The sequence below is a fragment of the Thaumasiovibrio clandestinus genome, assembly GCF_047250365.1.
Classification (GTDB): domain Bacteria; phylum Pseudomonadota; class Gammaproteobacteria; order Enterobacterales; family Vibrionaceae; genus Thaumasiovibrio.
This window is the reverse complement of the sequence record NZ_JBLBVL010000003.1, coordinates 288,358-403,700: the sequence shown is the minus strand read 5'-3', so window position 1 is coordinate 403,700 and position 115,343 is coordinate 288,358. Positions and strand designations below refer to the sequence as shown.

The following is a 115,343-nucleotide window of genomic DNA, read 5'->3' as shown; positions in this document are numbered from 1 at the left end:
GCCTTTTATTTTGCTACAAGTCTTTGTTGTTGTTATGGTTCTCGTATTTCCAGGCTTTTTTGGCATGGCCTAGCGGCTTGGGAGATAACGTCACCGTTCAAAATTCATCATGAATCTTTGAACTATATAACAGTAAGCAATCCGCCCAGTTGTTAACATCTTGTTAATTCGGGCGGATTGTGTGTTTGTATGTCTCTAAAGCTCAAACTGATCTTATTAGCGCTATTACCACTAATGCTAGTCTCTATGACCATTGGATGGATTTCTATTCACCAAATGTCTCAATTAGGGAAGTTAGAGATTGATACCTTTGAAACCAGTCTGATGGAGACAAGAGAGCAAGCACTCCACGACTATTTAGATCTCGCTCTAAACAGTATTCAACACCTCACCGAACGCAACGACATTCCTAAAGTGCAAGCTCAACAGGCTGTAAAGCAAGTCCTTGAAGATCTTACCTACGGTAAAGATGGCTATTTTTTCGTTTACGACCAGTATGGAACCAACCTCGTTCATCCGATTCAGCCTGAGTTAGTCGGCAAAAACTTATATGATTTACAAGATGAAAAGGGTAATTATCTCATTCGTTCTCTATTAGATGCGGCACTCGATGGCGGTGGTTTTCATCGTTACTTATGGCAAAAACCTTCCACTGGTGACACCGTCACCAAACTAAGTTATGCGCGTTGGATACCAGAGTGGCATTGGATGATAGGCACTGGTCTCTATATCGATGATATCGAACAGCAATTAAACCACATCCAGAAAACTATCGACAATAATATTAAAACCACCTTTATGACGGTTTGTGCTCTATTGCTTGTCACTGTCCTTGTTATCCTCTGCACTGCACTAGCTATTAATCTTCATGAACACCGCCTTGCGGATGACAACCTTAAAACCCTGGCGCATAAAACCGTCATGTTTCAAGAAAACGAGAAAAAACACTTAGCAAGAGAGCTTCACGATGGTGTGAATCAGACACTGGTATCAAGCAAGTGCCATTTTGAACTACTCGAAAAACAGCTCCCTCAACTCCGGGAGAACAGTGCATTTACCTATGGCTTATCCACACTCATTAATACCATTACAGACCTACGGCAAATATCACACAGCTTAAGACCCAGCACCCTAGATGATATTGGCTTAAATGCCGCGTTGCAGGGACTGCTTGAGAGTTTTTCCCATCACTCATCCGCCACCGTTCACTATACGCTTCCCCATGAAGCTATCGCATTAAATAGTGATATCTCGACCACACTCTACCGTGTTGCTCAGGAATCTCTAGCCAACATACAAAAGCATGCTTCAGCACATCATGTTGAACTGGTCATTGAAATATTAGGGCAAAACCTACAACTGATCATCCGTGATGATGGTGTCGGTTTTCATTTACAGCAAGCACTCAGCAATGATGGTATTGGGCTAAAGAACATGCGCGAAAGAATCGAATTTATAGGTGGTCAATTTGAGATTGTCACTGAGCCGGGATATGGCACCGAAATTTCAGTTGTTATTACCTACCCCAACATAGAGGAAATATAATGGCCATACGCATTATGCTGGTTGATGATCATCAAGTGGTGATTGAAGGGTTTAAAGCCCGCTTGTCACATGAAACAGGCATGGATGTTGTTGCCACTGCCAATAATGGTCAACAAGCTTTAGAGCGCCTCGCTACAATAACACCAGATGTTATTTTAATGGACTTCAGCATGCCGGTGATGAATGGACTCGAAGCAACAAAAGCCATTAAACAGGCTTACCCTGATGTCAAAGTACTAATGCTAACCATGCATGATAGAAAGGAGTACATTATGCAAGTTATGCAAGCTGGAGCTTTCGGCTATATCCTCAAAGAGATCTCTGCAGAAGAGATGGTCAATGCCATTCAAACCGTCGCTCAAGGGGCAACCTATTTTTGTCAAACAGCCAGCAATGCTCTCTTTTTTAACACAGAACGTGCAGTAGACAACCATCAAAGTACCCCTCTCAGTCGCCGAGAAAAGAAGGTACTCGCGTTAGTGGCAAAAGGGTTAAGTAATAAGAAAATTGCCCAGCAACTAGACATTAGCACGCGTACAGTAGAAACGCATCGACAAAACATACGCTACAAACTAGACATCCAATCAACAGCAGAATTGGCACAGTATGCCTCAACTCATGGAATCAATGAATAAATCCACCATTATCATAGCGATCAATAGTGAACTTGATTACACTGCAAAAATAGCAGTCAACGACAACATGAAAAAAGCATGCCTTCACTCTCTATTATTACAAGAATAATTAACGGGTTTCGTCAACGTTCTCATCCATGGATAGAAGCGCTGCTTATTTTCGTTATTGGTTGTATGCTGATTGCAGCGATACACTATCCCGTTGGTTCTTATCTGCTTAGATCTGACGTATCTAGTAAATTAAATTCACTGATCTACCACTATTACAATCGGATTTCCGGCGTTGAATCTGCACTCAATCAACTCGATAAACAGCTAGCATTTGACTGCAGTGACAACGATATTCAGTTAATCAGACAAACCACAGAGTCATCCGTTGGTGTACAACTTATTGAGGTCAGTAGCTTAGAATCTCGCTGTAGCCAGTATGGCAATAACAATGTTCCCGAAGTGGATCCTAATGTTCCTACGCTGCACCATCTTAATCTTCCTACTCACAAAATTTCGGTTTATAAGAATCATCGACTGAATGTAGAGTTTCAATTTCCTAATGCAACATATCGAGTCATCACTGATCCTTTACCGCATATCTATATTGACCACGACAAGTGTCAACAATGCCTAACCTTGTCATTAGTCAACCACCGTGGAGAGCACCTTTATGTCTATGACATGAATCCGGGTCAGGAATATTTCCCCGTGGCAGGACAAACGCTATCAAGCAACCTGTCATTACATATCGAGGGTAACGCCGAGGCTATTAAATATTATGTCTCTCATTGGCATTTCTATTTGAGACTTATCAGCGTCATTGCTCTGATCGTCATTTCGCTATTATGGGCAACCAGAAAAACAATAAAATGCTCTTTAACCCAACTTATCGACAGTGGCATTAAGAATGACGAATTTATCCCTTTCTACCAGCCCATTGTTGATGCAAAAAATAAGCAAATCGTCGGTTGTGAGGCGCTCATTCGCTGGGTAAAACCCGATGGTGAAATAATCTCGCCACTCAGCTTTATTCCCCATGCTGAGACTAATGGTCAAATAAAGCCGATTACCATGCAATTAATCAACAAAGTGGTCCAGCACATTATTGCACCGCAGTGGAGTTATCCGTCATTCTATATCAGCCTTAATATCACACCTGAACAGCTAGAGGATAATGGCTTTGCTGAGCATATAATTGCCCTTCTTGAAAAGCATCATGTCTGTGCTTCATCTTTCGCCATTGAAGTAACAGAACGTACCCCGTTCCAAAACCTGTCCAAAGCATATTCTTGTATGACCAAATTAGATAAGCACGGTATTGCGATAAAACTCGATGATGCTGGTACTGGGTATGGCGGTTTTTCCTATCTGCAATCGCTGCCAATTCACACCCTAAAAATTGACAAAATGTTCATTGATACCATAGGGACAAAAGATCTGAAGCGCAATATACTCGAATCTATTATTCAATTTGGCCACACTGCTGGCCTGACTCTGATTGCAGAAGGGGTAGAAACTCTGCAACAAGTAGATTATTTACTCGCGCACAACGTTCACTATATGCAAGGCTTCTACTTTGGCAAAGCAATGCCTTTTGAAGAATTTCGGCATCATTGCAAAGAAAAGTACAACCAATAAGGCAAAAAAAGCCACCAATCAACGAAAAGCCCCCCTCTAGGTATTGTTATTTCATACGATAATTCTAGAATGTCACCGTTTTAAAAATTCGACCAATACGTTATCGCTTTAACGTACTGGCTAATCTAATTAAGGAAACAGAATGATTCTTGTTGTTGGACACAAAAACCCTGACAGTGATAGCATTTGTTCAGCGCTTGTTGCCGCCGAATTGTTAAAATCTCGCGGTCTCGATGCAAAAGCAGTACGCCAAGGTGATCTTAACCGTGAAACCCAGTTCATTTTAGATCAAGCACAAGTCGTGCAACCTGAAATGTGCACATCAGTTGCAGGCCAAAACCTATGGCTAGTCGACTTTTCAGACCTAACCCAAGGTCCTGATGATATGGCGGATGCTGAAGTCTTGGGTATTGTTGATCACCACCGTTTAGGTGACGTAACAACAACAAATCCTCTTGAAGCATGGATTTGGCCTGTCGGTTGTACTTCAACCATTCTATTTAACTTGTTTAAAATGGAAAATGCTCAGATCACACAACCAGTAGCAACACTGATGCTATCTGCAATTCTTAGCGACACTGTCGGTTTTGCTTCACCTACCTGTACGCAAAAAGACAAAGATGCCGTTGCTGAACTCGCGCCACTAGCTGGCGTAGAAGATCTAGATGCTTTTGTTAAACAGCTACTCATCGCAAAAACTGACATTGAAGGCCTAAATGCTGCTCAATTAGTAGAAAAAGATCTTAAAGCTTACCCATTTAATGATCGTCAAGTTGTGGTTGGACAAATTGAACTAGCAACATTAGAGCAAGTAGATGGCATGATCGAAGCGCTTGAAATCGATTTACAACGTCGTTGTGATGAAGAAGGTCTTGCGTTTGCTGCTGTTATGCTAACTGATATCACGACAAGCACAACACGCCTACTGTTCAAAGGTGAATGGTCAGATAAACTTGCAGCACACCTTACTGATGGTGTACTGATGATGGAAAATACCTTAAGCCGCAAGAAGCAAGGCTGGCCTTGGCTTCAAAACGAACTCGCTTAAACGATGGGTTCGTAATCCTCGTAACTAAAGGGCAATTTTCATTGCCCTTTTGTTTTGCCAATCATTAAGAAACTGCTCACCCACTTCGTAACCATGCTGGTAATCAGCCTCCAATTCCTCTTGCTTACTTAATAGTGCCGAGGACAATAGCTCTTTTTGCGGAGCAATTTGTATAACGTCTATACCACTGGGCAAAGATGATAATAATTGCGCCGTTTCCTCAGTATTACGATAGTGACTCATCAGCATATCTAACATTTGTGGACTGAAATCACGCCCCTTCAGCGCTTGCAACCGATAAAAATGATCACCACTAAACAACCAACGCCCTCCCCCTTGGGTAAACTTTAGTTCTCCAACTTTTTTAGAAACTTCGTCACTTAAATTGCTGATCACCGTTGACTCAAGCCACTCTTTCTTAAGTATTTGCAGCTTCTCGGCGAGTTGAGCATGAAAGCTTTTCAACATATCCAGTTCTGCCCCCAAGTTTAAGCGAGCAAGGTACATGGGGAGTTCTGCTTCAACACTCTTTCGCCATGCCTCTATGCCTGCTTCTATATTAGCTAGCGAGGACATTGTTTCCTCCTTTATTGGCTCTGTTCTAATAATGACGATCTGTTTAGCACCTTGCCGAATGGCTTCTTTGACTGGGATGGCAGAACTCACGCCACCATCAACCCAGTAAAGCCCCTGCATTTCAACCGGTTCTCGAAACAACATCGGGATTGCACATGTCGCTTTCGCCAACGTAAACCAATCATGACCAAAAATAGGAAAGTAAAAATCCTGTAAACTACTTTTGTGAGTCACGCCCGCCAAAGCGTGCCTTCCCTCGCTCAAGGTCTTTTGTGCCGTGGAAAAATCAAGATCAATCGCGCCGCCGCTAGTGGCTTCTTTTAATAACCAATCAAGGTCCATCGACTGCTGTTGTCGAATAAATTTAAATAGATTGAAAAAACGATCCTGGGTCGTTAACTCAGAAATAAAGCGAAAACCAAACTGAGGTTGACGGCTAACAAAAGAAGCAACGTTCAGAGCGCCTGCTGACACACCAATATACAGGCCAAATGGATCAAACCTCGCGTGCTGAAATGCATCCAAAACACCCGATGTGAACACCCCTTTTTGCCCACCCCCTTGCGCCACTAGGGCTAAATTCGGGCATGGCTCTGAAAATACCGTCATTCACAGCCTCACTTTTAATGATAACGTCATCTTATCATCAACCTATTTACACAGTATCAATTTGAGACTGCAATCAGTCCAAACGCCAAAATAGTTGATAATGCAATAACAACAACGACAACCGCCCACTTAAGTTCTGTATCCATTACTCTTTTCTCCTTTTTTACTTTCAAAGTAAGTGTAGATGAGCAAAATAAAACAGATTGTTAACAACATCACACGATGCACACATAACGCACTAAGCAGCCGCACCACGCCGTGACTATTTATGCACAACACCTCACCGAAAACCCAAACAAGCAACCAAACCACTGCGCAGCCACAACAACCAAATAGATAAAAACGCAAATATTCGCATATTTATTCTGTTAACAACATATTAATGGTGCATATATAGCAAAAATGTTGCAAAAAACAGGCGATTGAATGAGTTAACAGCAATAGATTGAAATGATTAACTATCCACAAATAAAAATATTATTCTAAAAAATATCAATAACTCAGGGATATCATCGAGCTTTGGGGGAGCTAAATCTATACGTTAAGCTACCTCCGATGATAAGTATGGTTGAAAAGTTCATTAAGCATCAACATTTCAGAAACATCTTCTATTGTATTATCTCCAAGCAAACGATAATCTGCACGTGTCACAATTAGCGAATCATGTTGATTTCGCAAATACAACATCACAAATAACAGATAGTAAACCTATTTTAATGGAACTAAATAGGATAAAACACTACTAGGAGTTTAAAATGCAACGAGAACAGTGGGGATCCCGTGCTGGATTCATATTAGCTGCTGTTGGTTCAGCCATCGGGCTGGGCAACATCTGGCGCTTTCCATATATGGCGTACGAAAATGGCGGTGGTGCCTTCTTTATTCCTTACCTTTTTGCCATGCTCACCGCCGGTATTCCTTTTATGATCATGGAGTTCACGTTGGGCAGCCGCTTACGCAGCGCTGCACCACGTGCATTCGCTAAAATCAGCCCTAAATTAGAATGGCTTGGATGGTTTCAGGTCTTTATTGCTGGCATCATTGCTGTTTATTATGTTGCCATCATTGGCTGGGCAATTTCATACATTGGCTTCTCGTTCTCACAAAGCTGGGGCACAGATACCAATGCCTTCTTCTTCGGAGAGTACCTAAAACTAGGCGATAACCTACCAACTAAGTTAGGCTCAATTCAGACACATATCGCGGGACCTATGCTACTGGCATGGCTAATCACCTTTATCGCTATCTTTAGCGGTGTTAAAGGTGGGATCGAACGTGCTAGCAAGATCATGATGCCAGTACTGTTCTTTATGGTACTTGCACTTATCTTACGCGTAGGTTTCCTTCCTGGTGCGATGGATGGACTGAACTTTATGTTCAAACCGGATTTCAGCCGTATCATGGATGCCAAAGTATGGTCAGCGGCTTACGGTCAGATCTTCTTTACCCTAAGTGTTGGCTTCGCCATCATGATTGCCTATTCAAGCTACTTGCCAGAAAAATCTGATATCAATAATAATGCCATGATGACCGTTATGATTAACTGCGGATTCTCAATCATGTCAGGCATCATGATCTTCGGTATTCTAGGCTACATGGCACAAGAACAAGGTGTTGCGATTACTGAAGTCGTTTCAGGTGGTGTCGGCCTTGCGTTTGTAACGCTACCAGCAGCCATTAACTTACTACCTGCACCTTATATCTTAGGGCCGTTGTTCTTTATCGCATTGACGGTAGCGGGTTTAAGTTCAATGATATCTATCATTGAAGCGGTAACATCTGCGGTTATTGATAAAACCAAACTACCTCGTAAAAAGGCAGCAGTGCTTGTTTGTGGCTTAGGTACCTGTTGCTCAATGCTATTTGCAACCAACGGCGGTCTGTTACTGCTAGATTTGGTCGACTACTTTATGAACAACGTTGCGCTATTATCTAGCTGCCTTGTTGAGTTAATCTTGATCGGTTGGATTCTGAAGCAATTACCTGAACTTCGTAGCCATGCTAACCGAGTATCTGAAGTGCATGTCGGCAAATGGTTTGATCTGTGTCTACAATTTGTTAGCCCGATTTTACTTGCCATTATTCTAGGCACCAACTTAATCAATACCATTGCGAATGGTTATGAGGGTTACCCTGTGTTTGACCTCATCGTATGTGGTTGGGCATTGGTTGGAACAATGCTAGTCGTTGCGTTACTGATTAACGCGAATAGCAAACCTGTTGTTGATATTACGGAGGCATAACATGGAATTCAGTGCCATCATTATGATGATAATTGGTCTGGGATGTACTTGGGGCGGTGCTGCCATCTGCATTCGCCGAGCCATGAAAAAGTAATTCTCACCTGAGAATAGAAAAGCAGCGCTATCGCGCTGCTTTTTTTTATCTTTTTTGTTTCTCTTTGTAACATAATCACCTACAATTGACCCACATATACAATGAGTTACCTATGAGTTATCACGGATGATACTGATGAAGAAATTGATGTTAATGCTGGTGCTATCCCTCACCTGCACCCTATCCTACGCAAACATTACCTCATGCCAAAGTGAAAAGTATCATCAATACGTCGACGCCAGCTTAAACTGGTATCAAGCGTTAGTTGACATCACGCGTGAAGATAACCCGTCGCTCGCCGACGTTGGCCAATGGTTTTTACAAGGTAGACAAACCCATTTTTACTTCAATCGCACGGCCGTTGACTGGTATCTTCAACACGCCCCATCTGAGTTAAAAACTCATCTTCCAATTGAGTCTTGGCTTGACTTAAGTCAAGAGAAAATCAAAGCATTAGCCAATAGTGAACACCCGTTATCTCAAGATGCACAAGTGGTTTACACCCTTCGCCAGCAACAAGCACATGAACAAAATTATGCTCTCAGAAGTGCATTTGCAGATTTGCTCAGTACTCCGACAAAAATAGAAGTACCACTAAGCGCATACAATGATGCAATGGCTAGCCTTGCATTAACTTCATGCCAAAACAAATAACTAGGGTGTATAAAAATGCGTTTAACTGTGATGATTTCTGCAGCACTGGCTATCGTGCTATCTCAAACCTGTTTAGCTAAAGCACCCACCAGTGCAGGTATCTCTGGTGACATTGGCCTTAGTGCCCTCTATTTACAATCTCGATCTCAATTTAATACTGAAGAGAGCACCACCGAGGATTTAACGTCATCCGGCAAGCAGAACGATAAGCTGGCTGTCTACCCGTTGGGAAACATCAACTACACCTTTAGTGACAAACGCAATCAACTCTATTTCGGTACCAGTCGCGCTGATGTTGCACTAGGCAACTTTCATCTTGAACTTGGTTTACGCCACTGGACTGCAACCAATACCGAATACAGTATTGGCTTTATTCCTGGTGTGCTAAAGAATGAAACGTGGTCAGATCCTTACCTAGTTCAACAGCCACGAACCAAAACTGACACTAATACTTGGGCGGTGAGGTTTCAAGCAAAAAACATCCAAACCCTACCTCTTAGCCTCGAGGTGGCAGCAGGGAAATTACGCATTGATTCCGAACAGAGTGGCCACTCTAACATTAGGCCGTTAGATACCTCGGTCCTTGACCGCAATGCTCAGCTCTATTATGGCAAGCTAACATACAGTCACGTTTTTGGACGCCAGCTTATCGCATTAACATCCGTAGACTATCTAAGAAATGATGCCGACGGTAGTGCCATGGCCTTTCATCAATTTGGTGTAGAAGGATCGCTAATTCTTAATCAACGCTCTTCATCTCTGATTACGACGTTGGGTTATGACCGTGCCAACCATGATGCATTGAATCCAATATTCCATCAAAAACAAAATGACGATACGTTACGTCTCTTTTTTGCCTACGAGTATCGAAACCCGTTTAACTGGGAAAGCTGGTCTATCGTCTCTTTATTAGGCTACCAAGATACCAAATCCAATATTCGTTTTTACGATAAAGATAGCTTATTGATTTCATTGGGTATGAACTACCGTTATTAGGATGTCGACCCTGTTACGCTACCCAACTCAATTACCTTAACGTTTTTGCAGTTTTTTTTTCGTCATTTTTCCGCTAACCTCTGCCAATAAACACGATATTGGCGCTGGTGACAAATACCGTCCCCCGCTAGCAAGGACGCTAAAAAGACAATGGTAAAAAACACTAAACCCGCAGTAGCAACAATCGACAATCTTGCGCGCATTTTTACAATACCAGAAGCGCCAGACTCTACGTTGGCAAAAGTCGAGAAACAGATTTCTGAAAATCTGAACGATTTTTTGGGCACACACATTGCTGCGACAGAAAAACCACTGTCTGAAATAGAAAAAGACTTCAGCTCAGCCGTCCTGCCAGAAGTACCAACCTTCGTTTCAGAACACACAAAGTTCTTATTAGAAAAGCTCGTCGCCCAGTCTGTGCATACCTCCGCGCCCAGCTTTATCGGTCACATGACATCAGCGCTACCCTATTTTCTGATGCCGCTGTCCAAAATAATGATTGGCTTAAATCAAAACTTAGTAAAAATTGAGACCTCTAAAGCTTTCACCCCCTTAGAGCGTCAAGTGTTAGGGATGTTACACAACTTAATTTACCAACAAGATGACGCGTTCTACTCAACTTGGATGCATAGCGCACAACATTCATTAGGCGCATTTTGCTCAGGGGGTACAATTGCCAATATTACTGCGCTTTGGGTCGCACGCAATAACTTGTTAAAAGCAGACGGTGACTTCAAGGGCGTTGCACAAGAAGGCCTATTTAAAGCGATGCGCCACTATGGCTACCAAGATCTCGCTATTCTCGTTTCTGAGCGCGGTCACTATTCTCTAAAAAAAGCAGCCGATATTCTGGGCATTGGTAGAGAAAACATTATTGCGATCAAAACCGACTCACACAACCGTATCGATACGGTACACCTTGAAAAAACACTTGAACAACTTACTCATCGTCAGATAAAACCGTTAGCCATCGTTGGTGTTGCAGGGACAACAGAGACCGGGAACATCGATCCCTTACACACACTGGCCACCATCGCCAAGAAATACCAATGCCATTTTCATGTTGATGCTGCATGGGGAGGCGCGACATTAATGTCAAACAAATACCGGCACCTCTTAACCGGTATTGAAGCGGCAGATTCCGTCACTATTGATGCGCACAAACAGCTCTACGTTCCGATGGGTGCGGGAATGGTTATCTTTAAGCGTGCGACCGCAATGGGGTCTATCGAGCATCATGCTGAATATATTCTGCGGAAAGGCTCAAAAGATTTAGGCAGCCATACGCTTGAAGGCTCAAGAAGTGGCATGGCAATGCTTTTGTTTGCCTGTTTGAATGTGATCAGTCGCCAAGGATATGAGCTGCTAATCAATCGCAGTATTGAAGCCGCGCACTCTTTTTCTAAAATGATTCAGTCACAAGTTGACTTTGAGCTTGTCACTGAGCCAGAGCTTTGCCTGCTCACTTATCGCTATGTTCCAGCAGTCGTTAGTGATGCCATGCAACACGCCGATGCCGAACAAATGCAACAGATGAATGCCCTACTCAATGACCTCACCAAATTTATTCAAAAACGACAACGCGAATCGGGTAAATCCTTTGTATCACGCACAAGAATTACACCTAAAAAGTACCATGGCCAACTCACAACCGTATTTAGGGTCGTATTAGCCAACCCTTTAACGACCAATGATATCCTTTTAGCGGTTCTTGAAGAGCAAAGAACTATCGCGAAAAGTAGTCAGATTGCTTACCCACAACTGGTTGAATTAGCCAAATTAATTAAGCAACAGACCCAGAGCAAGCTATGATTAAGATCTATCTTGATACAGTTTGTTCAGCACATACGATACCTGAAGCAGAACAAAAGGTGGGGTAACAAACTCTAACTGGGTAAAGGTGACGTGATGTCGGAAAATCGTTTAGTCAATGAGAATCGTGCGCAGATGTATTGGTGGTTCTCTTCGCTCTTTTTTACTGAACTATCAGAAAAGCAGCTACAGCATTATTTAAGCCACGGATTTTATCAGTTTTTAAATCAACTGAGCCAGAGCGAAGAGCTGCAAACTGCCGCCGACAGCTTCCTCGCCGCGCTGAACAAAGTAAGCCAACGCGATGATGCACAAATTGAGTTAGCCGCCGATTTTTGTGGCCTCTTTTTAACCGGCAACAAAAGCAATGCCCTTCCATACGCATCAATCTATCTAACCCAAGACAAGTTAATGTTTGGCGAACCAGCATTGGAACTCCAACAGCTAATGCATGATCACAATATTGGTTTAGCCACAGCGCACAAAGAGCCGGCAGATCACCTTGCTATTATCCTCGATTTTATTGGCAATTTAGCCATTAAAACCGTTGATAATCGTCATAATGAGAGCACTGATGATACGGTAAGCCAAAAAGACATCGCACGGCATACCGAAAACCGATACCTCACTGCACATCTCAATGAGCAACTGGGGATCCTTGAGAAATATGTCCAAAGCTGGCTGCCACAATTTAACCAACGCTGTCAGCAATGTGATCCTTTCGGGTTTTATGCCGCTGCAGCCGAACTGCTCATTGCCTATATCAATTATGATATCGAACTATGCAAGGAGAGCATTCTTGAACTTCAACAGAACGATAGTTTTCCTTAAATTAGAGAGGGCCTTTAGTTTTCATTACTGTTTGCACCCTCAATCATCGGCGTTTTTCTACAATAAATCACATCCTGATATGAAAATGATAAAGATCCTATCTCAAACATTGCACTATCATTGTTAGCAAGTAGAATGTGAACGCAAGCGATTAAATAGTGAAATTTGCATTACCGATTTCAAGCAAGTACTTAAATTATTAAGCTCAACTATAACGGTAAATAGACGGGCAATCAGAAGAAAAGAATGGCGACGATTAAAGATGTTGCACGCATGGCAGGGGTATCAACGACCACTGTTTCGCATGTTATAAATAAAACCCGTTTCGTAGCAGAAGCCACTCAAAAGAAAGTATGGGCTGCCATCGAAGAGCTAAACTATGCCCCGAGTGCGGTAGCGCGTAGCTTAAAGTGTAACTCAACCCGCACAATTGGTATGTTAGTCACTAAATCAACCAACCCCTTCTTTGCAGAGGTGGTTCATGGTGTGGAAGATTATTGCTATAGGTCGGGGTACACCCTCATCTTGTGCAATACAGAAGGTGATCTAACAAAACAACGCGACTACCTTCGAATGCTCGCAGAGAAACGTGTCGACGGCTTGCTGGTGATGTGTTCCGACCTAGATACTGAGCTTCTCACGTTATTAAAACGCCAGAAAGAGTTGCCAATGGTCATTATGGACTGGGGGCCAGAGTCAGTCACAACCGACAAAATACAAGATAATGCGGAAAAAGGCGCATACCTCGCAACGAAGCACTTTATCGAAAACGGTCATACTAAAATTGGCTGTCTCTCGGGTCAATTGCATCGTGCTACTTGTATTGAACGAATTAAGGGTTTCACTACCGCACTCAACGAAGCTGGACTTGACGCGAATCAAGACTGGATTTTAGAGGGTGACTTTGAATGTGAAACCGCCGTTGTTGCGGCGCAAAAATTCATGGCAATGGAAGAACGCCCTACTGCCATTTTTTGCTTCAACGACATTATGGCAATGGCACTGATCAGTACGTTTGAGCAAGCAGGCCTTCGTGTGCCACATGATGTTTCAGTGATTGGTTATGACAATATCGATTTGTCTCCATACTTTTCACCGCCGTTGACCACTATTCATCAACCTAAACACCGCTTAGGTCGAAAATCTGTTGAGTTACTCTTAGCGCGTATCAAAGACAAGGGAAATGACAGACAACTGTTTATTATGGAGCCAGAGCTGATTGTTCGCAATTCAGTTAGACGCCTTAACTAGTCAACCTATTCCCCCTTAAAATACACAAAAAATGTTAGAGCCAGTAGCATACCGCTACTGGCTCTTTTTGTGGTTTATGCAAAATATCTACCATTATATTCTTTCAATTTCTTATCCTTAGCTGATTCCACTGAACCGATGTCACACTTTTAAATTGGGATGAAGATCATAAACTAAGATTAAGATAAGCTACTGCGTGTCACGAACAGGGCAAACCTTTCGAAAGATTGGGACGCAAAGCTTCCGGCCTAACCGTCAGAAAACATAGATTTTTTTGACGAATGGTAGCGGGGTTGCCGATGGAAAAACCAAATATGACGATGCATGACTGTTGACACTACGTTGACAATCTTTTCGTACGCTTGGTCTATTCTTGGTTCCTAGCTCTGATTAGTGGTGACCTATTCACATAATCACCGAGATGTAGCATGGACAAACCAGTACTAAAAAACTCAATTAAATTATTATCCAGCTTCGGGCACATAAAGTCGCGCTCAATGTTTGGTGGGTTCGGCCTATTCTTAGGCGAAACCATGTTTGCATTGGTTGTTAACGACAAGCTTCATTTACGTGCCAACGCAAGCAACGAGCGCGAGTTCAAAGCCAGCAACTTTGAACCGTATATTTACAAAAAACGCGGCTTTCCCGTCGTTACTAAATACTACGCGATCCCGGAAACTTGGTGGGACACGCCAGATCAGATCATATCGCAAGCCTCCGTTGCGCTATCTTCTGCCCAACAAGATAAAGAGGAGCAAGTCGCAAAAAAAGCCAAACTACCCGATCGTATTAAGGATCTGCCCAATTTACGTTTAGCCAATGAACGTATGTTGAAAAAAGCAGGTATTGCTTCAGTCGATGAGTTGGTGGAAAAAGGTGCATTAGAAGCATTCAAATTGCTGCAGCAATCACAAGGAGACAATCTCAATGTCGAGCTATTATGGGCGCTGGAAGGTGCAATTACTGGCAAACATTGGTCCGTGGTTGGAGAAGCAAGACGCCAAGAGCTTCTAACTCATCTAAATCAATAACCCCTCAATAAAAGCCACATCACACAAATGTGGCTTTCTTTTCATACTCGTTCTATTTTTTCACCACATTACGTCACACGCATCTATAATTTAGCGTGATGCCATAATGGAGAGTGATAAATATGAACTCCGACAAAAACAACGATGCACCCTGCGCTAAACGAGAATGGCAAGCTTACTTGTTTACCATCCTTTTTCTCTTTCCAATCCTCTCTGTCATCTTCGTTGGCGGTTATGGTTTCATTATTTGGATGCTGCAAGTCTTCTTCCTTGGCCCTCCAGGTCACGGCTAACGCCTTTATCGCCCGAGCTCTATCCAAAATAACTAGATTGAGAAATCATTATGAAAGAAAAACTAAAAGCAATATGGCGCGCATTCAATCGACCAGCTACCCATATCAGCCTAGGCGTGCTGTGTCTCGGCGGCTTTATCGCCGGCGTTATATTCTGGGGTGGATTTAACACCGCCCTAGAGGCTACTAATACCGAAGAGTTTTGCATTTCGTGTCACAATCAACCCGACAACGATCTTGTTTATACCGAGCTGCAAGAAACAGTACATTGGTCTAACCATTCTGGCGTTAGAGCAACATGCCCTGACTGCCATGTTCCTCATAACTGGACCGACAAAATTGCTCGTAAAGTACAAGCCAGTAAAGAGGTCTTTGCATGGTTTGCTGGCAGCATTAGTACACAAGAAAAATTTGAAGAAAGGCGCCTCGTTCTTGCTCAGCATGAATGGGATCGCTTCGCAGCAAATGGCTCACTCGAATGTAAAAACTGCCATAACTACGCCAGTATGGACTGGGATAGCATGTCCAACACAGCAAGAATACAGATGCAACAGGCAGCGGAGCGTGATCAGAGCTGTATTGACTGTCACAAAGGCATTGCGCATAAGTTACCCGAAAGCATGGATACATCCGGCGGTATGATTGGCGAGCTAGTTCAACAATCGCAAGGCACCCGTTACAGCGCAGGCAGCGATTACTACAGCGTACGCCATTTAGAAATGTTTGAAGACCCCGCTCTCTCTCAACGCGCCGGGCTGCTCAACCCTGCATCTATGATTAAGGTCGTGACGGAACAAAAAGATGCCATTCAAGTTGAAATCAATGGCTGGCGCAAGACTAAAGGCTTTGGCCGAGTCATTAATGAGGACTTTGGGTTAAACATAGCGACAGGCTCATTAACTAAAGAGGCCGCTGCAAACGATACGTTAGTGCAGTCCTTTGAACAAAAAGAAGACGACTTAACGGGTCTTGGATGGGAGCGCATTACGGTAACACTCTGGATGGCAAAAGACTCACTGTTATCATCGCCTGAGCCGTTATGGGCAAAAGCTGATGAGGCATACAATACCAACTGTAGTGTCTGTCATACACAACCCGCTCCCGCTCACTTTAGCACGAATGCTTGGCCCGGCATGTTCAACGGTATGCTGTCGTTCGTTAACTTAGATGCTGACAGCGAAGCACTCGTTCTCAAGTATTTACAAAAACATTCTTCTGATTTCTCAGACGACCATCATTAACGCAGGAAGGTGACATATGACTATCAGTCGTCGACAGTTTATTAAAGGGCTGGCAGCAGGAAGTACCTCTGCGATTATTGGTCCAAGTCTTCTTTCGCCACTCGCGCACGCTACTGAGGAAAATAGCAAAGCGGGAATATGGCGAGTTTCTGGCTCACACTTTGGCGCATTTCGAGCGCGCATATATGCGGGAAAAGTAGAAGAAATTGTCCCGCTTGAATTTGATAAATACCCTACCGACATGATTAACGGTATAAAAGGGGTGATTTATAATCCGTCAAGGGTACGTTATCCAATGGTACGCCTCGATTGGTTAAAAAAACACAAATACAGTGCAGATACGCGGGGAAATAATCGTTTTGTGCGAGTCACTTGGGATGAAGCACTTGATCTGTTTTATCGAGAGCTGGAACGCGTGCAAAAAGATTACGGCCCGTGGGCACTGCATGCCGGACAAACCGGTTGGCGACAAACCGGCCAATTCCATAGTTGTACCAGTCACATGCAACGTGCCGTTGGTATGCACGGCAACTATTTAACAAAGGTTGGTGATTACTCAACAGGTGCTGGACAAACTATTCTACCTTACGTTCTTGGCTCAACTGAAGTTTACGCACAGCAAACATCATGGCCTGAAATTTTTGAACACAGTGATGTTGTTATTTTTTGGGCTAATGACCCAGTCAAAAATACGCAAGTAGGTTGGCAATGTGAAACCCATGAAGTCTATGAATATTATGAGCAATTAAAAGATAAAGTGGCATCAGGCGACATTCGGGTTATCTCTATCGACCCGGTAAAATCGAAAACGCAAAATTACCTTAACTGCGAGCATCAATATATTCATCCTCAAACTGATGTTCCTTTCATGCTAGGCATCGCGCATACCCTCTATAAAGAAGAGTTATACGATAAAGGCTTTTTAGAAACCTATGCACTGGGGTTCGATGAGTTTGTACCCTACTTACTGGGCGAATCTAAAGATAACATTGAAAAAACACCAGAATGGGCGGCAGAGATTTGTGGTATCGAAGCCGATCAAATTCGTGACTATGCGCGCTTAATGGCGGCCAATCGTACCCAAATCATCTTTGGTTGGTGTATTCAGCGCCAAGAGCATGGCGAACAACCCTATTGGATGGGGGCTGTAATCGCTGCCATGCTAGGTCAAATCGGTCAGCCTGGTGGCGGTGTGTCATACGCGCATCACTATAGTGGTATCGGCGTTCCACCCACAGGCGCAGCCGGCCCTGGCGGGTTCCCTCGCAATGTCGATACAGGGCAAAAACCAAAGTGGGACAATGACGATTTCAATGGTTACAGTCGAACCATTCCCGTTGCACGTTGGGTTGATGCACTGTTAGAGCCAGGGAAAAAGATCAACTATAACGGTGCTACGGTTACCCTACCCGATATAAAAATGATGGTCTTTAGTGGCAATAACCCTTGGCATCATCATCAAGATCGTAACCGGATGAAAAAAGCGTTTCAAACGTTGCATACCGTGGTCAGCATTGATTACTGCTGGACTGCCACTTGCCGATTTTCTGATATTGTCTTACCTGCTTGTACCCAGTTTGAGCGCAATGATATTGACCTTTATGGCGCCTATTCTGCGAGTGGCATTCTTGCCATGCACAAACTGGTTGATCCGCTTTATCAGTCTAAAACAGACTTTGATATTTTCACCGATCTCTGTCGCCGTTGGGGAAAACACAAAGAATATACTCGCGGGATGGACGAGATGGAATGGGTAGAAATGCTCTACAACGAATGTCGAGAGGCCAACAAAGGTAATTTTGACATGCCTGACTTTGCGCAGTTCTGGCAAGATGGCTTGGTTACCTTTGGTAAAGGTAGTAACTATGTTCGCCATGCCGATTTCCGCGAAGACCCAGAAATAGCACCACTTGGCACACCTTCTGGTTTCATTGAAATCTTCAGTCGCACCATCGATAGGATGGGCTATCAAGGGTGTCAGGGACATCCAATGTGGCTTGAAAAAACAGAACGCTCACATGGCGGGCCTAAGTCGGATGTTTATCCACTCTGGTTACAGTCTTGCCATCCCGATAAACGGCTGCATTCACAAATGTGTGAATCAGAAGAATTTCGTGCCACTTATAGCGTACAAGGCAGAGAGCCCATCTATATAAGCCCTGAAGATGCTAAGTCACGCGGGATAGCCGACGGTGATCTCGTTCGGGTGTTTAATGATCGCGGGCAAGCATTAGTGGGTGCAGTTGTTTCCGACAACTATCCACCAGGCGTTGTTCGTATTCAAGAAGGAGCATGGTACGGCCCCCTTAATGAGGCCATCGGAGCCATTGATACCTATGGAGACCCTAACTCTATGACGCTCGACATTGGTGCTTCTGAACTATCTCAAGCCACCAGCGCCAACACCTGTGTCGTAGAAATCGAGAAATTCACTGGCGATGTCCCTCCCGTTACCGCTTTCGGCGGACCAATCATGGTCAGCTAAGCGTATAACAACACCGATTTGCCACCACCCATGAGCCACTATGTCTTTCGTTATTAAAAGCACATAGTGGCTGTTTTGTTTTAACTAACGATGCACCACCTAGTTGAACTGACGGGCTTGAATAGAGCTAGTCCTGTCGAAGTTGCTTCGCTGCAGACACCATATTACGCAATGCCGCCTCAGTCTCTTCCCAGTTTCTAGTTTTTAGTCCACAATCTGGATTTACCCACAATCGTTCTTTGGGAATACGTTCACCAGCCTTTTCAATCAAACCTACCATCTGTTCAACCGTTGGGATGTTTGGAGAGTGAATATCATAGACACCTGGACCAATTGCATTTGGATACTCAAATACTTCAAACGCATTTAATAACGCCATATCTGAACGAGACGTTTCAATGGTAATCACATCTGCATCGAGTGCAGCTATCGCCTCGATAATATCGTTAAAGTCGCTGTAACACATGTGTGTATGAATCTGAGTCTCTGCCACGGCACTGCCAGCCGATACTTTAAAGCTCTCCACTGCCCAATCAAGATACGCTTGCCACTCTGCCCGTTTAAGCGGTAACCCTTCACGAATCGCTGGCTCATCAATTTGAATAATGTTAATGCCCGCAGCCTGTAAATCTGCTACCTCATCTCGTAGCGCCAATGCTATCTGAGCGGCTATGTGTTGACGGCTAATATCTTCTCGTGGGAACGTCCAACCTAAGATGGTAACAGGGCCAGTTAACATCCCCTTCACTTTCTTATCGGTTAATGACTGTGCATAAGCCGACCATTCCACTGTCATCGGTGCTGGACGAGAAATGTCACCCACCACCACAGCAGGTTTGACACAACGCGAGCCATAGCTTTGCACCCACCCAAACTGCGTCGAGATAAAGCCATCCAGTAACTCTGCAAAATACTCGACCATATCATTGCGCTCTGCTTCACCATGCACCAAAACATCCAACTCTAGCTTCTCTTGACGCTGAATGGCCTCCTTTATGTGACCGCGTAACGCTAAATTGTATTCCATTTCACTTAATTGACCGGCTTTAAATTGACGGCGTTGCTGACGAATTTCACTGGTTTGTGGGAAAGAGCCTATCGTAGTGGTTGGATAAGTAGGCAAGTTAAGTGCCTGTTGTTGCGCTTGGGCACGCAACGGATAATCTGCGCTTCTTTGCGCCAGTGTGGCATTCCAATCACGAAGCCGAGCCTGTACGTTTGAGTTATGCACTTTTTCATCACTTCGACGCGCAACAATCGATGCACTATAAGCATGACATTGTGCTATAGCATCGCGCTTTCCATTTAAGGCGTCAGCCAATAGCGTGATCTCCGAGAGCTTTTGTTTCGCAAACGCAAACCAACTCTTCGCACCTTTATCAAGCTTCTCTTCACTCTCTAAATCAATGGGGCTATGAAGCAATGAACACGAAGAGCCGATCCATAAACGCTCACCTAAATCAGCTTGAAGCGGCGCTAAGGTTTTGTACCAAGACGATAGGTCGCTACGCCAAACATTACGACCATTCACGACACCGACCGACAGCACCCAATCGCTTGGCAGCGTTTCTACGACAACGTTGAGTTGTTTTGGTGCGGACACTAAATCGACATGTAAGCCATCAATCGCTAATGTTGAAATGATATCTAGCTGCGTTGCTATGTCATCAAAGTAGGTTGTTAGAAGGACCTTTATATCACCGCGTATTACTTGATAAGCGAGCTTAAAACTCGCCCGCCACGCTTGAGGTAAATCTAGCGCTAGAATGGGCTCATCTATCTGTACCCAATCAATGTTAAGTGCGACCAACTTTTGAATAATTTGCTGATAGGCAGCCAATAAGCGTGGCAATAGCGTTAAGCGATCGAAATCGGTTGATTTTTCAACACCCAGCCACAGGTAAGAGAGAGGACCCAGTAATACAGGCTTTACTTTGTGCCCTTGTTGTTGTGCTTCTGCTATCTCTTCAAACAATTGATGCCAACTCAATGAGAACTGCGTATCTTGTTCAAATTCAGGCACGATATAGTGATAGTTGGTATTAAACCACTTGGTCATGTCAGCAGCAGCACACCCACACTCCGTTTTGGCGCGACCACGGGCAATACGAAACAGCGTATCAAGGTCCGGGTGACCATTAGCGTGACGACGAGGGATGTTCCCCAACATCAAACTGGTTGTTAATACATGATCATACCAAGCAAAATCTCCGACTGTAACGTACTCCAGCCCTGCCTCAGCTTGATCCTTCCAATGTGTTGCTCTTAGCGATGCTGCGACCGCATTCAGCGCTTTTTGGTCAATGTCTCCCTGCCAATAAGATTCTAAGGCGAATTTCAGTTCCCGCTTCGCACCAATGCGTGGGTAACCTAAAATGTGAGTCGTGGTCATATTCATATCCTTTTAGCCGTCTAGATGTTTACAGAACCATAATCTAGGAGTATCTTGAATGAAACAATCACAATTAATTCAAATGGACGTTGAAAATAATTCATGTTAGAGCTTAAACATCTACGTACACTCGCAACCCTACGAGAGACTGGTTCATTGACGGCCACCGCCAATATCTTATGTCTTACCCAATCAGCGCTATCACACCAAATCAAAGAGTTGGAGCAAAAGCTTTGTAGCCCACTGTTCTTACGCAAAACTAAACCTGTCAACTTCACTGCCGAGGGAAAAGTGCTATTAGCATTGGCCGATCAAGTTCTACCAATGATAACGCGCACAGAAAATGAGCTTGTTGCTTTAAAAGAAGAGATCAATGGACGGCTTCACATGGCGATAGATTGTCATTCTTGTTTTCAGTGGCTGATGCCCGCCATCAAGGACTATCAGACCCATTGGCCTGAGGTAGAGCTCGATTTTTCCTCCGGCTTCGGCTTCGATCCTCTCCCTGCTCTAATTCAAGGCGAATTAGATTTAGTCGTGACATCGGATATTCGTCCACGCGGTGAGATCCATTACGAAGCGCTATTTGATTTTGAGATGCAACTGATTATGGCTACCAATCACCCCCTGATTAATCACACGACCATAAACCCAGAAGATATTGCAGATCAAACCCTGCTCAGTTACCCCGTACAAAAACAGCGTTTAGACATCGTTAATCACTTTCTTTCTCCTGCTGGTGTCGAGCCCAAGCAGTGGAAACAGGCAGACAATACTCTGATGCTCATACAGATGGTGTCGGCGGGGTTAGGAATAGCTGCATTACCTAACTGGGCTGTTTATGATTATGCGCAACAAGGGCTGATTGTCTCTCGTCCACTGGGGAGCGGTTTGTGGCGTAGACTCTATGCTGCTGTACGTGATAATGATAAAAAACGTCGCTATCTACAGTCGTTTTTTAGCATTGCTCGGCAGCAATGCCATGGTCACTTAGAAGGGATAAAAACGGTACGCAGCCACAGTAACACGCTGTGACAGCTCGATTGCAGCTGCGCAGATTTACTTAAATTGATTGGTTATCGCATCGTAGTGGTAACCTAAGTCGGCCATTTTACTGACTAGCGCTTCCACGTCCAATTCGTAACGAAGAACAAGTTCTTCCATGCTGTCACACTCTAAACGAAGCCGCTCATTCACAATACCCAGTGCTATACGGCTATCTAAGCTCAGTAGATTATGTATTTCCATACCATCTCCTTAACAATCGTGGTGTCTACGACCAGGACTTCGACTGCGTCGCTAATTACATATTAGCTCTGTCGACAAAGAATTGACGTGAAATACCGCACTATTTCTCGCTTAACTGAGTAATCTGACTAAGCGACTCAACCAAATCCCGTTTTAAACGATACGACGGCAAACCCTACGGATAAAGGAGATGGTCGAACCATTCATCCATCGGAACGAAATCAGTGCTGCATCAATAGAGCAAACAACAGCAGTGACATTACCGAGAGCAACTGCCAGCGATTAGGCGCTGTCGCACGAAAAACATGAAAGACCCAAATCAACGCAGCGAAAATCAAGGTCACTAACGAGACCAGCACATTGCTGACAATCAATTGAGTATCTGACAAAGAAGACCAGTAGCCCAACAGCGCTATCAGCATCAACATCGTCGCAATAACACCGGTAACAGGCAAAATTCGGTGGAACGCCTGTAAGCGACTTTTGGCAGAGACTAAAATGAAATGCGCCAACGCACACCCCATCAGTGGAAATGAAAATAGTGAAATAAAAGCCAGCGAAAGCGGCATTGATTTTACTTCAAACAACCATATCACTGCACCAGTAACGAGACTGGCAAGTAACCAAGTACGAGGGCCTTCATTACGTGTTTTTCCTGTTTTCACTTGCAAACAAAAGCCGATCAGCAAGCCTAATGGGATTAACGCTGTTAATGTATGTACCGCACTGAACGCCAATGGCACACAGATCAGCGGCAACCATTTGTGTAATCGCCCACGCTGTCCCGGGCAGATCTCACCTTTATACAAACATAGACAGATAACTGCCAACGCCCCTAAGGCCATTGGCATCGTAACGATAAACAACATATGCATACAAACTTAAAGAGACATGAAAAAGACGCGAGTATACCGTCACTTGGCTAGATGACAACGTGAACTTTACCAAAATTGCGCACTTTAAGCACAAAAAGCAGCGAAATAACACAATACGGACCTAATTGGAAACAGCCTCTAAAGCGACGTGCTCTTCCTGCTGGCGAACCTTACTGATGGCGATGATCAATACAATATAAAGGATACCACCCGCCGCCATCACCCCAGTCCACTGGTATTGCTGCCAAGCTGACAGTAAGAGATACCCACCCAAACTGCCACCAACATAATAACTCACTAAGTAGAGTGCATTGGCGGTTGCTTTACCTTGCTGCGCTTTTTCTCCTACCCAGCTATACGCTAATGAGTGAATGAAAAAAGCCCCAGCGCTCACCAACAGCAACCCCAGTAGCATATAAGCAATGTTATCTTTTGCCGCAACCAACATACCCATGGCGCTGACGATAGCCCCCAATAGCATGCCAGTAGATGTTCGGCCTACTATTAACCAATAACCACTAAACTTCGATGTAATCGTACCGGCGAGATAACACAAGAAAATTAAAGAGGCATACCCGACAGGAAGATAAAAAGGTGCGCCCACTAATCTAAAACTCATCACTGAATATAAGTTAACAAAGATGGCAAAGTTAAACCCACCAATCAAAATAGCAGGCAGCAGTTGTGCGTTCCTAGCATGCATCACCAATTGGCGATGTATTGTTTTCATCCCCCCATTAACCGGGACGAAGTGTCGCTGTTTTGGCAAACATCGAGCAATAAAAATCACCGAGAGCAAACTAAAAACAGCCAATATCCATACCGCCGTTGACCAACCAAACCAGTCATTTAGCAACCCTCCAGAGATGCGCCCGGCAATGCCTCCGATAGAGTTGGCACTGATGTAACCGCCTAACGCCAACTTAAACGCCGATGGGCTTAACTCTTCTGCCATATACGCAACAGCCACCGCAGCATAACCGGCCAAAGCCACCCCAACTAAACCACGGTAGAAGACCAACATTGAAAACGTCGTGGTGTTGGCCATCAGCACAGACAGCAAAGGTAACACCGCCAATCCAGCGAGCATTACAGGCCGTCGACCGATTTTTTCAGAAAGCGCAGCGCAGGGAATGAGCGTCAGTGCCAACATGAAGGTCGTTATCGCTAGCACACTATTAACCTGCGTTTCACTCATTCGCCATTGCTCAGCAAACATTGGCAGCAATGGCTGAAATAGATAAAGATTACAAAAAACAACAAAAGAGCCCAATGCGGTTGCAAAGGTCAATTGTCGATAAGCTCGGCACCCAACTTGTATCATAAGTCACCCCAATATCGTGATATCTGAAGCCTAGCAATATCGACAAAATAATAAAAATATATTATTTATATAGTGTTGATATAAATAATATATAAACAGGTGATCGCGATGCTGAGCACAAAACAATTGCACTACTTTTTGGTATTAGCCAAACACTGCCACTTCACCCGAGCTGCAGCCGAGTTACATATCGCACAACCCGCACTGAGCATCGCGATTAAAAACCTCGAGCAACACGTCGGATTAACCCTGTTTCACCGTCAAGGCAAACAACTCTGTCTGACCCATGAAGGCACCGCCTTGCTCCCACACGCCCAAGCGGTGTTGCAACAACTCACGGATGCAGAAAGAGCCATGGCAGATTTACGCGGTGTAGAAACCGGAGAAGTGCGTTTAGGGGTACCGGGAATGCTAGGCTCCTACTATTTCCCGCCGATTTTAATGGGCTTTAAACAGCGCTACCCTAACTTAAAGTTAACACTGGTCGAGGCTGGCGGATCATCACTGAAAAAAATGCTCTTAAAAGGAGAAATCGATATTGGCGTCATCATTAATGAAGATGTGCCAGATACCTTAGAGACCGATCACCTACTCTATTCACAAATGGTTGCCGTGGCCAGCCAAGATCACCCAATCGCACAACTGCCATCTATCCGTTTTGATCAGTTTCTTGCTGAGCCGCTGGTATTGTTTAAAGCAGGTTACTTTCATCGCGACTATATTGATGCTGCAATTCAACATCAACACATGCAACCCAATATCGCCTTTGAAACCAACCTTCTGCCTATGATTCTGCAAATCGTGCGACATCAATATGCTATCACTGCCTTAATTGAGTTAGTTACCCAGTACGAGCCCGGATTAACCGCCATTCCTTTTTCAAGCCCTATTACCCTCGATCTTGCCCTAGCATGGCGCAAAGACAGTTATCTCTCGGTCGCGGATCGCACCTTTATTGAGTTTATAAAGCAATCGAATCACTTTCAGCTCCACACAACGTGAATTCACGGCAAAATCACGCCAATAACGCAACTATCTGCCCCCTTGTTGCTTATAATCTGCTTCGATGCTAGTCAGCCTGATAGCAAGTGGGTATAATTCCCGCCTCCAAAAAACAGGGGCCAATACATGCAACATCAAGCCATTTTCGACAAACTCACCCACATCGACCAATACCCAAAGTATTGGGCCGAGTGCTACGGCACTGCTCCCTTCTTGCCTACTAGCCGCAAGGAGATGGATGCTCTGGGTTGGGACAGTTGCGATATCATCATTGTTACTGGCGATGCGTACGTTGATCACCCAAGCTTTGGAATGGCAATCATCGGTCGCTTGCTTGAAGCACAAGGGTTTCGTGTCGGCATCATTGCGCAACCTGACTGGCAAAACAAAGACGCCTTTATGCAGTTAGGTAAACCCAATCTGTTTTTTGGTATTACCGCTGGCAACATGGACTCGATGATTAACCGCTACACCTCGGATCGTAAGCTACGCCATGACGATGCTTATACCCCAAATAACGAGGGCGGCAAACGACCAGATCGTGCCGTATTGGTGTACTCGCAGCGTTGCCGCGAAGCCTTTAAAGGTGTGCCAATTGTCCTAGGTGGTATCGAAGCCAGCTTAAGACGCATCGCCCATTACGATTACTGGTCTGATAAAGTGCGCCGCTCGGTGCTTGTTGATGCCAAAGCGGACATTTTGCTGTTTGGTAACGCTGAACGTGCCTTGATTGAAGTTGCACATCGTCTTGCCAACAATGAAGATGTAAAAACACTCACCAATATACGCGGTACTGCGGTGTATCTTCATGCTGTACCTGAACATTATCGTGTTATCGACTCTTCCCGTATCGAAAAGCCGAGTAAAGCGTCGTTTGTTGCCCTCAATCCATACGATGTTGATACGCAATGTGAGAGTAACGCTACCGCTGCACCAGCAGCACAGCCGATCACGGTAGGCCCTTCACGCCATGATGCTGAAAACAGTGTGATTCGTTTGCCGTCTTATGAAAAGCTCCAAAACGATCGCATCTTGTATGCCCATGCCAGTCGTGTCATGCACTTGGAAACCAACCCCTACTCTGGTCGTGCCTTGGTACAAAAGCACGCCGATCGGGAATTGCTGATTAACCAACCGCCTGTTCCGCTAACAACAGAAGAGATGGATTACGTCTTTGCGTTGCCCTTTGCACGCGTGCCTCATCCTATGTACGGTAAAGCAAAAATCCCCGCTTATGACATGATCAAAACTTCGGTCAACATTATGCGCGGCTGCTTCGGTGGTTGTTCATTCTGTAGTATTACCGAGCATGAAGGTCGAGTGATTCAAAACCGTTCTAAAGAGTCGATCATCAATGAATTAGAAGAGATTAGAGATAAAGTTCCGGGCTTTACTGGCACCATCTCTGATCTTGGCGGCCCAACGGCCAACATGTATCGACTTGGCTGTAATGATGCCAAAGCCGAAGCAAATTGCCGTCGCCCTTCTTGCGTATTCCCAGAGATTTGTAAGAAGCTCAACACTGACCATAAGCACACTATCGATCTCTATCGCTCGGCTCGAAAAGTGAAAGGGATCAAAAAGGTCATGATTGCCTCAGGGGTTCGCTATGATCTTGCCATTGAATCCCCAGAGTATGTTCGCGAATTGGTCACTCACCATGTTGGAGGCTACCTAAAAATTGCTCCCGAGCATACCGAAAAAGGGCCTCTCGATCTCATGATGAAGCCAGGGATGGGTAGCTATGACCGCTTCAAAGCCATGTTTGAAAAATACAGCGCAGAAGCCGGTAAAAAGCAGTATCTGATCCCGTATTTTATTTCTGCCCACCCGGGTACAGAAGACGAAGATATGCTCAATCTTGCACTGTGGCTCAAGTCGAATAACTTTGAGTGTGATCAAGTACAGAACTTCTACCCATCGCCAATGTGTAATGCCACTGCGATGTACTATTCAGAAACTAACCCACTAAAACGGGTCAAGTACAAGAAACGTGAAGAAGTCCCTGTGGCTAAAGGTGAACGACATCGCCGTCTACATAAAGCGCTGCTGCGCTACCATGATCCAAGTAACTGGCCATTGATCCGCGAAGCACTGACTAAGATGGGTAAATCTCATTTGATTGGTGATAAGCCGCACTGCCTAATCCCAGCAGAAGACATGGATAAGCAAACGCCAGCGCAACGTCGACGCAGTGGTCGTCATGGCGCAAACCGCTTCGCGACCAAACATACCCCATTTGGTAAAGGCCAGCCAGATCAACGTGCTAATGGGGGTTCTGACAAACCTCGTAGTAACGCGGGGAAAGGAACGAAAGGTAAGCCCGCTGGTAACGGTAATAATGGCTCACGTAATGAAAAACAAAACGCTAACTCGCAAGGTCAGCACAAGCCGCGCGGAACAAACCCAAAACGGCCAAATCGAGGTAACGCCAAGCCGAAGCATCGATAAAGCAAAGCGAGTGTGTGGCATGTAACCACAGCAGCAATGATGTAAATAGCGACGGTTAGCGCTTTTGTATCTAAGCAGAGATTCATTCTTGAATCTCTGCTTTATTTTATCTGCTGTACATTACACTTCCCGTACTCGAACAAGTACCGCATGACACCGCGATACTTTGTTTCGCTGACACCAAGCCAAAATGCCTTGTTCAACGTAAACTAAAGAGTCACCGTCTATTTGAGTAATCAATCATGCGTTGGTTATGGCTATTTGTCCTGTTGCTATTGAGTGGTTGCGAGCGCAACAGTACGATCAAGGCATTCGATACCTATATCCAAAAACTGGCCAATGTTCTCGGTGTCGACACACCGAGAATGCCTGAAGCAGAATGGTTAACTTTACCGATAAAGCGCGAACTTGAGATCACTACCCCTGACATTCGGCTAGGCCTATTAGATGCATACCAATTGCGTAAGTGTCATGCCTTTGGCCTAATTGCCGATCGCAACAGTGCAATGGGAAAAGTGCAAGACGAGATGCTGCGTTTGCAATATGAACTGCGACTACTCACGAAACTAGACCAATGCCTACCCATTATTGATGATGAGTTGAAATTAGAATTGCAACACATAAAAGCGTTGAAACAGGTGCAGATCTACCACCATTTTTGGAATGCCATTACACTGAACCAAGAGTGGCAACAAATGTTACGCCCAACCACTACCCCCTTTGAACTAAACAACTTACATGGGTTTGCGGCTACAGAGCAAATGCTATTGCTTTTGAACCAAATCTACAGTCAGTTAGAGCAACAACAACCCATCAGTGATGATCTAATTGACGCGCTGGTCACACAACAAAAAACAATCCAATACTTAGATTATATTGGCCGACTCTACACCAGCATGCATCTTTCAGCCCACTACTTACAGTCGATTACTCAGTTTCTTACGCAGCACGATCACCTTATCCAGTGTGGTCAAAATACCAATCAGCAACGAGCACAATACCTGCGTAATGTACTCGAACGCTACTATATCGATACACTTCAACCATATCTTGCGGACATCAATGGGCAATACTTAGAGTTACAACCCCTGTTAAACGGCGTATATACCCCGCCTTCAGCGGTTTCTGCGCAATTTGAAGCCTATCGACAAGCGATGATCCTCGGCGAGGTACATACTCGCTTTACTGACGCCATTGGTGCCCACACTCGTTATTGGCAAGCACTGTTTAATCGTTGCGAGATATCCGTTGGAACAAGGTAATGTTGCCTACTCGCTATCGTCCGTCCACTCCGCCCATGCTCGAGCCGCATGTACCGCACGCTTCCAGCCACTATAACGACGGCAACGTTTCTCTTCATTCTGATCGGGATAAAATGTGGCTTCCACCTGCGCCTTATTTTCCAGCTCACTGAGATCATGCCAATACCCCACCGCCAAACCCGCCAAATAGGCCGCACCTAACGCAGTGACTTCAGTCACTTGTGGACGGTACACCGCGGTATTTAAAATATCCGCCTGAAACTGCATTAAAAAGTTATTGTGTACTGCTCCACCATCAACCTTTAATCCATCCAAAGCGATGCCCGAGTCTTTCTCCATAGCGACCAGTACATCCCTTGTTTGATAAGCGATAGATTCAAGTGTTGCTCGAACTAAGTGCTTATCGCTCGTCCCACGCGTCATACCGACTACCGTGCCGCGTGCATACGCATCCCAATATGGAGCTCCTAACCCTGTAAATGCAGGAACAACATACACACCATTGCTAGAATCAACCTGGGTGGCAAATCTCTCTGAATCTTTCGCATCACTTAGCAGCTTCATTTCGTCGCGCAGCCATTGAATCGAGGCTCCGCCCATAAATACCGCTCCCTCCAACGCATAAGCAGGTTGACCATCACGTCCAACCGCTAAGGTTGTTAACAGTCCATTTTGGGAGGTGACTTTGCGCTCACCCGTATTCATCAACAAGAAACAGCCAGTGCCGTAAGTGTTCTTTCCTTGCCCTTTATCAACACACATTTGTCCAAACAAGGCGGCTTGTTGATCCCCAGCAATGCCAGCAATTGGAATGCCTGTACGCCCTTTACCATCAATATTGGTTTCACCATAAATTTCAGACGAGCATTTCACCTCAGGTAACATACTTTCAGGAATAGAAAGTGCGTCTAATAATGCCTTATCCCAACAACGCGTATTGATATTAAACAACATAGTTCGGGACGCATTGGTAAAGTCAGTAACATGCACCTTTCCTTGGGTCATTTTCCATACCAACCAACTGTCAACCGTACCAAATAACAGTTCATCCGCATCAGCCTGTTCACGCGCACCTGCAACATTATCTAAAATCCACTTAATCTTGGTGGCAGAAAAATATGGGTCGATCACCAATCCGGTGTTTTCGCGTATATAGGCTTCTAACCCCGCCACTTTCAACTCTTCACATATCGGTGTGGTACGACGACATTGCCACACAATCGCGTTATAAATGGGCTTTCCAGTCTTTTTATTCCAAACCACCGTAGTTTCTCGCTGATTTGTAATACCAATTGCCGCGATTTGATCAGCAGAAATCCCTGACTTGGCCAACACTTCTGTCAATGTTCCAAGCTGTGTCGCGTAGATTTCTAACGGATCGTGTTCGACCCACCCTGCCTGTGGGTAATGCTGGGTAAATTCACGTTGGGATACGGCCACAATGTTGGTATCGTGATCTAAAATAACCGCGCGCGAACTGGTTGTGCCTTGGTCTAAAGCGACAATATATTTTTTCTTATCCATACAACGTACCTAAACAACGAGCTATCAAAAAGTAAATATTCCGCCTTATTTTACAAGGTTGCTAACGATAAAAATGGCGGTCTGCACACAGTTTGTTTTGTCGCTTAGCTCAGTTGGTTAGAAAGTAATACAAGGCTGTTTACAGTACCTTAAGATTCAATCAACGCAGATATAGGCTTGCCAAATTCAGGGGCGGTCGCGCCAAAGAAAAACGCCACGGTGGCTCCAACGTCAGCCAAGGTCTCGGACACACCGAGATCGAGCCCTACGTGACCTTTTTTATACGCTAACAAGGGCACCTGCTCGCGGGTATGCTTGGTATGACCAATAAAAGGGTCATTACCATGATCCGCCATAACCAATAAGACATCTTCTTCACCTAGTTGAGCTATCAGTCTCTCTAGACCATTATCTGCTTTCTCTAAAATTTGCCAGTATCGTTTGGGGTCTTGTTGATGGCCAGCAAGATCTGTTTCCTGGACATTGGCACAAAAAAAACCATCCTGTTCAACAGAAACATCGTGGCATAATAGATTGAATATCTCATCAGTATCAACAATGGAGGTATATGAGCATCCTTTGGGGTTTTGAACTATATCAGCCACTTTTCCATACAGCCATGTACCTATCCCCTTTTGATGCAGCAACCAAGGAACTTGAGTTGAAGCATCCACCCCAAAACCTAAATGCATCACACGAAATCCACAATCATAAGCGCCACTGTTAGGTGCATTCACCCCAATAAATGCGGGGTTCCCGCTGCGGTCTGACTTGACCTCAATGGCACTGTAGACTCGCTCCATAGAGTCTATTTCCCCACCAAAGGCGATATTGCGGCTCACCTTAGTTACTCCTCGCACTACGTCAGCTATTTTCATTAGCTCCTGGTAAGAGACCTGATTGAAATTGCAAGTCAAGTTATATACTTGCCCTAAATCAGCTTCAAGGTTATCACCGATTACAACACCATCATTAACAGCTAAGACATCAAGCCCTTGCCTGCTTATCTTTGATACTCGATAGCCCTGCTTTGTTAAGGCTTTTTCTACATCGCCTAAAACGTGTTGAAATGGCTCAATCACTGGTGGCTTAGGGCATGTTCCCATGATTTCTTGATGCCCCATAAACGTATCACCACCTTGATGGGCTAAGTTAGCTTTCCCCACATTGGCCAATAAATTCGCTTTCATTGCTGACTCTTGACTGACGACTAAGTTCTGTAGCCCCAAAAGCGCAAGCGTTGGAAGATGCTTTAAGGGAAAATGGCGCAATAGTTTTGCAGCCGTATTGGCACCGCAATCTTGAGGGCGCACATGCGCTACATCTTCCATTGCACCCACCCCAAACCCATCCAATACCACAACAATGAACTTAGCCATAAGCGACCTCATTGCCCAGTGCATCAAAAATGGCGAGCACTTTAGGATTCGGCGTTGCCACATCACGCAACAAAACCACATCACTGCGAGTCACAAACACTTGGCTTCTAAAAGCCATAATGACCGGCGACCCAATGGGGTAATGCCCTGGGATTCTCAAGTGGTAATCAATACTGTCTTTATCATCATTAAAGACTGATACTCGCCTGCGCTCTTTTCCGTCAACAACGAACGCGTTCGCCATCATGCCGCGACGATAGTAACCACCACCAAAACAGTAACTATGGTGTTCATAATGATGAGAGATTTCACTCAAATACAAAGAGGCAACCCGCTCTGTTTGCGTTCCATCCACATTAGCAGGGAAGGTCCCAGTCAACGAGTGACCCGGCTCACCATGAGTTCCACCATGTTCAGCTAGTTTGCTTATCGTATCAACGCAAGTTGAAGATGGTACGTTGACCTGTTCACACTCAATACCCAAGCGCTTCAAGCGCTTTTTCGCTTCAACTAATGTCGTTAAGTTTGGCGTTGGGGCGGTAGCCTTCTTCTCTGGCGAATAAAGAAAACATGGGAAATGCGTAACACCGGCAATGTGGACCCCCGGCAGTTCTGCAATTGCTTCAACAACACTTTCTAGTTTTTCGATAGGAAAACCAGATTCTTGATTTACATATAGATGATCGGTGGAGCGATAAAATTTGAGTAGTATGCCCTGAATACGTCCAGCTTGTTGCGCCGCCTCTGAAATCTGTCGTGCCTTTTCTAAACTATATACGGTTACGACTTCTGGCTTCATTTCGGTCAATATAGCGGGGATCATATGAGTTGGTGGTTGGACTAAATGACCAATGTTGCCAATGGGTAACCCATACGAGGCCATAAGGCGTGCTTCTTTGAAATCGACACAGACGATACCTTCATAGCCACATTCTTGTATAAGCATTTTCGCAAGCAATGGATTGCGACCAAACTGCTTAGTCATAGCGTACAAGCGAACCCCATACCTATTGGCTTCGCTTTTGATAGCTTTTGCGTTCTCAAGCAGCTGATCAACGTCAATAACTGTCGTATCAGGCAACAACTTACCTTGTGAAAATAAAGAAAGAGTCGCTGCGACTAAATTTGAGTTTTGTCTTTCTAAAGCATCTAAAAACATAATCTTCCTTGAATTGTCTAGGCTAGAGAACCTTGCTCTTTTGTGTGACGGAGGCGCTTATCCATCAGTTTCCACGCTAGAGCAAGGGTCAAGCTATTCGCCACTTCGATTACAAAGCGAATAGTCCAACTACATGTAACAAGTTCAAAATAACCCCAGTCAATATCGCTGCTGCTGCTGGTGCTGCGATTTTCAAAATTGGGCGTCCCAAAACTTCATTGAGGAAGAAAAGCATCGCAAAGATAGTAAAGCCTGTTGTGGAGCCCATTTTCATTACTGCTAATACACCGCCAATCAATAACGCAAACTCCATTAACGTATTCATTGAGTTTCGAATATTATCTGACGCATTGCGAATTGAAGGAAATTGCTCAAGAAATCGACCTACTCCACGTAGCAAATAGACTTCAAGGCAAATGGTCACCGCTCCAAGTGCTGCCGCTACAGGTATATTTGGTGATAGGTAACCCACAACAAAAACAAAGGTCATTCCTACGACACCATACACCCCGGTCGCTAAAGCAGTGGTGGCAATCAACGGAATAAAGCCCAATCCTCGCATAAACTCAGAGAGCGCCACCTGCTTCATTGCGGCATCGTGAGCGATTGGGTCGGTCAGTTTATGGGCATCCGCTAACGCATATATGGAGACCTCTGAGCCCGCAAAAATACCACCATTAGAAACCGCCGCTATAAGCGCGCCTGTTACCGCCAAAAATGGTAAATGCTTGACGATACGTTTGGTTCTCTCATCAAATATACTTCTCAAACCTGACATATCGGGCGGTGTTATCCCTTTGCGGCGATCAGTAAGGTCTTTTTGCACCGCAAAGAAAACCAACATCATCATGCCGACAAATATCTGAATTGACTCGGGATAAATTCCAGTAAATTTCATGATCAGTAAGCGAGATGTAAGAATCACTACCGCCGCGATTGCACCAGCTCTCCAACCAAACTGATAGAAGATTGCCAACAATGGAAATAGCGCGAAAGCAGACATCACTGGCGTACCAAGCTCACCCAAAGCGCCCAGCGCATCGACGGGAAGACCCGTCAATACGGAGTTAACACCGGCCAATGATGTAACGACCAATACACCCCACAGCCCACCAGCCGCGGCTGCGAGCAAGCGACTACCAATCATGACACCTAAAATATCCGTGGGTAGGAAAAGTAACCAGGGGTTAAGTAACCCCGTAGATAAGGTAAACGAAATACCCACCGAAGCGACAAACCCTATAGACAAACCAAAAGCAACCGAACCTGCATCGCGACGAGTCATGTTACCTTCAAACAGCTGTGGCAACACTGGGCGAATTCCATCATGGAATACGGCCGCACTCATGTTTGCAATTAATGCGGTCATGGCACATAAAGAGGCCACCAGACCAAGGTGCATAATATCCATATTATTTCCTTAATTTTCAGCCAGAATACCTGTCAGCAGAGGAACAGCATGTTCAACATGCTCTACCGAAAGGCCAAAAGCCACTCGACCTTCGTTGATGAACTGCTTGACTTCATCGACCTTAGCTTGGATCGAAGGCTTAGCTATAGTGCAGCTTTGGTTGAACCCAATAATGGCAATGGCCATGGCGAGAGCCCCTCCCGCGCCGGTATTGCAGCAACCAATAAAATAATCCATCTCACCCGACTTTACTTTCATCGCCGCGTCAATATCGGTCATAATATGGCATTCAAAAGTGTTCGGTGCAGTGGCTTCGATTTGGTCCCGAATTTGCTCACGCTGCAATCCGGCAATAGCAATCTTCTTCATGTTCTATCCTTGTTTTCTGTTATTGTTATTTCTATTAGCGCAGTAATTCACTACCCAAATAGACGTTTCGGATTATCTTTCAGCATTGCGTTTATATGGTCATCGCTTACTCCTCGCTGCTTGAGCATAGGAATAAACGAATCAATTAAATAACTAAATCCAACACCTCCATTGGCTTTTAGGTGAGAGCGACGAGTAATATCCATCGACATCATGATCTGCTCAACATAACCTCGGTCACACAAAATCTGCAGAGTGTCTGCACGGCGAGTGTCAGGGTAATAGCTATTTTTACCAATCGTGTCGAATTGGACGTAACACCCTTTGTCGAGCAAAATCAATATGTCATTAATGTTGTCACGAAGATCGCAATGTCCAATGGTGACGTTTTTTAAATCAACACCACAGCTTTGCAATAATTCGATCTGTTCCAACCCCATCGTACTCATTGACTGATGAGTAGATATTGGACAGCCTGTTTCTAAATGAGCTCGTGCCGCCGCACGAAAAACTTTTTGTTCGGTATCACTAAAGCCGTTATGGCTGCTGCCAATTTCACCAATGACACTGGCTTTTAAGGTTGAGCCGTCTATTCCCACTTCTATCTCATCGACCATACTTTTTGCGATATCAGCAACACTCATCGTGCTTAGATCACTGGGGAAGAACCCCTCAATGTAATAACCCGTTGATAAAAGAACGTTTATCCCTGTGTCAGAGATTAAACGTTCAATAAAATGAGGATTTCTGCCCATAAAATGGTTAGTGACTTCTACGATATTTTTGACGCCAAGTTTGAGCAAATTTTGCATCTCATCCCTAACAGCATCGTAATGATCAAGTCGACAATCTAAATCCTGCTTTTGTTCAGACAAGTCAATATATAAGTGCTCATGGCAATACGTGTAACCCGTGCAATCAATCATTAACTACTCCCTCATCAACCACCGCACAATCCAACTGATATAACGAGTAGATATTTGCAAGCAAGTAGCTCTCTTCTTCTTCTGGTATACATCCAAGTCCCATAGCACCAACAACTTGGAGGTGCAACGTGTTCACCTTTTCCCATGCCGGATCCGTATAAATCTCTTCTAGAATCTCCGGGTCCATCCCCTCACGAATAGGCTCATGTTGCCAAATTCGATCAGCTGCTCTTGCTAAGTGGGTTATGGCCATTTGATACTGCTCATTATCATCTTTCAAATCCAACATTTGATTTAGCAGCGCGAGTACCTCAAGGCTTCCTACATAAGAACGCTGACTAATGACATCCGCCTGCAATAAGAGTGCGAGTCTTTGCTTCATAATGTTCCTTCCCTCGTTTTAATTGGCTAGAGCTCTAATAGCTAGGCGTAATCTCTCCGTTTACCACCCCTTGTTGATGCAACAACAGACCATCATTTTGTAATAACCTCCTCAACAGTGTGATTATGTGTGCAGATCGGCCATTAACTAAAATCACTGCCTCTGATGCAGAGCGACAACTCGGAATATGCTCTAACGATTGCGTTGCTAACCCATATCGCTCTATATCAATTGCTTCTGGCAGCCAAACTACAGCGTCGATATCGCCTTTAATTAAATGGGACAAACTCTCCCCATAATGAATCTCAACAATTTCAATCACACTGCCGGCAAAAGCTTGTTCTGTTAAAATCCTCTGATCTGGTGAATCAGGATCCACTCCGACACGTCGTATTTGCTCGTAACTTCCTCGCCGATAGATCAAGCGGTGTTGATGCGAATAAGAGTTCGGGCCCAACTCAATCGCCGTAATAAGCCCATCTGCCAACTCTTTTGCTGCTAACTTTGACATAATAGCCATGTCGTATGTTTGGTTTAACAAACACTCTGCACGCACACTAGCACCACGCATATGGGCGAAATAAAGTGGCAAGTCGCCCAGCTGTGCTTTCAATCCGCTTGCCAAACCTTCGTAGTGGCGGGTGTAAGGCAGCGGCATAGCACAAACTACATTACTAATCCCGGCACACTGTGCTAATTGACGGTAATCTAGCCGCGCAATGTACGTGCCATTTCGACCTTGCTTAGATAATGAAACCGCTCCACGCTGCTCAATTGTACTCAATGCTTTCTGAATAAACCCCACAGATACGGAGTACTCATCTGAAAGTGAATCAATCGTTCGCAGCCTATCGCCTTCGGACGTTGTCATTAAATATTGAGCGACGTTCATAATCGCCGCGCCTTCTTTACTGATATACTTCATAGACATATTATAAATGTTCACTATTTTGAAGATAAATTATCAGTAATTGATAAAAACCAAAAGAAAATCAACAGAAATGTGCGACATAGTGCAAAAAAACACATTCTTTTCAATAGTGAGGAAAGATACTGCTGGCACGATAACAAGCTTGTGAGTTCATCAGGTCACCAGTCTTATATTTCAATTAATGGAATGATTTACGTCACATTAACCTATGCCCTGGTTATTCCTTAGAAAAACAGGTTGCTACCAACTCACTCAGAGAACTTCGTTCCATGGCTAACAATACAGATTAAACAATAACAAGATGTCAGTCGCAAAATTTATCTACAAAAGTGTCACCACCAGAAATATCGTATATTATTTTTTCAAAATATTGAAGACAAAAGATGTGCCGCATTGAATAATAGACATATCTTATATGAAATTATCGGATGAAATAGTACATACCTGGGTATGTTTTTATCAGTTAAAATCTTCACTATTTTGAAGATTGGTTTATTAAGCACTGTTGATCTTATAGATACTCAACATAAACAATAGATAAATAATGATAGAGGCGGCGTAATGACTTCTCTAGGTTTAGAATTAGTAGCGTTACTATGTGCAGTAACTGCATTAGCATCAAACATAGGAGCTGCCATTTTTCATGATGGTATACGCCCGCTGGTTCCTCAAATAGCTTCTGGACATTTATCTCACCGAAATGCTGGGAGTATGGCTTTTGGACTCTCTATTGGCTTTATTTTATCTGTAGGTGTCTCATTTACTCTTGCTAGTGGTTTTCTAAATCCATGGCTTCTTTTTCTTCCTGCTGACATCATTGGTGTAGTGATTGCCAATCGAATCACTGCAACACTCGTTGGCGGTTTATGGGGAGTCACGGTGGTGGTCTGTTTCGCATTTTTCGACTCAGCCCTGAGCAGCCTATCTATTGATATTCTATTGGCACTAAAAGAGCTAGGCCGTCTAGTGATGCCTGCCATTGCATTATTTCCAATCATCGCCGCTTCAAATCAATTTGGGCCACGTTCAGGGATCTCTGTCGCTCTTATCGCGCTACTTTCGCGTTTAGTCGCCACAGCGTTGGATTCCTCATACTCAGAGTCTGTACAGCTTATAACTGGCCTGCTTGCATACATCGCTGTGATTATTCTTAATGAGAGGCAAAAAGGTAATCAAGGCATAAGCCCCACGGATTGCTCTTCTTTGCTTGACACTTTTAAGGACAATTATCGAAAAATTGTTCGGAAAATCCCTTTATTGTGCACGATAGGTGCCCTAATTGCTGCTGCTACCAATATTGGAGTACTGGCTGGTTCCGAAGTGTCTACATTTGCACTAATGGAAGTAAACCTAGCAACGGATGAACTCAACAATCAGGTCGCCGTTCATCAAGCTGCTCTTGGGGAACTGGTGCGTGGGATCAGCTTTATGCCTTTAATTGCTATGACCGCTTTGACGACGGGAGTATATGGAACCGTCGGAATGACTTTCGTTTTTGTTGTCGGTTATTTATCCCCAAACCCGCAGATAGCGGCTTTACTCGGGGCATTAACGATCGGCGTAGAAATTGCCCTGCTGGGCAAAATCAGTTTTGTTTTTACACGTTTCCCCATTGTAAAAACAGCAGCAGATAACATACGAGACGCGTTAAATACGCTGATGGAATTTGCTCTTCTCATTGGTGGCTCCATTGCATCATTTAAGATGGGAGAAACAACAGGCTTATCTATTTTTATTACGATATACATGATTAATGAATTATTGGGGCGGCCTATCTTAAAAATAGCAATTCCGATCATTGCATCAATTAGCACAGGATTAATTCTTAACCTAGCTTTCACTCTTGGAGTGTATGGAAGCTAAGTTTGAAAAACATAGAAACACTGTCCTTAACGAAAACACTCTTAACCGACAAAATGAAAATAGGAGATTGTGAGAAATTAATAGTTTAGTGAAAATGAAATCTTAGATCGACGTACCCAAAAATCGTAATTTGCAAGAAGTTTAATTTCTGGCATTAATTCGTTCAACCTGCCTTTATAAGTTAACAGTGGCAGTCTCAAGCGAAGTACTGCCATACAAGGAATCATAAGAATGATAAAAAAGCTTATAACGACCGCTATTTTGCTTTCAATATCAACGGCCGGATATGCGGAAGGCGCAAATGGTGGAATGCAAAACTTTCTCGACTCATTAAGAAATTTTGAGTCTGGGATTAACCCTGAACTTGCTGACTTTTACACGGAAAACTATGACAACCCAGTATATAACTACGCTCAAGTAACCGCTCCGGGTAGATTGGTTCGTGATTGTAGTACGGGCTCTATGATATCCGAGCCCACCACCATTCGAGAGTATTTCCAAAAACTCGGACTTGATTCAATTTATAACCCAGCGACGCCAACCTCCCCAGAAATGTTTAAAGAGATGCAGTTTAACTCTACAAACGCGTGGGGTTTCATTGGCTATCAACTCGGTGAAGCGGTACTAATTGATTCCGGTTATTACAGCCCACAAACGGTAAATATTGATGGCAACGAGTACGACAGCTTCTACATGTTTGTACCAGATTCAACTTGGATTGGGTGCCGAACAGAGGCTCTTGCGGAAATAGAAGGCTCTGGAGGAAATCAAGTTTATGTCACCGACAACAACCGTTGGCTAGGAACCTTTACGGGTAAAAATGGAGTGAGCTCTCTTGACGGCTTGAAGGTCATCGACAACCAAGAGATGGTGATCCGTGATGCCATGCATTTCAACTATGGCATCATCTCGAAACTTCTAGCCGATGCGGACATGACATGGGAACAAGTGTTCCAGAAAAGTTGGACTGGTACCGATACCGATGGTAACACCGTAGAAGTCCTGCCGACCATGTCAGGCATACTTGCTGCCGCGCACCTACGTGGCGCATGGGGAACAGCCAGTCTGCTAATCGAAGACAAAATTACCTGTGATGAAATCGGCACTTGCATTACTACCTATGTTTACAAGTTCGGCGGCTACAACACCCTTTTTGATGTACCTGGAGACAGCGTTACTCAAGGCTCAAAATACGACGAAGTTCTGTATGCTGGCTGGGGCAATGATACCGTTATTTTAGGGGGAGGAAGTAATACGCTTCAACTAAATGAGCAAGCGAAATCAATAACAACCGTTAAGGATTTCCGACTCGATGCAGACCGAATCGTACTTAGTGGTTGGGTTCAAGATGATCCCCTTGGTAATGTTGTCATTAGTGATACTGGCGCAGGCGCCGAATTACAGTTCGGCAATCAAACGGTAATATTGGAAAACATCACCGCTGACAGCATCAATGCGGTCGGTGTCGAAAATCTACTCTTTAAGTCAAATGTCTACACCATGTCATGGCAAGGTACATACGTTGTCGACGATTTTAATCCAGCCGTAGACAAAATCAAAGGTTCAGCCGGCATTGGTTTTAAACATCTTAAAGCGTACCAAACCGCCAACTCGATTGTTATCGGACCTCAAGCTGCTGACGGAGGTATCTATGCGTCTTATGAGCTTATTGGTCTAACGTTAGCCGACCTTCATCCTGATATGTTTGTTGACGTTACAGGGAGTTTTGACCGCTTAGGCTTCATTGTTCCACTTAATTGGCTAACTTGGGGATGGAATTCGGTATTGGAAGTCGGCTACTTTGACGTTGAGAAAACGGTGCTCACAGTGCCTGCGGATCAACCTATTCCGTTCTCTGCCGTCAAGCTAACCCAAGAAGGAAGCAATGTTGTACTGTCACTTTTAGACCCATTCGCACAGGGAGACAAAAAGAAAGTCATTATTTCACACATTAATGTAGACGATCTAACCGCAGACAACTTCAGCGGGTTTAGCGGTGACTTCTCTGAAATAACGACTGAGAATGCTATTGTTTATGTTCTCTCTGTCACAGTATCAACGACTGGTGGAACAGTTTCTCCCACACCAGATGAGTTGGGGCAATTATACGCAAAAGGCGGTGAAGCATACACCGTGCTCTTCGTCCCTGATTCTGGCTACCAGGTTGCATCTATTATTCTCGACGGTGTAGAGCAGCCACTTGCCGCCTCATTAACCATTCCAAATGTATCAAGCAACATGTCTCTATCGGTCGCTTTTGAAGAAGGCTCTGGGAACGTGTGCGCTTTACCTTGGTCACCGACTGAAGTCTACAACAGTGGTGATCAAGTTTCTTACAACGAAATCATCTATGAAGCCCAATGGTGGACAATGGGTAATGAACCTGATCAAGGAGGTCCATGGAAGGTCGTAGGGTCTTGCTAATAAAGTAAGACACGTGTTTAGGGCATTAGCGCTACTTAAAAAACATAATCCCCCCAAGCACGCGCATCATAAGAGTCTGAGTGTCACTACTCAAATTTAAGTGTATGTCGCGTGCTTCTTTCAAGGAGCAATACCATGAAAATATTTCTATGCTGCTCAGCTGGCATGTCTACCAGCATGCTTGTGAACAAAATGCGAAACGAAGCGGAAAAACGCGACATTGAATGCACTATCAACGCTTACTCTATGTCGGAATTTGAATCTTGTTTGGCAGAGAATGATGTATGCCTTGTTGCCCCTCAAGTTAGATTCAAATTTGCAGAGTTCAAAGCTCGCGCAGAAGAGTGCGGTAAAAGCTGTGGCCTTATTGACATGTCTAACTACGGCATGATGAAAGGCGACGTTATCTTAAATCAAGCAATAGAACTTTATAACTCAACCAAGGAAGAGGTGTAGCATGGCTATCTTTGATAAATTAATGACCTTCGTGGAGAACGTTGTTTCTCCCATAGCAGGTCAAGTCTCAGCACAACGCCATATTAATGCAATTAAAGATGGCTTTGTCGCAACAATGCCGTTCTTAATCGTTGGCTCGCTGCTTCTTGTACTCGCCTTCCCCCCCACAACAGAAAATAGCAACCTCTTCTTGGATGGCTGGGCCAGCTTGGTTGAAATGATCGGTATGGGCAATATTCTAGCCCCGTTCCAGATAAGCATGGGTATATTCGCCTTGTATGCTTCATTTAGCATCGGTTTTAGCTTAGCGGAATCATACGGTCTACGCGCGTTAAACTCTGGCTTGCTATCCATGTATACCTTTTTACTTGCAGTTGCCCCAGTGCAATTTATCGAAATGGGCGGCATAATGCCAATCGCTTACATGGGCGGCACTGGCGCCTTTACGGCTATCTTGGCAGGTCTACTTACTCCTGAGTTGCAACGCTTTTTGCGAGATAAAAACATCCGCCTAAAACTTCCAGAAGCCGTTCCGCCTAAGATTTCGGCATCATTCGATTTGCTCATCCCAGTAGCATTGATTGCAGCAATTGTAGTGTCAATAAACGTATTCTTAGCTCAATACGATCTCAACCTGCCATCTGCCATCATGGAATTATTCAAGCCACTAGTTTCTGCATCAGACTCGTTCTTTGCGTGTCTAATCGCGGTTATCGTTATTCAGCTGCTCTGGTTTGCGGGTATTCACGGTTCATCTGTCGTAGTTACCGGTATTCTCTACCCAATCTTCATGATAAATCTAGGACTTAATCAGGAGGCATTAGCAACAGGTGCTGAGTTGCCGAAAATTTTCGTCAACCCTCTTCTAGACTTCTTTATCTTTGTTGGCGGAGCTGGCGGTACCTGGGGCTTTGTTGTTCTCATGATGCGCTCTAAGGCTGCCCATCTTCGCACCATTGGTAAAATGTCAATTATTCCAGGTACCTTTAATATTAATGAGCCCGTCATATTCGGTACACCAATCGTGATGAATGTTAACTATTTCATTCCATGGATGCTATCACCCATCGTCAACACTTGTATTGTTTGGCTAGCCTTTAAAACCGAGATCGTCTCTAAAATTGTTGCGTTACCACCTTGGACTATGCCAGCACCAATAGGAGCCATTATTGCAACCAACTCAAGTACTGCTGCTTTCGTCGTTGCACTTTGTGTATTGGTAAGTGTTGTCATCTATTACCCATTCTTCAAGATGCATGAAAATCAACTGCTAGCTGAACAACAAGGTGAAGAGGAAACAACAATTGCAACGGGTAAACCAGTAAAAGCCTAAGGTAACCAAACAATATGAATGTAGAAATCTCAAGCCAAGAAGACATCACCGAAGAGTTTTTGATGTCTCTACTTTGCACGGCTGGCGAAGCTCGCTCAGTCATTATGGAAGCGATGATTCAAGCGCGAAACGGGGACATCGACAACGCCAATAAAATGATAGCGCAAGCCGATCACTTGTTAGTCGAAGTGCATCGCACACAAACATCACTAATCGGTTTTGATGAAGGAAAAGGTAAAGTATCCATGACTTTAATCTTAACTCACATTCAAGATCATATTATGACCGCTATGCTCTGTCGTGATTTAGCCAATGAAATTATCGCTATCCACGACAAGCTAAATCAAAAAGGGTGAGTTTATGAAAAAAAGAATTTTTGATTTAACCGCAGAGGACGTTAGGTCAATGAAGCGAAGCGATATCGTCGACTGTATTGCTCGCTCTGAAGGCAGAACCTTAATGGTTGAAAACGTCGTCTCTGCTGAGCCGCCCGTTGATCTTGTCTCTGGTGCTGAATTTGCAGCCGGTTTTGGTGCCGACATGATCACGCTTAACTGCCTGGATCTGTTTTCACCAAGAGCAGAAGTCAACGGTGCCGGAAATCATGGTGTGAAGGATCACTTTACGGTTGCTGAGCTCAAAAAGTTAACCGGACGTTTGATGGGTTGCAACCTTGAACCCGTTCCTGAAGGGTTCACGGATATTCCACCGGGTCGAGCAGTCAGTTCAGACACTATTCTTGCTGCGATTGAGCATGGGCTTGACTACATCATGCTTACGGGAAACCCGGGTAAATGTGTATCGCAAGAGACCATTTTAAGTGCCATTCGCCTTGCCAGAGCGGTTTCAGAAGACATCGTTATCATTGCGGGCAAAATGCATGGTGGTGGTATTGGCAATGACTATAACTTGGACGTCATTGACCAGTTTGCTGCTGCTGGTGCCGACATCATGATGTTCCCTGCACCCTATACCACCCCTGGTGTCACTCCAGAGCTCGCCGCACAAATGATGCAAAAGGTTCATGAGTCTAAAATGCTTGGAATGCTTGCCATTGGAACCTCTCAAGAAGGCGCAACAGAAAGTTTCATAGAGAAAGTGGCAATGGCATCAAAGTCTGCAGGTGCTGACATCGTTCACATTGGCGATGGCGGCTACGGCGGTCTTGCCGTACCAGAAAACATCCTACGTATGGGAATCACCATACGAGGGCGACGACACCAATATAAGCGAATGGTTAATAGGCGGTAATCTGCAAAACCTCGGTGGCAACAAAGTTGCTGTTAACGATATACGCTCTATATGAGAGCACTTATTAAGCCGAGTAATATTGATACTCGGCTTCTTCATATTAACGCTATCTAAGCCTTGTTTTACCAACCCTTGGATATTTTCATCATCGAGCAGCCGCTGAAGTTCTTGCTGTATTGCTAGCTGTGGATCGCGTTGTATCCATTCGAGTGTCTGGGTACGTAAATCACTTTGCTGTAATTTCATCACGGTACCTACCTGTATGCGCTATACAACTCCACCTCATCCCCATAACCCTAGCTGCCATCTTACTGAGCGACGAATCGTCGCGATATTAAACGCGGCAAATGAGCATATTTTAATCAAAATGAATCAAATTCAGTCACTTGACAATCAATTTGCATAAATAAGCCTTTGAGTACTTGCAAGCAAACCCAAGAGTAATTATTATTCGTGTCGCTTTAGGGCACTTAATACGACCGTAGCTCAGTTGGTTAGAGCACCACCTTGACATGGTGGGGGTCGGTGGTTCGAATCCACTCGGTCGTACCAACGTTTCCTTTAGATTTTATAATCTGAAGGCAGACGTTAAAAAACAGAATTTGGGTCTATAGCTCAGTTGGTTAGAGTACTACCTTGACATGGTAGGGGTCGGCAGTTCGAGTCTGCCTAGACCCACCAAATTCCAATAATCGCACCTCTCGCAAGAGAATCCCAACGCGATTATTCGGGCGATTAGCTCAGTTGGGAGAGCACCTCCCTTACAAGGAGGGGGTCACTGGTTCGAGCCCGGTATCGCCCACCACTTCAAACAAAAATCCCGCTCATCGAGCGGGATTTTTGCGTTTAAGCTGAAAAAAGTTAATGAGCGCATTTGCTGCAACTCATACACTTTAGAGACACAGACCAGTACCACAAAATGGTTCAGCATATTCAATCTAATCTACCCGGTTATCGTAGACTGCTAAGAAAGCGACATATTCTATGTCTCATTCAACAGTTTTGCTAGTTCAATTGGTGTAATACCATCATTGTTCATGACAGCAATACTTGCACCACGATCAACTAGCAATTTCACTATCTCGATATGCCCTTGTTCCACTGCATCATGGAGTGGCGTGTATCCATGCTCTCCTTTAGCACTAATATCTGCGCCATTTTCCAGCAAAATAGAAACCTCACCAATGAGTCCACGTGTTGCCGCAATATTGATTGGATAATTGCCAAACAAACTTTTTGAGTTAAGCGATGGTAAAGGCACTTCACTGTACTCTGGTAGTTCAGCAAAGTTTCGCAATATACTTTCTAACCTTTTTCCACTTTGATTAATCACATTGCTCACCACAGTTAGCTTAAATCCAATCTTCAAGTTTCCTAATTGCATTGCGTGTATTCTGAATTTCTGTCATATGCCCAGCCTAGACACATCTCAATCTCGACCGCAACGCGCCCCAGGGCGTCGTAAATCACTTGTGAGGTGCGTTGCAATGGATCCTTAATCACTTCCGGTTGGGCGCTGCGATTGTAAATCAGTTGGGTCGTTAAACTTCTCCCCCCTCTTTATTGACCTGCGAGACTTTGGTTGCTTGGCCTAGTGGGTGTTTTTATCGCGCTATAAAAGCACCCAAATAATTGCCAGTAAGAGCTAGTTATAGGTCCAAGAATAGTTGTATGCACACCTACTGTAATAGTATAAGATCCCTTAAAAGCCCTAGTGTATCAAAAGCTCTTGTTAGCTCACTTGACGAAAAAGAAGAGTCCTCTAACTCAATTAACCATAGAACCCACGCAATAACAGCATCTAACTCGTCCAACTCTAACAACGTCCAACGCTCGAAGAAGTAACTGTCCCAAGTTTCTATATCGTCGCTTCTATCCAGCATACTTATAATTGAATCAACAACAATAAAGCTATCACATTTATCCCTAAAACTAATACACATCACAAATTGAAGGCAGTAACAATAAAGCTATCACATTTATCCCTAAAACTAATACACATCACAAATTGAAGGCAGTAACAAAAAGCATGTGGGCTCAAACAAGCAAATCCACTTGCGCAAGTGTCTAGCATTTTTCCAGTACTTCTGAAATCTATGGATTTCAAAGCTTCAATTTCTAGAATATCGTCTTCCGAAATATGACTACCTTCAAACCACACTACTGGTTTTTCACGATAGTAATACGCCTGAGTTATAGTTGTCTTAAGAGATTGGCACATCTAGATACATTCCTCCATGCGTCGGCAGTTTGCTGTTGATGAGTTTCATCTCCACCATGCCAACACTTATCAATACTTCTGGATCTCGCTTTTGCATGTTCTAACCACAAAGCTTTTCTCGTGGCTAACTCAATACGAGACATACTTGATAAGCATTTTGCCCTGCCTTTACCAAAGCCCCAAAGACTTGGTTTTGTTTCCTGAACTTTCCTATTAATTTCATCGCAATCAGGGTCCACCGATGGTGTACCAGGTGCACTACAATTGTTTTCATCATCACTACTATCATCAGGCATCGACATAATTGCGCCAGCAGCCACACCAGCACCAATTACTCCCCAATTCGCTCCAATCCAATTGCCTATTGGAACAATAGGCGCAAGTATTGCCAGTTCCCCTGTCGGGTCAATGAACTTAGTGGGCTTTTGTTCCCCATACCCATAAACATTCACCCCACCCAACAACCCAATTGGATCTCTTTGCACATAGCGTCCAAAGGCAGGGTTATAGTCTCGGAAATAGTTCTGGTGTAACCCTGTTGCTCTGTCTAACCACTGGCCCGGAAAACGGATGTTGTTTGGCGTGTGAGTCACGGTTTCAGTGACGTCACCAAAGGCATCATACATCCCTTGCCACAGCACTTCACCACTGCTTCTGGCCATTAAAAACGGCGCACCTAAATGATCATGTTGGTAAAAGCCACCACCCGCGCCGCGCTGTGTTGTTTGATACCATGGCGCTGTTCCCCATGTGACAACGCTTCTGCCTGAGGGAAGAACTTAAACATAGGGTAAATCCACTCTAGCCACATATTTTAAAGCGCCAAGCCAATAGAGCTAAAACAACTATTGCAAACGCAAATCTAGGCCAAGTAATGGTGCCTTTATATAAATTATAAAGCAATAAAGGTATTGGAAAGAAAACCACAAAAACCTTACCCAACCAACTGATTTTATCAATAGCCTGTGGAGGGAACAAGCCAACCCCACACACATCAATAATCAACAAAGCAACAAAACTAACCGCCAAAGAGAAAAATATGACGCCACTGATATTAATATAGAAACGAACACACTTAGATTTCATCACCATAAACACTCACAATCGTTAAGCATTATTGAATCGATATAGGGTTATCTCACTGTTCATAACAGATATCAGAGCGATGATTTAAACCATCTTCAATGATACGGCGGTATGCACTTTTAATACGACTTATTTCAGGCACTCAATCCTTCATCTTCAAGCCAATTTGACACATACAAAAAACTCTATTTTGTCAGATTATTATTCAGGATGATTAGCACCTGAGCCATTACACTTATTATGAATTACATCACTCTTTAAAAAAAACCCTTGACTTCAACCTATCTAAATACTTCAATTTAAAATAACGTCCCCCTGGAACTGCAGATGATAAGTATAGAACGATAACGTAAATCATATAAAGATTATTATTATTGAACTTTATTAGCCAATCAACGTTATAAGTTAATGCTATGGCTAAAGGTGAAAAAAGGAAACATGCAAATGTAAGATACACTATTAATGCAATGGTATTTTTCATTGTCTTATTATATTTACTAGCATGCAACAACACTAATCCATAAACAATAAAACCAACCCAAAGACCAAATGACCATAACAAAAAGTAAATTCCGGTATTAAACCATATCATAATAACTCCTTAGTGCCTGCTTGCTGCCAGTTCACCAACAGCAGTTCCTACACCTGCCAACGCCCACACAGCTGAGCATTCACCTCGAAAGTCGGATCGACCGATAAGTTGCTCTGAAAGTGATGGTTAACACAAAACTACGAACACCCTGAAGATTTTTCTTCTACCACCACCTAAAATTAAGCTCTTTTCAGAGTTAGTTCCACATTTGATGAACTAACACTAAAATTAAGATCATACTGTAAAGACTCCAAGAAAATATATGAACACAAAAGCATTATTTTAGGTCGAAATAAACCAAGATAAAAACCAAAGGCTATTCGTTTAACGACGTCACGGCCCTCATATGCCCTTTCTTGATAAAGTAGTATTTTCTGCAGTTTCAAACAATCACCCTCTTCCAACAATAGGGAAATACTCCCATTTTCAGTCAAAATTTCATTCCATTCTTCAAAGGAAATATCCTTTAACTCTACATATTTCATTTCACATCCATTTTACGCCACTCATCGGACCTCTTTGCACATGGCGCCCAAAGGCATCATCCCTTGCCACAGCACTTCACCGCTGCTTCAGGCCATTAAAAACGACGCACCTAAATGATCATGTTGGTAAAAACCCCCACCTGCGCCACGCTGTGTTGTTTGATACCATGGCGCAGCCCTTTTATTTGATAATAAGCTTAATACAACAAAGATAAAACCAGCTATTTACACTTAAATAATACAGGCTTTAGCTCCATCTAAAAGCCATCACTTTTTTAGCAATTCCACAGCATCACTACAACCACTAAGCTCGGCAACCTTAAGGGGGGGTTGTTGAAATTCATTCTTCAATGATAAATCTGCCCCTAACTTAATCAATGCCCTTATCACATTACATTTTCCATTCATTGCTGCTTGATGTAAGGGTGTATTGCCAAGATCACCAATAGCATTTACATCTGCACCATTTGCTATCAGTATTTTTACGTCTTCTACTTCGCCCATTCTTGCTGCAAGGTGAAGCGGTGTATCATCCACAGCTCCTCGCTGATTAACATCTGTCAATTCGATACCCAAGAACTCTGGATGGTCTTTATATTTTGACAAAGTTTCAGTAACTTTTTTTATAGGCATTTATTAGTACACTCACGGTTATGTTTATCTTTTAGGTTATTAAGTCTATTTCGCCATGTTTGGATTTTTTTGCTATGCCTTCCAGGAAACCATTTTGCATCCCATGCTTCGTATAAGCTCATACATTGTTCAGCGTAATCAATTTGCTTCGATAAAGTAGAGCAATCATTACTTCCCGGTGTTGGAGGCATATCACAAAATTTTTTCGCTCGTTGATATTCTGCCTGTTTTGTCGCTTCATCCGTTGGTGTGTCACCAGGCATCGACATAATTGCGCCAGCAGCCACACCAGCACCAATTACTCCCCAATTCGCTCCAATCCAACTGCCTATTGGAACAATAGGCGCAAGTATTGCCAGTTCCCCTGTCGGGTCAATGAACTTAGTGGGCTTTTGTTCCCCATACCCATAAACATTCACCCCACCCAACAACCCAATTGGATCTCTTTGCACATAGCGTCCAAAGGCAGGGTTATAATCACGGAAATAGTTCTGGTGCAGCCCTGTTGCTCTTTAGCTTATTACGTTGACGATTGCAAAACACATACCAGTGTGGGCTTATTGGGTCGAGTTCAAGCACATCTTCGACAAGTAAGCCCAAGGTGTTGATGGACTTGCGCATGTCCGTGATCCCGGTAGCCAGATACACATTGCCTGACGGTGAAGGGATCATGACAGAGTATTCATGAGCTGCGGCAGTAGCGCGATAGCACTAGGATCATTAATTAGCAACCGATAACCATTCGGCGTTTCCACCACAAGAGCTGGTGACGATGACATCGCTATCGGCACAATGACATTGCCAGCGCTAGCTTCGATGGTCGAGTTTAGCTTCTTTTGCCAATAGTAGAATTGCGCAATGGAAACTTGATGATTATCACACCACGCAGCGATTATCAGCCCACTCTCTTTTTGCTGCTGTAGACGCGCTTGCCAGCGTTGCTTTTTATCGCTATTAGTCATGATATAACTCCAAGGTTCAAGGAGCCTTATCAATACCAACGTCTATTTATCGGCGGAAGGCGGGGAGAAATGGGCGCTTACATTCAAAGTGCTACCGACGCGATCTCCTCAAGATGATTTGCCCGATCTTATGCCTTGGAACTTGGAAATCGATGAGGCCGAATAAGGCCTCACTGCTTAATTAGACGCTTACTAAGAATGAGGCAGAAATTTCGCCAGCTAGCATGTGTGTCTTGTTGTTTTCTGGTATTTTTCATCTCGAAATGTACATAACGTTCTCTATCACTTAAGCAATATCTAATACATTATTGCATCGACAACGCACGTCGATTGTAGCTTTCTACTTCGCAATCCAATGCCCCAGATGTTACCAAAAAATGCAAACCGTATTCCCCCCAATATCCAGGCCATACAGTGACAAACTTACATTGAATAAAATAAGAAATAAGAGAACCCAACATATTAGACTTATATTTCCCAGCGTCAATTTCTTCTGGAATAGATATTTCAGTGCCTTTTTTTAATTTTTTTTTCAAAGTAAGAAGCTTTATCTCTCGATTTATTTCATTTACTTGAGAAGTAAACAATCGAAAATCTGAAGAAGGAAAATGATAGAAAACCCCCTGCTTACCATATACCTTAGAAATGAATTTTGTATTTTTGCAAGTATCCTCATTCACTTGGCAAAAACCGGAACCATCATAATAATAGGATGCTAGCATAAGTTCCTCAAGAAATTCTTTACAACTAACATTCCCATTGAACCCTTTTAGTCCAGCTACGCCTTCAAAATAGACCAAATCAAAGCTGTATTTCAAATCTAGACTATCCGACTTAACACAAAGAAAGTTTTTACAAATCTCTATAGCCATACTAAGAGTTCCTCTTATAAGGTATTATTGCTATCACATCACCATTTCTATCATAAACATGTAAATGAGGGCAAGAATGATGACTTTCCCCTGGTAGGTGTGAATGTCCATCTGGATGATCTTCTATCCTGTGGCGAGCGTTCCACTCACAATAGTACCCAACGTGGGTTGCTCCAGCGCTTTGTAAACTACCACAATTTGGCCCTCTATTAGGCCTATTGCTATCTGAGCTAATATCGCCAAAGTCACTATAGCCTCTGTCTTTTCTCGGAATTTGAGCTAGCATTTGTGCCTTTGCGTATGCCTGTCTCCGTGTTAGTGGCCCGCATTCATCATTATCATCTTCACATTGAGCAGAATCGTCACTTGTACCTTCACTACTATCACCAGGCATCGACATAATTGCGCCAGCAGCCACACCAGCACCAATTACTCCCCAATTCGCTCCAATCCAACTGCCTACTGGAACGAGAGGCGCAAGTATTGCCAGTTCCCCTGTCGGGTCAATGAACTTAGTGGGCTTTTGTTCCCCATACCCATACACATTCACCCCACCCAACAACCCAATTGGATCTCTTTGCACATAGCGTCCAAAGGCAGGGTTATAGTCTCGGAAATAGTTCTGGTGCAGCGCTGTTGCTGTGTCTAACCACGGGCCCGGAAACGGATATTGTTTGGTGTGTGAGTCACGGTTTCAGTGACGTCACCAAAGGCATCATACAGCACTTCACCGCTGCTTCAGGCCATTAAAAACGGCGCTTAAATGGTTTACTGTATAAACGAAAGAAAATGTACTCAAAAAATTATTGAAGTCTTATAGTTTCGACGTTTTCCGAAGATACTATTTTTTGTATGGCGTATGGCGACTCTATGCGTTTTTTAGCAGTGGAAGTTCCAAGCCTAAAGACATTGATACCTGATCAATAGTTGCATTATCTATTAACTTAACTTTATAGCCTTTGCATATTAATCCCTTTACATATAATGTATTATACATAAACATAAAGATAAACCCGCTCATTCCAAAAGTAAAAATACCCAACACTAAACAGCCTACCGCCCACTTCAAGTCTCCGCGAAATAAAGGCACTAAGAAGCCGAAAAATAAAAAAGTCCACGAAACACCCACAGGACATACCTCTTCGCGCCCTGTTTCTGGGTTTTTCATCACAAGTTTTGTATAAGCCACAATTTTCCTTTTTATAATTATATTATCACTACATCTATAGCTAATTAGTCAATCCGCATTACAAGTAAGATACCTACTATTGGTAACTACACTATAAACAGCTACCGCAATAGACATCCCAAATTTAACAAGCGCTTATTATTAATAGCATTCAGAATATAAGTCATATCTATACCAAAACAACACCCACCCCCCTTATTTAAAACTGACTTCAAATATTTACTGTACAGACAATCACAATCTCAACAGATTTTCGATGAAAATCACAAAATAAAATCTAGCTAAATCATCTCTGCCTCAAGCAATCCGTATCTATTGACGCGGCTGACATCCATCCAAAGTCAGCCATTAAATACATAGCACTTTTGAGATTCTTTAAGCATCAACTAAGTGACATCGAATAGTTTCTCATTCATTGACCATAGTTGTGCTTCAACTCCCAAAAGTTGAGTGAGGTATGCTTTTAAATCATGTTTTTCGTTTTCAGTTAGCATGGTACATCCTTAATTGATTTACTAGATTCTGGTAAAGGCCAACATCTTTTGTAACTTCAATTCGTTGCACTGAATTACTCGAAATCATGAAAAGATAGCCGGTGTCATTTAATTTGGAGAAAAAATGATAGACATGCACATCCCCACATAAAAAGTTATCTACAGGTAATGTTATGCCAAAAGCTGCATGCTGCTCTTTTGCTAAAGCGATCAGCCAGTCAGGAAGTGACTGCATGACTTCAGGTTTGAAGATAGCGCGAAAAAATAGAGGGGTTATACCTGTGAGGTTAATGGCTGGTCCAAATGCTCGTTCTGGGTCTATATGTTCATGCATCATAGCTCCATCATCATACCTCATAAGTAAGGAACTAAGGCTGTGAACAATTGTATTGGGTTGTGAAAGTGTCAGTGTTATCTCTGGAGTTAACTTTAGTTCCATCTTTGCCACAGACGGAAAGCTAGCCAGTAAGATAAATAGTGGAATAAAAGCAAAACGCATTATCGCGATCCTAGCTCGAAAAAAGTACGCCCATGATATGCTGATGTGGTCATACTGCTTAGTTTATGGCTTATTTTTTAGGATGTTTCGCAACTATGAATTTAGTTCGTGCGCGTTTCATCATTTAGTTGGAGCTAACTCACGCTGTAGGTTTGGGTCCATTTAAGTATCACCCGTACCAATGATCGTTAACGGTTTAAGCGAAAACCCTCTAATTATTAGTGAGCCGTTTTTAGGATAGGATTACTAAATGAACTACTCAAATTAAACAGTTCGAAGTTTGGATAGCCGTCGCCGTAATGAGGGTCACAAATAAAAAGCTCACCTCGATTCGAATTGAGCGTGAGCTTTCGTATGACTAAAACGTCCTGTCTCTCTTTATGGTTTGAACAGAAACCTAGAGTGACGCTTTAAGAAGGTCTGATTGAATATCACGATTAAGGTTACCAACCCAACCATTGTACTTACGATGAATTGTCCCATCAGGTCGGTACTTCATATTTTCACTATCACGATAAAGAATATCGTAGCTATTTTTTTGCACCCGAATCTCTACAGAAACAAAGTGAGAACGCACTTGAAGATTTCCGACTAATACGCCGTCACTCTCTTCACTCACCACCCACTTACGTTTCGCTGCAGCGATGGTAATCAGTTTTTTCGCTTTATCAAAACTCATTTCACTATGCAGAGGTTGGTGCAAAATAGGGTCTGCTTTTGCGGCAAGTGCTAGTGGAGAATAACTCAACAACATGACTACAAGCGACATTATTAATGCTTTTATCTTCATTGCTTTTCCTTGTCTTTCTTTCGTTAATAATAAATACATACCCAAACCCCCTCAAGTCTCCTCGAAATGGTTTGGGTATATAACTGTCTCCTGTGTCACTCAGCTTTAAGAGCTAGAGGCAGATTCAGTTACTGAATGATTATTCTGTGTTACTTGGGGCATATAAACCTGCCAGATTAGTCGACTCCATTTAGAGGGGCTAAGTATTGACTGTTTAGGTAATAAGCCTTGTTCAGATAATAACTTTATCAATTTATATGGCACCGCGACCTCATTACCAACGATCTCAACATGACCGGCGTCCACGACAATAACTTTTGCAAGCACTTGTGCTTCAACAATGCTTTGCGTCTGCTCTGCAAGACTAAAGACAAAGTCATCTTCTACGCAGGTTTGCTGATCATAGCGCCGACAACTATCCCTCTCGAATGTCTTAATGATCAAATGCGACATCACAGTTGGATGCAGTTCACCAGGAGATACAATAAAGTCAGCCGTCGGCGGAATTTGCCGATATTTTTCCCCTGTCACTGCATAACAAATGGCATCAACCATCCCTATAGATGCCACGCGCATAAAGCGATTACCGCAGTGTGCCGCAGATTCGACGCCATTAAAGGGAGCGGAAACGGTCGTTAGTGTTATCGCAGGGTGTTCTACCGATAAGCCATCAGCACGATCACGAATTAATGCTCGACGCGCAATAAGCCCGCCCTGACTATGGCCAATCACATTAATTGTCTGCATTGTCATTAGCTCACTTAACTGGTTTATTGCCATCGTTAAGTCACCCGATACATCATCTAAACTTTGGCGATCATCATATTCAAAGCAGACAACTTGCTGGTCATGCATCTTATATACTTCCGCTAACGAACGGAATTTACCCGCTGAAGAAAAACAACCATGCACAAGTATCGTTAAGGGTTTATTGGGATCAATTGTCAGTGAATCACTTTGTGAGCTGCATTGCTTAATACCTGCAATATTAATTCGAACAGTTTCATCACTTGCTATCACTAATTGGGACGGCTGAGCTACATGAGTACAGCCAATTAATAACCCTAAACTAGAGACAATTACCATAATTTGAGAGAACAGATAGCACCGCAAAGTTCACCTCCTGCCAGGACATCTCATCTAACCGGTAACGTCTCTAATCAAATGTTACTGACGATCTGCTACCGTTAGTACTTCTTAAAGATCATTGACGTATTTATTCCACCAAATGCAAAATTATTAGACATAATATATTCGCAATCCATGACTCGACCTTCACCTCTAATATAGTCAAGATCACCACACCTTGCGTCGATAGAATCTAGGTTTAACGTCGGTGCATACCAGTTACGATCGAGCATTGCCAACGACAGCCATGCCTCTATTGCACCACACGCGCCCAATGAGTGGCCAAAATAACTCTTTAAGCTTGATAATGGCACTTGCCCAAATACGCGCTGCGTTGCCTGCGTCTCTGCAATATCACCAAGTTCAGTCGCCGTGCCGTGCCCATTAACATAACCGATAGCACTCGCAGGCAAACCTGCATCTTTTAATGCCATTTCCATACAACGTTGCATGGTTTCAGATTTGGGCTGAGTGACGTGAGCAGCATCGCAGTTGGTCGCAAACCCAACCAGCTCAGCGATAGGCTTCGCGCCTCGCGCCAATGCAAAATCCAACTCTTCAAGAATTAATGTACCTGCGCCTTCACCGATCACTAATCCATCACGTTTTTCGTCATACGGTCGCGGGCTAAGATGGGGCTCATCATTATATTGACTCGTCGCAAACAGCGTATCGAACACCGCCGCCTCTGTTGGACAAAGTTCTTCAGCACCACCAGCCACCATTGCACGCTGCTGACCATATTTAATCGCCTCATAGGCATAACCAATACCTTGTGAGCCGGACGTGCAAGCAGAGGATGTCGGGATCACTCGTCCCTGCAAACCAAAAAACAGCCCCGTATTCACCGCCGTAGTATGCGGCATCATGGCAACATAGGTATTGGCATTGATATTTTTTGTGTTGTGATCAAGCAGCATGGTTGCAAAAGCAGAAACTGGCCCGGTACTTCCCGTTGACGAGCCATAAGCGATCCCCGTCGAGCCATCCGTTAACGCATCATCATCAATTAACCCTGAATTAATGAGCGCCAGTTCTGAGGCTCTCGTCGACAGTTTTGACACTCGCCCCATCGAGCGAATTCGCTTACGGGTATAGTGTTTTGGCAGAGTAAAATCTTCTATTGGCGCGGCTAATCGAGTTTGCAAACCTTGATACTTCTCCCAGTCCGCCATATGAACAACGCCGTTCTTATATTTCTGTAAGTTCGCCCATACACTTTCAAGAGACTCTCCCAACGAGGTTACGCCAGCCATCCCTGTTACTACTACACGTTTTTTCATCAGAATAGCCCCCCATTAACACCTATCACTTGGCGATTGATATATGCCGCATTTGGCGACATAAGGAAGGCTGCAAGATCAGCAACTTCTTCCGGTTTTCCCATCCTTTGAGAAGGGACTTGCGGTAACACTCGCTCTTTAATATGTTCTTCCACCATGCCGGTATCAATGAGCCCAGGAGCGATGCAGTTCACGGTAATAGCACGGCGCTTATTGCTCATTTCCAACGCCAACGCTTTTGTCGCACCAATAATTCCAGCTTTAGCTGCTGAGTAATTCACTTGGCCGCGGTTACCGATTTGCCCTGATAGAGACGACATAGTGATAATGCGCCCTTGCTTTAATTGGATCATCGGCATCAAAAGGGGGTGAATAACATGATAAAAGCTGTCTAAATTGGTATGAACAACCTTGTACCACTCTTTACTGGTCATCGAAGGAAAAGAGCAGTCGTCAGCAACCCCGGCATTGTGCACAACGCCATAGAAAGCGCCGTGCGCCTCCATCAATGTTTCAAGTTTACTTTTACACTCATCTTCATTGCGAATATCGAACTGTACCAGCCTGCAACTCCCACCGATTTGCTCAATATTTGCGGCTGTTTGCTCCGCACCAGCCAAATCAGTACCGTAATGTACAGTAACGCAGTAACCATCCTGAGCGAGTCGCAATGCAATGGCCTGTCCTATCCCTTTACTGGCGCCAGTCACCAGCACATTTTTTCCATTTGTTTCTGTCATTATGATTTCTCATCACATTGCTGATTAAATGCCGCCAAGAACGCTTGTTCTGGCGCATAAGTATTGACCTGACCCTTGGCAACCAATTGGCCACCACATTCAATTTGGCAGTTATAGACTCCCATATTGTCATCACGCATCAGTAACTCGGCATGAATGAGGTAAGTCTTATTATTTTCGAAATGTTTACCATAGTGCTTGTAACGCCTCGCCCCCAACAAAAAACCAATTGATGGTGGTTGATTCTCAGCCCTTGCATTCAAGCCTGCGAGGGCAGCGATACTTTGGGCCATAAATTCGATACCGGTATGAGCAGGGATCCCATTAAGCGTTTCATCAAACATAATAGAGTCAGCAGAAATGTTAACCGAACAACTGATTGACTCTCCGTCTGCAGAAACGACATCGTCAATTAAGATCATCGGGGCACGATGAGGCACGAGTTGCTCTATTGTGGGGTAACGTTGTAACGTCATACTATCCTCTCAAAAACCAATGATGCATTATTTCCGCCAAAAGCAAACGAGTTACAAACCACGGCTGGCTTACACAAACTCTCTGCAGATTTAACTAAGCGAATGGAAGTAATTGCTGGGTCATAAGTGTGATCGTTAGGCCATTGTGGTGGAAGCATTCGCCTAGGGGTGTCCAATAGTTGACAGCACAACGCAGCCTCGACAGCCCCAGCGGCACCAAGGCAGTGCCCTGTTAACGCTTTGGTTGAACTAACAGAAACCTTATCACCAAACAGTGCCGCAATCGCTTTGGCTTCCATCGCATCATTCAATTGTGTTGCAGTGCCATGGGCATTCACATAGCCAACATCATCAGCGGTTAATTGCGCTTGAGATAGTGCCATCTCCATCGCTGCTAATGCACCAGAGCCACATGGCAATGGACTCGATAAGTGATGTGCATCTGCCGACTCACCCCATCCAGTAAGGGCGACATTTGCTGGTACTTTGGAAACCACAAACAGTGCTCCCCCTTCGCCAATATTGATACCACGCCTTTTGACATCAAAAGGGCGGCAGACTTGATCTGACACTTGTTCCAGAGAATCAAAACCGTTGACGGTTAATTGGCAAAGCGTATCAACGCCACCACAAATAACCGCATCGCAAATACCACTTTCAATCAGCGTTGCCGCACTAATAAAAGATCGGGTTGATGAGGTGCAGGCAGTAGAAAGGGTATAACTTGGGCCGAAGACTCCCGCAAGCAGACGAACAGTCTCAGCGACATCGCCCATCGATTGATGAGCGAAATTATAATTGGCATCTAATGCGCCATCTGCGTCACGGTTGGCAAAAGCGATTTCCGTTTCACTAATTCCCGTCGTGGTTGAGCCCACGACGACGCCAATACGGTGCTTGCCAAAACGGTTGATCATTTCATCAATCGTCGGTTTAATCTCAGCCACTAGGCAACCAGCAAGTCGGTTGTTGCGGTTATCCGCCACCTTATCATTACCTACTGCGGGATAATTGCCTTCACAAGCAAAAACGGTCGCCTCTCGTCCAGAGAACAGTGGCGAATGCCACGTTTGAACACCAGGCGCCTCCCCTGACTCGATATTTTTCCAAACAGATTCAGCGGTGCGACCTAAAGCACAATGCAATGCTATCGCATTAATGTAAGTCATGATCTTCAAGCCGGACTCTCCCACTATGACTTCTCCCAAAAAATTGTTGTTAATTGATAACCCATCTCTACCTCAGGTCGATAGACATCGATGACACCATCCACATCGGTATGATGACGATAACGAATCTCTAGCATGACCTCTCCGTTACGCTCTATCTGACGGGCCGCTTTATTTTCAGTCATAGTGGTAGCGGTATCGTTTAGCCAAGTTTGCAAAGATTCTCTTGGCCAAAGCACTAACATGATATCCAGCAAAACCTGCTTGGCATCGGGCAGCCCATCAATGCCTTCAATATGGAGCGTATTATTTAACGTGATACCATCCCAACTGATTTGAAATAGCGGTAAACCAAAACTAGAAAAACCGGCTAGCACCAGTTGCTGTTGATCAACCTCCAATGCCATCACAATTCGTTGTGCCTTATCCCCAACATCGACGGTCATCAATTGTTGCGCATTCAATGCATACCCTAAACTGGCAGGCGTTGGTAATGAGTGAGATGGCCTTGTCTGATGAACGGTTGAAGAGGTCGAACACCCAATTAACAACATGCTAGAAATCACTATCCGTAAAAGCTGAACGTAACGACATATCCGACTAATTCTCATCACAACTTCCTCGAATCACAGCCCTATTTTGTTCAACCATTAAAGGTGCTAGTAACCAAGCGGAAAGCACGCCCACAGCCAAAGACAAGCCAAAACTGGCGATAGCATAATTGGTCGACACACTCATTAGGCCAAAAGATAACAAGGTACTTATTCCCGCCACCAATACCGCCAAAACCGTCGCAGGTTGACGACCGTGGCATTGAAAGAACACACTGTAATCAAGGCCTATGCCTAACACCAAAAACAGGCTTAACCAATGAAATAACGTAATCGGCAACCCTAAAGCCGCTGGCACAGACAACGACACAATCGCAGCGCATAGCGGCGCAGCCACCACTCGTAGTCCAGACCGAAAACCAAAACGCCAACAGCAAAACGCCGCCACAACCAAGCTTGCAATCACAAACAACTGACTGACTTGAATTCGGTAATACATGAGCATGTCACTGATGCCATCGACATAATTCACTACCTCGCTGTGCGGCGGCAGTTGTAGGGCTTTTACATCGCCGTGATAGGCTTGAAGCATTAACAGGCTGAACATTTCACCGTCTGCTGTTGTGCCAATCAAGGTGGGTATGTAGCCACTCAGTGATTGGCGTAGCTCTTGCTGAAACGGCAGTAACATGGGGGGGGTATTCAATCCAACCGTTTGAGAAAGCTGCATAGCTTGCTGCTCTGTGAGCTTTTCGTGTAACGCATAAAAATAGTGCTGACGAGCCAATGAGGGGGTGTAACGACTCACCGCGAGATATCCATCTAACTCTCCCGCGTCGATGGCGCGATCAAGCTGTTGACGAAGCAACTCTTCTCGCTCTAAAACGGTTTCAACATTGGGACCAAAGGTGATGATCCAGTCGTTGGATTGACGAGTGCCCGTCAGTTGTTGAATTTTCTGCTCATGATACTGAAGTGTCGAATCTGGAGACTGAAGAATGCGTACGTTGTCGTCACAGTGGTAATTTATTCCCCCTGCGATAACAACCAATGACAACAGAACAAGCAAAACGTGCAGGTTTACGCGTTTAACATAGGTATCTACTGCGTTACTGACTCGATCGGCCATCAGTGCGCCAACAGGATGTGGCATTGGTAACACCATCACAGGGAACAAGAGTAATACTGTTAATAGCGCCCCTGTTAAACCAAAGATGGAAAACGTCGCCATTTGCGCCAACACAGGTAGCGCAGCAAAATAGAGGCTGCTGTAAGCAAGTAAAGAGCTACACAGTCCCATCAGTAGCGCAGGGCGAAGCCTACGAATCAAAGTTATCGGTTTGCCATTTTCACGCTGACAAGCATATGCACTCAGAAAATGAAACGCATAGTCAAACGAGATACCAATCAGTGTACTGCCCATAACCAATGCAAACAGGTGCACCTGCTGGAAGATCAGTAATGTGCTTGCGACCCCCAACATCACGCCACTACCGATTGAGACCAACGCGAGCAATAACGGTTTTGGTCGTCTAAATAACCACACCACCACCACCACAATCATGGTTAGTGCCCCGCCACCAATCACGGACATCTCCCAGATCGCTTGAGCCGTCGCTTCAGTCGCATAAAACGCCGCGCCGTTTTTCCATACGATGACGTTATGGTTGGCTTCGACTGTCGCTATTTCAGTATCAATGGCCGCTACTAACGCTTTAGCTTCGGTATCATAAGGCGACAAGGAAATTTGCAACTGCAACAGTACTTGATACTGTCCTGCCTGCTTGCTTAGCAAAAGTCCATCTTGAGCGATAAAGCGCTGTTCACTGATCAACGAGTAGAGATATTGACGAAACGTTAACCAAGGATCACCGACTAAATCAGGCGCACCCGACAATGAATAGAGCGCGCGAATAGCACGTTCGTTAAGCTGCTCACTCTGCCCATCAAGGATTAACTGAGCATCCGCATCAGATAGCAGTTGATGACGGTATTCATACAGCTTAGCGATCATTTGTTGATAGCGATTGGTATCAACGACAGTCACAACCTGATGGGTATCGAAGCCCGAAGCTAACCGTTTCGCGGCCGAAATAACATCACTTTCAACATCACCTTCAACCACCAATACCAGTTCGCGTTCAAAGACTCCGCCAACATGATTCAGTGCGACATCAAGACCACGAGATTGGGATTCGGCAGGAAACATGCCGAGTAGATCGGTCTGAAAGGCCGGGCCGGACGACAAGCGCAATAGCGTAAATATGAACGCCAATAACAGCGTCCCGACCCACAACCAAGGGGCAACAGTACGACGTCGTGAAATAATACCCAACATGGTATTACCCATCATCAACCTCAGTCGACAAAGCGGCGGCACCATCGAGTAAAACGCGCAATGTTTCACTGCGACTTTCATTGCCTAAATCACTGCTATTATTGTTACAACTCAGGCTAATTCGAGTTTCGCCACCTTGCTGCTCAAGCAAATCAATCTGTGTTACACAGCCCTTGTTACCGACAATGTGTATCTGCGCAAATAACTGATTAAGTGGCGAGACACTCGGTATCAACTCAACACGCCAATGCTGCTGTTCTATTTGCGCATCCAGCACACCTTGCGAAGATAAGGCAACAACTTGACCAGCCAGTAAGCCGTCTAAAAGCATCGTCACCATCGAAGCGTACGCCTCAGGTGCATCACTAAGTGAATACTCACCTTGCTGATAATGGAAGAGTTTTCCAGCGCGGATCACTAACGTATCAGTAAAAGGGCGCTGTTGTTGCCATACCATACCGCGCTGTTGATCAATCAGGTACTCGCCTGAAGAAAGAAGCGGCTGATTAAGCCCTGGTAACGTCTTGCGCTGTTGAAACTGTCCTGAATTTTCATTTCTTTGTTGCAGTAGCGCTTCAATGTCAGATAAAGCAGGATCAGCCAACATTGCGTTAGCTTCACCATGCTCTAATGCGGCCAATAGCGGCAAACTACTACTTATAAAAATCAGAACTAACAAACGCTTAAACATTTATCTACCTTATCTAATAGACATTGTGGCGACGCATAAAGCATCTGACTATCACTCAAGCCCACGGCACAGTGCGTGGTATATGCCTTTATCGATACTTTGCCTGTGGTATGGTTAAATATTTTAAAACCGATCTTCAGCCTATTTTCCCACTCTTCTAGCTCTGCGATAACTTCTAAACGATCAGCATGAAATGCGGGCGATACGAACTTCATACGCGTATCCACCACCGGGAATGCATAACCTTGGCGCTGCATTTCTAGATAAGAGAAATCCAGCTTATCTAACAAGGCCCGACGTGCTTCTTCTAGATAACAGTAATAATTTCCATGCCAAACCACCTGCATCGGGTCACAATCTTGAAAAGCAACGGTCACAAACGCATTAGCTTTAACGGTCATGGGTATACCTCAAACGACTGCTCAGAAAACGCCGTTAAACATGCACGCAGTTCCATCTCTAATGGGCGATCTTGTTCTAAGAACGGTGAAACTTCACGAACGTCTCTGATTGTCTGCTGAATCGCAGAGCTCAGGGTTGAGCGCGTTATCTCGCCTTGCTGTTCACGTAATTCAATTCCCTGCGTCGCCGCGATAAGGCAAGCTGCGGTCACTTGCTCGGTCAACTCTATGACTCGGCGGCAATCTCGCGCGGCAATGGTCCCCATACTGACCTTATCCTGGTTATGACTTTCCGTTGAACGCGAGAAGACAGATGCGGGCATAGTCTGTTTTAGCGCTTCTGCAGTCCAAGCAGACACGCCAATTTGTACCGCTTTAAAACCGTGGTTAAGCGGTTTCTGTTGCTCGCCTGCGCCAGTAAGGTTGTACGGTAAGCCGTTGTTAAACTTATAGTCACAAAGCTGTGCCAACTGGCGATCCAGCAGATCAGCAACATTGGCGACCGCTGTTTTCAGGCTATCCATCGCCATCGCAATGTGACCACCATAAAAGTGACCGCCATGTAACACACGCTCGTTCTCACCATCGATGATCGGGTTATCGTTAGCAGAATTAAGCTCAATTTCGATCATCTGCCTAGTCCAAAGCAAGGTATCTTCTAAAACACCAATTACATGCGGAGCACAACGCAATGAATAACGATCCTGTAAGCGTTCAGAGTTTCGTGGTGGCAAAGTTGCCTGCAAATCACCACGTAATCGCTGTGCACACTTTAATTGCCCTGGATGAGGCTTGACCGCATGCAACGCTTCATCAAAATGGAACGGGTTACCAGACATTGCCAACGTTACCATCCCAGTAACACGTGTCGCCAACTGCGCAAGATAATCAGCCTTAGACCAGTTAAGGCAAGCAATCGCCGTCATAACGGCCGTGCCATTCATTAACGCTAACCCCTCTTTAGGGCGCAATGCTATTGGATAGGTCCCCGCTTGCTGATGAGCAATGTTGGCCTCAATCAACTCACCTTTATAACGAACTTGACGCTCACCGATCAATGCGGCTGCAACATAAGACAGCGGGGTTAAATCACCTGATGCGCCCACCGACCCTTCTTCTGGAATCTGTGGCAATATGTCATGCTTTAGCAGGTTTGCTAGCCCATGCAATAACTCGGCAGAAACGCCTGACTTCAAACGGCAAAGAGAAGCAAGGCGAGCGGCAATAATGGCACGTGTCTCTTCGTCACTAAAATAAGCCCCTAACCCACAGCCATGAAAACGTGTCAGCTGAACAGGTAAGGTTTCCACCATCTCTTTGGGCACACGCACCGTGCAGCTATCGCCATAACCGGTTGTCACACCGTAAATTTCGCCATCTTCTTTCCAAAGGCGATCTAAAAAAGTCACAGACTTTTCTATCTGGCTAATAAAGTTTTCATCGCTACTTAGTGAAGCTCCCGCTGCTCGGGTGGCTAGTTGATTGATATCTTCAATCGTGATCGGTCCATCACCGAAAAGCACGTTATGCTGTTTTGTCATTGTGAAGCTTCCAAAAATCGTAAAAATTAAACCAATGTAAGGGGTACTGTTTGGCGTAGCCTTCCAGTCGATTAGCGTATGCCGAGATATTCACCGCCAAATCTTGCTCGCGCGTTTTCCGTTGCAGAGGCTGTTGAACCAATGGTTCAAAATAGACGGCAATCTCTTCTTGGTCAGAAAATCCAAATAAGGTATAAGTCGGTTTTTCCAACAAACCCGCCAACAAAAAAGGACCAATAGGAAACGGCGCTGGTTTATCAAGAAAAGAGGTCCACTGCACACGGGATTCTTGTGTTGTTGAAGTGCGATCGCCAACAATCACGACCCATTCACCTGCGTCCAACTTTTGTTCGAGCATAATCATGGTCTCTGGACCAATATCATTGACCTGAATTAAATTCAACGCACTATCAGGATTGACTTGTTGCATCACTTGATTAAAGTTTTTAGCGTGCTCTGTAAAAACTAATGCATTAATAGTTAACGACTTATAGCGACAACTCAACGCGCGACACAACTCTAAATCACCGAGGTGGCTACCAAGAATTAGGCACCCTTTACCGGATTCAAGCGCAGACTCAACGACGTTTGGATGGTGGATATTAAGTTTATCATCACTTATTCCACCTCCCCATGCCGAGAGTTTATCGAGCATTGAAAGACCAAATTGATAAATATGCTGGTAACTAGACAGGTGCGAATGTCCTGTCGTCGCCTCTATCGCTTGCAAATAACCCTTTGATGCACGTCGTGCATCACTCGCGGTTAAATAGTAATAACAGATAGGGAAATGAAGCAGCCATTCGAAAGCGCGTCGTCCGAGTCGTTTGTATATGCTTAGCAATAACTTAATACCAAACACGCTACCCTTCTCTGCTCTTCGAGACCAGTGAACTGAGCGCGTGAACTTGCGCGCAAGAAGCTTTGGCATTCTTGGTAACATTCCACAGATGAGTCTTGTATGTAACCAGCTAATACGAATGTTATCTTTCACCACAGCAAAATGACTCACCCCATTCTCTGGATATTCGACAGCAACAGGCACAAACGTCACCTCGACACCTTGCCAATACAACCGCACCAAGACTTCAATATCAAAATCCATTCGAGTGCCAATCTGGCACCGATCAAATAGACGATTACTGGCAGCAATAGGATAAATCCGCAATCCCATCATCGAGTCGCGTATCTCAAAGGACAGAGTTTCTATCCACACAGAAATATGGGTGGCATAACGGCCATAAAGGCGCGATTTTGGAATGGCCTCATCATAAACAGGACAGCCAGAAATTAACTGCTCTGGCGATTGTTGACTTAACGCTAACATCTCGACAATGACGTCAGTATCATGCTGACCATCTGCATCAACTTGTATCGCGTGTGTATATCCGTTACCACCCATCCAACGTATACCAGCCATCACCGCGCTACCCTTTCCTTGGTTATCAGGCAAGTGCAGAGCGTCTATTTTCCCAGCTGATTGAAGTTGGTTAATAAGATCGGTTGTTTCGATATCACTACCATCGTTAACGACAATAATAGGTAAGGCGTAACGCGTTAAATTATCGATAACTCCAGAGAGAAACTGACCGTGGTTATAACAGGGAACCAAAAATCCATAACGCATCAAACTACCAACCGTCCTTGTGAGTAAACCCACTGTTCATCACTAAATTTAAAGATCAACTCGCGCTTTGCGCGATTCCAACTTAAGCGCAGCAACACCAGCGCTTCTGGACACATCGGCCTCTGAAACTTTATCTGTTTAATCTCAGTAAGCTGCATTGTGGTTTGATAGTGCGCTTGCCCATAGTGAATCGCCCAGTCAAGTTGAACAACGCCCGGCAACAGTGCAAAATCATCAAAATGTCCGTCGAAATAGACAATATCAGCCCCCAATTTCAGTGACAGCGTAATATCAGGATGAGGGTTCTCCTGCCATGCCAAAGATGCTGAAGTGTCGGCAGGCGTAACGACCGTTTTCGATACAACGTCAGGTAAACGGTTTTTCATACTAATCCAATAACTCCATCAATTTGGCGGTATCAATCTTGCCTTGGGTATTTTGCGGCAGACTATCCACCACCTCTATTTTGCGTGGCAAAGCCACTGATTCAACGTGCGAAGAAAGCTGCTTGCGGACGGCTCGCCAAAGTGCAAATGTTGTGGGGTATCGGTTTATGAATCCATCATCAGCCACAACAACAAAATTAACGACATCACGTTTCGGTGTCTTTCTCATCAAGGCAACACAACGAGAAATACCCGGCATTGACTCTGTTAGCTTTTCTAATTGTGTCAGTGAGATACGCTTTTCTGCTACTTTGACAATACGATCGATACGTCCAAGTAAACGAAACTGGTTTTTAGTAACAACTTCAACACGATCATCGGTTAGATAGGCTGGTGTTTGTTCAATAAACGGCGAGCTCAACAACATACGTCCATGATCAATTTGATACGAGAGACCGCTAAACAATGTCCACGGAATGGTTGTGTCTTGTTGCTGTCGCCATGCAATACCACCCGTTTCTGTACTGCCATAAACTTCATAAGGTAGTGCCCCTGCTTGCGTTTGTGCTGTTCGCGCTAACGCATAAGACAATGGACCTCCTGAGCAAAATACCACCGGAACTTGAGATTTAACGTCAACCTGCTCTATTTGGGCGCAAACACTCGTAGCCGCTTGATTATTCATCTGTTGCCAATAGACAGGACTCGTAACCCAAACTGCATTAGCGGTGGGAATATCGGCATGGCGATATAAGCGACGGTCAAATGCACGCTCACTCATTAATGGCCAGATAAGACGAAACAGTAAGCCATAGATATGGTTATGAGACACGGTGGCATACACATTCCTCGATGTACTTATCGTATGAAATGTTTGCTCTAGTACCAGTGCTTCTTGCTCCAGCCCATACAGTGATTTTTGTATACGCTTAGGTTGTCCCGTAGACCCTGATGTTTGCAACTCAATAGAGCAATTCACTGCGGCAACAGGCTGTAACGTTGCTCGTTGCTCGACAGCCAAACTAGCATCAATTACCAAGGTATCTTCTGAACGCAAGTAATCAGACAGAACTAACGCGTCTTTAGCAAGGTCACTCACTACGGCTTGGCTATGATTAGCTGGGAAAACAGCACATCCACCGACCTGATGAACGCCCAGCATGGCGATAAGATGATACCAAGGATCATCAAACACCAATAAAAAGCGCTGTTGTTGATATGAACGCAATATTGAAACTGTCGCTGCAACCGCCAGTTGCAACTCACCCAAGGTATGCGTGTGATTTTCAGAAAAGGCGACAATACGCGCGGTATCGTTACTGAGTAAAAGTTGATGTAGATGCGAAGGGGTCACTGTCCTAGTCTCAATTTACGATAAATCCATTCAACGGTTAGCAATACACCAATAAGACAATAACTTATGATGCCGTTATATACTGCCCACCACTCCAGCGAGACATGTATCGTCATCAATGCTAGTACCGCATTAATAACAAAAAACACACACCATAATTCAGTTAATCGCCGAGTATAACGTTTACCTGCATCATCAAGATCGGTGGTTAATGACGCAATACGGGTGATCACTGGAGTATCCGTTTTAAGCGATAAGCCAAATACACTCAATAGGGTTAAGTTAACAATCACCGGGTAATAGAGCATGGGGGAAGTATTCCCACTCCAAGCAGCCATTAACGCCAACAGTGCACCGATACCACATAAAACTTGTTGCCGCCGACGACTTCCTGTCGCACTCGCCTTAACAACAATGCATCTGCTTAGTAATACAACAGCAAGCAAAACTGCCACCCATTGCAGCTGTTGATAATAGACACCAGCAAATACTAATAATGGATAACATACTGCGAGCACACTAGAAATTGCCCTACTTACCCTCATGCCGTTGTCGCGCTCTCCAGCAGGTTTTCGACAACGTTAACGATATCACCGACCGTGCGTACCGCTTTAAACTCTTCAGGCTTGATTTTGATGTTTGTTTGGCGCTGTAAATGCACGATCAAATCAACCGCATCAATACTATCAAGGTCAAGATCATTGGCGATATGGGCCTCTAATGTGATTATTTCAGCGTCAAGCTCGAACAGTTCGACCATCGCGACTTTTATCAAAGCAAAAATATCATGCTGCTGCATACAAAGATCCTCATTTACGCCAATTGTGATTGAATAAAGTTCGCTAGAGCATGAACTGACGAAAAATGCTGTTTCGTCTCAGGATCATCGCCATTAATCACAACATTAAAGGTTTTCTTTATCGCTAAGCCCAATTCAAGCGCATCGATTGAGTCCAAATTTAGCCCATCGGCAGAGCCAAACAAAGCTTCATCAGTATCAATATCATCTACCGTCAAATCGTCTAAGGCTAGCGCGTCAATAATCAGTTGCTTAATTTGCTTTTCAAGGTCTTTCATTTACATAATCCTTTACTACATAAAACCTATTTTCTACTATCGGCTTTAAAGCGACATTAAAATAGTTAGTTAACTTTCTCGCCGCCAACGGCGTCGTTTTCGAACTTTCAATAATTGGTACTACAGATTCAACATCACAAACCCACAAATCAAAGCAAGCTCTGGTTTTAGGAACATCATACCAAGCTACACCTTTATTTAGTGTTAATGGATAGCAGTTAATCTGCACACGCTGAATGTTTGCATTACAACGAATGGCTAATTGGGCCGCCCCACGTTGACAGACAATATTTTCATTTGGAACTGTTCTCGTTCCTTCTGGGAATACTAACAGTTTTCTTCCTTGGGAAATTTTACTCTGGCATAACTGCAGAAGGTCATCACTATTATTAGGAATATAACCTGCCATTTTAACGACATGTCTAACGAACGGGTTGTGCCACAACTCTGCCTTGACGATACAATCACATTGGCGCAATTGAGAGATAATAATAACAACATCAATTAATGTTGGGTGATTAGCGACAACTAAACACCCCTCACCAACAACCAGCTTATTTCCATTCTCAATCTTCAGATCAATAACGCCGAGCGCAACCATAAATTTTACGAACATCTCAAATGAAAATGAAATGATATATTGGCAAGTATATTCCCTATTTCTACTATCTCGGACAATTATCCATACCGTAGGGAAAATAACATATGATAAAAAAAGTCCACCACAACCGAAAAGAGCGAAGGATATTCCATAACGTAGCTGGCGAAAAAAATGACTCATTAGCAGACTGCCGTTCGCTTAAAAGCCAAACTGAACTGCTGACCAGACAAGATAAAATTACCTTGCTGACTCTGACAACTCAACTTCTCATGCTCTTTTATGCTATCGTTTTGTATTTCAACAGAATAGGCGCCTCCTGGCTTAAGAAGCAGCGCAACTAACCCTTGATTACTCGTGCCTTCACTTGCGTGGTAAACCTTTGGCAGACTCTCATCAGCACAAATGACTAACACCTTTACCAACGGATCTGTTTTCAAACGAGAAATCGCTTCTGTCACTGCCATTAGCAGTGAATCACTGCCTGCAGAAATAGTAGTAAAGGGTATTTTAGCGCCAGAAGAAATAGTTAAAAGCCCAGGTGCTGTACTATATACAGATTGAGAAAATTGCATTGGAGATAGCTCATCTTCATTAGCAATCGTCCCCAACAATTGTGTTGTTCGCTTAATTTCACCATAACGCGATGCAAAAACAATATAGTTAGGACAGCATTGATTAATCAAACCAGAAAGCAACAGCACAGAACGAGATAAATCACTACTTCTACGCCATATTGAGCGTGGAATATCATTATCTTCGATAGATAACCGACTATTACCCCTAAATACTGATGCAATACCATCCTGGCATTCACCATCAGAATAAAATTCTATATCTACGTTCATATCCCTAATCAAACAATCAAAATTCCATTCCTAATGCGACTTGTGATATTAATTCAATTCACAGTGCAAGGTAAACAGAAAAAGTGCACAAATTTGAGCATTGCGAACAGATGGACAAAAAAACAGTCTAACAATGTGATTAGTCAGTTTTGTTTACGCTCCCTCTTTTGATCATTTCTCTTTTATGTAATAGTGCTCAACTAATTTTATTACTATGCTTGATGAATTATTCGTTAAGCCCCAGCATAGCTTTTCAAGTGGTAGAGATGGAACATTATAAAAAGGATTTACTTAACGCCTTAGAGGCAAAAGAGCAAGCACAACGACTAGCCTGCGCCCCAATTGCATTCCACGCCAGCAAGTCATTACGTGATTTAGGGATACTAACGTTATTTTTAGAAAACGATGGCACAATATCTTTAGACGACCTCAATGCTCAATTAGATATTTCTCCATATGGCATAAAAGTTCTTCTTGATATGGGGCTATCGTCTGGTTTATTCACTTTCGATGACAACAAATATACCCTCACCCGATTAGGCGCATTTATCGAGTTCGACCCTATGACCAGGGCTAACATGGATTTTGTTGCCGATGTCTGTTATTCGGGTATGGCACACCTTTCTGAATCAATAGAAAAACAGCAGCCAGCAGGGCTTAAATGCCTTGGCGATTGGCCAACGGTATATGAAGGGCTTAGTCAACTGCCCGAGCAGGCCAAACAAAGCTGGTTCGCCTTTGATCATTACTATTCTGACCGCAGTTTTCCTTTGCTTTTAGAGCGAGTGTTTAGTCGCTCAGTTAAGACCTTGTGTGATATTGGCGCAAATACTGGAAAATGGACGCGCAAATGTTGCGAACATACATCAGAGCCCCACATCACCATGGTGGATTTACCACAACAACTTGCTGTGGCGAGTAAAAATTTGGAAGAAGCAGGATTTAAAGATAGAGTCACTGCCTATCCATGTGATTTACTCGACACGGACAACACCTTACCTGAAGGGCAAGATGTCTATTGGATGAGCCAATTCCTTGACTGTTTCGGTACAGAAGAAATTGTCACTATCCTCTCTCGCGTTGCAAAGGCAATGCGTCCAGACTCTGTCGTATACATTCTTGAGCTATTCCCTGATAGACAAACATATGAGTCTGCTGCTCATACACTAAATGCAACAAGCCTCTATTTTACCGTTATCGCCAATGGTAACAGTCGCTTTTATATGAGTGATGATTTCCTTCCTTTGATCGATCAAGCCGGACTTAAGATTGACAACGTGGAAGATAATATTGGCCTTGGTCACTCTTTGGTCACGTGCTCACTAAAATAGACAGCATGTTCGCAACTATGGAAGGCGCAGAGTTTGGGCGAATGGCTCTTCCTCCGCTATCACCTAGCCAACGTCGCCAACAAGGTAACCGCTTGTTAGCGACATTGTCATCAAGACTAACGGGGATAATCATCTTCCCTAGCGCTTTTTCTCGCGAACCTAACGGACGCCCTGTTTGCGATACGCACGACATTCACGTAAGCCTAAGCCATAGTGGTCAGTGGTTATGTGGCATTGCTGCACTATCCCCTTGCGGCGTAGACATCGAACAAGTTAAACCACAGAGAGATTGGCAAAGCATTTGGCAAGCAGTGCGCTGCGACAAAGAGCCCTTGCACTTAAATACGCCTGAAGAGTTCTATCACTACTGGACCCAAAAAGAGGCGTTATGGAAAGCATATCGGCAACCAAAGCGCACACTATCACAAACTGACACACACGATTGCCATCTGTATTCTTTTGTTCCCCTTCCACACCTGCAACCCAACGGGTTCATCATGACTGCCTGTATAAAGGAAGAATAAATGAGATTAGCACTACGACGAAAGCGCGTAACTACCATCGCAACTGCCACCCGGTCAATTACGCTCGCCTTGTGTACGACACTTCTCTTTGCCAACACAACTTTGGCCTCAGAACTTTTCGTCGGCGCAGGCTTTGGCCCACAACCTGGCAGTGATGAACACAACAAAAGCGCCTTGGTAGATTTTACTTTCTACGATCATATCCGCAGTGAACGGCAAATGCTGAGTTTAGGAAGTAGTTTGACTTATATAAGCAATGATCTAAACGATGACAAACTCACTGCATTTAGCCTTTACCCAGAGCTGAAGTTATTTACTCACCTGTACGGATATAAAAGTTATTTTCATGTCCGCGCATTAGGCCCAACCTGGTTAACGAGCAAACAGATAGGATCTCGTGAACAAGCGATGCACTTTGCATTGCAAGCTCAGGTAGGTGTTGGTGTCTATCTTGACGATGCGCAGCACTATCAACTCAGGCTATTTTACCGCCACTTCAGCAACGCGAATCTTAAACAGCCAAATGATGGCATTGACGTCCCGTTCAACCTGGCGTTAGGCATTAAGTTGTAACTTGTACTTGATATAGAAATGGTATGAAGACAAACGTTAACTTTTATGGCCCTCATCGGAGGGCCATGATGTTATGGCAGCACTAATTACTGCGCCGATTCAATGACCATGTCAGTAATTTCACCAATTAGGCCTGGCTGAATCAGTTGGAAATTAACTGGCTTGCCTGCTTCTTGAATGGCCTTTACATTGTAGTGAAGCTGAGTGTAGTCATCATTCATTTGATAACGAAGCATCGTCTCACCTGACTGTAAATGGTAATTAACCGAGTACTCTGTTGCGTAACCTGCCATCACCCCATTGATTGGCATATTTGGCGCATCTTGTGGAATTTTATACGTGGTCGAATCCAGTTTTACCATACCGTTGATAATACTGGTTGGCTCTTGTAAGTGGCCAAAGAAGTACGTTGCATGAATGAAACGATCTTCTGGGTTGGTGTTACCACCGGTACCTAGGTTTGTTTGTGAAAACTGTTGTTCTTGCTCTCCCCAACCACGCTTTGAACGCTCTACGTTGGCAAGATGCTGATCGTAGTCTGGCTGGTTGGTCATGATATTGTATTCAGCACCGTGCCAAATACGTGAGCCTTCTTCTGCAAACTCAATAATCGCTGAGTCGCCCGTGGCATCTTGCAAGCTAATATGAATAGCGATACGGATTGGCACACCTGGAATGAACTCAGTCTTTGCCGGATACTCAGAGACAAATTCAACCGCTTCTTCTACTGTTGCGAATTGACCTAATAGGTGAGTTAGATAGTGCAGTGTTCCCACCTCACCATCTACATCGCTGTCTTCGGTATGCATACCACGATCATACAAAACGTTACCGCTTAGACCTGCGCTATTCATACCATCAGTAATAAGACCGTAAGTAGTAAGGCCTGTTACGTCATACTTAGTTTTTAGCACTGTGCTATGCGCTAAGTGAGGCGTGTACTCTGAACCTGCAGGCAGGTTTAACAAATGTGGATCAGTTTGCTCAGACCAATCCATTGTTCGGGTAACAAATGTACCGTGACCTTCGGTGTTCCACACCACGCGGCTACAGGCGTCTGCCGTTGCTGTGACACCCATAGTGAAAATACCAGCAATAACGCCAGAAAGAACCTTTTTGTTCATTACAATTACCTTTAGAGTATAAATTACTGGCGGCATTGTACCGTAACCACCTCACCCTAAAAGCCGGTAATGACCGATAGATTCAGTCAAATTTGGTTGGCATAGCTATACCGAAAAGTGCTGCCTAGCTATTTGCTTTATACAATTTATAATCGGATGAGGCTCCAATGTCACTGGATAGAAAAGGCTTAAACCAAACGCAAACTGATTAGCCACTTGCTTGACCTCAAGCTCAAATAGCTCACCTTTCATCACATATGGCTGCGCAAGTTCAGCACTCAGAATGGCCCATCCACCATGCTTGACTAATGTTAGGAGCAGATCGTTATTACTGACGATATGACGGATGGGAGATATCGAAAATAGCTCTGGAAGCGTATCAAAATGGTTTTCACTAATGTACTGCCTTGCGAGCTGAAGGTCTTCCATCGACAGATCATTAAGGTGGCGCAGTTTACTTCGCGCCCCGGCATAGAGCGCCAACTTACCATAGCCTAAAGAGCAGAATTCCATGGTTTGATCTGTTGCCTGTTTATGTCGGTGTTGCATAATGGCGATGCTGTTAGTGCACGACTCTACACCAGAGAACGCCTCGCTGCGATTTCGGTGCAACCAGTTAATTCGCACCTCAGGGAACTTGTGCACAACAGCATGTTCGATTTTTACCGCCATTTCTAGCGGTAACGAAATGTCATGGTAGATATTCAAACTGACCAAATCATCTTGATACAGTGAACTGAGTGATGAACTCAACCGTTCAGTACCTGCCAACACCGTTTTGGCCTGCTTATAAATGTGCTCTGCTGCTGCAGTTGGTGTCGCTTTTTTACCAACAATATGAAATAGCGTCAGCTGGTGTGCCTCTTCTAACGCTTTTACTTGATCGCGAATCGTCGTTCTATCTTTGTTAAGTTTCTTTGCCGCTGTACTATACCCTTGTTCTTCATAGGTCGTACAAAATGCCAGCAGATGTTCATAAGAAAACATGGCAACCTCAATAGCCACTATATTATGATGGTTATTATCCTACATATATGTTGATTTGGCTGCAATCTAACGATCAAGAACAGAGGGAAATGTCGTGATGATCACACGTTTTATTTGAGAGCAACCAATCGTCTCCAGATAATCGACAAAAAAAGAGCCAACACAACATGTTGGCTCCTAATCGTTTAAGCAAAGTGCGTTACAACTATCTCATTAAGCGGAAAACAATTGCGCCTTTCTGTCTCGATTTACCACACAGAAGTTACCACGCTTGGTGCGACATTTTGAGCACCTTTCACACTCTACGGGGGCCCTGTCGCCCTCTTTCCAACGCTTAATCAAATGCGGCTCAGAGAGTAGCGGTCTCGATAGGGCAAAAAATTGGATTTTTGTCGTTTCGGCGATACGTTCGATGGCGTCAATGTCAGTCAGCCCACCCACCGTAATCACTGGCGCACTGATCTCTTGGCTAATAACATCACCATATTCATGAAAGTAGCCTTCTTGTTGAATAGTGTAACCATCAAAAGACTCACCAATCATAGTGTTCGCTTTTCCATGAATATTGCCTGAGATAACGATAGCATCGACCCCAACCGCATCTAACTTTTGGCAAATAGCACGGGTCTCTGCGAAGGTTAAGCCACCATCAAAAAACTCTGATGCCGTCAGTTTAACTAAGATTGGGAAATCGTCACCCACCAGCTTTCTGGTTTCAGCATAGATTTCCATCAAGAAACGCATACGGTTATCTAAGCTACCGCCGTACTCGTCATCACGACGATTATAGTAAGGGCTTAAGAACTGATTAATTAGATAAGTGTGAGCGGCATGAATTTCGACACCATCAAAGCCAGCTTGTTGCGCTCGACGGCTGGCTTTTGCAAACGCCTGAACGATGTAGTCAATCTCTTCTTTTGTCATCGCTTTGCCCAGTGTTTGCGTACCTTTCTCGCACACTTCACTTGGCGCAAAAATGACTCGCTCACCAAGGTTATAGGTCGTTTTCGTGCCACCATAAGCCAGCTGCATAACAATTTTAGTGTCGTGGCGGTGTACTACGTCGGTTAGCTTTGTATATTCGTCAATAAAAGTATCGTTGTAGATCCCAATCATGCCAGCGTTTGGCTTCTCTTCTTCGACGATATTTGCATACCCGGTCACGATCAGGCCCACTTCACCTTGAGCCAGCTCTTCATGAATAGCATAGAGCTTATCTGTCATATGGCCATTATCAGTTGCCATATTTTCCCACGTCGCGCTACGAATGAAGCGGTTCTTTAGGGCCATCTTGCCAATGTGGGCTTCTGTAAACAAAGTATTCAAGTCGAATCCTCTTAATATCATTGTGTGCACAAGGTAAAAAGCGGCATTGCGCTCGATCGCCTTGCGGGTATACCAGACGGGAGTGCAGCATCTATGCAGTATGCTAATCATTTGCCGTGTTACGCTATAAAGCGAACATGGCACAAAAGACAGATGCAAAAAAGCCGCTGTAAAAACAGCGGCTTATTCTAAAGGTGGCGGAGAGATAGGGATTTGAACCCTAGATACGCTATTAACGTATGCCGGTTTTCAAGACCGGTGCTTTCAACCACTCAGCCATCTCTCCGTTATGGGCGGCATAATATAGCCCTTACCCCGAGCTGTAAACCTTTTTTTAGCCACTTCGCGCTAACTGGTGGCAATAACAACAACTCGATGAAAATGACGCCATTTTGTATGAAATGTAACAATATAATAATAGGAAAATGAGCTCTAACTTGTATATCCCGACGTAGTTGATGTCATAAAGTGTCAATTTAATTAGTACTGTTTATCCAAAATTATGCACACTTGAAAACAGTTTATTTCCTGCCAAGGATAATACAATCCTGCATAGCTTAAATTATTATTAAATAAGGTCACCATTTTAACAATATAAACAAAAACAAACTGACAACATTCACTCAACGTTAAATATACTCAAGCATATTACCCAGACCCTTCACCAACACAAAGGGGAAATATCGCCACGAAAGCGTTTGCTAAACCACAAATACGCGATCATGATCACATTGATTTTCCCTGTAATATTAGATATTAGCCTCACTGTAATTTACGCATAAATATCTGTAGTGTTTGACAAAGTAATTAATATTACTGTCACAATGCAGTGCTAAACATAGCGCAAATTGCTTATTTGGATCCGCAACGTATTTATCATACTGCCAACTTGCCAACCAAATAATTAACAAAAAGAAAGGTTTTATCCAACTTTTCACACTTGATGATTTTAGTAATTACCCTTCTCTATAAATTTAGAGTAGGGAAATACAATATATTTTTTCCGCTCTCTCAATCTTGGGAACAAGGTTTGTGAGCAATAAAACTTTTGATTATTAACCACCTAAGTGGTCCTCATGGAGAATACGTAATGAAAAAGAACTTGCTAGCAATGGCTATCGCCGGCGTATGTGGTATCGCAATCGTTCCGGCAGCATCTGCTGTTTCACTATACGAAAACGCTAACGGTGATTACGTATCACTAAATGGTCGTATCGAAGTTGGTGGCTACTTTGGTAAAAGCCACACTGACAGAGGCGACGAGTACACCCACTATCAAGGATTTGCGGATGACTCATTTGGTGATCTAGCATTCAATGCTCGCAGCGGTGATGTTTACGGCCTGCTAGATATCGATTTCGAACGCCAATCTTGGACAGCTGACAACCAATTCCAAATTGTTCTAGATAAATTTTATGTCGGTTGGGAGTTCCTAGACGGTCACTTTGTAGAGCTTGGTCGTAATGATACCGCTTATGATGATGTCTCTGACCTTGGTGATTTCTCTATCGATGGCGCAGTTAGCATTTCTGATGCTGGCGACCAAGATAACACCATCAAATACTTCGGTAGCTTCGGTCAGTGGATTGCGGGTATCTCATACTCACTAGACGGTTGGGATAACTACAAAACTGACTCTCGTGAAGAGTGGGTACTAAACGGTTATGTGGGTTACGCGGCTGATAACTGGACCGTACTTGCTGGTGCTGAAACCTCGAAAGAGTACGGCGACCACTTATCTCTACATGGTGAATACCGTCTGAACGAACTAAGCCTAGGTGGCCTAGTTGCTCTGTTTGATAGCGAAGATGAAAACGCGCACATCTCTAGCGATCACGTATTAGCAGTGCTATCTGCTGGCTATCAGATCACAGACGCAATCGAGCTAGTGGCAACCTACTCTCACATCAATTTTGATGAAGAGTACACCTACGTTGAGAACGGCAAACTGAAAAAGCAAGTAAGTGACAACTGGGTTACTGCTGGCGTTCGCTACGCACACACAGATAACGTAACCCTAGCTGCGGAAATTCTTACGGGTAGTAAAGAAGAAAGCTATGGCTACGGTAAAGTTTACTTCCGTTTCTAAGTACGCGTAAGAACGATACACATATAGTCTCTTGTATGACCACGCATTGGTCACAACAAGGACAAGTAGATAATTAGTCTTTATATAGTAGTTAATTATGAAACTTTTAAAATTATCAGCAATCTCGATGGCGCTTATCACGTCACATGCTTCTGCTGATGTATTTATTTCGCAGCTGATTTATGGTGCTACCAACGGCGAAGCTGCAATCGAAATTGCTAATACGGGCAATCAAGCCGTTACTCTTGATGGTTATGAGCTTCGCAGAGCTTACTTCAGCACAACCAATGACCTTGACCTTAGCGGTCTAACTATCAATCCTCAAGATGTTATTGTACTGGCTGACGAACGTGCGCCTGCAGGGATACTAAATAGAGCTGATGAAACCTATGACGATAGATTTTTTTGGTTTGCATCAGATGCGCCGATTAGCTTAGTTGATGCTAGCGGAAACAAAGTTGACCATGTCGGTTGGGAGTATGGTGATTACTACAAGCCAAGACCCTCTACCTTAGTTCGTGGTGAAGGGGAGTGGCAGGCAAGCACCGAATATAACCCTAAGGGTTGGGTAATGTTTGATGGAGATGATTACACCCACTTGGGCGGTCTGATCGCTCCAGGAGATGGCGAAACCCCTCCTGATGGAAATGTACCAGAACCTGACTATGACTATGAATTCTCAATCGAAGAGATCCAAGGTCACAGCTTTAGCTCTCCTCATCTAGACAAAAAAGTTAAAGTCACAGGCGTAATCACTCATATCCACGCAGATTCGGGTCCTATGACGCGGGGTTTCTACATTCAACAAGAAAGCCCTGTTGATGAATGTGCCTCTAGCGGTCTGTTTGTTTATAACTACAACACAAATGATGTTGAAGTCGGCGACAAAGTTGATGTCTACGGTGTCGTCACAGAATACTATGGCGCCACTCAAATCTCAGGCGCACAGTACGTACCAACAGGTGAGACAGGTATTCATATTGAGCCTACTCCACTGCGTGTTAATACAACGTGTACATATGACGACGTTAACGAAGCGGACAATTTCGAAATTACCCTTGAACGTCACGAGAACATGTTGGTTGAGTTTGACCAAGATGCAGAGATGATCGTTTCACGGACATTCGGCACTGACTTTTCTGTATTTCGAGCAAACATGGTTGCTAGCTATAAAACGCTAAACTTCCACCCCAACCAGCATCATGTACCTGGTTCACCAGAGTCGCATGCTGTACGTAAAAGTAACGAACAGCGTCGAGTGATCATTGAGTCACCAAAAACGGCAAGCAATGGTGTTATTCCTTGGTATCCGAATTTCGGTGTAGATGATGGAACTGGCGCGACCCCGGATTACATCCGTGTTGGTGCCACCTTTGATGGTTTGCAGGGTATTATTGGCTATATGCGAGAAGAATATCGCATGTTCGTTACCAATGAAGCCGATGAAAACACCTTTGACCACACCGGCATTGAGCGTACTGATGCGCCTGATGTAAAAGAGGGTGACATTAAAATTGGTGCGTTTAACGTACTAAACTACTTCACCTCGCCGTTTGGTGGTGCAAACAACCCACTACAACAAAACCGTGGTGCAGATAACTACGAAGATTTTGATGTACAAGGTGCAAAACTTGCCAGCGCAATGCTAGCAATTGATGCCGATATCTGGAGCTTCTTGGAAGTAGAGAACAACGGTTATGACTACATGTCATCGATTACCGAGTTGGTTCGTATGCTGAACGACGAACTTCCAGAAGAGAAGCAGTATGTTGCGATGCGTGATGCAGACAACAAAATCGTTGGTACCGATGCGATCGCTACCATGCTTGTTTTCCGTCCAACGGTATTGAGCTTGGAAGAAGCGCGCATTATTAACCTGCCTGAACAGCATGTGCCGCCACATTTCTGGCCAGCAGGTGTTGAAGCGGGCTCGGCATATCAACGTCATGCGATGACTGGTATCTTCCGCATTAATGGTACCGATGAAGTGATCACCCTTGCCTCTAACCACTTTAAATCGAAAGGTTCTGAGTGTTGGGAAGATTATGATCAAGAAACCGGTGAATACATTGATGATGACTACCAAGGCAGCTGTGAAAACTTCCGTGTTTCAGCCGCATACCAACTGGCTGAAGAGCTAGAAAAGATTGACGGTCACAAAATTATTCTTGGCGACCTTAACTCTTATGCGCAAGAAGACCCGATCCTGATGCTGACCGATACGGTACCTGCTGGTTACGAGATCCGTGCTGCGCGCAACACGTTTGTTAATGGTAAACCGCTACACGGTAACGAAAATCCGGTAATTCATGAACGTTATAACTACATCGATATTATTGCTGAGCTACATCCAGATGGCTTTAGCTACTCATATAATGATGAAGTCGGTAACCTTGACTACACCCTAATTTCACCAAGCCTACGCAAACATGTTGTTGACGCAACAGAGTGGAACATCAACTCGCGTGAATCGACGCTATTTGAGTACCCAACGCAATACACGGGCAAATTCGAGAAGTTTAGAGACCCGTACCGTTCGTCTGACCACGACCCTGCGGTCCTAACCCTTGACTTCCTACCAGAAGTGAAAAAAGGCGAATATGTAGCACTGCCAGACAACCCGATTGGTATGCCTAGTGACAACAACCCAATTGAAGGCGAAAAGCTCACCACGGTTATTGATTTAACCGCGGCAGGTCGTTCGAGCCTGCAAACGGGTGAGATTGTACAAGCGATCATTTCAGACCGCAGCTACTACGATGTGGTTACTTACTCGCGCAGCAACCAAAAAGTGCTAACCGAAGCAGATATCAAACGTGGTTGGGTAGCGTTAGATCTGTACTCTGTGCAACCTGGAGAGAATCGCCTACAGCACCTGATCGATGGTCGCATCGTTATGTCTCGCTCAGTTGACATTGAGGAAGAGAAACCATTCAAACACGGTGGTGCGTTGAACATCTTTGCACTGATCACGCTAATGGCGGCGGCAGCATTGCGCCGTCGCGTACGTGTTGCTTAATATTAATAGGATAGAAAATAATGAAACCTATGTATAAAGTACTCGCGGCTTCTCTGCCTTTGGTATTGGCGGGCTGTGCCCATGAACATGAAGAAGACACCACACGCTTAGTGGTAAAGATCCATACTGATAGTTCAGCACATGAACTGTCATGGAAATTGTACGACTCTGATGCGGAATTGCTACGCACCGGCAGCGGCTACCGCAATAATAGCTACTACGAAATTCCAATGGACTTGCTTCCAGAAGCATATCGCTTTGTTCTTGAAGACAGCGGTAACGATGGTATTTGTTGTACGGATGGCTCTGGTTCGGTTGAGTTAGTTCTCGATGGCGAGCAGATTGCTTATATCGAAGATACCGATCTTGACGGTGAAGTGTTCCTTGATGAACACATTACCCGCTTTACAGTAGGTGGTTACACTAAGCACCTCGCTGCTAACCTTCGCGAAGAGTATATCGATGCTGAAGGCTTTGCTGGGTATGAGCTAAAAACAGCACTACACCAAATCGCTAAAGGCACGCATGATATCCAGTCTGTTGCCCGCGCGAAAGGCTTCATTGCTGAGAACGATCTTGATCGTTACTACGGCGATAAAGAAGCAACACACATTCTAGATATGTTCTCTAAGAACCCAACCGGTGATGACCCATACCAGTACCTTCCTACCGTTGATGAGTGTAGTGATTCGTCAATCGAAGAAGGCGTATGCTACGAGGCAACACCACTATTCCGCACTCAATTGCTGCGCAACAACACAGTAAGAAATCCTATGGATCGTGATATTCATCACATCTTCCCTATGGATTCTGGTGTTAACCATCAGCAGCTGGATAACGGTAGCCCTGCAATACCTTATGGTTATGTCAGTGAGTACTCAAAGCTGTGGGAAAGTCTGAATGGCACACAATATGGTTATGGCGACCATGAGTTGGGCAACCGCAGTCACTTTGTTTTTGAACCTATTGATGAGTTTAAAGGTGATGTAGCGCGTGCTCTTCTTTATCTCGCTGTACGCTATGAAGATGTTATCGAAGTTTGGAGTGACGTGAGCACGTCGAACCAAGCTATTGGACGCATCCTCGATGGCAGCAAAGATCAGGTATTCAATAGCTGGCAGATCAAAACTCTAATGCAATGGCATGAAGAAGATCCCGTTAGCCAAAAAGAGCGCGATCGTAACGATGCGGCTCAAGAGTACCAAGGCAACCGTAACCCATTCATCGATCACCCAGAATTGGTTAACAAAATCTGGCGTACTGAGGGTCACCGCCCATTCAGTGCTGACGAAGACTAAGTCACGGTTTTCTTCGTAACCCATAACGACAAAGGGCACCGATTTCGGTGCCCTTTCCTTTCTTCATGGCAATAAATTTACTATCAAAGAGACAAGCTAAGATGCGCTCTACCCTATCCGCCCACTAAAAACATCCATTCGCTATAGAGATTCGATCACCTCAGCCAGAGTTTCATCTAACGTGCTCAGTGACCAAGGCTTAACCGCCAAACCTGCTCGCATTGCGGGTGTTGTTCCATCTTTCTGCACTTCAACATAATTAAAAAAGAAGCGATGCAACATTATCAATGCATTCACTTGTTCATAGCTACGCAACCCCTTAGGTAAATGCGCTGATAAGTAAGAATAGAAGCAACTGGTTGGTTGTCGGTAACTCGCACCCAACTGTTTTACCACCCGCTCTGAATAAGGTGTAATGGCACTGATGCTCCCCTCGGGCATGGGGTACCATTTATCTTGCCACCAAGAGACCTTTTGCCCCGACTCAGACAAATCATTACAGATACCGCCGCCCGTTACCTTGTAACAAATATCAATACTCTGCTCACGAAACCTGCCAAGGTTTGCCGACAATGCACCACTACGCAGGCAGCTTTCATGTTCAATATAATGCACTTGATGTCGCACGTTATTAAGCTGTTGTGCAAGAAGGTTAAAGTGGACATAACAAAGATCAGCAGGTTTGATCAACACTGCATGGCGATATCCTCGCGCAGGGCCATAATTCAGATCTTCGAAATGGTAACGAGATAACAGCTGACGATAACGTTCTTCAAGCAAACTTTTCATCTCAATCACACTATCACAGCGTACCTGGGTATCATTTTTACTGATGTAGTGATGATCACTATCTATTTGTGCCCCACTCACATTATGACTAGCTAACAGCACATAGTTGCTATCGATGAACTGAGAAAACAGACACCACAATCGATGCTCAGCACCAGCATTAAGTACCTCGCTGTGTGTCTCAACACGTGCTTGCGACAACTCCAAACGGGATTCCATTAAACGCGTGACCGCTTCTAATCGAAGTGCCGTACGCTGGATAGACGCGTAGTAAGTTTTGGGCGATATTTTAAGCTGCTGGATGGCATCAGTGACAGGTATTCGTTGTAACACATTCTCTAACAACAAGATGTCCTTGTCCTGCAGGTATGGTGATGGAAAGCTAAACACATGCTGACACTGTTGACACGCATAACGCTGACTGCCTTTCGCTGTTTTGCCATAACGGGTCGTCGCGGCTTTTTTATCAGCCGCTAAAGGCATGCACCTCGGACAAGCCAAAGGCGTTGCACTCAACGCTTGCCGCAATTTGTTATTTGTTACAACTGAAATGTGTTCGCCATCAACTAGCGGGGGGTGTCCACCGCACTGATGGCAATGTAATGAAGGGAAACCAAGTCTATGGCTAATTTTTCCGCGCTGCGCGATATCTGTTTTACCAAAGTTATCACACGTTACGGTTTTGCAAAAATTGACTGGGTAAGAACGGACCTGCATTACTCCTTCCTCTCCACTATGGATAGTTCTTTATTTTGAGTAGGTGGCAATATTCTATACGGCGATTAACGGGTGTAACGTTCTTAACCACTGCAATAAACAGTAAATGAAGTTGATACACAGGCGTAACATTTTATTCGTCGTGCTTTAAAAAGAGGCAGTATAACGGCCGACGGCAATAGCGCCACGCATAAAGTGTTACAAGTGATTAAGCTCCAACACCCCGCCAGTTAAAAAATTATTCGTTATAACTCACACTTTAATGCACCTTTTGTAAAATGAGTCACCAAAATCGATATTGCATTGTTCAAATATTTTTCACATTGATTTTTTTTGAACACTGACAACGTAAAATAAACTTATAAAGCATATTATCTAACCTCAATAGCAACAACGAAACATGATAATTATAGATACTGTGAACAAAAATATTTTAGCCATAGAAAACATGTATTTGAGTATAAACCTTGGCCTGTATGGGTATTCCCAGACAGGGGAAGTGATTAACTAAAACGTGGATTATTGGTCTCTGCAACAAGTCTTAATAATAGAGCTGATGGTTGACATTGTTTTCGTGGTAATTAGCTAGATAAATGTGAACAAAAATCGATAAATTTCGAGCATATGAAGGAACGATATTATGTCTATTAGTGTAGCGGAAAATAAACCCAGGATTAAAATATCCCTAACAAACCAAATTCTCATTGCCACCTTTGCAGGCATCGCTTTTGGTGCTTATGTGGGGCCATGGGCTGAAAACATCAAATTCATTGGTGATATTTTTATTCGCCTGATTCAAATGTCAGTTGTATTACTGGTCATGACCGCAGTGTCCGCAGCTATCGGTAACGTCGATGGTAAAGGGGCTGGTAAAATGAGCTTCCACACTTTTAAGTGGATCATCGGTATGACAACGGTTTCCGCGTTTGTCGGCCTTTTCCTTGCGCTAACCATCAAACCTGGCATGGGAATCTCGGTCGCTGGTGTTGCCGATGCTGTGGCTGCGCCAGACGCGTCCATAAAAGAAACCGTTCTTGGCTTCTTCTCAACTAACATTATTAGTTCAATGGCGAGTGGAGCGATGATTCCATGTATCGTCTTTGCTGTCATCTTTGGTTTGGCAATGGGCTCCTATACTCGCACCTCTAACAATACCATTGTTGTTGATTTCATTGTTGCGTTTAATGCCGTCATCATGAACATCATCAAAATGGTCATGAACCTTGCCCCAATTGGTATCTTCTGCCTATTGGCAAATGTGTCAGGTGCGATTGGTTTCTCTGTTGTTGTGCCTATGCTTAAGTTCTTGGGCGCACTAGCGATTGGCGACCTTATCTTACTGGCGATGTACATCCCTCTAACGGCGGCGCTAACTAAGGTTAACCCATTCAAGATGCCTAGAAAATTCCTGAAGCTTGGCATCATGTCAATGACCACTACGTCTTCAGCAATTTGTCTACCAACCAAGATGGAAGATGCCGTTACTAAGTTTGGTGTTAGCCGTAAAGTCTCTGACTTCACTGGCCCTATCACCATGTCAATGAACGCTAACGGTGCGGTAATGTGTTACGTACTGGCTATCTTCTTCATGAGCCAAGCGACAGGTATCGTTCTTGAACCTTTCCAAATGGGTATGGCAATTCTGCTTTCAATCCTAATGTGTATGGGTACGATTGTTGTTCCTGGCGGCATGATCATTGTGTATACCTTCCTAGCAACTTCAATGGGTCTGCCTTTAGAAAGTGTTGCGATTCTTATCGGTATCGACTGGTTCTCAGGCATGTTCAGAACGCTACTTAACAACCTAGTAGATGTAATGATTGCCATGATGGTCGCAGACAAGATTGGTGAATTTGACCGCGATGTATACAACGAAGAGAAAACTGTTGAATACTAATCGTTAACCCCTTTTGTCATTAAAGCCAGCTGAGTACTCAGCTGGCTTTTCCGCGTTATCAACGCAACAAAGTAATCTGGAGGCGATGTCGTTCCTGCCTCCAGACATTATCTTAGTAGTGACCCAGCCCCCTCCCTAGCCCATAAATAATATGCTGCACCGTGAACATTAACAAACATGCCAGTCGGAAAAGAAAATCTATAGATTCACCTTCCATTTAAACGCCATCTTTTTGATACACTTCATTGCGACTTGGTTATCGTTATTCGTATCAGTGTCAGCGTCAGTGTCTAGCTCAAGTCGAATGATGTCTTAATATTTGAGTAAACATCAAACCGAGTTAAACAATAATTCTACCGCCGAATAAGCCTGTTCTTTCTTTGCGTCCTGGCTCATTCTCAAGGAATCACTAACGCACTATTTTAGCGCTGTCATTGTGAACATGTCATGGTGTACGACTAAGCTTAACCGTACGAATGACTGTTACTCTACCGCTACCCCTCACGAATAAATGGAAGTGGCTCGAAGCCCGAAGGCCGCACACGCTAAGGCATTGCCCGATACCATTACGCCACATCAAGTGGCCCTACTCATCACTATGACTCGACAACGACGCTAACAAATATTCTTCCTCGCTTTATGTTTGGTGGCCTCACAAGCTAAAGGTAAATCGAGATTAAACGGTTTTGGGGTATCTAAATGAGTAGAGAGAAAGGTCTCGATGGGCACTTCAATAAGTCACTGTCAATGCGAGATGGAAAATGAGATAAAATGACCAGATGGAATGCGAGGTGAGGAGATATGGGTGCTTATGGCAGAAATGCTTGTTCACGGTCGTCACTGGCGTAACTTGAAAGGTTGATGCTGGAAAGACCTATCGCTCAAACGGAAATTTAAGGGCTGTTCTCTACGCGCTGGCTAACGAGTACAACGCATAAAAAGAAAGCCAGCAGCTTGCGCTACTGGCTTTGTTTTAATTGTCAACGTATTCTAAAGTTCGGCAATGCCTATTGAAGCTAAGCGAATTGCGTCTGCGATTTACGGCTCGATTTGAGAGTAATGAACACAAAGAATGCAACCCCACTCACTATTAGGCCCGCTGAAAGATAGAAACCAATCACTTTAGAGCCAGTGATATCAGAAATAAGCCCTGTTAGCGGTGGTGCAATAATCGACGAACTCATCCCAGATAGGTTAAAAATAGCTAGCGCACGTGCCATGCGTACCTTTTGAACCCGTTCCGTAACATGAGAGATTAAAATCGGGTCAAGAGACACTTTACCAATAAAGCCATAAACAACTAAGCTAATCATGAGTACCGTGCTGTTTGGTGCAATAACGGTAAACGTCAGCATTATCGCAGCACCAATCTCTAAAAATATCACCAGCTTAATAACGACAGATTTATACTTATCAGCAATCGCACTAAAGAAGAGTGCACCAGGTACGGCGACCATCGCAACCAACGCAGAGGCACCACCAATCGCTGCGCCTTCAAACCCGCGCTCAGTTTGTAGATATGAAGGTAGCCAGGTGACTATCATGTAGTAACCGTAACACGTACAGAAATACAGGAAGTATACTGCCACCAAATCCATCGAGAACAAACTTTGCTGTGCACCTTCGTTATTGTCAGACTCGACCTTACTCGATGCTGTTGCTGTTGCTGTTGCTGATGTTTCTGCACTTTTCTCGCGTGGCTTAATCGCCTTTGCGAAAACGATGAGCATCGTGAAAATAATCGCAGCAGAGATATATAGAACGTTGTTCCAAGCGACATTCATGTCTTTAACAAGAATACTCGATCCAACAAGACCAATCCCCATACCGACGGCTGAACCACTGTTCACAATTGCAGAAGCTAATACGCGTCTTTTTTGCGGTACATTTTCACCTGATAGCGAATAAGCAGAGCAAAAGAAAGACGCACACCCTAAGCCAGACAGCAACGAACCAGCATAAACGACATTGATTACTGACGCACTACCAATTACCAGCGTACCTATGGTGAATAAACTAAACCCACAAAGAAGCGTAAGCTTTTGACCAATTTTTTCTACCACAATGGATGCTGGTATTTGGCCACCACAATAGGCTGCATAGTAAAACGTTGCGATTAACCCGATTTGTGTATCACTAATATCGCCTAAAGCCGATTGAATTTCTGGGTAAATAGGCGTAAGTACTGTTCGATAGATCCATATTGCGACCCAACCCAAACAGAGCACAATAACGAGCTTTTTCCAATATTCAATTCCATTTTTCTGATTCGTTTCCATGACTACTCTCTTAGTTATTTATACGCTAGCTCGTAAAGCACTGTAATTAGCGCGTCTACACCAGCGGCAAGATCTTCTACATTGGTTTTTTCTGCTGGGTTGTGACTAATACCAGCAACACTTGGGATGAAAATCATTCCTGTTGGAATGCGTGGAGCAAATACTTGAGAATCATGGCCCGCGCCACTGTGCATACGCTTATAGTTCGCACCACTTTCAGCCAAGGTAGAGTCAATCAAATCCGTTAGCGCCGGATCCATTGGGATTGGCATTTCGTCCATCCATAGATCAACATCTATTTCTATCTCCATTTCAGCGCAAATTTCGCGCATATCTGCGACCATCTGATCACTGAAACGATGGAGGGTTTCTTTGTCTGTATGGCGGCAATCCATAGTGAATAAGATATCGCCCGGAACCACGTTAACTGTGTTCGGTTGTGGCACCACTTTACCAAAGGTTAACACGAGAGGATCCCCTTCCGCTTTAGCCTTATCGACTGACTGCGAGCAGATCTTACTAAAGGCATACACGGTATCTTTACGGTAACCCATAGGGGTAGTACCTGCGTGGTTAGCTTCACCTTTCAACGTGATATTGTAGCGACGCTGCCCTGCAATACTGGTTACAACACCAAGTTGTTTGCCTTCCGTTTCTAATACCTTGCCTTGCTCAATGTGTAGTTCAATAAATGCTTTTATGTCAGTTCTAACAGTATTGCCACTATTAAAATCAAAGCCACATTCACGCATTGCATCTACAAAGTTAACGCCGTTATTGTCGGTTAATCCTTTCACATCATCGTCGTTTGCAATACCAACAATGTTCTTGCTGCCCCAGAATACATACGGGAAACGACTGCCTTCTTCTTCTGCCAACGATACCACTTCAAGCGTACGACGTGGCATACCGTATTTTTCTTTTAGGTAGTTCATTGCCAAGTAAGCAGCTTCAATACCAAATTGACCATCAAGGTTGCCACCACTCACAACGGTATCAATATGAGAACCGGACATGATGACTTCATCGGGCGCTTCTGTACCTGTTAAACGACCATAAATATTACCAATATCATCGCTATAGGCTTCGAATCCACTCTCTTTAAACATACTCAAAAGTAAATTTTGTGCTTCTAACCACTCTTTGGTATAAAGCAAGCGAGTCATACCTGCACCGCCGTTTTCATAACCAATTGCAGTAATTTTTTCAGAAGTTTCTATTACTTTATCTTTAATGGCTTCCATCATAATATCCTTTATATGTATCACGTTATTGGAATTTACTTCATCAAATTTATATAGTAAAACAACATATCATCTATGAATTAAACGCAGACTTTTTATCGTATGAATTAATATATACGTGTTCGGATTTTAAGTATTCGTATACATCATCAACAATATTTACACCCTCTCTCTTGGATTTTTCTCCAATCAAATCACTATTCTGACCTGGGTATAATACTTGTTCAAAGCCTTCAGCTGGAGGAATAGCGTTTAATTCTTGCATCGTCGTGGCAATAGCATCAATAAAATAGCTGGAGGTAGTGAAAAACTCAGGGTTCAATACAATGTGTAATTGCCCCAATTCTCTTCCTTCAGATAGATCATCGTACATTGAACTAACATGCTTACCAAACGGCAGTCCCAGCATCACGCCAGAAAGAATATCCACCATCATCATTAGACCATACCCTTTCGGTCCAGCAATCGGCAAAAGTGCACGCACTGCATGAGGGTCTGACGTTGGGTTTCCTTCTGCATCTACTGCCCATGTATCAGGGATAGGCTGGTTGCGAGAACGAGCATCTAAGATTTTGCCCCATGCCTGAATAGTCGTGGCCATGTCAAAGTTAACAATTTTGCCATCTGGGCCTGGCGCAGCAAAGGCGATTGGATTGGTGCCATAATAGACATCACTGCCACCAAAAGGAACGACCATTGGATCAGATTGACACATAGAAATGGCCACTAACCCTTCTTTTGCCGCCATTTTAGTAAAGTAGCCCAATGCGCCGCTATGGCTCATACGTTTTGCGCCAACAACCGCAACGCCGTTCTTTTTCGCCATTTCTATCGCTTTATCCATAGAAAGCTTGGCAATAACATGTCCCGCTCCATTATCGCCATCAAAAACAGCACTACACGGTCCGGTCTCTTCTATTTTAAATTCAGGAGATGTATTAATCCCTCCTTTCGCTATACGCTCCGAATAGTATTCAACACGCACAGCACCGTGAGAGTGAACACCACGCGTATCAGCAAAGGCTAAAACGTCTGCTACTATGCTCGCATGGTCCTCAGACAAACCAGCACTAGCCAATTTATTTTTCATTAGTATGTGAAGCTGTTCAATCGTTAGATTCATTATCTACTCCGTCAATATAGCGCATCTGGACTGTTTATTATTTTTTGCTTCGAGAGGCTATACAATATCAATTTTGAAATATTTTGTTTGTGACCCCTAAGGGGCTATTATTATTGCGCGATTTTTTCAATCTCTAGGGTGGCTTTTTTTAGAAACTATTAAATAATCTAACTTGTCGCTATATATTTATGAAATAACCATAAGCCTAATAGTGTATCGGCACCAGAATAGTGACCATGATTCAAGAAATCCGCAGCACTACGTTCGAACTGAGCATAGTTGTCAGCGTTTAAATTTAATAGCGATTGGGAAAAACACCCAAAAACCGATTGTGATAAATAACTGGCGCTCACTGCTGTCGTTAATTGATGAAATGGGGTATCTACTGGAATCAATGCCGACGCCATGTTACGAGTGTGCTCTGTGCACCAAGCACCAAAAGCAATACCAACCAACATATCATCATGACTCGGAGTAAGCCCAGGCCCAGCTCCGATCAAGTGAGTCCACTCAGGCGATAAACCCTTACGCCACAAGTTTAAATTTTCAAACCACTCGTCAAACTGTGAATGACAAGGCTGTGTCACTATGTCCGCTAAACTACCATAAAGACCAGTATTACGATGCTGCTTCGATAGAAATAGCTGTAACCAATCGGCCCAGAGGCCTTTTGCCAAGAGACCTTTTAACAACACCTCCTGCTTGCCGCGATTAATACGCAACATACCGGCATTGATGCCCTGATCATCGAGCGAGATTAATTCACCTTGATTAACACGTTTTTGCAACTGACGAAATGCTTGCCCTGTTAGCGACCAGCCTGACGGTCCGATTCCACCACGGGGATGATGCAGCGTTAGTACCCCGCCATCATTTGTCAGGAAGTTAATCGCTTTACTCCCTCCCCCCGCAAACCGCAATGGGCCAACAGATTTAGGCGCTGTTTTACTGTACGCTGTCGCTTCATAAATCATAGTTGGCCTCATTCAGTTTATTTTTTTACAGTGGCCTATTCGCTCTCTGCAATGATACCCATCTCTGCAGCTAACTGTTCAAGGGCTTTCTCGAAACACGCTAATGGTGCGCGTACCGTTCCGGCGCCTATCTGTCCAATACCCGCTTCTTTGTGTGCAATACCTGTATTAATAACAGGCGTAATTCCTGTTTCAACCACACTGCGGATATCCAAGCCGATACAAGCACCTTGGAAATTCCAAGACGGGATTTGTAGCAAGCTATTTTGTTCTACATAGATTTCTGCCATCTCTTCTGAAACGTCTAATGCTACATCCACGCCACCTACACCAACAAAGCGTGTTACGCCTGGTGCGGCGACCATAGCTGCACCACCAATACCATAGGTTTCAGTAATTGCACTATCACCGATATCGGTATTTGCTTGCTCTTGAGAGTAACCGGTAAAATACAAACCTTCTGGCGTATTTACTGGAGCAGTAAACCACTGATCTCCCAAACCACTAACGCGAATACCAAAGTCTTTACCGTTACGGGTCATCGCTGTCACAATCGAGCCAGCTTTAACCGTCGCGCCTGCATCCATCGCACATTTACAAAATGCCATCGCTAGGTTTAAGAAGAACTGATCAGTAATGCTTAGGAAGTTGAATACGCGACTCATTACATCTTTAGGTAGATCACAAGATGCAATATACGGTGCAAGCGTTCTCAACAGTAATGAAGATGTCGCAATATTACGCTGGTGGAACTCATCCCCCATTGTAATTCCCTGCGCCATGATTGCGCCAATATCAATGCCTTTCTCTGTTTTTGCGAGTGCATCTTTCAGCACAGGCATTAACTCCTCGCGCATCCAATGCAGACGCTGTTGCACTTCTTCGCCATAGGCACCAAAGCGCATTACCTTGCCAATCCCTTCATTTAGGTTGCAATAGGCATAATTGCCGTCGGTTTTGTTTTCTACAACAACGACTGGCATATTTACTGACGTAATTCCGCCCATAGGACCAACAGCATTGTGGTGATGACAAGGACTGAATGAAATTTCACCGTTTTCAAGCATTTTTTCTGCTTGGGTATCGGTGTCTGCCCAACCTTCAAATAGACAAGCACTGATACATGCACCCTGCATTGGGCCTGTCATATCTTGCCAAACGATTTGCGGCCCTGCATGCAGAAGGTGTCGCCCTTCTTTTAGCCATGGAATGACGTCGCCCGCTGCTGCGACATCGACCCAATATGGACGCGCGTCTTTTACTTTTTCTAATACAGCAGCATTTGCTTCGGTTATTGATGAGTACATAATTAGAATTCCCTATTGCATTTTATTTAGCAAACTAATGAGTTTTTTATTTCCACCAGCAACCGGTGACCACTGGTAATGAACAACGGCAGTATCTGCAGACTGAAGATCATCAGCAAAGCTACGTAGTCCCACATTAATGACATTGACTCCATCCAGTAACGCAGATGGCTCAACCGTTTGTTCTTTAACTGGTGCGCCTAGCATGACGTCAGATAACAACACCGCTTCTTCTAATGTATTAACCACCGCAACACCCGCTTCTTTTAAGGTTTCAATTTGTATTGAACGTTGCTGTGGATCAGATTCTGTTCCTGTCACTGTTGCGATGACATGAAGTGGGGATTGACGACGCTCACTGACACGTTGTAGTGCATCGACAACCGCACCGGCAGGATCACCGGTTGCACCATAACCAATCACAACATCTAGCAACAATACACCTACCTGTTCATCACTGGCGCGTGCTTCTATTTCTTGCGTACGTGTTGTTGGGTCAATCATCGGGTGAGGACGACCAAGCGTATAGTGATCATCGCCTAAATCGATAATCAAGTGACCTTGATCATCAAGCATGACACCTTGATGGTGGCTCTCATCTGGCTGTAATCCAAACTGCTGTGCCGTTAACATTGCAGCTTCAGCCGCCAGCGTTCCACCGGTATACAAACCTAATAAACGCTTGCCTGTTTGTGGCTGACGCTCTCTTAAGTGTTTATACACGCGACCTAGCATGGCAGCTTGTTGGCCAGCTTCAGCGAGCGTGGTAGCAAATGTCACATTGCCATCACGTTTCTGTGGACGATTCGAGCCAAGAAATAGTGCGACAACGGGTTTGCTTAGCTGTTGCATAGCTGCAATAACACGTTGCTCAACTTCTGGAGCTGGTGGCTTAGAGACAAAAGCAATCACTTGCGTATCCGGATCCGCATCCAGTTGAGCTAATGCCGTCAATGCACTCACACCGCCAACCGACTTTGATAAATCTCGTCCACCTAAACCAATCGCATGCGTTAACCCTTCGCCAGCTAACGCCACTTGCGACGCCAACTCTTGAATGCCTGTGCCAGATGCACCGACAATACCAATGTTGCCCTCGGGAATCACATTCGCAAACGCCAGCGGGGAACCTGCAATCATCGCAGTGCCACAGTCTGGCCCCATCACCAGTAATCCTTTGGCCGCCGCTTTTTGTTTCAGTGCGACTTCTTGCTCTAACGCCACGTTGTCTGAAAACATCATGACATTCAGGTCACGGTCAAGGGCTTGATTGGCCAAATCAGCTGCGTATTCACCCGCAACAGAAATCAGTGCCAGATTTGCATCCGCTAATTTTGCCTGTGCGGTTTGCCAGCGTCTAACCGTAACAAGCCGTTGTCCCGAAGTAGGTTTTGCAGCTGCGGTCAGTGCCTCGTCCAGTTTATCTGCAATATCTGCCGTAACATCCTGTTCGCCTTCGTTTGTACGAATAGCGACACAAATGTCGTTTGGTGTTGCATCAGCAAATACCGCATGCCAAAGACCCGTTGACTCCAACAATGACTTATTTGCTGGCGTCCCCATCATAACGGACACTTCCTCGACACTGTCTAGCTCGCTCAACTGTCGAGATATCAACATGAGGCTGACAGAATCCTGAAAACTTCCTTTTTTTAAAAATGCTTGGATCATTAAAGACCACCTTAATTGAAAGCAAAGAATGACTAACCATAGATACTATGTAACTCTATGGACTAAGATTAAAGGAGAACAAATTTTAAATTATTGAACTAAATCACATCACTTTTATTGTTATAAATCTTTCAATTAATTAGGCTATTTCTTTCAATCAATTTGACCAGACAAGAGGCAATACCTCTCTTTTTTAAATAAATTTGAACAACATCGTCACTTTTAAAAAAAATAGGTTAAAAATAGCAGCAAACAAGGTAATATTTGACACACAAATAACTCATTCTTATATCGTATGAGTTAGAATGGAATATATCCTTACAGGATTAACAAGGAGTACTAATGCTAGATAAGGAAACAATAAGGTCTTTTATGAAAGTGGCTGAGTATAGCAGCTTTTCTAAGGCAGCAGAGACACTGCACAAAACTCCTGCGGCAATTAGTTACCGTATAAAAACGCTTGAAGACGACATGAATGTACAACTGTTTTCAAGAACAACACGTAGCGTACAATTAACCCAAGCTGGTCATCATTTACTAAATCATTGTCACAAATGGCTAAAATGGATGGAAACAATTCCTGGTGAACTACAGCAAATTTCTGATGGCATTGAGCGGAATGTTAATATCGTTATTAATAACCTGCTATTTGATGACTGTACAGCTGCATTGCTTATCGCCTCATTACATGAAGCTTTTCCGTTTACCAGCATTAACATTTCTTCTGGTGTTTATATGGGCGTATGGGACGACATATTAAATCGTGACTACGATATCGCTATCGGCTTACCCGGCCTTGATACCATTGACAACAATGTTGCAGTCATTCCTCTTGGTAAACTAAGTTGGGTCTTTGCTATCTCTCCATTGCACCCGCTCGCTAATGCTGAAGGCTCGTTAAGAGAATCACAGTTAAGTCAATTTCCTGCAGTGAATATTGAAGACACGTCGCAGCATATCAACAAACGTACAGCATGGCTGCTCAGAGATCAGCAAGAGATTAAGGTACCAAATCTAAGTACCAAACTGGCGTGTCACACAACAGGTACCGGAGTTGGTTTTCTACCCAAGAATGTAGCAAAACCGCTGATAGAAAATGGGAAGTTAATCGAAAAGAACGTGCAATGGAGTCGGGCGCCATCCCCTCTTTCGATTGGTTGGCGCCACGATAACGCGGGTCAAGTAACACAATGGCTCATCGAGAAGTTTCAAAACAACGACCCGATGATCCAAGGCTTTTTAAACAATATCGATATATCAAGCAGGTAACGCTTCTTCACACACAGCTTCAGAGACAGGGCTCACTTTTGTGCCCTTCTCACCAGCCAAAATAGCGTCAGCATCTTGTAGAGCACCAATAAATGCGGTCTTACCCGTTTGTTCTACAAATTGAATGACAGCTTCCGCTTTTGGTCCAATAGCCCCATCTGGTACAGCAAACGGACGCAATTGGGCGACAGTAACATCGCGTAGTGCCTTCTGCTGTGGCGTGCCCCAATCTTGGTATACCGCATCAGCATCGGTTAAAATTAATAGATAATCAGCATTTAGCTGCTGTGCTAGCATGGCAGAAACCAAATCTTTATCAATAACAGCTTCTATTCCCCGATAGCCATTTACTGAACTGACGACTGGCATTCCCCCGCCACCACAGCAGATGACAGTTTGTCCTCTATCTAGCAAGTCACAAATAGTAGGGACTTCAAGCACGTTAACTGGAGAAGGCGATGGCACAACGCGGCGAATATACCCGCCATCTTCTTTAAACATCCAACCATAGCGCTCTTCTAGATTTGCCTGTTCTTCTGGTGCATAAACGGGCCCCACGAATTTTGATGGGTTACTAAACGCCACGTCACTTGGATTAACTTCTACTCGTGTTAGCAAACATGTTGTATTCGTTGAGCCTTGTTGCTGTAACGCTTGGGTAAGCATATAGCCAATCATGCCCTGCGTTTCAGCCACCAGTATATCTAGAGGATATGCCGGGACATCGGTGTATGCTTGATTTTGCAATGCTAATAGGCCGACTTGAGGCCCATTGCCATGTACTACGGTAACACTATACTCTGCTTCAAGTTTTTGAATCAAAGCAGCAGCATGATCTATATTTTTTTGTTGGTTTTCTGCTGATAATACTTCACCACGCTTTAGCATGGCATTTCCACCTAATGCGATAACAATACGCTTTTTCATAGTCAACCTTTTATAATGGATATTTAGTAAGAGACATATCTCAAACAGTTTTTAATTAGGTCAAGATATACGTTTACCTTATTTTTAAATTCAAAGCTTGTCCATTATTCAGGTGCCGTTTCCCAATTTATAAAACATTTTTATGCAATATCTAAAATAACATTAAATAAAACAGCACAGTGCCAGAACGCCTACTCAGATCACACCTTAGAAAAAAAACAGTTATAGAATGTCTATCAAACAACAATGCGACAAACAGCATGATTACATAGAGGTTCTATATGGGTTACCTAAACAATAATACCGGTTACATCAATGACCTGCTCTCCACGCGCTCAGAGATAAAGAAAAATAACTACGCCATTATTACACCTGATGGCATGGTGAAAAATGTCATTCCTGGATTTGAGAACTGCGATATCACCATTCTTAGTTCCCCAAAGCTAGGGGCAAGCTTTGTCGATTACATCGTCACCATGCACGATGGAGGAAATAACAGACAGGGCTTTGGTGGCGAAGAGATCGAAACCTTTGCTTACGTTACCGAAGGACAAGTAACAGCAACTGTCGACGGCCAACAATACCAATTAACAGCAGGCGGGTATCTCTACTGCCCTCCGGGCGTTCTTCTGTTTATGGAAAACAGTAATCAAGGCAACGATAGCCAGCTATTCTTGTATAAACGACGTTATATTGCTGTCGATGGTGCGACGCCACGCGTAGTCTGTAACCATCGGGATAAGCTCGAGAAAATCCATTATGAGGGGATGACAGACGTGACAGTAGAAGACCTATTGCCCACCGGTCTAGGCTTTGATATGAACTTCCATATCTTAACTTTCGATCCCGGAGCATGCCATGGCTATATCGAGACGCACGTCCAAGAGCACGGGGCACTGATTCTTACTGGGGAAGGTGTTTATAATCTGGATAACAACTGGATTCCAGTTAAGAAAGGTGACTATCTGTTTATGGCAGCCTATACACCGCAAGCATGTTATGCATCAGGTCGTGGTGAACCGTTAAGTTATATTTACTCGAAAGATTGTAACCGGGATGTTGATATTTAAACTTCCGTATAACACAGCCTTTGGCTGTATTTAAACAATAATAATGACTGATAGCTTCTATTTCTTAAAAATTAAGTTGCTATATAGAGTCTATTATCAAAAATTTTTAATTAAGTGACATTTTCCTACTTTGGCGCTCTCTCTTGGAGCGCCATTTTTGATAAGGTTTGAACACGTACCATTGGGATAGGATCAGGAATACGGTTCTGCTATATCCCGCTCAAAGACATCAGGGAGTGATTGAGCAATGCAAAAAGCCCCACAACTATTTGAAAACCTAAACCCACCACAACGTTTATTGATGGGACCAGGCCCGATTAATGCCTATCCTCGCGTTCATCAGGCTATTTCATCAGCGCTGATTGGTCAGTATGACCCTGTAATGACTGAGTACATGCGTCAAACTCAAGTACTCTACCGCGACGTATTTAGTACCACCAACCCAGCGACACTGCTTATCGATGGTACAGCTCGAGCTGGTATCGAGGCGGTGCTCGTCTCTATTTTGCAACCCGGCGACCGTGTACTGATCCCTGTGATTGGTCGCTTTGGTCACTTGCTCAGTGAAATTGCATTACGAACTGGTGCAGAAATCACCACCATTGACGTAGAATGGGGTGAAGTCTGTGACCCACAACGCATCGAAGAAGAAATTCGCCGCGTAAAACCCAAGTTATTAGCAACGGTTCAAGGTGATACTTCTACAACCATGAACCAACCATTAGCAGAAATCGGCGAAATCTGCCGTCGCCATAATGTACTTTACTACTGCGATGCAACAGCCTCTGTGGCTGGAAATGAACTGCTCATTGATGATTGGCAATTAGATGCTGTCTCTGTTGGCCTGCAAAAGTGCTTAGGTGGTCCTTCTGGCAGTGCCCCGCTTACGTTGAGTCCGCGCTTTGTTGATGCCATTAATCGCCGTAAGCATGTTGAAAAAGGGATTCGCGACAGCCACCATCAAGATGGTGATCAAACGATGATCCAATCGAACTACTTTGACCTACCAATGATTCTCGACTATTGGGGTGAAGAGCGTCTTAATCACCATACCGAAGCAACCTCTATGCTATACGCCGCACGCGAATGCGCCCGCATTTTCCTTGAAGAAGGCGCTGACAACGTGATCGCTCGCCATAAAGTAGCGGGAGATGCAATGGCAGCCGGGTTAAAGGCGATGGGGTTAAGGTTGTTTGGTAACCAAAATTACAAAATGAATAACGTGGTAGGTGTTTATATTCCTGATAACGTTGACGGCGAAGTGATCCGTTACGAATTACTGCACCGCTTTGGTATCGAAATCGGCACCTCGTTTGGTCCACTGAAAGGAAAAATCTGGCGCATTGGTACGATGGGCTACAACGCCAGACAAGAAGCTGTGCTGCACACCTTGTCAGCACTAGAAGCGGTGTTGTTAAAGCACCGTGCGCCTATCGATGTTGGCCAAGCTGTCGCAGAAGCCATGCGACACTACTAACCCCATCACAAGTCACAATAAAAGCGCTTATTAACGATAAGCGCTTTTATTTTGCATGACACTTGCCACTCTCGCTGCACCGACTCTCCTGAAACTGACGCTAACACTCGTTACGTAGATGACCACGTTAGTACAACGAAGATCAGATAGAGTGGAAATACTCAGCATAATGATTGGTTAAAATCATTATCTTGCTGTTAAAAAAGAAAATTGATAAAAAAACGAAAATAACTCTGTACAAAAAATAATCGCCTGTTACTATACCGCTCAGTTGTTCAGAGAGTTATTAAATGCAGCATCAAGTACAAGTAAAACTTCCACTACTAACCTCGTGTTTTGTAGCTAGGCGTTTCCCTTTTATTTTAGCATAACGTATTATAATTCAACCAATTAACACACTGTTAATATTGAACTTTTTCTTAAATTAAATAATAGGGGCATCATATGTCTAACTCAAATACTGGTACTGTAAAATGGTTCAACGAAACTAAAGGTTTCGGTTTCATCACTCAAGATAACGGCGGCGCTGACGTGTTTGTACACTTCCGTGCTATCGCATCTGAAGGTTTCAAGACGTTGAACGAAGGTCAGAAAGTTTCTTACGGTGTAGAAGACGGTCAAAAAGGCCTACAAGCTACCAACGTTATCGCGCTTTAATAAACGCGTAAAACGAATATACAGAAGGTCGCCAATGGCGGCCTTTTTTATATCTGGGGTAAAATGAATAGTCTCTATGTTATTCCTGGCAACATTAGCTGCGCTAGCTTAGTGCGGATACGCTCAATACGTGCTCGGTTAACCCCAAAATCTGAGTAGCCTACACGCGATGCAGACCTAACATGAATACGGGTTATGCCGCCCTGCTCTTCTATTAAATAGAACTCGGTATCATCCACAAAACGGAAAAATGATGACCGGTACTCCACATGAAGATAATTTCTTTCAACGCTAACCGTTGTTGCCCCTTTTTCCGTATTGATTACCTGCAAAAGACCCTGATGCGCTTTGGCCATCCCGCCGTTAAATACAATCGGTTCAATGTATTGGTTGTTACTGGTTGCCGTCTGACTATGGACACAATTAGGTTTTCCTGAACAAGGCGCTAGCTTTTCTGCATTCACACCCAAGCGTGGCCTGGTACTTGAGCAGCCAGACAATAACACTATCCATATAAGAGCGATGGGGTAATGGTTTTTCATTTTAATATCCTTGCTTAATTAAGCTGAACGTTAAGCAACCTGTCTGGTTTCACATAGGCTGCCTTTGATACCTTAGTCTGTACGCTGACAGATTGCATCTTAACTCACCATTTCCCCACCGGTTTCTCGTTTAGGACAATGTCGATAACAAGCCCGCTACTTGATAGGCTGTTGCTGTCAAATTAGCCTCACCTTCAGTTAAAGCTGTCTCTAGCGTACATGGGCGACTTAACACAGAAAAGCAAGCAACAATACCAACCTCATTTAGCTTATCCGCTCCCTCTCCCATAGCGCCACCCAGGGCAATAACAGGAATACCCATCTGTTGTGCTAGTTTGGCAACGCCTACGGGTGTCTTACCACCCAACGACTGCCCATCTAACTTGCCTTCGCCTGTTATAACCCAATCAGCACCTGTTAACTTGTCACGTAAACCAACCGTCGACGAAACAATCTCAATACCCGGCTGTAGTTGGGCACCAAGAAACGCCATTAATCCGGCGCCTAAACCACCAGCGGCACCACTGCCGGGAATTTTCGCAACATTTTTGCCCAGCTCCTGCACCAAACAATGTGCATAGTGGCTCAATGCCTTATCTAATTGTGACACTATTTCAGGTGTCGCGCCTTTTTGAGGGCCAAATACCGCAGATGCACCGCGCTCGCCCAATAGAGGGTTATCTACATCACACGCAACAACAACCTGAGCGTCTGACAAGCGTGGATCTAAGCCGGAGATATCGATGGTCGTGAGGTTAATTAATTCAGCACCACCATGACCAATGTCATACCCTTTCTTATCTAAAAAGCGCGCCCCCAAAGCCCGCACCATGCCCTCACCGCCATCGTTAGTCGCACTACCTCCGATAGCAACAATCAATTTCTTGGCGCCTTTATCGAGGGCTGCTTTAATTAGCTCACCCGTACCGTAAGTAGTCGTGATCCTCGGATCACGCTGTTGCGGCGTTAATAATTCTATGCCTGAGGCCTGCGCCATCTCAATAACCGCGGTTTCACCGTCGCCCAGCATCACGAATTGGGCTTTTACTTGGCTATCTGGAAGTGGTCCCATCACAACACACTCAACACGCTCTCCGCCCATTGTCGCCAACAATGCATCAAGCGTACCTTCGCCCCCATCGGCCATAGGCACTGACACAATATCTACATTTGGTATGCGCTGCTCTATGCCCTTTTTCACTGCCGCACACACTCGCTCTGCTGATACACTCTCTTTAAATGAATCCGGTGCTATTACAATTTTCATATACGCGCTCCTTAAAACAAAAAAACGGGCACTCGCGTACCCGTCATCGTCTTTAACAAAACCTCGAGATCTTTCTTGTTATTACAACGATCTCGAAAGGCTTACTCATCACGGATAGAGTGGTTGCTCATATGCTCTAACGCTTTAATCATTGCAGAATGATCCCAGCCCGCGCCGTCTAGCGCCGCACAGGTGTTAAACAACTCTTGTGCCGATGCTGTATGAGGCAAATTCAGTTGCAATTCGCGTGCACCAGCTAATGCCAAGTTAAGATCTTTCTGATGCAGTTGAATTCTAAATCCTGGCTCGAATGTGCCTTTCACCATTCGCTCACCGTGTACCTCGAGGATTTTAGAAGAAGCAAAACCACCCATCAGTGCTTCACGGATCTTAGCTGGATTTGCACCAGCTTTTGATGCAAACAACAGTGCTTCTGCTACGGCTTCAATGTTCAGCGCAACAATAATCTGATTTGCGACCTTACATGTTTGCCCATCACCGTTGCCACCGACCAAGGTAATATTCTGTCCCATGACTTCAAACAGAGGTTTAACACGCTCGAAAATCTCGTCTCGGCCACCAGCCATGATAGACAATGTGCCCGCTTTGGCGCCCACTTCACCACCAGATACTGGTGCATCAATATAGTACGCACCTAGAGCTTCAATTTTTTGTGCAAACACCTTGGTATCCATTGGGGAGATAGAGCTCATATCCACAACAACTTTATCAGCCGCTAGCCCGTTGGCAATACCAATATCAGAGAACAATACGTCTTCTACTTGTGGTGTGTCTGGCACCATAGTGATAATGATGTCTGCAGCTTCTGCCACAGCCGCTGGAGTTGGGCAGGCATACCCTTTGTCACCGAGCAATTCAGCTGGAGCAGGCTCGAAATGCTCAGAGAAATAAAGGGTATAGCCAGCCGCTTGCAGATTCTGCGCCATCGGCTTGCCCATAATACCTGTACCAATAAAACCTATGTTTTTCATAATATTCTTCCTTAAATCAAATTGTATTGCTTCAACCAACCTAGACCTTTTACGGTCCCGTCCGCTGGCACATATTCACATCCCACCCAGCCCTGGTAATCCAGTTCATCAAGGTGAGCAAGCAGAAACGGATAATTAAGCTCGCCAGTACCTGGCTCATGGCGTCCTGGGTTATCGGCAAGCTGTACATGACCAATCTGTGCTAAATGGGTCGACAAGCTACGCGCAATATCGCCTTCCATGATTTGCATATGATAAATATCATACTGATAACGCAAATTGTCAGATCCAACATCTTCTAAAACCTGCAACGCCGTTTTTGTGTTGCTAATAAAGAACCCAGGAATATCAATGGTGTTAATTGCTTCTACTACTAAACGGATCCCTGCTGCTTCAAGCTCATTTGCCGCAAAGCGCAAGTTTTCAATCATGACTTGATACGCTTCTTCGTCACTGACATCAGACGGTTTTTTCCCCACCAAACAGTTAACTTGCTCGCAATTTAATGCATGGGCATATTCAATCGCACGAGGGACACCCGAGCGGAACTCTTCAACACGGTCAGGGTGGCAAGCGATGCCGCGCTCACCCGCAGCCCAGTCGCCCGCGGGAAGGTTAAACAACACTTGGGTCAACCCATTGCTTTCCAATGCACTGGCTATCTCTGCTGCTGAAAAATCATAAGGAAACAGATATTCCACCCCACGAAAACCAGCATTCGATGCCGCTTCAAAACGCGACATAAAATCTAATTCCGTGAACAACATAGACAAATTTGCAGCTAATTTAGGCATAATAACTCCTTTTGGCCGCCGTAAACGGCGGCTTAATTCTTATAAATCGATGATATCTTCAAATTCGTTTACTTTGTCGATGTCTGGGCCCATCGCAATATTGGTCACGCGTTCAGTTAACACTTCCACCACGACTGGCACTTGGTACTGACGCATCAGTTCTTTCGCCTCAGCCAACGCTGCCCCAATTTGGTCTGGTTCAGTAACACGGATAGCTTTACAGCCAAGCCCTTCAACAACGCGCTTGTGATCTACACCGTACTCTTTCACTTCCGGCGCGTTCTGGTTTTCAAACGATAGCTGCACACAGTAGTCAATATCGAACGCACGCTGTGCTTGTCGGATCAATCCTAAATATGCATTGTTTATCAATACATGGATGTAAGGCAGTTTAAACTGCGCACCAACCGCCAGCTCTTCAATCATGAATTGGAAGTCATAGTCACCTGAAATAGCGACAACAGGCTTACTTGGGTCAGCTTTTACCACACCCAGCGCTGCTGGCATTGTCCAACCTAACGGTCCGGCCTGACAGGCATTAATCCAGTGACGAGGCTCATGAACATGTAAGAACTGGTTTGCTGCAATTTGTGCTAAACCGATAGTCGCGACATAACGAGTTTCAGGACCAAACGCCTTATTCATCTCGTGATAAATACGTTGTGGTTTGATAGGCGTACAATCAAAATCGTCACGACGTAGCATGGTACGTTTACGTTCACCGCAAGCCTCTACCCACTCGCTACGATCTTTCAAATCACCTTGTGCTTTTAGTTCACGTGCCACTTCAATAAACATAGCGAGTGCATCTTTTGCATCCGATGCAATCCCTAAGTCAGGGGAGAATACTCGGCCAATTTGAGTAGGTTCAATATCAACGTGGATGAACTTTCTACCTTCCGTGTAGGTTTCTAGCGCTCCAGTATGGCGGTTGGCCCAACGGTTACCGATGCCGAAAACGAAATCCGACTCTAAATACGTTGCGTTACCACAACGGTGATTCGCTTGACACCCCATGCGACCAGCCATTAATGGATGCTCATCGGAAATCGCTCCCCACCCTCTCAATGTTTGAATAACAGGAACATTGACAAGCTCTGCAAATTCGCGCAACAGACCACTGGCTTCAGCATTAATAATACCGCCACCCGCCACTAACAGTGGGCGCTCTGATTCATTCAGCATCGCAATGGCTCTTTCCGCTTGTGCGCGTGTTGCTGAAGGTTTTGATGGTGTCATCGGTTCATAGAGATCAATATCAAACTCTATCTCTGTTAACTGCACATCCATTGGAAGGTCGAGCAATACAGGACCTGGTCGGCCTGAGCGCATTTCATAAAAGGCTTTTTGGAATGTGCCTGGTAACTGTCCCGCTTCACGAATCGTGACTGACATTTTTGTTACTGGCTTAGCAATAGATTCTATATCTACTGCCTGAAAATCTTCCTTATGCAACTTGGCGACTGGCGCCTGACCTGTAATACAAAGAATTGGAATTGAATCTGCTGATGCAGAGTACAAACCTGTAATCATATCGGTTCCAGCCGGGCCAGATGTACCGATACATAGGCCAATGTTCCCTTCCGCTGTACGGGTGTAACCCTCTGCCATATGTGATGCACCCTCAACATGACGGGCCAACACATGGTCAATACCGCCAAGCTTCTTCATTGCGGCATACATAGGGTTAATAGCAGCACCAGGAACACCAAACGCAGTATTCACACCTTCTTTTTTAAGAATTAATATTGCTGCTTCAATTGCTCTCATTTTTGTCATAATTATTCTCCGTTATGCCACCCCTAATTTAATAGGGGTGCACATTATTAAATTCTTTTAAAAATCCACTGCGTATTCTTTAGATAATTTTTGCACAATGCAGTTATCTTCACCCGCACGATCTATTGTTAAAAAATCCGTTGGCATATCTTTTGCGAACAATAAGTAGTGCCACACATCTCTATGGTAATTTACACCTTGCTCACCATCTGTAATAAATGCCCTTAGTGTTGATTCATCTATATCATCATCACCAGAGGCAACAACAACAATAAATTTCTCTCCATTAAGAGGATAGAATGCCTGACTACCTTTAGGGTGCTTTTCTAACAAATCCACGCACTTACGACCTTTAACGCCATCAGCACGAATAATACTGATAATGGGATCAATGTCATCGCTAACATCAACACTACCTAAACCATGGAAACGCTGACCAGTTTTATCATTGATATGAAAATAATCAGAGTTCGCTTTTTCTATAACATCACCAAATGGTTTGAAGTTTTCTTTTGTTAGTGGCTCAAGCTTTAGTTTTTGCATAATCATAATCCTTTAAGCAATTAATAATTCTTTGACCTCTTATTCAAATTCCTGGCCGTTTCTAACGCCATATAACATCAAATGCGCGATGTAATTAAATTGATCAAACGCACACTTTAATCGTGGCATATTTTTTTCAAACAATGGGATTTGCTTTAGTAAATTTGATTTACTAAAGCTATTGTGATCAAAGTGTTAATAACTACTATTGCATTTCTATTATTCGAAGAGTAGTTTGCGAAAAAGAAATGTAATGAGCGGGGCAATAATGGCATTTATGCGCAGCCAAATTTTTGATGCAGGGCAAGACGTTAAGGGTTGGTTCTCTCAATCAATTTAGATTGCTTTTCATGCTAGTGGACAGGTATTCATCCCAGTGTAGTGCTTCTTTCGAGCCCGTCAATTCAACAAGCTGTTTCGCGCTTAATGCAGCATCATCGTATCGGGATAGGCGATAAAGTATGTCAATCTTCTGTAACTGAATACGCTCTACATTAGGATTATCGACATAATTGAGGTGGTAAAGTGCCGCTTCATAATTCTGCTGTTGACGCAGAAGAGAGACTAAATGAGAACGGTAGTGATTATTTAGCGGTACAATCTGTTCAAGTACCGCGATAGCCTCGTTCCACTCTTGTGCCATTTGCCAATAAAAAGCCAAAGTGACGAGTTCCTTTTCCGTGTGTGGGGCAAGAGAGGAAAGCAATCGCGCTGCACGCTCAGGCACTCCCTGCTGAGCGTACAATTGTGCTAGCAAGAGTTGCTCGTCACGATTAACCAAAATTCCATTGTGATAAGCGATGGCTAGCGTCTGCATCGCTAGGTGATGATGATCATGTCGCAAGTGTATTGCTGCAAGCGTTTGCCACCAATTGTATTCACTCGGCTCTATCTCAATCAATGACTGCAGCGTGACAATGGCGGCATCGTCTTGATTGAGCGACAACTCAGCCCCTAGCCTCATTCGGTATAGATCGAAGTGCATCTCTCCTAAATTGGCAACATAATGCTGTAGCGCATCTAGGGTCTCTTGCCATGCAGCTAGTTGATAGTGGCTTTGAGCAATTCGCAACCAAAGTCGCGCATTCTCACTCTTATCGTCATAAGCATCCGTTAAAGACATATAGTGCACAAGCGCTAAGCTAAATTTGCTCTGCGCCATGAAGAGATCAGCCAACATTTGCCGCATAGCCACTTGCTCTTGAGCCGCGAACTGATTGCTATCTAGTGCTATTTGTAACTGGTTAGTAGCCTGTTCTAGTTGACCATCATGCCAGTACAGTATCCCAAGCATCCGATGAATGTATGCTTGATCGAACGTCCGAGCCAATGTCAATGGACTTAACAGAGCAATGGCCTGACTGATCTCACCCTCTCGTTGCAAAGCGTGGGCTCGCTGCACCCGTGTTGCAGCATACTGAGAAAGTTGTTCCGCCGGCGCAGCAGTGCTACACATCAAGAGAGCTGCAGTTAGTAGCCAATTCTTCATTTATCTAAATTAAACTCAATAGATACGGTACGATCAGGTTGCGCAACCGCAACACCGTCGACAATGCGTGGTTGATAGCGCCAACGCCTGAGGGCGCTAATCGCCTCACGATCAAAGACTCTTGCGGGCTCAGCCGCCACCACCTGAATATCTTTTGGCTGACCTTGCTTATCAATAGTAAAAGAGAGTGTCACTTTACCCTCAAGTCGTTGCCGCAATGCCCTTGCCGGATACGCGGGTTCAACTCTATAAAGTGGCATCACCTGTTGCTCTTGGCCTAAAAGACCATACTCAGCAACGCTGGGAACCATCATTGCTACCTCGCCCACTTCGATGGCCAACGCAGTGGGCGAAAGAAGTGGCAATTCCGGCAAGGTTAACGCTGTAAACTCTATAACCGGCTTTAATGACTGGGCTGCAGGAGGCGGTATTGGTTTGTCTGGCAGTAGCCTTTGGCGGCGTTGAACAGTTTGTTCCGGTTCCATCATGACCATATCAAAACTCAATTGCATAGCGTCAGAACGCACGGGGGCTTTAACTGGATTCACCATCCATGCCATAACGGTGAAAAGAGACAGTGCGGCCGCCAACGCCAAGGGCAATGCTGATAGTAAACGCCACACTTACAGCGACTCCGTGGCCAATGCGATCTGCGCAATACCCGCACCCTTTGCTGCATCCATCACAGTCACGACAGTTCCGTTAAATGCGCGTTTATCTGCTTGAATAACTAATGAAGCTTCTGCTTTATCCAACAAGACATGTTCGAGCACTGCTTGCACACGTTCAATATCAACCATACGTTTGTCGATATATATTTCATTGGCAGATGTGATGGCAACAAAAACCGTTGCTTCTTTTTGGCTGGATGCATGGCTTGCTTGAGGACGATTAACTTCGACGCCTGATTCATTGACAAACGAGCTGGTCACAATAAAAAAGATCAGCATGATAAAGACAATATCCAACATAGACGTTAAATCAACGTGTGCGTCTTCTCGCTGCTTTACTGGACGATTTAAACGCATGACTCGCCCCCACGTAGTTGTTTTTCCATTCGACTTTCTCGTCTTTCCACCGCCTTCAACAAACGAGAATGAATGAACATTCCGCTCAATGCCGCGACCATCCCCGCCATCGTCGGCAATGTGGCCATGGAGATACCCGATGCCATTAACGCTGGCTCACTATTGCCCTCTCGCGCCATGACATCAAATACTGAAATCATTCCGGTAACGGTCCCCAGCAACCCTAGCATGGGGCAAAGAGTGACCAACACTTTAATAAGGCCTAACGATTGATTTAAGGCACTGTGAGCGCGGCTAACAATGCCTGCTTTGATCGCATGGGCATACCAACTTTCAAACTCATCACGCTGACGCCATTGGGTTAGCCAATCCTGTTTTAACTTAGGCCAAGTAAAAGACAAAAACAGACAACGCTCTATCGCAAGCAGCCATATTACAATCACCACCAACGCCAGCACCCACAACACGGCACCGCCTTGACTCATGAACATCGATAATCGACCCCACCAGTCTGTCACTAGCGACGTACTTAGGTGTGTTATTTCTATCGCCCTCATGCTGTTTGGGGCCCGTTATTAACGCTGGATTCAGCCTGTTGTGCGACCAAGCTAATTCCCTGCTTCTCCAAAATATTTTTAATCGTATCTACTTTTGTGCTCAGTATATTATGCGAAAACAGTAGCGGCATTGCTGCGATGAGGCCGAGTACTGTTGTCATCAACGCCATCGATATTCCACTGGCCATTATCGTCGGGTCGCCATGGCCAAACTGCGTAATCACTTGAAACGTTTCAATCATGCCTGTTACGGTACCAAGCAGACCTAACATTGGCGCTAGGGCTGCAAATAACTTAATCAGTGATAAGCCTATTTCTAAGCCCTGCTGTTCATCAAGCACTTGTTCCAATAAACGCAGCTCCAGCGCTTCAACTGTTCGCGCTTTTTCAGCGTCAAATACCAATAGAATGCGCCCTAATGCGTTGTCATTTTTTGGCGTTGTTGCTTTCTGTTGATGGCGTATTTTGCGGGCAATCATGGTTAGAGCAATAAATCGGTACACACTGATACCTAAGCCAATAATTAACAGAAAAACGATAATTTTCCCAACAGGCCCAGCATGATCAAAACGCTGTTTTAGTGTAGGTGTGTCTGCCAGTTGGCTAAGAATATCCCCACGAGATGGGTCAATGGCGATAACGTGTGTCACATCCGCTACGGAAAACTGTGCGGCATACGGTGCTTTCTTTGGCTGGCGAGGATAGTATTGACCATAGCTACCCGACCAGTTCAGGTAACCTTCCTGACCAATCAAACCGATAGCCCCAAGACGAACGACAGATTGTTGTGACGTTGTCCCTGCGCTATCAATAATTGGCACAGTAAAGCTCTTCAACTCCCCACTAGCGTTGATATAACGACGCATTACTTGCCACATGTCAGTGAGCTGTTCAATAGTCGGTAGTGTACGTGCTGCACTAATCTCTTTTAGTACTGCCAAATCCGATGCAGCTTCAATAACAGCCACGGAGGATGTTAATTCCGCCTCAAATTCTTTGGCAGCCTGACGCACCACACCAAACAGCTCCCCTAAGCTACCCGTTTCAAGTTGCAAAGACTTTTCCATGTCAGCTAGATTGCGCTCGTTTTCAGTAAATAGTGTACTTAGTTCGGCGATCTCTGCTTCTAGCTGCGCTTTTTCAGCTTGCAGCTGTGTGCGCTGCTGGAAATACGCTTCTTCAGTCAGTTCAAACGACGTAATGCGCTGGTGATTATGCTGGCGTTCATTGTCGTAAGCGACTTGTGTTTTATCTTCGAGGGCGTAGGCTTGACCTATCATAATGAAGAAAATAAAAAAGAAAATTCTCATTGTGTCGCTCCATTGGCAGAGATAGGAAGCACTAACATCGATGGTGTTATCTGCCGCTTTGCTAATGCATACGCCTGTTCAAACTCACTGTGTTGCGATGGCGCAGCAACATGCCAATTTTTATCGTGAGTATCCCAATACCAATAGCGTTGCCCGTCAAAGCTCCTTGCCAATAAAGCAATGCGTCCAAGGTAAAACACTTCCACTTCTCGTTGTTTCGCATCAATGAATAGCGAAGCGCTATAACTACCGAGTCGTGAACCATAGTCCATTTCTATTTGCCACGCTTCCAATATACGACGGTATTTTTCTTCATCAGAGACATCTGCTTGCTGCATCATGGTACGCAGTCCTTCAATACGCTCTAGACGCTGTGTTGTGCGTATTGGGCGATCGACAGCAACAAGCTCAGCTAAACCATCTAACATGGCGTACATTAAAGGCACAATGCCTTGCCGTGTATACTGAATTTGATTGATTTGATGCGCTAAACTACGCCGCTCTTTGCTCTGGTTCTTGGTTAGTTTCTGGAGATGATCGCGGTAGATTTGCAGGTTACTATTCTGTTGCTGCAACTGTTCGATGTCTGCCCGATATTCCATTGTCAGCGCAGCGCTATTTTCAACAGCAGCTTGTGCGGCTACTGCCTCGCTGTAACTATTATCTTCAATTTGACTCGCACGATTTAGCGCTGTTGCCTCAACACGCATAGTACATAGCAACAGCATCAGTGTTGCCATACCTTTATTTATCATCATAATTCTCAAAGGATCCACTTTGGATTTATTACATCGCCACACAGGATGTTAATCTCGACTAGTTCTAAAAAACGTATTGCCTATCTCGCCTTCCTTGGCCTCTACCACTAGCGAGTGCTACTTCCTGATTAGATTACGATACCCATAGCTTTTCAACCCTTTTCTTCTATCTCCACACCTCTATGCACTGTTGGTACAACACAACAACTAGGCGTTAAATGAGCTCTAACACCACTCCCACCGCCTGATTACATGCACTTGACCTTCATTAACACAATAACAAGAGGCACTCTCTGCCGTTATGGCTGCCTCCTATTACATGTCTTTGTGTAAGATAGCCAAGATATGCTCTCGTATCGGGCATTCATTCACTGTTTTATCAATTCTTATTTGGCTAACACTCCATACCGGACTTATTTATTCCCTATCCGACAACTTATATACAAGTTGCATCAATCATCACTAAACTGCCTGTTTTTTCTTTCACCACTCAACATAGATTAAAAAACCTCACCACATATTTAATTAACATGAGCATGATTCAAATTATAATGAGAACATGTTTGTAACGGGTATTTATATATTGAAGAGCCTCGCAATAATGCATTTTTTGCTCATAATATCTCACGCTGCATCATTGAACTTATATCTCGAATGGGCGAAATAAACAAGATAATATACCAGCAAATGCCACAAAATTAAAACATACATAGCATTAAATCCTAGAATACAAATAAAAATACAATTATCATCAGGTTGTCTTTTTACCAATTCAGTCTATATTTTAAACGCTACGTTGCGAGGATAATTATATTTCATATTGCGCTTTAATCTTAAGGAGAGACTGAGTCACTCCTTACTAGATTTCACAATCTTTCCCTTTATAAAATATATTATCCTACATGCGCATTATGACTACATTTAAATTAATTTTAAGATTTAAACTATTTTAGTATCCAATAATCTGTCAATAAGGAAAGTGACATGCTAAAAATAAGGTATATTACTACTTTAATCGCTGCCACACTTGCTGCTAATAGTGCCGCAATGACCATCAACCCAGACCCTGATAATCCTGGAGGCTATCTACTTCTACGCTCAGATATTAACGCCGCAGAACAAACTAAAACAGCCGACCCAATGTATGACATTTGGTCTAAAGCGCTACTCACACAACCTAACAGTGTTGTTGAAGCCATCTTGCCAGGGTTAGCATCAAACCCTGAAAATGTTATCCGTACTGAACGCGTATTTCCACAAACTGAGTGGGACTTCCTCACCAACATGGCTGCACCAGAGTATACTTATACCCGCTTCTTACGCGCTATTGGTAAATTCCCTGCCTTTTGTGGCGAGTATACCGACGGACGTGACTCCGATGCAATTTGTAAGAAGTCGATCATCACAGCCTTTGCTCATTTTGCACAAGAGACTGGCGGACATATTGCTGTCGATAATACATGGGACAACCCGCTAGGACTTGAAGAGTGGCAGCAAGCCTTAGTTCATGTTCGCGAAATGGGGTGGTCTGAAGGGCAGCCAGGATATACCACAGGTTGTGGCCAAAATGACTGGCAAAATAAACGCTGGCCCTGCGCTGACGGCCAAGGTTATTTTGGACGAGGAGCTAAACAGCTCTCTTATCACTTCAACTATGGCGCCTTCTCAGAAGTAATGTTTGATGGCGATGCAACAGTACTATTGAATAATCCGGGATTAGTGGCAGATTCTTGGCTCAATTTGGCTTCTGCTATCTGGTTCTTTTTAACGCCGCAAGCGCCTAAACCAGCCATGTTACATGTTATTGATAGAACATGGACGCCATCCCAGCGTGAAACCGACGCTGGAATTGGTTATGGCTTTGGTACCACAATTAACGTCATTAATGGTGGCATAGAGTGTGGCGAGCACAATAAAGATAAAGGCCAGCCAGTCAATCGTATCCGTTACTGGGAAGGGCTATCCGACTTCTATCAAATCCCAATTGAAGCGGATGAGATAAATACCTGTTGGCAACAGACACCGTTTGGTAGCATCAATCTAGATGGCGCAACAGATGTGCTCTACACCAACTGGGATGGCGATTGGACCTATCATGCAGACCGCCCAGGAGGTGTTTCTTTCGAATGTAAACTTGTCGGTTATCAAACAGCCTACTCTGCCCTCGTGCCTGATGACTATGAGAAGTGTGTGACCAATTTCTATGAATCTCATGCGAACTGGCCAGCGGTACGTGTTGTCGATGAATTACCACCCACTGAGCCTCCAGTAGATCCAGTACCACCAACGGGAGACTTCCCAGCTTGGGACGAGACAAAAGTTTACTTTGGCGGTGATAAGGTGAGTTATCTAGGTAGTAATTACGCAGCGAAGTGGTGGACACAGGGCAATAATCCTGCTGATGGCGGGCCATGGGAACAAATTAGCGAGGCCACTGCACCGCCGGTTGAGGAACCACCCGTAGAAGAGCCGCCAGTTGTCGAACCACCTGCAGATGTGACGCCTCCAACGACCAGCGCAATTATTTGGGTTGCAGGCCAAACTACGGTCAATAACGGTGATATTGTGATACATAATAATACGTGCTTCACAGCTAAAAACAGCCCCGGCATATGGGAAACACCAACACAATCAAACTGGTTTTGGACCGAAACAACATGTCCACAATAATAACGCCTAGTTTCTAGTTATAGAACATGCAATTCAGTACACAAGCAATCGCATGCTTGTGTACTTACCCTTCATATGAACCTACCTACTTATCATTATTCCTTGTCATCCGTAGTAATTGTGCGGCAGCACATAGATGCAACAATTAACCAACAATAGCGGTAGACGAAAACAATACTCTTAGTACATAATTCTGTTACTTTGTAATACATTAACGTTAATCTCAAAATTTGCACGTTTAGCCGCGAGCCGAGCGTTGTTGACTAAGTGACAATGTCATATGTCGACCACGCCATGACACTAGGTCATCAGGGTGAAAAGAGAAATCGACTCACCTCCCGTATTTGGAAAGGTAATGCATGGCACAACAACTAAAAGACCGATTCGATCGGCAGTTTTACTATTTGCGCTTGTCCATAACAGATAGCTGTAATTTTCGCTGTCAGTACTGTTTGCCGAATGGATATCAGAAGACACAACCCCCGAACCGCTTTTTGTCACAACAAGAAATCGCTCACGTCGTGCGCGCCTTTGCTGCATGTGGTACAACAAAAGTGCGTATCACTGGCGGCGAACCATCAATGCGCAGAGATGTCTGCGACATCATTGAAACCATCGCTTCAACCCCAGGAATTAAACACGTTGCCACCACGACAAACGGCTACCGCTTAGCACAGCAAGCCAACGCATGGCGTAGCGCTGGCTTAACGAAATTAAATGTTAGTGTCGATAGCTTAGATCCGCGTCAGTTCCATCAAATAACAGGCGAGAATCGCCTTGATGATGTCATGCGTGGTATTGACGCAGCGCTAAAATGTGGGTTCTCAACGGTTAAAGTGAATACTGTTCTGCTCAAAGATACGACACTACCCCAGCTCCCTCAATTTAAACAATGGGTAAAAGACAACCCTATTCAGCTTCGTTTTATTGAGCTAATGCAAACGGGCGATATGAATGACTATTTTCAACGCTTCCA

Annotated in this window: 106 protein-coding genes, 4 tRNA genes, 1 pseudogene and 2 riboswitches (2 of these 113 only partly in view); of the genes and pseudogenes, 42 read left to right on the top strand and 69 right to left on the bottom strand. The window is 44.2% G+C overall.

Going from position 1 to position 115,343, the window contains the following annotated elements:
- From ACKLNH_RS07470 to ACKLNH_RS07450, 5 genes are all read left to right on the top strand, one after another.
- A protein-coding gene (locus ACKLNH_RS07470) for a TRAP transporter large permease (protein WP_413111623.1) crosses the window boundary here: on the top strand, nucleotides 1-73 show its 3' end. 1,214 nt of this gene lie to the left of the window's left edge; 73 of the gene's 1,287 nt are visible here — the last part of the coding sequence; its start codon lies off the left edge, out of view; it ends in the stop codon at nucleotides 71-73.
- A 116-nt stretch (nucleotides 74-189) separates the two neighbouring features.
- Nucleotides 190-1,545, top strand: coding sequence for a cache domain-containing protein (locus ACKLNH_RS07465; RefSeq protein WP_413111622.1), 1,356 nt, complete (start codon nucleotides 190-192; stop codon nucleotides 1,543-1,545).
- Nucleotides 1,545-2,180 carry a response regulator transcription factor gene (locus tag ACKLNH_RS07460; protein ID WP_413111621.1) on the top strand — a complete coding sequence of 212 codons (636 nt, stop codon included), beginning with the start codon at nucleotides 1,545-1,547 and terminating at the stop codon, nucleotides 2,178-2,180. The genes ACKLNH_RS07465 and ACKLNH_RS07460 overlap by 1 nt, the downstream gene beginning before the upstream one ends.
- A 78-nt stretch (nucleotides 2,181-2,258) precedes the next feature.
- Nucleotides 2,259-3,809 (top strand): EAL domain-containing protein, encoded by a 1,551-nt coding sequence (locus tag ACKLNH_RS07455; RefSeq protein WP_413111620.1) that lies wholly within the window; start codon nucleotides 2,259-2,261, stop codon nucleotides 3,807-3,809.
- Nucleotides 3,810-3,951: 142 nt separating this feature from the next.
- On the top strand, nucleotides 3,952-4,857 hold the full coding sequence (locus ACKLNH_RS07450; RefSeq protein WP_413111619.1) for a manganese-dependent inorganic pyrophosphatase: 906 nt from the start codon (nucleotides 3,952-3,954) through the stop codon (nucleotides 4,855-4,857).
- A gap of 24 nt (nucleotides 4,858-4,881) precedes the next feature.
- Here the strand turns inward: ACKLNH_RS07450 and ACKLNH_RS07445 are convergent, their stop codons facing one another.
- Together ACKLNH_RS07445 and cydH are read right to left on the bottom strand one after the other, a co-directional pair.
- Nucleotides 4,882-6,042 carry a patatin-like phospholipase family protein gene (locus tag ACKLNH_RS07445; protein WP_413111618.1) on the bottom strand — a complete coding sequence of 387 codons (1,161 nt, stop codon included), beginning with the start codon at nucleotides 6,040-6,042 and terminating at the stop codon, nucleotides 4,882-4,884.
- A gap of 56 nt (nucleotides 6,043-6,098) precedes the next feature.
- A complete protein-coding gene (cydH, locus tag ACKLNH_RS07440; protein ID WP_413111617.1) occupies nucleotides 6,099-6,188 on the bottom strand; it encodes a cytochrome bd-I oxidase subunit CydH in 90 nt (29 codons plus the stop codon).
- A gap of 609 nt (nucleotides 6,189-6,797) precedes the next feature.
- On the opposite strand from cydH, the gene ACKLNH_RS07435 reads away from it, so the two are divergent.
- From ACKLNH_RS07435 to torA, 11 genes are all read left to right on the top strand, one after another.
- On the top strand, nucleotides 6,798-8,285 hold the full coding sequence (locus ACKLNH_RS07435) for a sodium-dependent transporter (RefSeq protein ID WP_413111616.1): 1,488 nt from the start codon (nucleotides 6,798-6,800) through the stop codon (nucleotides 8,283-8,285).
- Nucleotide 8,286: 1 nt separating this feature from the next.
- Nucleotides 8,287-8,379 carry a MetS family NSS transporter small subunit gene (locus ACKLNH_RS07430; protein ID WP_413111615.1) on the top strand — a complete coding sequence of 31 codons (93 nt, stop codon included), beginning with the start codon at nucleotides 8,287-8,289 and terminating at the stop codon, nucleotides 8,377-8,379.
- Between the two features lie 135 nt (nucleotides 8,380-8,514).
- Entirely contained in the window at nucleotides 8,515-9,033 is a 519-nt protein-coding gene (locus ACKLNH_RS07425) for a M14 family metallopeptidase (RefSeq protein ID WP_413111614.1), read from the top strand.
- Between the two features lie 15 nt (nucleotides 9,034-9,048).
- Nucleotides 9,049-10,029, top strand: a complete 981-nt coding sequence (locus ACKLNH_RS07420; protein WP_413111613.1) for a DUF2860 family protein — start codon at nucleotides 9,049-9,051, stop codon at nucleotides 10,027-10,029.
- A gap of 150 nt (nucleotides 10,030-10,179) precedes the next feature.
- Nucleotides 10,180-11,841, top strand: coding sequence for a pyridoxal-dependent aspartate 1-decarboxylase PanP (panP, locus tag ACKLNH_RS07415; RefSeq protein ID WP_413111612.1), 1,662 nt, complete (start codon nucleotides 10,180-10,182; stop codon nucleotides 11,839-11,841).
- A 96-nt stretch (nucleotides 11,842-11,937) separates the two neighbouring features.
- Nucleotides 11,938-12,672: a molecular chaperone TorD gene (gene torD, locus ACKLNH_RS07410; protein WP_413111611.1), complete on the top strand. Its 735-nt coding sequence runs from the start codon at nucleotides 11,938-11,940 to the stop codon at nucleotides 12,670-12,672.
- A 246-nt stretch (nucleotides 12,673-12,918) separates the two neighbouring features.
- Nucleotides 12,919-13,923, top strand: coding sequence for a substrate-binding domain-containing protein (locus tag ACKLNH_RS07405; RefSeq protein ID WP_413111610.1), 1,005 nt, complete (start codon nucleotides 12,919-12,921; stop codon nucleotides 13,921-13,923).
- A gap of 199 nt (nucleotides 13,924-14,122) precedes the next feature.
- Nucleotides 14,123-14,224, top strand: a riboswitch (cyclic di-GMP riboswitch).
- A 127-nt stretch (nucleotides 14,225-14,351) separates the two neighbouring features.
- The gene (locus ACKLNH_RS07400; protein ID WP_413111609.1) at nucleotides 14,352-14,954 is read left to right on the top strand and encodes a TfoX/Sxy family DNA transformation protein; all 603 of its coding nucleotides are present in this window, start codon (nucleotides 14,352-14,354) and stop codon (nucleotides 14,952-14,954) included.
- Nucleotides 14,955-15,076: 122 nt separating this feature from the next.
- Entirely contained in the window at nucleotides 15,077-15,247 is a 171-nt protein-coding gene (locus ACKLNH_RS07395; RefSeq protein ID WP_413111608.1) for a periplasmic nitrate reductase, NapE protein, read from the top strand.
- A gap of 50 nt (nucleotides 15,248-15,297) precedes the next feature.
- Nucleotides 15,298-16,488, top strand: a complete 1,191-nt coding sequence (gene torC, locus ACKLNH_RS07390) for a pentaheme c-type cytochrome TorC (protein ID WP_413111607.1) — start codon at nucleotides 15,298-15,300, stop codon at nucleotides 16,486-16,488.
- Between the two features lie 16 nt (nucleotides 16,489-16,504).
- A complete protein-coding gene (gene torA / locus ACKLNH_RS07385) occupies nucleotides 16,505-18,973 on the top strand; it encodes a trimethylamine-N-oxide reductase TorA (RefSeq protein ID WP_413111606.1) in 2,469 nt (822 codons plus the stop codon).
- A gap of 127 nt (nucleotides 18,974-19,100) precedes the next feature.
- Here the strand turns inward: torA and metE are convergent, their stop codons facing one another.
- A complete protein-coding gene (gene metE / locus ACKLNH_RS07380) occupies nucleotides 19,101-21,365 on the bottom strand; it encodes a 5-methyltetrahydropteroyltriglutamate--homocysteine S-methyltransferase (RefSeq protein ID WP_413111605.1) in 2,265 nt (754 codons plus the stop codon).
- Nucleotides 21,366-21,467: 102 nt separating this feature from the next.
- On the opposite strand from metE, the gene ACKLNH_RS07375 reads away from it, so the two are divergent.
- Nucleotides 21,468-22,400: a LysR substrate-binding domain-containing protein gene (locus ACKLNH_RS07375; protein WP_413111604.1), complete on the top strand. Its 933-nt coding sequence runs from the start codon at nucleotides 21,468-21,470 to the stop codon at nucleotides 22,398-22,400.
- A gap of 24 nt (nucleotides 22,401-22,424) precedes the next feature.
- Here ACKLNH_RS07375 and ACKLNH_RS07370 read toward each other — a convergent pair whose 3' ends face one another.
- The 3 genes from ACKLNH_RS07370 to ACKLNH_RS07360 form a co-directional block, all read right to left on the bottom strand.
- Nucleotides 22,425-22,613 carry a DUF4250 domain-containing protein gene (locus tag ACKLNH_RS07370; protein WP_413111603.1) on the bottom strand — a complete coding sequence of 63 codons (189 nt, stop codon included), beginning with the start codon at nucleotides 22,611-22,613 and terminating at the stop codon, nucleotides 22,425-22,427.
- 221 nt (nucleotides 22,614-22,834) lie between these two features.
- Nucleotides 22,835-23,488 (bottom strand): hypothetical protein, encoded by a 654-nt coding sequence (locus ACKLNH_RS07365; RefSeq protein ID WP_413111602.1) that lies wholly within the window; start codon nucleotides 23,486-23,488, stop codon nucleotides 22,835-22,837.
- A 121-nt stretch (nucleotides 23,489-23,609) separates the two neighbouring features.
- Nucleotides 23,610-24,812, bottom strand: coding sequence for an MFS transporter (locus ACKLNH_RS07360; RefSeq protein WP_413111601.1), 1,203 nt, complete (start codon nucleotides 24,810-24,812; stop codon nucleotides 23,610-23,612).
- Between the two features lie 111 nt (nucleotides 24,813-24,923).
- Here ACKLNH_RS07360 and ACKLNH_RS07355 point away from each other — a divergent pair, with 111 nt between their 5' ends.
- The 3 genes from ACKLNH_RS07355 (at nucleotide 24,924) to ACKLNH_RS07345 (ending at nucleotide 29,527) form a co-directional block, all read left to right on the top strand.
- Nucleotides 24,924-25,814 carry a LysR family transcriptional regulator gene (locus tag ACKLNH_RS07355; protein WP_413111669.1) on the top strand — a complete coding sequence of 297 codons (891 nt, stop codon included), beginning with the start codon at nucleotides 24,924-24,926 and terminating at the stop codon, nucleotides 25,812-25,814.
- A 126-nt stretch (nucleotides 25,815-25,940) separates the two neighbouring features.
- The gene (locus ACKLNH_RS07350) at nucleotides 25,941-28,265 is read left to right on the top strand and encodes a YgiQ family radical SAM protein (protein ID WP_413111600.1); all 2,325 of its coding nucleotides are present in this window, start codon (nucleotides 25,941-25,943) and stop codon (nucleotides 28,263-28,265) included.
- A 242-nt stretch (nucleotides 28,266-28,507) separates the two neighbouring features.
- Nucleotides 28,508-29,527 carry a DUF3080 family protein gene (locus ACKLNH_RS07345; RefSeq protein ID WP_413111599.1) on the top strand — a complete coding sequence of 340 codons (1,020 nt, stop codon included), beginning with the start codon at nucleotides 28,508-28,510 and terminating at the stop codon, nucleotides 29,525-29,527.
- 6 nt (nucleotides 29,528-29,533) lie between these two features.
- Here ACKLNH_RS07345 and glpK read toward each other — a convergent pair whose 3' ends face one another.
- From glpK to yhfZ, 8 genes are all read right to left on the bottom strand, one after another.
- Complete coding sequence (gene glpK / locus ACKLNH_RS07340) at nucleotides 29,534-31,051, bottom strand: glycerol kinase GlpK (RefSeq protein ID WP_413111598.1); 1,518 nt, start codon at nucleotides 31,049-31,051, stop codon at nucleotides 29,534-29,536.
- 149 nt (nucleotides 31,052-31,200) lie between these two features.
- Entirely contained in the window at nucleotides 31,201-32,430 is a 1,230-nt protein-coding gene (locus ACKLNH_RS07335) for a phosphopentomutase (protein WP_413111597.1), read from the bottom strand.
- A complete protein-coding gene (locus tag ACKLNH_RS07330; protein ID WP_413111596.1) occupies nucleotides 32,423-33,589 on the bottom strand; it encodes a YhfX family PLP-dependent enzyme in 1,167 nt (388 codons plus the stop codon). The genes ACKLNH_RS07335 and ACKLNH_RS07330 overlap by 8 nt, the downstream gene beginning before the upstream one ends.
- A gap of 109 nt (nucleotides 33,590-33,698) precedes the next feature.
- Entirely contained in the window at nucleotides 33,699-35,000 is a 1,302-nt protein-coding gene (locus ACKLNH_RS07325) for a YhfT family protein (protein ID WP_413111595.1), read from the bottom strand.
- Between the two features lie 9 nt (nucleotides 35,001-35,009).
- Nucleotides 35,010-35,369 (bottom strand): DUF2620 domain-containing protein, encoded by a 360-nt coding sequence (locus ACKLNH_RS07320; RefSeq protein ID WP_413111594.1) that lies wholly within the window; start codon nucleotides 35,367-35,369, stop codon nucleotides 35,010-35,012.
- A gap of 50 nt (nucleotides 35,370-35,419) precedes the next feature.
- Nucleotides 35,420-36,295, bottom strand: coding sequence for a phosphotriesterase family protein (locus ACKLNH_RS07315; protein ID WP_413111593.1), 876 nt, complete (start codon nucleotides 36,293-36,295; stop codon nucleotides 35,420-35,422).
- A complete protein-coding gene (locus ACKLNH_RS07310) occupies nucleotides 36,288-36,677 on the bottom strand; it encodes a hypothetical protein (RefSeq protein ID WP_413111592.1) in 390 nt (129 codons plus the stop codon). The genes ACKLNH_RS07315 and ACKLNH_RS07310 overlap by 8 nt, the downstream gene beginning before the upstream one ends.
- A gap of 34 nt (nucleotides 36,678-36,711) precedes the next feature.
- Complete coding sequence (yhfZ, locus tag ACKLNH_RS07305) at nucleotides 36,712-37,608, bottom strand: GntR family transcriptional regulator YhfZ (protein WP_413111591.1); 897 nt, start codon at nucleotides 37,606-37,608, stop codon at nucleotides 36,712-36,714.
- Between the two features lie 561 nt (nucleotides 37,609-38,169).
- Here yhfZ and ACKLNH_RS07300 point away from each other — a divergent pair.
- From ACKLNH_RS07300 to ACKLNH_RS07260, 9 genes are all read left to right on the top strand, one after another.
- Nucleotides 38,170-39,471, top strand: coding sequence for a YhfT family protein (locus ACKLNH_RS07300; protein WP_413111590.1), 1,302 nt, complete (start codon nucleotides 38,170-38,172; stop codon nucleotides 39,469-39,471).
- A gap of 231 nt (nucleotides 39,472-39,702) precedes the next feature.
- Nucleotides 39,703-41,895 carry a carbohydrate-binding protein gene (locus tag ACKLNH_RS07295; protein WP_413111589.1) on the top strand — a complete coding sequence of 731 codons (2,193 nt, stop codon included), beginning with the start codon at nucleotides 39,703-39,705 and terminating at the stop codon, nucleotides 41,893-41,895.
- Nucleotides 41,896-42,030: 135 nt separating this feature from the next.
- Entirely contained in the window at nucleotides 42,031-42,351 is a 321-nt protein-coding gene (locus tag ACKLNH_RS07290) for a PTS sugar transporter subunit IIB (protein ID WP_413111588.1), read from the top strand.
- A 1-nt stretch (nucleotide 42,352) separates the two neighbouring features.
- A complete protein-coding gene (locus ACKLNH_RS07285) occupies nucleotides 42,353-43,684 on the top strand; it encodes a PTS sugar transporter subunit IIC (protein ID WP_413111587.1) in 1,332 nt (443 codons plus the stop codon).
- Between the two features lie 14 nt (nucleotides 43,685-43,698).
- Complete coding sequence (locus ACKLNH_RS07280) at nucleotides 43,699-44,040, top strand: PTS lactose/cellobiose transporter subunit IIA (protein WP_413111586.1); 342 nt, start codon at nucleotides 43,699-43,701, stop codon at nucleotides 44,038-44,040.
- A gap of 4 nt (nucleotides 44,041-44,044) precedes the next feature.
- A complete protein-coding gene (locus ACKLNH_RS07275; protein WP_413111585.1) occupies nucleotides 44,045-44,935 on the top strand; it encodes a DUF7916 family protein in 891 nt (296 codons plus the stop codon).
- Between the two features lie 475 nt (nucleotides 44,936-45,410).
- Nucleotides 45,411-45,487, top strand: a tRNA-Val gene (locus ACKLNH_RS07270).
- 52 nt (nucleotides 45,488-45,539) lie between these two features.
- Nucleotides 45,540-45,616, top strand: a tRNA-Val gene (locus ACKLNH_RS07265).
- Between the two features lie 48 nt (nucleotides 45,617-45,664).
- A tRNA-Val gene (locus ACKLNH_RS07260) sits at nucleotides 45,665-45,740 on the top strand.
- Nucleotides 45,741-45,917: 177 nt separating this feature from the next.
- Here ACKLNH_RS07260 and ACKLNH_RS07255 read toward each other — a convergent pair.
- The 31 genes and pseudogenes from ACKLNH_RS07255 to ACKLNH_RS07105 all read right to left on the bottom strand — a co-directional run bounded on the left by ACKLNH_RS07255 (nucleotide 45,918) and on the right by ACKLNH_RS07105 (nucleotide 70,966).
- Entirely contained in the window at nucleotides 45,918-46,319 is a 402-nt protein-coding gene (locus ACKLNH_RS07255; protein ID WP_413111584.1) for an ankyrin repeat domain-containing protein, read from the bottom strand.
- Nucleotides 46,320-47,128: 809 nt separating this feature from the next.
- Nucleotides 47,129-47,818, bottom strand: a complete 690-nt coding sequence (locus ACKLNH_RS07250) for an RHS repeat-associated core domain-containing protein (RefSeq protein ID WP_413111583.1) — start codon at nucleotides 47,816-47,818, stop codon at nucleotides 47,129-47,131.
- 139 nt (nucleotides 47,819-47,957) lie between these two features.
- Nucleotides 47,958-48,248 carry a hypothetical protein gene (locus tag ACKLNH_RS07245; RefSeq protein ID WP_413111582.1) on the bottom strand — a complete coding sequence of 97 codons (291 nt, stop codon included), beginning with the start codon at nucleotides 48,246-48,248 and terminating at the stop codon, nucleotides 47,958-47,960.
- 765 nt (nucleotides 48,249-49,013) lie between these two features.
- Complete coding sequence (locus ACKLNH_RS07240; RefSeq protein WP_413111581.1) at nucleotides 49,014-49,319, bottom strand: hypothetical protein; 306 nt, start codon at nucleotides 49,317-49,319, stop codon at nucleotides 49,014-49,016.
- Between the two features lie 267 nt (nucleotides 49,320-49,586).
- A complete protein-coding gene (locus ACKLNH_RS07235; RefSeq protein ID WP_413111580.1) occupies nucleotides 49,587-49,952 on the bottom strand; it encodes an ankyrin repeat domain-containing protein in 366 nt (121 codons plus the stop codon).
- On the bottom strand, nucleotides 49,943-50,404 hold the full coding sequence (locus ACKLNH_RS07230) for a hypothetical protein (RefSeq protein WP_413111579.1): 462 nt from the start codon (nucleotides 50,402-50,404) through the stop codon (nucleotides 49,943-49,945). Before ACKLNH_RS07230 ends, ACKLNH_RS07235 begins: the two co-directional genes overlap by 10 nt.
- Nucleotides 50,405-50,429: 25 nt before the next feature.
- Nucleotides 50,430-50,624, bottom strand: a complete 195-nt coding sequence (tnpB, locus tag ACKLNH_RS07225) for an IS66 family insertion sequence element accessory protein TnpB (protein WP_413111578.1) — start codon at nucleotides 50,622-50,624, stop codon at nucleotides 50,430-50,432.
- Complete coding sequence (gene tnpA / locus ACKLNH_RS07220) at nucleotides 50,621-50,914, bottom strand: IS66 family insertion sequence element accessory protein TnpA (RefSeq protein WP_413111577.1); 294 nt, start codon at nucleotides 50,912-50,914, stop codon at nucleotides 50,621-50,623. Before tnpA ends, tnpB begins: the two co-directional genes overlap by 4 nt.
- Before the next feature lie 305 nt (nucleotides 50,915-51,219).
- Entirely contained in the window at nucleotides 51,220-51,786 is a 567-nt protein-coding gene (locus ACKLNH_RS07215; protein WP_413111576.1) for a hypothetical protein, read from the bottom strand.
- 1 nt (nucleotide 51,787) lies between these two features.
- Nucleotides 51,788-52,456: pseudogene (locus ACKLNH_RS07210) on the bottom strand (RHS repeat-associated core domain-containing protein); the annotation flags it as partial.
- 198 nt (nucleotides 52,457-52,654) lie between these two features.
- Nucleotides 52,655-52,975 carry a hypothetical protein gene (locus tag ACKLNH_RS07205; protein WP_413111575.1) on the bottom strand — a complete coding sequence of 107 codons (321 nt, stop codon included), beginning with the start codon at nucleotides 52,973-52,975 and terminating at the stop codon, nucleotides 52,655-52,657.
- A gap of 483 nt (nucleotides 52,976-53,458) precedes the next feature.
- Entirely contained in the window at nucleotides 53,459-53,968 is a 510-nt protein-coding gene (locus ACKLNH_RS07200; protein ID WP_413111574.1) for a hypothetical protein, read from the bottom strand.
- A 397-nt stretch (nucleotides 53,969-54,365) separates the two neighbouring features.
- Nucleotides 54,366-54,758: a hypothetical protein gene (locus ACKLNH_RS07195; RefSeq protein ID WP_413111573.1), complete on the bottom strand. Its 393-nt coding sequence runs from the start codon at nucleotides 54,756-54,758 to the stop codon at nucleotides 54,366-54,368.
- A 105-nt stretch (nucleotides 54,759-54,863) separates the two neighbouring features.
- A complete protein-coding gene (locus tag ACKLNH_RS07190) occupies nucleotides 54,864-55,871 on the bottom strand; it encodes an esterase/lipase family protein (RefSeq protein WP_413111572.1) in 1,008 nt (335 codons plus the stop codon).
- A gap of 74 nt (nucleotides 55,872-55,945) precedes the next feature.
- Nucleotides 55,946-57,169 (bottom strand): beta-ketoacyl-ACP synthase, encoded by a 1,224-nt coding sequence (locus ACKLNH_RS07185; RefSeq protein ID WP_413111571.1) that lies wholly within the window; start codon nucleotides 57,167-57,169, stop codon nucleotides 55,946-55,948.
- Entirely contained in the window at nucleotides 57,169-57,909 is a 741-nt protein-coding gene (gene fabG / locus ACKLNH_RS07180) for a 3-oxoacyl-ACP reductase FabG (protein WP_413111570.1), read from the bottom strand. Before fabG ends, ACKLNH_RS07185 begins: the two co-directional genes overlap by 1 nt.
- Nucleotides 57,909-58,385, bottom strand: a complete 477-nt coding sequence (locus tag ACKLNH_RS07175) for a hotdog family protein (protein ID WP_413111569.1) — start codon at nucleotides 58,383-58,385, stop codon at nucleotides 57,909-57,911. The genes fabG and ACKLNH_RS07175 overlap by 1 nt, the downstream gene beginning before the upstream one ends.
- Complete coding sequence (locus ACKLNH_RS07170; protein ID WP_413111668.1) at nucleotides 58,382-59,554, bottom strand: beta-ketoacyl-ACP synthase; 1,173 nt, start codon at nucleotides 59,552-59,554, stop codon at nucleotides 58,382-58,384. The genes ACKLNH_RS07175 and ACKLNH_RS07170 overlap by 4 nt, the downstream gene beginning before the upstream one ends.
- A gap of 23 nt (nucleotides 59,555-59,577) precedes the next feature.
- Nucleotides 59,578-60,165 (bottom strand): DUF3261 domain-containing protein, encoded by a 588-nt coding sequence (locus ACKLNH_RS07165; RefSeq protein WP_413111568.1) that lies wholly within the window; start codon nucleotides 60,163-60,165, stop codon nucleotides 59,578-59,580.
- Entirely contained in the window at nucleotides 60,155-62,524 is a 2,370-nt protein-coding gene (locus tag ACKLNH_RS07160) for an MMPL family transporter (RefSeq protein WP_413111567.1), read from the bottom strand. The genes ACKLNH_RS07165 and ACKLNH_RS07160 overlap by 11 nt, the downstream gene beginning before the upstream one ends.
- Nucleotides 62,448-63,134, bottom strand: a complete 687-nt coding sequence (locus ACKLNH_RS07155) for an outer membrane lipoprotein carrier protein LolA (RefSeq protein ID WP_413111566.1) — start codon at nucleotides 63,132-63,134, stop codon at nucleotides 62,448-62,450. The genes ACKLNH_RS07160 and ACKLNH_RS07155 overlap by 77 nt, the downstream gene beginning before the upstream one ends.
- Nucleotides 63,116-63,535, bottom strand: coding sequence for an acyl-CoA thioesterase (locus ACKLNH_RS07150; RefSeq protein ID WP_413111565.1), 420 nt, complete (start codon nucleotides 63,533-63,535; stop codon nucleotides 63,116-63,118). Before ACKLNH_RS07150 ends, ACKLNH_RS07155 begins: the two co-directional genes overlap by 19 nt.
- Nucleotides 63,532-65,076 (bottom strand): HAL/PAL/TAL family ammonia-lyase, encoded by a 1,545-nt coding sequence (locus ACKLNH_RS07145; RefSeq protein ID WP_413111564.1) that lies wholly within the window; start codon nucleotides 65,074-65,076, stop codon nucleotides 63,532-63,534. Before ACKLNH_RS07145 ends, ACKLNH_RS07150 begins: the two co-directional genes overlap by 4 nt.
- Complete coding sequence (locus tag ACKLNH_RS07140) at nucleotides 65,060-66,703, bottom strand: glycosyltransferase family 2 protein (RefSeq protein ID WP_413111563.1); 1,644 nt, start codon at nucleotides 66,701-66,703, stop codon at nucleotides 65,060-65,062. The genes ACKLNH_RS07145 and ACKLNH_RS07140 overlap by 17 nt, the downstream gene beginning before the upstream one ends.
- Nucleotides 66,703-67,089: an ApeI family dehydratase gene (locus ACKLNH_RS07135; protein WP_413111562.1), complete on the bottom strand. Its 387-nt coding sequence runs from the start codon at nucleotides 67,087-67,089 to the stop codon at nucleotides 66,703-66,705. The genes ACKLNH_RS07140 and ACKLNH_RS07135 overlap by 1 nt, the downstream gene beginning before the upstream one ends.
- 1 nt (nucleotide 67,090) lies before the next feature.
- Complete coding sequence (locus ACKLNH_RS07130; protein WP_413111561.1) at nucleotides 67,091-68,443, bottom strand: AMP-binding protein; 1,353 nt, start codon at nucleotides 68,441-68,443, stop codon at nucleotides 67,091-67,093.
- Nucleotides 68,440-68,961: a COG4648 family protein gene (locus ACKLNH_RS07125; RefSeq protein WP_413111560.1), complete on the bottom strand. Its 522-nt coding sequence runs from the start codon at nucleotides 68,959-68,961 to the stop codon at nucleotides 68,440-68,442. Before ACKLNH_RS07125 ends, ACKLNH_RS07130 begins: the two co-directional genes overlap by 4 nt.
- A 23-nt stretch (nucleotides 68,962-68,984) precedes the next feature.
- Complete coding sequence (locus ACKLNH_RS07120; protein ID WP_413111559.1) at nucleotides 68,985-69,242, bottom strand: acyl carrier protein; 258 nt, start codon at nucleotides 69,240-69,242, stop codon at nucleotides 68,985-68,987.
- A 14-nt stretch (nucleotides 69,243-69,256) separates the two neighbouring features.
- Nucleotides 69,257-69,520: a phosphopantetheine-binding protein gene (locus tag ACKLNH_RS07115; protein WP_413111558.1), complete on the bottom strand. Its 264-nt coding sequence runs from the start codon at nucleotides 69,518-69,520 to the stop codon at nucleotides 69,257-69,259.
- Nucleotides 69,507-70,301: a lysophospholipid acyltransferase family protein gene (locus ACKLNH_RS07110; RefSeq protein WP_413111557.1), complete on the bottom strand. Its 795-nt coding sequence runs from the start codon at nucleotides 70,299-70,301 to the stop codon at nucleotides 69,507-69,509. Before ACKLNH_RS07110 ends, ACKLNH_RS07115 begins: the two co-directional genes overlap by 14 nt.
- Nucleotides 70,301-70,966: a beta-ketoacyl synthase chain length factor gene (locus ACKLNH_RS07105; RefSeq protein WP_413111556.1), complete on the bottom strand. Its 666-nt coding sequence runs from the start codon at nucleotides 70,964-70,966 to the stop codon at nucleotides 70,301-70,303. The genes ACKLNH_RS07110 and ACKLNH_RS07105 overlap by 1 nt, the downstream gene beginning before the upstream one ends.
- 266 nt (nucleotides 70,967-71,232) lie before the next feature.
- Between ACKLNH_RS07105 and ACKLNH_RS07100 the strand changes: the two genes are divergently transcribed.
- From ACKLNH_RS07100 to ACKLNH_RS07090, 3 genes are read left to right on the top strand one after another with little or no spacing between them, the layout of a single operon-like run.
- The gene (locus tag ACKLNH_RS07100) at nucleotides 71,233-72,297 is read left to right on the top strand and encodes a class I SAM-dependent methyltransferase (protein WP_413111555.1); all 1,065 of its coding nucleotides are present in this window, start codon (nucleotides 71,233-71,235) and stop codon (nucleotides 72,295-72,297) included.
- A gap of 5 nt (nucleotides 72,298-72,302) precedes the next feature.
- Complete coding sequence (locus ACKLNH_RS07095; RefSeq protein ID WP_413111554.1) at nucleotides 72,303-72,821, top strand: 4'-phosphopantetheinyl transferase family protein; 519 nt, start codon at nucleotides 72,303-72,305, stop codon at nucleotides 72,819-72,821.
- A complete protein-coding gene (locus ACKLNH_RS07090) occupies nucleotides 72,822-73,394 on the top strand; it encodes an acyloxyacyl hydrolase (RefSeq protein WP_413111553.1) in 573 nt (190 codons plus the stop codon).
- A gap of 86 nt (nucleotides 73,395-73,480) precedes the next feature.
- On the opposite strand, the gene ACKLNH_RS07085 is transcribed toward ACKLNH_RS07090, so the two are convergent.
- From ACKLNH_RS07085 to ACKLNH_RS07070, 4 genes are all read right to left on the bottom strand, one after another.
- Nucleotides 73,481-74,518, bottom strand: a complete 1,038-nt coding sequence (locus tag ACKLNH_RS07085) for a linear amide C-N hydrolase (protein ID WP_413111552.1) — start codon at nucleotides 74,516-74,518, stop codon at nucleotides 73,481-73,483.
- A 105-nt stretch (nucleotides 74,519-74,623) separates the two neighbouring features.
- On the bottom strand, nucleotides 74,624-75,505 hold the full coding sequence (locus ACKLNH_RS07080) for a LysR family transcriptional regulator (RefSeq protein ID WP_413111551.1): 882 nt from the start codon (nucleotides 75,503-75,505) through the stop codon (nucleotides 74,624-74,626).
- Between the two features lie 213 nt (nucleotides 75,506-75,718).
- Nucleotides 75,719-76,831 carry an NADH:flavin oxidoreductase gene (locus ACKLNH_RS07075; protein WP_413111550.1) on the bottom strand — a complete coding sequence of 371 codons (1,113 nt, stop codon included), beginning with the start codon at nucleotides 76,829-76,831 and terminating at the stop codon, nucleotides 75,719-75,721.
- Nucleotides 76,832-77,026: 195 nt separating this feature from the next.
- Nucleotides 77,027-77,117 (bottom strand) — tRNA-Ser (locus tag ACKLNH_RS07070).
- Nucleotides 77,118-77,921: 804 nt separating this feature from the next.
- On the opposite strand from ACKLNH_RS07070, the gene ACKLNH_RS07065 reads away from it, so the two are divergent.
- The 3 genes from ACKLNH_RS07065 to ACKLNH_RS07055 all read left to right on the top strand — a co-directional run bounded on the left by ACKLNH_RS07065 (nucleotide 77,922) and on the right by ACKLNH_RS07055 (nucleotide 83,237).
- Nucleotides 77,922-78,920, top strand: a complete 999-nt coding sequence (locus tag ACKLNH_RS07065; RefSeq protein WP_413111549.1) for a porin family protein — start codon at nucleotides 77,922-77,924, stop codon at nucleotides 78,918-78,920.
- Between the two features lie 97 nt (nucleotides 78,921-79,017).
- Nucleotides 79,018-81,939 (top strand): ExeM/NucH family extracellular endonuclease, encoded by a 2,922-nt coding sequence (locus ACKLNH_RS07060; RefSeq protein WP_413111548.1) that lies wholly within the window; start codon nucleotides 79,018-79,020, stop codon nucleotides 81,937-81,939.
- Between the two features lie 20 nt (nucleotides 81,940-81,959).
- Complete coding sequence (locus ACKLNH_RS07055) at nucleotides 81,960-83,237, top strand: endonuclease (protein ID WP_413111547.1); 1,278 nt, start codon at nucleotides 81,960-81,962, stop codon at nucleotides 83,235-83,237.
- A gap of 141 nt (nucleotides 83,238-83,378) precedes the next feature.
- On the opposite strand, the gene ACKLNH_RS07050 is transcribed toward ACKLNH_RS07055, so the two are convergent.
- Nucleotides 83,379-84,743, bottom strand: coding sequence for a hypothetical protein (locus ACKLNH_RS07050; protein ID WP_413111546.1), 1,365 nt, complete (start codon nucleotides 84,741-84,743; stop codon nucleotides 83,379-83,381).
- Between the two features lie 640 nt (nucleotides 84,744-85,383).
- Here ACKLNH_RS07050 and ACKLNH_RS07045 point away from each other — a divergent pair.
- On the top strand, nucleotides 85,384-86,640 hold the full coding sequence (locus ACKLNH_RS07045; RefSeq protein WP_413111545.1) for a dicarboxylate/amino acid:cation symporter: 1,257 nt from the start codon (nucleotides 85,384-85,386) through the stop codon (nucleotides 86,638-86,640).
- A gap of 1,016 nt (nucleotides 86,641-87,656) precedes the next feature.
- Here the strand turns inward: ACKLNH_RS07045 and ACKLNH_RS07040 are convergent.
- The 6 genes from ACKLNH_RS07040 to fdrA all read right to left on the bottom strand — a co-directional run bounded on the left by ACKLNH_RS07040 (nucleotide 87,657) and on the right by fdrA (nucleotide 95,238).
- The gene (locus ACKLNH_RS07040) at nucleotides 87,657-88,919 is read right to left on the bottom strand and encodes an MFS transporter (RefSeq protein ID WP_413111544.1); all 1,263 of its coding nucleotides are present in this window, start codon (nucleotides 88,917-88,919) and stop codon (nucleotides 87,657-87,659) included.
- 14 nt (nucleotides 88,920-88,933) lie between these two features.
- On the bottom strand, nucleotides 88,934-90,166 hold the full coding sequence (gene allC, locus ACKLNH_RS07035; RefSeq protein WP_413111543.1) for an allantoate deiminase: 1,233 nt from the start codon (nucleotides 90,164-90,166) through the stop codon (nucleotides 88,934-88,936).
- Between the two features lie 70 nt (nucleotides 90,167-90,236).
- A complete protein-coding gene (gene allD, locus ACKLNH_RS07030; protein WP_413111542.1) occupies nucleotides 90,237-91,286 on the bottom strand; it encodes an ureidoglycolate dehydrogenase in 1,050 nt (349 codons plus the stop codon).
- A gap of 167 nt (nucleotides 91,287-91,453) precedes the next feature.
- Nucleotides 91,454-92,260 (bottom strand): oxamate carbamoyltransferase subunit AllH family protein, encoded by an 807-nt coding sequence (locus ACKLNH_RS07025; protein ID WP_413111541.1) that lies wholly within the window; start codon nucleotides 92,258-92,260, stop codon nucleotides 91,454-91,456.
- A gap of 35 nt (nucleotides 92,261-92,295) precedes the next feature.
- Nucleotides 92,296-93,567 carry a YlbE family protein gene (locus ACKLNH_RS07020; RefSeq protein WP_413111540.1) on the bottom strand — a complete coding sequence of 424 codons (1,272 nt, stop codon included), beginning with the start codon at nucleotides 93,565-93,567 and terminating at the stop codon, nucleotides 92,296-92,298.
- 12 nt (nucleotides 93,568-93,579) lie between these two features.
- Nucleotides 93,580-95,238 (bottom strand): acyl-CoA synthetase FdrA, encoded by a 1,659-nt coding sequence (gene fdrA, locus ACKLNH_RS07015; protein ID WP_413111539.1) that lies wholly within the window; start codon nucleotides 95,236-95,238, stop codon nucleotides 93,580-93,582.
- Between the two features lie 342 nt (nucleotides 95,239-95,580).
- Here fdrA and allS point away from each other — a divergent pair, with 342 nt between their 5' ends.
- Nucleotides 95,581-96,507 carry an HTH-type transcriptional activator AllS gene (gene allS / locus ACKLNH_RS07010; protein ID WP_413111538.1) on the top strand — a complete coding sequence of 309 codons (927 nt, stop codon included), beginning with the start codon at nucleotides 95,581-95,583 and terminating at the stop codon, nucleotides 96,505-96,507.
- On the opposite strand, the gene ACKLNH_RS07005 is transcribed toward allS, so the two are convergent.
- A complete protein-coding gene (locus ACKLNH_RS07005; protein ID WP_413111537.1) occupies nucleotides 96,496-97,434 on the bottom strand; it encodes a carbamate kinase in 939 nt (312 codons plus the stop codon). The genes allS and ACKLNH_RS07005 overlap by 12 nt on opposite strands.
- Before the next feature lie 281 nt (nucleotides 97,435-97,715).
- Here ACKLNH_RS07005 and allE point away from each other — a divergent pair, with 281 nt between their 5' ends.
- From allE to cspE, 3 genes are all read left to right on the top strand, one after another.
- Nucleotides 97,716-98,504: a (S)-ureidoglycine aminohydrolase gene (allE, locus tag ACKLNH_RS07000; RefSeq protein WP_413111536.1), complete on the top strand. Its 789-nt coding sequence runs from the start codon at nucleotides 97,716-97,718 to the stop codon at nucleotides 98,502-98,504.
- Between the two features lie 247 nt (nucleotides 98,505-98,751).
- A complete protein-coding gene (locus ACKLNH_RS06995; protein WP_413111535.1) occupies nucleotides 98,752-99,981 on the top strand; it encodes a pyridoxal-phosphate-dependent aminotransferase family protein in 1,230 nt (409 codons plus the stop codon).
- 444 nt (nucleotides 99,982-100,425) lie between these two features.
- Nucleotides 100,426-100,638: a transcription antiterminator/RNA stability regulator CspE gene (gene cspE / locus ACKLNH_RS06990; RefSeq protein WP_413111534.1), complete on the top strand. Its 213-nt coding sequence runs from the start codon at nucleotides 100,426-100,428 to the stop codon at nucleotides 100,636-100,638.
- Nucleotides 100,639-100,712: 74 nt separating this feature from the next.
- Here cspE and ACKLNH_RS06985 read toward each other — a convergent pair whose 3' ends face one another.
- From ACKLNH_RS06985 to ACKLNH_RS06930, 12 genes are all read right to left on the bottom strand, one after another.
- Nucleotides 100,713-101,180, bottom strand: coding sequence for a DUF1499 domain-containing protein (locus ACKLNH_RS06985; RefSeq protein ID WP_413111533.1), 468 nt, complete (start codon nucleotides 101,178-101,180; stop codon nucleotides 100,713-100,715).
- Between the two features lie 130 nt (nucleotides 101,181-101,310).
- Nucleotides 101,311-102,447, bottom strand: coding sequence for a glycerate kinase (locus ACKLNH_RS06980; protein WP_413111532.1), 1,137 nt, complete (start codon nucleotides 102,445-102,447; stop codon nucleotides 101,311-101,313).
- A gap of 101 nt (nucleotides 102,448-102,548) precedes the next feature.
- The gene (locus ACKLNH_RS06975; RefSeq protein ID WP_413111531.1) at nucleotides 102,549-103,439 is read right to left on the bottom strand and encodes a 2-hydroxy-3-oxopropionate reductase; all 891 of its coding nucleotides are present in this window, start codon (nucleotides 103,437-103,439) and stop codon (nucleotides 102,549-102,551) included.
- Nucleotides 103,440-103,450: 11 nt separating this feature from the next.
- Complete coding sequence (hyi, locus tag ACKLNH_RS06970; protein ID WP_413111530.1) at nucleotides 103,451-104,233, bottom strand: hydroxypyruvate isomerase; 783 nt, start codon at nucleotides 104,231-104,233, stop codon at nucleotides 103,451-103,453.
- Between the two features lie 39 nt (nucleotides 104,234-104,272).
- The gene (gcl, locus tag ACKLNH_RS06965; RefSeq protein ID WP_413111529.1) at nucleotides 104,273-106,012 is read right to left on the bottom strand and encodes a glyoxylate carboligase; all 1,740 of its coding nucleotides are present in this window, start codon (nucleotides 106,010-106,012) and stop codon (nucleotides 104,273-104,275) included.
- A 57-nt stretch (nucleotides 106,013-106,069) separates the two neighbouring features.
- On the bottom strand, nucleotides 106,070-106,555 hold the full coding sequence (locus tag ACKLNH_RS06960; RefSeq protein ID WP_413111528.1) for an ureidoglycolate lyase: 486 nt from the start codon (nucleotides 106,553-106,555) through the stop codon (nucleotides 106,070-106,072).
- Between the two features lie 331 nt (nucleotides 106,556-106,886).
- Nucleotides 106,887-108,044: a tetratricopeptide repeat protein gene (locus ACKLNH_RS06955; RefSeq protein ID WP_413111527.1), complete on the bottom strand. Its 1,158-nt coding sequence runs from the start codon at nucleotides 108,042-108,044 to the stop codon at nucleotides 106,887-106,889.
- Complete coding sequence (locus tag ACKLNH_RS06950; RefSeq protein ID WP_413111526.1) at nucleotides 108,041-108,667, bottom strand: energy transducer TonB; 627 nt, start codon at nucleotides 108,665-108,667, stop codon at nucleotides 108,041-108,043. The genes ACKLNH_RS06955 and ACKLNH_RS06950 overlap by 4 nt, the downstream gene beginning before the upstream one ends.
- The gene (locus ACKLNH_RS06945) at nucleotides 108,668-109,072 is read right to left on the bottom strand and encodes an ExbD/TolR family protein (RefSeq protein ID WP_413111525.1); all 405 of its coding nucleotides are present in this window, start codon (nucleotides 109,070-109,072) and stop codon (nucleotides 108,668-108,670) included.
- Entirely contained in the window at nucleotides 109,063-109,629 is a 567-nt protein-coding gene (locus ACKLNH_RS06940; protein ID WP_413111524.1) for a MotA/TolQ/ExbB proton channel family protein, read from the bottom strand. Before ACKLNH_RS06940 ends, ACKLNH_RS06945 begins: the two co-directional genes overlap by 10 nt.
- Entirely contained in the window at nucleotides 109,626-110,939 is a 1,314-nt protein-coding gene (locus ACKLNH_RS06935) for a MotA/TolQ/ExbB proton channel family protein (protein ID WP_413111523.1), read from the bottom strand. The genes ACKLNH_RS06940 and ACKLNH_RS06935 overlap by 4 nt, the downstream gene beginning before the upstream one ends.
- On the bottom strand, nucleotides 110,936-111,697 hold the full coding sequence (locus tag ACKLNH_RS06930; protein WP_413111522.1) for a DUF3450 domain-containing protein: 762 nt from the start codon (nucleotides 111,695-111,697) through the stop codon (nucleotides 110,936-110,938). The genes ACKLNH_RS06935 and ACKLNH_RS06930 overlap by 4 nt, the downstream gene beginning before the upstream one ends.
- A 984-nt stretch (nucleotides 111,698-112,681) precedes the next feature.
- Here ACKLNH_RS06930 and ACKLNH_RS06925 point away from each other — a divergent pair.
- Both ACKLNH_RS06925 and moaA read left to right on the top strand, forming a co-directional pair.
- Nucleotides 112,682-114,367: a chitinase gene (locus tag ACKLNH_RS06925; protein WP_413111521.1), complete on the top strand. Its 1,686-nt coding sequence runs from the start codon at nucleotides 112,682-112,684 to the stop codon at nucleotides 114,365-114,367.
- Nucleotides 114,368-114,605: 238 nt separating this feature from the next.
- Nucleotides 114,606-114,738: riboswitch (molybdenum cofactor riboswitch) on the top strand.
- A protein-coding gene (gene moaA / locus ACKLNH_RS06920) for a GTP 3',8-cyclase MoaA (RefSeq protein WP_413111520.1) crosses the window boundary here: on the top strand, nucleotides 114,727-115,343 show its 5' portion. It continues 370 nt past the right edge of the window; 617 of the gene's 987 nt are visible here — the first part of the coding sequence; its start codon is at nucleotides 114,727-114,729; its stop codon lies off the right edge, out of view. (Overlaps the previous riboswitch by 12 nt.)

Excerpts from the sequence above, each read along its gene's own strand:
- ACKLNH_RS07465 (WP_413111622.1), top strand. The coding sequence starts at position 190 with ATGTCTCTAAAGCTCAAACTGATCTTATTAGCGCTATTACCACTAATG.
- ACKLNH_RS07460 (WP_413111621.1), top strand. The coding sequence starts at position 1,545 with ATGGCCATACGCATTATGCTGGTTGATGATCATCAAGTGGTGATTGAA.
- ACKLNH_RS07455 (WP_413111620.1), top strand. The coding sequence starts at position 2,259 with ATGCCTTCACTCTCTATTATTACAAGAATAATTAACGGGTTTCGTCAA.
- ACKLNH_RS07450 (WP_413111619.1), top strand. The coding sequence starts at position 3,952 with ATGATTCTTGTTGTTGGACACAAAAACCCTGACAGTGATAGCATTTGT.
- ACKLNH_RS07445 (WP_413111618.1), bottom strand. The coding sequence starts at position 6,042 with ATGACGGTATTTTCAGAGCCATGCCCGAATTTAGCCCTAGTGGCGCAA.
- cydH (WP_413111617.1), bottom strand. The coding sequence starts at position 6,188 with ATGGATACAGAACTTAAGTGGGCGGTTGTCGTTGTTGTTATTGCATTA.
- ACKLNH_RS07435 (WP_413111616.1), top strand. The coding sequence starts at position 6,798 with ATGCAACGAGAACAGTGGGGATCCCGTGCTGGATTCATATTAGCTGCT.
- ACKLNH_RS07430 (WP_413111615.1), top strand. The coding sequence starts at position 8,287 with ATGGAATTCAGTGCCATCATTATGATGATAATTGGTCTGGGATGTACT.
- ACKLNH_RS07425 (WP_413111614.1), top strand. The coding sequence starts at position 8,515 with ATGAAGAAATTGATGTTAATGCTGGTGCTATCCCTCACCTGCACCCTA.
- ACKLNH_RS07420 (WP_413111613.1), top strand. The coding sequence starts at position 9,049 with ATGCGTTTAACTGTGATGATTTCTGCAGCACTGGCTATCGTGCTATCT.
- panP (WP_413111612.1), top strand. The coding sequence starts at position 10,180 with ATGGTAAAAAACACTAAACCCGCAGTAGCAACAATCGACAATCTTGCG.
- torD (WP_413111611.1), top strand. The coding sequence starts at position 11,938 with ATGTCGGAAAATCGTTTAGTCAATGAGAATCGTGCGCAGATGTATTGG.
- ACKLNH_RS07405 (WP_413111610.1), top strand. The coding sequence starts at position 12,919 with ATGGCGACGATTAAAGATGTTGCACGCATGGCAGGGGTATCAACGACC.
- ACKLNH_RS07400 (WP_413111609.1), top strand. The coding sequence starts at position 14,352 with ATGGACAAACCAGTACTAAAAAACTCAATTAAATTATTATCCAGCTTC.
- ACKLNH_RS07395 (WP_413111608.1), top strand. The coding sequence starts at position 15,077 with ATGAACTCCGACAAAAACAACGATGCACCCTGCGCTAAACGAGAATGG.
- torC (WP_413111607.1), top strand. The coding sequence starts at position 15,298 with ATGAAAGAAAAACTAAAAGCAATATGGCGCGCATTCAATCGACCAGCT.
- torA (WP_413111606.1), top strand. The coding sequence starts at position 16,505 with ATGACTATCAGTCGTCGACAGTTTATTAAAGGGCTGGCAGCAGGAAGT.
- metE (WP_413111605.1), bottom strand. The coding sequence starts at position 21,365 with ATGACCACGACTCACATTTTAGGTTACCCACGCATTGGTGCGAAGCGG.
- ACKLNH_RS07375 (WP_413111604.1), top strand. The coding sequence starts at position 21,468 with ATGTTAGAGCTTAAACATCTACGTACACTCGCAACCCTACGAGAGACT.
- ACKLNH_RS07370 (WP_413111603.1), bottom strand. The coding sequence starts at position 22,613 with ATGGAAATACATAATCTACTGAGCTTAGATAGCCGTATAGCACTGGGT.
- ACKLNH_RS07365 (WP_413111602.1), bottom strand. The coding sequence starts at position 23,488 with ATGCATATGTTGTTTATCGTTACGATGCCAATGGCCTTAGGGGCGTTG.
- ACKLNH_RS07360 (WP_413111601.1), bottom strand. The coding sequence starts at position 24,812 with ATGATACAAGTTGGGTGCCGAGCTTATCGACAATTGACCTTTGCAACC.
- ACKLNH_RS07350 (WP_413111600.1), top strand. The coding sequence starts at position 25,941 with ATGCAACATCAAGCCATTTTCGACAAACTCACCCACATCGACCAATAC.
- ACKLNH_RS07345 (WP_413111599.1), top strand. The coding sequence starts at position 28,508 with ATGCGTTGGTTATGGCTATTTGTCCTGTTGCTATTGAGTGGTTGCGAG.
- glpK (WP_413111598.1), bottom strand. The coding sequence starts at position 31,051 with ATGGATAAGAAAAAATATATTGTCGCTTTAGACCAAGGCACAACCAGT.
- ACKLNH_RS07335 (WP_413111597.1), bottom strand. The coding sequence starts at position 32,430 with ATGGCTAAGTTCATTGTTGTGGTATTGGATGGGTTTGGGGTGGGTGCA.
- ACKLNH_RS07330 (WP_413111596.1), bottom strand. The coding sequence starts at position 33,589 with ATGTTTTTAGATGCTTTAGAAAGACAAAACTCAAATTTAGTCGCAGCG.
- ACKLNH_RS07325 (WP_413111595.1), bottom strand. The coding sequence starts at position 35,000 with ATGGATATTATGCACCTTGGTCTGGTGGCCTCTTTATGTGCCATGACC.
- ACKLNH_RS07320 (WP_413111594.1), bottom strand. The coding sequence starts at position 35,369 with ATGAAGAAGATTGCTATTGCCGGATTGCAGCGTGAGCAAATTCGGGAC.
- ACKLNH_RS07315 (WP_413111593.1), bottom strand. The coding sequence starts at position 36,295 with ATGATTGATTGCACGGGTTACACGTATTGCCATGAGCACTTATATATT.
- ACKLNH_RS07310 (WP_413111592.1), bottom strand. The coding sequence starts at position 36,677 with ATGAAGCAAAGACTCGCACTCTTATTGCAGGCGGATGTCATTAGTCAG.
- yhfZ (WP_413111591.1), bottom strand. The coding sequence starts at position 37,608 with ATGTCTATGAAGTATATCAGTAAAGAAGGCGCGGCGATTATGAACGTC.
- ACKLNH_RS07300 (WP_413111590.1), top strand. The coding sequence starts at position 38,170 with ATGACTTCTCTAGGTTTAGAATTAGTAGCGTTACTATGTGCAGTAACT.
- ACKLNH_RS07295 (WP_413111589.1), top strand. The coding sequence starts at position 39,703 with ATGATAAAAAAGCTTATAACGACCGCTATTTTGCTTTCAATATCAACG.
- ACKLNH_RS07290 (WP_413111588.1), top strand. The coding sequence starts at position 42,031 with ATGAAAATATTTCTATGCTGCTCAGCTGGCATGTCTACCAGCATGCTT.
- ACKLNH_RS07285 (WP_413111587.1), top strand. The coding sequence starts at position 42,353 with ATGGCTATCTTTGATAAATTAATGACCTTCGTGGAGAACGTTGTTTCT.
- ACKLNH_RS07280 (WP_413111586.1), top strand. The coding sequence starts at position 43,699 with ATGAATGTAGAAATCTCAAGCCAAGAAGACATCACCGAAGAGTTTTTG.
- ACKLNH_RS07275 (WP_413111585.1), top strand. The coding sequence starts at position 44,045 with ATGAAAAAAAGAATTTTTGATTTAACCGCAGAGGACGTTAGGTCAATG.
- ACKLNH_RS07255 (WP_413111584.1), bottom strand. The coding sequence starts at position 46,319 with ATGCAATTAGGAAACTTGAAGATTGGATTTAAGCTAACTGTGGTGAGC.
- ACKLNH_RS07250 (WP_413111583.1), bottom strand. The coding sequence starts at position 47,818 with ATGGCCAGAAGCAGTGGTGAAGTGCTGTGGCAAGGGATGTATGATGCC.
- ACKLNH_RS07245 (WP_413111582.1), bottom strand. The coding sequence starts at position 48,248 with ATGGTGATGAAATCTAAGTGTGTTCGTTTCTATATTAATATCAGTGGC.
- ACKLNH_RS07240 (WP_413111581.1), bottom strand. The coding sequence starts at position 49,319 with ATGAAATATGTAGAGTTAAAGGATATTTCCTTTGAAGAATGGAATGAA.
- ACKLNH_RS07235 (WP_413111580.1), bottom strand. The coding sequence starts at position 49,952 with ATGCCTATAAAAAAAGTTACTGAAACTTTGTCAAAATATAAAGACCAT.
- tnpB (WP_413111578.1), bottom strand. The coding sequence starts at position 50,624 with ATGATCCCTTCACCGTCAGGCAATGTGTATCTGGCTACCGGGATCACG.
- tnpA (WP_413111577.1), bottom strand. The coding sequence starts at position 50,914 with ATGACTAATAGCGATAAAAAGCAACGCTGGCAAGCGCGTCTACAGCAG.
- ACKLNH_RS07215 (WP_413111576.1), bottom strand. The coding sequence starts at position 51,786 with ATGGCTATAGAGATTTGTAAAAACTTTCTTTGTGTTAAGTCGGATAGT.
- ACKLNH_RS07200 (WP_413111574.1), bottom strand. The coding sequence starts at position 53,968 with ATGCGTTTTGCTTTTATTCCACTATTTATCTTACTGGCTAGCTTTCCG.
- ACKLNH_RS07195 (WP_413111573.1), bottom strand. The coding sequence starts at position 54,758 with ATGAAGATAAAAGCATTAATAATGTCGCTTGTAGTCATGTTGTTGAGT.
- ACKLNH_RS07185 (WP_413111571.1), bottom strand. The coding sequence starts at position 57,169 with ATGAAAAAACGTGTAGTAGTAACAGGGATGGCTGGCGTAACCTCGTTG.
- fabG (WP_413111570.1), bottom strand. The coding sequence starts at position 57,909 with ATGACAGAAACAAATGGAAAAAATGTGCTGGTGACTGGCGCCAGTAAA.
- ACKLNH_RS07175 (WP_413111569.1), bottom strand. The coding sequence starts at position 58,385 with ATGACGTTACAACGTTACCCCACAATAGAGCAACTCGTGCCTCATCGT.
- ACKLNH_RS07170 (WP_413111668.1), bottom strand. The coding sequence starts at position 59,554 with ATGACTTACATTAATGCGATAGCATTGCATTGTGCTTTAGGTCGCACC.
- ACKLNH_RS07165 (WP_413111568.1), bottom strand. The coding sequence starts at position 60,165 with ATGAGAATTAGTCGGATATGTCGTTACGTTCAGCTTTTACGGATAGTG.
- ACKLNH_RS07160 (WP_413111567.1), bottom strand. The coding sequence starts at position 62,524 with ATGAAAGTCGCAGTGAAACATTGCGCGTTTTACTCGATGGTGCCGCCG.
- ACKLNH_RS07155 (WP_413111566.1), bottom strand. The coding sequence starts at position 63,134 with ATGTTTAAGCGTTTGTTAGTTCTGATTTTTATAAGTAGTAGTTTGCCG.
- ACKLNH_RS07150 (WP_413111565.1), bottom strand. The coding sequence starts at position 63,535 with ATGACCGTTAAAGCTAATGCGTTTGTGACCGTTGCTTTTCAAGATTGT.
- ACKLNH_RS07145 (WP_413111564.1), bottom strand. The coding sequence starts at position 65,076 with ATGACAAAACAGCATAACGTGCTTTTCGGTGATGGACCGATCACGATT.
- ACKLNH_RS07140 (WP_413111563.1), bottom strand. The coding sequence starts at position 66,703 with ATGCGTTATGGATTTTTGGTTCCCTGTTATAACCACGGTCAGTTTCTC.
- ACKLNH_RS07135 (WP_413111562.1), bottom strand. The coding sequence starts at position 67,089 with ATGAAAAACCGTTTACCTGACGTTGTATCGAAAACGGTCGTTACGCCT.
- ACKLNH_RS07120 (WP_413111559.1), bottom strand. The coding sequence starts at position 69,242 with ATGCAGCAGCATGATATTTTTGCTTTGATAAAAGTCGCGATGGTCGAA.
- ACKLNH_RS07115 (WP_413111558.1), bottom strand. The coding sequence starts at position 69,520 with ATGAAAGACCTTGAAAAGCAAATTAAGCAACTGATTATTGACGCGCTA.
- ACKLNH_RS07110 (WP_413111557.1), bottom strand. The coding sequence starts at position 70,301 with ATGAGTCATTTTTTTCGCCAGCTACGTTATGGAATATCCTTCGCTCTT.
- ACKLNH_RS07105 (WP_413111556.1), bottom strand. The coding sequence starts at position 70,966 with ATGAACGTAGATATAGAATTTTATTCTGATGGTGAATGCCAGGATGGT.
- ACKLNH_RS07100 (WP_413111555.1), top strand. The coding sequence starts at position 71,233 with ATGGAACATTATAAAAAGGATTTACTTAACGCCTTAGAGGCAAAAGAG.
- ACKLNH_RS07095 (WP_413111554.1), top strand. The coding sequence starts at position 72,303 with ATGTTCGCAACTATGGAAGGCGCAGAGTTTGGGCGAATGGCTCTTCCT.
- ACKLNH_RS07090 (WP_413111553.1), top strand. The coding sequence starts at position 72,822 with ATGAGATTAGCACTACGACGAAAGCGCGTAACTACCATCGCAACTGCC.
- ACKLNH_RS07085 (WP_413111552.1), bottom strand. The coding sequence starts at position 74,518 with ATGAACAAAAAGGTTCTTTCTGGCGTTATTGCTGGTATTTTCACTATG.
- ACKLNH_RS07080 (WP_413111551.1), bottom strand. The coding sequence starts at position 75,505 with ATGTTTTCTTATGAACATCTGCTGGCATTTTGTACGACCTATGAAGAA.
- ACKLNH_RS07065 (WP_413111549.1), top strand. The coding sequence starts at position 77,922 with ATGAAAAAGAACTTGCTAGCAATGGCTATCGCCGGCGTATGTGGTATC.
- ACKLNH_RS07060 (WP_413111548.1), top strand. The coding sequence starts at position 79,018 with ATGAAACTTTTAAAATTATCAGCAATCTCGATGGCGCTTATCACGTCA.
- ACKLNH_RS07055 (WP_413111547.1), top strand. The coding sequence starts at position 81,960 with ATGAAACCTATGTATAAAGTACTCGCGGCTTCTCTGCCTTTGGTATTG.
- ACKLNH_RS07050 (WP_413111546.1), bottom strand. The coding sequence starts at position 84,743 with ATGCAGGTCCGTTCTTACCCAGTCAATTTTTGCAAAACCGTAACGTGT.
- ACKLNH_RS07045 (WP_413111545.1), top strand. The coding sequence starts at position 85,384 with ATGTCTATTAGTGTAGCGGAAAATAAACCCAGGATTAAAATATCCCTA.
- ACKLNH_RS07040 (WP_413111544.1), bottom strand. The coding sequence starts at position 88,919 with ATGGAAACGAATCAGAAAAATGGAATTGAATATTGGAAAAAGCTCGTT.
- allC (WP_413111543.1), bottom strand. The coding sequence starts at position 90,166 with ATGATGGAAGCCATTAAAGATAAAGTAATAGAAACTTCTGAAAAAATT.
- allD (WP_413111542.1), bottom strand. The coding sequence starts at position 91,286 with ATGAATCTAACGATTGAACAGCTTCACATACTAATGAAAAATAAATTG.
- ACKLNH_RS07025 (WP_413111541.1), bottom strand. The coding sequence starts at position 92,260 with ATGATTTATGAAGCGACAGCGTACAGTAAAACAGCGCCTAAATCTGTT.
- ACKLNH_RS07020 (WP_413111540.1), bottom strand. The coding sequence starts at position 93,567 with ATGTACTCATCAATAACCGAAGCAAATGCTGCTGTATTAGAAAAAGTA.
- fdrA (WP_413111539.1), bottom strand. The coding sequence starts at position 95,238 with ATGATCCAAGCATTTTTAAAAAAAGGAAGTTTTCAGGATTCTGTCAGC.
- allS (WP_413111538.1), top strand. The coding sequence starts at position 95,581 with ATGCTAGATAAGGAAACAATAAGGTCTTTTATGAAAGTGGCTGAGTAT.
- ACKLNH_RS07005 (WP_413111537.1), bottom strand. The coding sequence starts at position 97,434 with ATGAAAAAGCGTATTGTTATCGCATTAGGTGGAAATGCCATGCTAAAG.
- allE (WP_413111536.1), top strand. The coding sequence starts at position 97,716 with ATGGGTTACCTAAACAATAATACCGGTTACATCAATGACCTGCTCTCC.
- ACKLNH_RS06995 (WP_413111535.1), top strand. The coding sequence starts at position 98,752 with ATGCAAAAAGCCCCACAACTATTTGAAAACCTAAACCCACCACAACGT.
- cspE (WP_413111534.1), top strand. The coding sequence starts at position 100,426 with ATGTCTAACTCAAATACTGGTACTGTAAAATGGTTCAACGAAACTAAA.
- ACKLNH_RS06985 (WP_413111533.1), bottom strand. The coding sequence starts at position 101,180 with ATGAAAAACCATTACCCCATCGCTCTTATATGGATAGTGTTATTGTCT.
- ACKLNH_RS06980 (WP_413111532.1), bottom strand. The coding sequence starts at position 102,447 with ATGAAAATTGTAATAGCACCGGATTCATTTAAAGAGAGTGTATCAGCA.
- ACKLNH_RS06975 (WP_413111531.1), bottom strand. The coding sequence starts at position 103,439 with ATGAAAAACATAGGTTTTATTGGTACAGGTATTATGGGCAAGCCGATG.
- hyi (WP_413111530.1), bottom strand. The coding sequence starts at position 104,233 with ATGCCTAAATTAGCTGCAAATTTGTCTATGTTGTTCACGGAATTAGAT.
- gcl (WP_413111529.1), bottom strand. The coding sequence starts at position 106,012 with ATGACAAAAATGAGAGCAATTGAAGCAGCAATATTAATTCTTAAAAAA.
- ACKLNH_RS06960 (WP_413111528.1), bottom strand. The coding sequence starts at position 106,555 with ATGCAAAAACTAAAGCTTGAGCCACTAACAAAAGAAAACTTCAAACCA.
- ACKLNH_RS06955 (WP_413111527.1), bottom strand. The coding sequence starts at position 108,044 with ATGAAGAATTGGCTACTAACTGCAGCTCTCTTGATGTGTAGCACTGCT.
- ACKLNH_RS06945 (WP_413111525.1), bottom strand. The coding sequence starts at position 109,072 with ATGCGTTTAAATCGTCCAGTAAAGCAGCGAGAAGACGCACACGTTGAT.
- ACKLNH_RS06940 (WP_413111524.1), bottom strand. The coding sequence starts at position 109,629 with ATGAGGGCGATAGAAATAACACACCTAAGTACGTCGCTAGTGACAGAC.
- ACKLNH_RS06935 (WP_413111523.1), bottom strand. The coding sequence starts at position 110,939 with ATGAGAATTTTCTTTTTTATTTTCTTCATTATGATAGGTCAAGCCTAC.
- ACKLNH_RS06930 (WP_413111522.1), bottom strand. The coding sequence starts at position 111,697 with ATGATGATAAATAAAGGTATGGCAACACTGATGCTGTTGCTATGTACT.
- ACKLNH_RS06925 (WP_413111521.1), top strand. The coding sequence starts at position 112,682 with ATGCTAAAAATAAGGTATATTACTACTTTAATCGCTGCCACACTTGCT.